Source organism: Stenotrophomonas maltophilia R551-3 (genome assembly GCF_000020665.1).
Lineage (GTDB): Bacteria > Pseudomonadota > Gammaproteobacteria > Xanthomonadales > Xanthomonadaceae > Stenotrophomonas > Stenotrophomonas maltophilia_L.
Genome location: NC_011071.1, coordinates 2,226,574 through 2,340,913 on the forward strand (window position 1 = coordinate 2,226,574; position 114,340 = coordinate 2,340,913).

Sequence of the window (114,340 nt, forward strand, 5' to 3'; positions counted from 1 at the left end):
GGGGTGACTGCCGGCACTGTAAGCGCGGATACGTTCACGCCCTAAATGGTTGGCCAGTGCTTCGGCAAGAATGCTGCGCGCCGAGTTGCCTGTGCAGAGGAACAGAACATTCAGGGTACGCATGTCATCTCAACCATTTATCTGGAATATTCGAAGTATTGCCTTGCCATATGTCAGTTCGATTACTGCCGGGATGGAAAGCGGGCACTCTACTGTACCCGCTGGCATTATTGAGCCCGAACGCCTTCACGGTTGCGCCGTGCTCCTGCTTCTTCATCACGATCCGAACATGCCACCCACGAGTGGGTCGATTGAATTGCGTCTACCGGTTGAATCCAAGGCCAGAAGCGAACCTCCGCCTACCCCCGATAAACATCCCTTATCGCGACTGGACTGACTTGGCAGGCAAAACGTTTTTTTGCGCAACCACCAGCCTTCTCACGTCACCCACAGGCGCAGAGAACTGCAGTCCTCTGCGCCGGCTCCCAAAGCACGTAGCTGTCCCCCAAGCGCCCCACCAAACCCAGGCTGCCTTGCACCCTCTCGTCAATAGTCACGTTGACCGTGACTCGCTGCTGCCAGAAGTAATCGCCTTGGCGCGCTCGAAGCCAAGCCAGTTTGACGAGATCGGGACATAGACAATCATCACGAGCGCATAGACCAGCCACGGTGAGTCCTTCACCGCGGCCGGCAACACTGGGGACAGGCGTACTGCCATTGCACATATGCCCGTTAGTGCCACACCTATCAGAACGGGCCAGGCATTGGACCACCAAAGCAAGGCACCCATTCCAACAAGACAAAGAGCCAGGGTCAGCCACATCAGCAGATTGGCTTGGGACGGCGCCGCTGTCACCTTCCTCTCGACCCAGCCTCCAAGCAGCAGCGCAATCAGTATGAAGAACAACACCATGCCGATCCCAGCAAGCCCTGCCAGCGCAAGCTCACTTACCGCAACAAACTGAAAGGGATCCAGGCCGAAGTGGCCCCAATACGCCTTCAGATAGAAGGCGCCTTGAATCAATCCGAACGTGACGAGCGCCGAACCCCATCCAGCAACATCGGCCATCGTCAGTGTCTTTTTCGTACGCTCCATGTATCCCCTTCCACCAGTGCAGCCCCGGCACATGCTGACATGCAGTGCTCTGCCTCGCAGAATCCACCCCGTTAACGTGACGCGTCACGCCCGATCACCCCACCGCATTGGCGCCCCTCCCCACGCCATCTATAGTGCCAGTCCCCCACAAGGACGAGGCAGCTCACATGCCCTATATCGGAATCGGACTCCACGTACTGGCGGCCATCTACTTCGCGGTGCACGCCATCCGCTCGGGCCAGAGCCTCTATTGGCTCATCCTGCTCTTCTCGTTCCCGCTGCTGGGCAGCGTCGTCTACTTCCTGGCGATCTACTTCCCGGAAGCCCGCAACTCGCGCGGCGCGCGGCAGGCAATCCGCTCCGCCAAGCAGCTCATTGACCCGGGCCAAGACCTGCGTAACGCACGCGCTGATCTGTCGCGAACGCCCACCGTGCAGAACCGGGTTCGTCTTGGCATGACGCTGCTGGATGCCGGCCAGGCGGAGGAAGCCAGAGCTCTGCTTGAGCAGGCGGCCAGCTCGCCGCTGGGCGACGATCCCTACATTCTTACCGGCCTCGCGCGTGCCCACCTTGAGTCCGGGCACGCCGCACTTGCAGTCGAGACGCTGGACGGCCTGTTCGCCCGCCACTCGGACGTGCGCCGCAAGCCGGAACAGACCCTGCTCCATGCACAGGCATTGGCCGCCACCCAGTCGCCCGACGCCCGCGCCGCGTTCGAGCGCGCTGTGGAATGCGGAAACGATGCGGCCGCCCGCTGCCTGTACGCCGAATGGCTGATGGCACAACCGCAGCCCGCCGACCGCGAGCAGGCCCGCAGCCTGTTCGCCAGCATCATCGACGATGCCCAGCACTGGTCGCGCCATGCGCGCAGCCACAATGCCGCGTGGCTGGAGCGGACCAAGGTCGCGTTGAAGGGCTACTGACGCCTGGCGGCCTTTGGCAATTCTGTCGCATCCGCCTCGCTCATGGCCTCGCCGGGCGGATGCCGACAGTCCGCAGGCCCATGCCGCCGACATCGCCGACAGCCTTGCAGCGCAACGCTCCAGCCTCATTGCGCCGTCTGCAACGATTCTGAAAATGTTGAAAGTGGTGTCGGCATCGGCCTTACTGCATTGGCATCACACATAGGTCCGCGTATTCCTTGCCGTGCCACCGTGCATCGGTGGTCGGGATTCGAAACCCCGGTTGTGTGGATGTTGCTCGCACTTGCCAGCCGGCACCGCTACGCGCGGTGTCGGCTGGCAATCCGTCGGCCAGCTATGGCGGGCGGTGCGTGGAGGCCTTGCGCCTGCCCGGTCATCCACACACGGGGTTTCGAACCATGCACCGTCCGCCACCTTTATCGGTGGCGGCTTCTGCCTGCACGCAAGGAGCCAGCCATGACCCAGCCCCACTCCCCTGCCCCGCACCCGATCCGCGACGCACCGGACAACGGCCCCGCACTGGATCCAAACACGCTCATCGCCCTGCTGCACAGCATCGGCTCCGGCGCTGCGTCCGATGGCCAGCCCTGGCCAGAGCGCCACCAGATGCCCGGCCGACGGCTCGCCCTCGCCGACACCGACTGTTCGCTGGCCGGCCTTCGCGTGGTATTGGAGATCCTGCTGGCCGCACAGCGGGCCCGAGAGAACGGCGAGCTGGAGCAATACGTCGGCCCGCGGGTGATGGAAGGCCTGATCATGGCCGGATTGGGGCTGGCGGCACACGCCAGCACACGGGTACGCCCGGACGGCTGAGTGGCGCGGTATTTCTGGGCGGCCACCGCGCTCTGTCTCGTCGCAGTGGTTGCGGCACAGGCGCAGTGGCCGGCGCCACCGGTGCCCTCGCCTGTCGGGTTTCAAAGCATCAACGACGATCGATTCTCACAACTGCGCCGCCAAGCGATCCAGTTCGTGGAGTCTCGGCCACGACAGGGCTTCCAGTTTGTCGAGCGGCATCGAGATGCCGAGTTCCAGATTCATTGCCGAGGCGTGCCGGTGCTCTTGCTGGAGAGGCGCTCGCGACATCTGCTGTTGCGTGTCTCACTGGACGCGAAGCAGCGGGCGCCCGCCGTTGTGCGGTTGCGGGCGCTCCTCCAATGGCAACTGGAGCCGTTGGATTACCTAGAGCAGGTGCTGGCTGGTGTGCCGGAACCTGTTCTGTTGGATCGGGTGCTGCAGATGTTCGCGGGCGAGGTGCCTGAGGGGGTGCGATGTGGCATGCCGTAGTCGAGCCTGGCTCGACGCTACAGAGCCGCGGGCTGCGAGGGTTGGGGCTCCGGCTCTGCCGCTGGTCACCAGCGCGACGGGCATTGGCGCCGTGATCATGCGGCTCACCCCCCGGCATCGATCCAGCCCGCAAGGCGCGCACGCGCGAGATCTTCTGGCGTGTCGATATCCAGGCCCAGCTCCGGCGCTTGAAGGGCATGCACGGCATCGATGGGAAGCTGCCTCAAGCGCGCTCCGAAGCCGTGGTCACCGCTTGCACCCACCTGATTGAACCATGCGCGCGGCACCACTGCAGGAACGCCAAGGACGTTCCCGTGACGGCTGCCAGCGCACCCTGACGCCGAGGCGCGGGCACCCAAAAGCAACGCCTGCAGATGGGAGTGCTCGATCGCAGGCTGGTCGCATGCCACGACCATCACGGCGGCCACTGCGGGCAGCAGGTGTGTGCCTGCAACCTGCAGGCTGCTGGCCAGGCCGCTTTCCCAGTGGTGGTTGGTTACCGGGGTGGCATCCAGCCCGGCAATGCTGGATGTCACGTCCTGTGCGTTCCCGCCCACCACCACCAGCACCTGCGAAGGCGCGAGCTCCAAGGCCAACCGCACTACGCGATGTACAAGGGTCTCGCCCTGCCGGGTCAGCAGCTGCTTGGGCTGGCCAAGCCGGGTGCTGCCGCCCGCAGCAAGCACCACGACCGCATGCGCGGACGTCACCTGCCGGCCGTGCTGCGCCATTGCTGCAGCTGTGCGGCGATGCTGAGCGCGATCGCCTCTGGCCCCCGCCCTCCGATGTTGAGGCCGACCGGTGATCGAAGTCTCGGGGACAGGCGGTGGCGCTGATCCGGTGTCAGCAGCTTGAACAGATCCTCACGCCTTCGCCGCGGACCCAGAAGTCCAATAAAGGCAACCTCGGTATCGGCCAGGGCCACCAGTGCCTCGCGGTCCAGCTCGAAGTCGTGGTGCATCACCAGCACCGCGTCGCACGGGTCGGCATGGAGGGCCTCGGCCGGGCTCGCCTGGAGCTGTGCATCCGCGCCCTGCCCCGCTGAGGACCAGCGCGCTCGTCGTTCGGCCACGCTGACCCGCCATCCCAGCCCCCGCAGCAACGGAACCAGGAAGGGCGTTTCTGGACCACCCCCCAACACCAGGGCCCGCGGAAGCCGGGGCAACGGCAAACGCCACGCTGCTTCTCCAAAGGGCTGCGTGCCGTCCATCGGATTCAGCTGCCATGCCTGCTCGCGATGGCCGGCGCGGAAGACGATCTGCCCCGACGTGCGAAGGTCGCGCTGGAGTGACACCCCCTCGCGGAGCCATGCCTCAATCACGGCGTCGATGCCGGTCATGGCACGCAATGGCAGCAGCGCAATCCGAAGCCGGCCGCGGCACCCGAGTGCGGACCCACTCAGCAGGTCGTCGTCACTGCGGGTGTCGATCTCGATCCAGTCGACCTGCCCTGCCGCGCTCACCTGCTCCGCGCGGCGCGCGAGCTCGGGCTCCAGGCATCCGCCGCTGAGCCAGCCGACCTGGCTGCCGTTGCAGAACAGCACCATGTCGCCGGCACCGGCGTAGGTGGAGCCATCGGTTTCCAGCACCAGCGCGAGCACGGCGTGCTCCCCCGCGCGCACGCGCGTCAAGGCAGCTTCGAGCACGCCGCGCGGGCTGCCTTCGGTGAGGAAGCCCGGCGCTGCCGACAGGAGCACGGCAGGATCCCCGGGCTCCACTCCCGCTGCCGCAGAGGCCTCCAGGACGGGTGAGGCCACGGGTCGGTCCATGCGCAACGGTCAGCCTACGTCTGGCAAGCCGGGCAACAGCTTGTCCACGGTGATGGGATAGTTGCGCACGCGCACACCGGTTGCGTTGTAGACAGCATTGGCGATCGCGGCCCCGACCCCACAGATGCCCAGCTCACCGACACCCTTGGCTTTCATCGGCGAGATCACCGGATCCAGTGTGTCGAGGAAGACCACTTCCTGGTGCGGAATGTCGGCGTGCACGGGAACCTCGTAGCCCGCAAGGTCGTGGTTGACGAACAAACCAAGCCGTTTGTCGACCACCAGCTCCTCCATCAGGGTGGCGCCCGCACCCATCACCATCCCGCCGATGACCTGGCTGCGTGCGGACAGCGGGTTGAGGATCCGGCCGCCATCGCATACGGCAAGCATCCTGCGGATGCGCGTCTCTCCCGTGTAGGCATGCACGGCGACCTCGCAGAAATGCGCTGCATAGGTGCCGACGTCGTAGCCCTGCTTGAAGTTGCCGAAGGCAATGCCGTCCTCTGCCGAAAGTGTGCCCGCTTCGGCCAGGTTGATGGTCCGCCCACCCGCCTGGATACGGCCATTGGCGAAGTCTGCGGTATCGCCGTCGAACCCGAGCTTCTCGCCCACCTTGCGGCGCAGGCTGACGCACGCCGCGTACACGCCTGCGGTGGAGCTTGCCGCGCCCCACTGGCCACCGGAGCCGGCGGAGGCGGGATGGCGGGAGTCGCCAAGCGTCACCTGGACCCGGTCCAGCGGCACGCCCATGGTCTCGGCCGCCGTCTGCGCGATGATCGTGTAGGAGCCGGTGCCGATGTCGGTCATGTCGGTTTCCACGATCACCCCACCCTGGCCGTCAAGACGAACCCGTGCCGCCGACTTCATCGTCGGTGCGCCGCGATAGCCCGCGGACACGCCCATGCCCACCAGCCAGTGCCCTTCCCTTACCTGCGCCGGCCCGGCGTTGTGCTTGTTCCAGTTGAAGCGTTCCGCGCCCTCGCGCAGGCAGCGCACCAAGTTGCGGTCGGAGAACTTCTTGCTCGGATCGCCGGGCACGACCTCGGGCTCGTTGAGGATGCGGAATGCGATCGGGTCGAGGCCCAGTTTCTCGGCCATTTCGTCCATCGCCACTTCCAGCGCCATGTGGCCCGGCGCTTCGCCCGGCGCGCGCATCGCATTGCCTTCGGGCATGTCGAGCGTGGCGATGTAGTTGGCCACCAGGCGGTTGGCGCCTGCATAGAGCTTGGGCGTCTGCAGGGTGCCGTTCTCGCCGTCCTCGCCGTTGATGTTGCCCGACCAGTTCTCATGGGCGATGGCGGAGATCCTGCCGTCCTTCGCGCAACCGATCCGGACGCGTTGGATGGTCGCGTGCCGGTGCGTGGTGTTGTTGGGCATCAACGGGCGTTGCAGCGCGATCTTCACCGGCCGCCCGACCTGCCTGGCGGCCAGTGCGGCCAGCACTGCATCGGCGCGGATGAACAGCTTGCCGCCGAAGCCGCCGCCGATATAGGGCGAGTCCACGCGCACCTTGCCAGCATCGATACCGAGGATCGCGGCCATGCCCTGCTTGGCCCAGTCGATCATCTGGTTCGAGGTCCACAGGGTGAGCTTGTCGCCTTCCCATGCGGCGATGGTGGCGTGCGGCTCCATCATCGAATGACTTTCGTCGGCTGTGTGGTAGGTTTCGTCGAGCTTGACCGCGGCGCCCGCGTAGGCGCTGTCGAAATCGCCGAGCGTCTGCCGGTCGGGCTTGCCACCGCGCCCCTTTGCCAGCGGCGCGGACGGCGCGAGCGCTGGGAAATCGAAGCGCCCCTTGCCGCGCTCGTAACGGGTGCGGATCAACGCCGCAGCGGCGCGGGCCTGCTCGAAGGTCTCTGCTACCACGCAGGCAATGGCCTGGTGGTAATGGGCGACCTCGGGCCCGCCGAACAATGGCGCATTGTTCCAGTTGGATGTGCCGACCGGTTTGGTCTCCGGTGCGGTGATCACCGCCAGTACGCCGGGGGCGGCACGTGCACGGGAGGCATCCATCGAGATGATGCGCCCCTTGCCGATGCCCGCGCCGACGATGTAGCCGTAGACCTGATTCGGCGCCACGTCATGGCGCTCGTAGGCATAGGGGGCGGTGCCGGTGGTCTTGCGTGGGCCGTCGATGCGCGGCGTCGACTTGCCGACGACCTTGGCCTTGTCGAACAGGTTGTCGCCGGCGGGGGCGTTGAATTCGAGGGGCATCAGCGCTCTCCTTCGGCCAGGACGGCTGCGAGCGTGCGCTCGGCGAGCGCGATCTTGAACGCGTTCTCCTGCGTTGGACGGGCACCGGCGAACACCTGTCGTGTCGCGGCCTTGACGCTGTCGCGCAGCAGGGGTTCGGCTGCTTCGATGCGCCACGGCTTCGGCGCGACCCCGCCGAACGCGAACCGCGCCGAGCCGTCACGCTGCACGACCGCGGCGACCGACACCAGCGCGAACGCATAGGACGCGCGGTCACGTACCTTGTGGTACACGTGCCGGCCGCCCAGCGGTTCCGGCAGCGTGACGTGGGTGATCAGCTCACCGCGCTGCAGCACGTTGTCCTGCTGTGGCGTGTCGCCCGGGGAACGATGGAAGTCGGCAATCGGAATGCTGCGCGTGCTGCCATCGCCCTTGACGGTCTGGATCGTGGCGTCCAGCACGCGCAGCGCCACCGCCATGTCACCCGGATAGGTCGCGATGCAGCTGTCCGAGGTGCCGATCACGCCCATCTGCCGGGAGAACCCTTCGAGCGCGCCGCAGCCTGATCCGGGCAGGCGCTTGTTGCAGGGCAGATGGGGGTCGTAGAAGTACGGGCAGCGGGTGCGCTGAAGCAGGTTGCCGCCGGTGGTGGCTTTGTTGCGCAGCTGCCCGGAGGCGCCTGCCACGATCGCGCGGGTCAGCACACCGTAGTCGCGGCGCACGCGCTCATGCGAGGCCAGCGCGGTATTGGTGACCAGCGTGCCGATGCGCAGGCCGCCGTCGTCTGTAGGTTCGATCCTGTCCAGTCCGATGTCCTGCACGTCGACCAGGTGCGCTGGCGTCTCGACCTCCAGCTTCATCAGGTCGAGCAGGTTGGTTCCTCCCGCCAGGAACTTCGCGCCCTCGGTGCCGGCGACGGCCTTGGCTGCCTCGGCAGGAGACTTCGCGCGCTCGTAACTGAAGACCTTCATGAGCGCCCCCGTCCAGAGGTCGCGCCAGCGACCTCTTGCATCGCCTCGGCAATGTTGGAGTACGCGCCGCAGCGGCAGAGGTTGCCGCTCATGCGTTCACGCATCTCCATGTTGGTGGCCTGGGGCCGTGCGCTGACATCGGCCTGCGCATGGCTGGGGACACCCCGCTTGATCTCGTCGAGTACCGCCACCGCCGAACAGATCTGCCCCGGCGTGCAGTACCCGCATTGGTAGCCGTCATGCTTTACGAAGGCGGCCTGCATCGGGTGCAGGTTATCGGGGGTTCCGAGGCCTTCGATGGTGGTGATGGCATCGCCCTGGTGCTGCACCGCCAAGCTGAGGCAGGCATTGATCCGCTCACCGTTGACCAGCACGGTACAGGCGCCGCATTGACCGTGGTCGCAGCCCTTCTTGGTGCCGGTCAGTTTCAGATGTTCGCGCAGGGCGTCGAGCAGCGTCGTGCGGGTGTCCAGTTCGAGCTCACGGTGCGTGCCGTTGACCGTCAACGCGACCTTGCTGGTGACCGGCGGCCTGGGTGGCGGTGACGCTGCCAGTTCAGCGGCGAGCGATGACGCCCCCGGTGCGGCGGACATCGCCACTGTCGTGGCCCCGCCGGCAATCACCTGCCGACGCGTCAACTTCATTCCTTCGTCCCAACTTGGCACAGTGACCTCCTGGCGTTCGGGGAAACCCCGTGGCTGGATGGACGCGCTCAGACTACCCAAGGGGCACTATGCCCGGCTGGGTAGTACAGATCTGTGAAGCCTGTCCAGGGTGTGCCTGCATTGTCGGCCGAGCCTGCTGGCCGGTCATCTTCAACGCCGCCTCTGGCGAACGTGGGCCTCGCGGACAGCGTATTGATGCCCAGGTAAAGCCGCCCAGACAGGCCCACGGCGCGCCATGGGCCGGTCTGCGGAACTGCGCCATGCGGCGCTCGGATACGGTGCTGCGTCGGTGGTCAGCAACCGCTGTGGTCCGGGCGAGCTGCCACGGCAGTGCATGATGCTGGACTCATTGCCGTGTGGATCGGCTGCGGGCAGACGCCAGACGGATGAGCAGCACATAGCAGGCCAACGCACCCAAGGCCAGGCCCATGGCAGGCAATAGCCGAGCATGGCCCGGCTCTACAAGGGCGCACCCTGCGGGCCGACCCGCACATGCACCACATGGCTGATGCCACGATGGAACATCTTGGCGTAGGGGCAGACGCGTTCGGTGTTGCGCACCAGTTCGCAGGCCACATTCGCATCCATGCCGGGAAGATGGACCACGATCTCGGCAGACAGCAGGTACAGCCCATCTGCCGGATCACGGGCGAAGGTGACCTCCACTTCGACGCTGGGGTTGTGCAGCAGCAGGCCGGCACGCGCGGCCACCAGCACCATGGCGCCGTGGAAGCAGCCGGCGTAGCTTGCGGCCAATAGCTGCTCGGGATTCGAGCCGCCGCCACGCCCACCGAGTTCCGGCGGCAGGCGCAGGTCCACCGCCAGTGCACCGTCGTCCGATCGCACCACGCCGGACGCGCGCCCGTGCTGGGCCTGGCCGCCGCTCACCCGCACGCGGCCGGTGTACAGCGGCTGCACGTCGTCGCCCTGGTAGCGGTCCAGCATGGCGGGCGAAGGTGGCTTCAGCTCGGTCATTGGCAGGCGATCGATGCGCGGCTCAGGCGGGCTGCCGCTGCAACGGGCCGGACTGCTGCAGCCAGGCTTCGAAGCCGACCTGCCCCAGCCACGCCTGCCCGACCGGCACCAGCGTATCGATCTGCAGCGGCGCACCGAAGTAAAGGGCCTCGGCGTCTGCCACGACCTGCCGCGGGTCGCCAGTCCGCTGCAGATACTGCTTGGCCAGATCCGCCATCGCGGCGCGGTGGGGACCTGCAATTTCCACGACGCCGTTGCGGGGTGGCTGCTGCGCGATGCGTGCCACCGCTTCGGCAACATCCTCGGCGGCAATCGGCTGTACGTCGGCGGCGGGCAGGCGCAGGGTCGCCCCATTGCCGGCGGACTGGATGATGCCCGGCAGGAACTCGAAGAACTGCGTGGAATGGATGATGGTGTATGGCAGGCCCGAATCGCGGATCAGGCGCTCCTGGGCGATCTTGCCGCGGAAGTAGCCACTGGCCGCAAGCTTGTCGGTGCCTACGACGGAAAGCGCAACATGGTGGCGTACGCCGGCACGGGCGGCGGCGGCAAGGATGGTGTGGCCAGCGGTCACGAAGAACGAAAGCACCGCCGCATCTTCGAACGAAGGCGAGTTGGCCAGGTCCACCGCCACGTCAACGCCGTCCATGGCGGCGTCCAGGCCTTCACCGGTCAGCACATCCACGCCGGTGGAGGGCGCGGCGACCACGATGTCATGCCCGGCGGTGCGCAGGCGCTCCACCACCTTGCTGCCGATGCGGCCGGTACCACCGATGACGAGGAATTTCATGACGTGTCTCCTGGAATGTAGAAGGGGCGACCGGGCGTGGCCGGGCATGCTGGAAGCGTAGGCAGCGTAGGCAGCGTGGGTGCGGGGCAGTAGGTCCGTGCTGGGGCGCGCACTGTTGCCCGGCACGCACCAATGTGTTCAGGCCCAAGCGGGCTGTGCGCCTGGCTTCAGGGTGGCGGCCTGCTGGCGTGCTTCCCAGTGCGAGATCACATCCAGTTCGAGCGCGCGGACCCGCTGCGTGCTGAAGTCGATGAAGGCCCGCACGCGCTTGGGAAGCTGGCGGCGGCTGAGGTAGCACAGGTAGTGGCCGCGATCGAGCGGCGCATACCGCTCCAGGCAGGTCACCACCCTGCCCGCCCACAACGCTTCACGTACCTGATAGCTGGGAAGCTGGGCGATGCCCAGCCCGTCGATGACGGCCTGCAGGGCCAGGTCGGCATCGTTGAACACCAGTGCGGCCGGCGGCTGCAGGTGCACATCGGTGCCGTCGACCCGGAATTCCCAGGGCTGCATGCGCCCACCCGGCAGGCGCCGCCCGATGCAGGCATGCGTGGACAGCGCATCCACCGACGACGGTAGACCCTGCGCCCGCACGTACGCTGGTGATGCACACACCACCAGCTGCATCGGCACCAGCTGCTTGGCGATCACCTGGCTGTCTTCCAGCAGGCCGTCGCGGAACGCCACGTCGATGCGGTCACCGGCCAGGTCGGGGGCCTGCTCGTCCAGCAGCAGTTCTACAGAGACCTGCGGGTACTCGGCGCGGAAGGCGGCCAGCAGGGGGGCGATCACCCGCCGGCCGAAGCCGTGGCTGGCACTGATGCGCAGGTGCCCGCGCGGCGGACCCTCGCGCAGGTCGCGCATTTCCTCCAGCGCCTGCAGGATGCAGTTCACGCCCGGGTTGCAGCCCTCCAGGAACAGCTCGCCTTCGCGGGTCAGCGTGGTCGAGCGCGTGGTGCGCAGGAACAACCGCACGCCCAGCTGGCTTTCCAGCTTCTGCACGCTGCGGCTGACGGCCGAACGGCCGATGCCGAGGCGGTCGGCCGCGCGGGCGAAACTGCCCTCGGCCGCCACTGCAATGAAGGCCAGCACGCCGGCGTAGCTGGTGGAGAAGGATGCATTGAGCGCATCGTGGCCGTCGCTGGCCGGGCTGGGCTGTGCGGTGTTCATGGGCGGCCTGGCTCCAGGCGGGCACGTTGCGCGTGCAGGTGGTTCCGCGCCAGCGCCAGGCGCTGCCTGCACGCGGAAAGGTCGAGCCCCAGCAGGGGCACGATGTCCTCGAACCCGGCGCCCAGCACGTCGTGCAGCAACAGCACCGCACGTGCATCGGGCGGCAATTCGCGCAGTGCGGCCAGGAAGGTCTGCCAGACCTGTTCGCTGGCAGGGCGGAATGCGGTGCGCAGGTGCGATGCGGTGTCCATGCCCGGCAGACGGCCGAGCATCGGCCGTTGTGACAGGCCATTGGTGTTTTTCATGCAACAGCATGCGGCCCGGCCCCGGCCTACCGGTAGTGCGGGCGCAGGCCTAGCCTCGCTGTGTCCTTCACTCGCTACAGGAACACGCCATGACCGCACGTCTGGATTACGCCGCGCAATCGCCGGAACTGTTCAAGAAGCTCGGCCTGTACTCGCATGCCGCCCATACCGCCTCGATCGAAGCGGCCATCATCGATCTGGTCAACATCCGTGCATCACAGCTCAACGGCTGCGGCTTCTGCCTGGACATGCACGTGAAGGAGGCCACCCTGCGCGGCGAGCGCCCACTGCGCCTGCATCACCTGGCGGCATGGCGTGAATCGACGCTGTTCAGCCCGCGCGAGCGCGCCTGCCTGGCCTGGACCGAGGTGCTGACCCAGCTGCCGGCGCAGGGTGTGCCCGACGAGCTGTACGCGCGTGTGCGCGGCCAGCTGTCCGAGCAGGAGATCGTCGACCTGACCCACGCGGTGATGGCGATCAACGCCTGGAACCGCGCCAACGTCGCCTTCCGTACTACGCCCGGCACCCTGGACGCGGCCTTTAGCCTGGACAAGGCCGGCCTGGCCTGATCGATCCGCCGCTGCCCCAGGCAGCGGCCCTCCCCTACCGCACTGGAGACCTGCCATGCGTCGTTCTGTTCTGGCCCTGCTTGCGCTGCTGCCACTGTGCAGCGCTGCCGCCACCCCGCCCCCTGCTGCGCCCGAGCCCCTGGTGCGCGAGGTGATGACCCGCGCCCTGCCGGAGCAGCCCGGCAAGGAAGCGCTGATCCTTACCGTGGAATACCCGCCGGGTGGCGCCGATCCGGTGCACCGCCACGATGCCCATGGTTTCGTCTACGTCCTGCAAGGACGAATCGTGATGGGCGTGGCCGGCGGCAAGGAAGTCACCCTCGGCCCAGGCGAGGCCTTCCATGAAGGTCCGGCCGATCTGCACACCGTGGGTCGTAACGCCAGCGCTACCGAGCCGGCGAAGTTCGTGGTGTTCCTGATCAAGGACATCGGCAAGCCGGCGGTTCTGCCGCCGCACTGATCGCACGTCCGGCGCTGGTGCCAACGACAGGTCCCCGGGTGTCACAATCCGGGGACCTGTCCCGTCTACGCTGGCATGGACGATTCCACTGCGCTGTTCTCCCGCCTCCGCCCACGCCTGTTCGGCGTGGCCTACCGCATGCTTGGGTCTTCGCACGAAGCCGAGGACGTGGTGCAGGACGTCTGGCTGCGCTGGCATGGCGCCGATCAGTCACAGATCGAGAATCCCGAAGCCTGGCTGGTCGCCACTACCACCCGTCGCGCCATTGATGGCCTGCGCCTGGCACGGCATACGCGCGAACATTATGTCGGCATGTGGTTGCCCGAGCCGCTGCTGACCGATGACACCAGCACCCCTGAATATGTACTGGAAACCGCCAGCGATCTGTCGGTCGCCTTCCTCAGCGTGCTCGAACGGTTGGCGCCGGATGCGCGTGCGGCCTTCCTGCTGCACGACGTGTTCGATCAGGACTACGCGGTGGTCGCGCGCACCCTGGACAAGACAGAAGCCGCCTGCCGGCAGATTGTGCATCGTGCACGCCTGCAGCTCAGGCAGGAGCGCCCGCGCTACAACGTCCCGCAGGACGTGCACCAGAAATTGCTGCGCCGTTTCGCCGAGGCCGCATCCAGTGGCGATTTCCGCACGATGAAGGCGCTGATGGCCGAGTCGGCCGAGCTGGTGGGTGACGGCGGCGGCATCGTCACCAGCTTCCCCAAACCGATGGTCGGGGGCGCACGCATTGCCCAGCTGCTGTACGCCCCGCACCTGCGGCGCAGCGCGCAATTGCGGATGGTGCCGGCCATGCTCAACGGACGGCTGGGACTGCTGCGCTATTTCGATGGCGAGCTGGAAGCGGCGATGGCCTTCGAGACCGATGGCGAACGGATCACGCAGATCCTGGTGCAGCGCAACCCGCACAAGCTGCAGCGGCTGGCACTGCCCACCTCGATTCAGTAGATCCGCGCCGCGCGTGGATGGCATCCATTGCGACCTCGTTCTTGCGGGATTCGACCGGGGCGCCGATGCGCCCCGGTCGTGAACGTCTGCCTGCGCAATGGCCGCAGGATTCGATCAGAAGTCCCAGAACACCGGCACCCAGCGGAAGGTCTCGCCCTCCAGCGACACCCGGCCCACTGACGGGAACGGAAGATGCGTGGCCACCAGCATTTCGCCGGTGCCTGCCAGTTCCTTCAGCAGGGCGATGCGTACGCGCGCGGATTCCTCCGGGTCGTGCTCGAAGCCGTTGTGCCAGTTCGGCTGGTCGAAGCCGACCGCGAACACCGCGTCACCGGCGAAGGTCAGGGCCTGCCCGGCAGACGCCACGCGCACCACGCAGTGTCCCGGGGTATGCCCTCCGGTGCGACGGGCCGTCACGCCCGGCGCGATCTGCTGTTCGTCCTGGAAGGTGTGCACATAGCTGCTGTACTCGGCCCAGAAGTGCTTGGCCGTGGCACGCAGCGCATCGGGGAACCCCTGCGGCATGTTGGTGCGGCTGAAGTCCGGCGACTTCCAGAACTCCACCTCCGCCGCGGCCACGTGGATCTTGAGGTCCGGGCGCAGCTGTTCCTTCACGCCTTCAACCAGCAGCCCGCCGACGTGGTCCATGTGCATGTGGGTGATCACCACATCGGTGATTTCGCCCAGGTTGATACCGGCGGCACCGAGGCGGCGGATCAACTGGCCGGCGCGCGGCAACTGCAGGTCCGGGTCCATGCCCAGGCCGGCATCGATGAGGATGGTGCGATCACCGCTGTGCACCACCATCACGTTCAATGCCCAGTCGAAGGCATCCTGCGGCAGGTACATCTCTTCGAACCATTCGGCACGGTCGGCGGCCGGTACGTTGTGGCCGAGCATCTGGGTGGGCAACGGCAGGACGCCATCGCTGATCACCAGCACTTCGACGTCGCCCACCTTGAGGGCGTAGCGCGAGGGCACCAGTTCATCGAGGGCGGGGGCAATGGGCGCGGCGGTGTTTTCCAGGCTGAACATGAGGGATCTCCACGAAGGGCATTGGGCGGGCAGCGATGCAAGGCTGGCGCGAACGATTCCGGGCGCTTTCCCACGGCGCAGGGCGTGGCGTTGCCAGGGCTCGGATGCCTGGCAGGCCAGCACTGCAGGGTTCATGGGAAGACGGGCCACTGCGCAAGCGGTGGGCCCGGAACACGGCATATGCCGTGTGCGATCAGCCTAGGTAGCACACCGTTGCTGCGGTAGGCCCGTGGAGGGGGACGTGATGTTGCATTCCGGGAAGCAATGCGAATCACATACCCAGATCAGACAGCCCCGGGTGATCATCCGGGCGGCGCCCGAGCGGCCAGTGGAACTTGCGGTCGCTTTCCTTGATCGGCATGTCGTTGATGCACGAAAAGCGGCGCTGCATCAGGCCGTCGGCGCCGAATTCCCAGTTCTCGTTTCCATAGGAGCGGAACCAGTTGCCGGAGTCGTCATGCCACTCATAGGCGTAGCGCACGGCAATGCGATTGTCGGTGAAGGCCCATAGCTCCTTGATCAGGCGGTACTCAAGCTCCTTGTTCCACTTGCGAGCCAGGAACTGCCGGGCTTCCTCGCGGCCATGGGTGAACTCGGCACGGTTGCGCCACTCGGTGTCCAGCGAATAGGCCAGCGAAACCTTGTCCGCATCGCGGGAGTTCCAGCCATCTTCGGCAAGGCGCACTTTCTCGATGGCCGATTCACGGGTGAACGGGGGAAGTGGCGGACGGGGTGCTTCAGTGGACACGGTGGGGCCTCCAATCAAGTGGATAAACGGGTGCTTCGACGGGTTTTTTGATGACTCAGGCGTCAGCGCCTGGCCTGCTCCAACAACACCGCTGCAACATCCCTTGCAGTGTCTGCGGCGTCGTAGTCGCCCATCACGCGCGAGACGGTGATGGCGCCTTCCATGAGAACCAGCAGCTGACGCGCCAGCGCTGCCGGCTGCTGGATATCCAGTTGCCCGGTCAGTTCCAGCGTGTAATCGAGCAGCTTCTGCTTGTGATCTTTTGCGATGTGGCGAATCGGATCGTCGGGATCGCCGACCTCGCCCGCGGTGTTGATGAAGGCACAGCCGCGATAGCCCTCGGACTGGAACCAGCCCTTGAGTACGGTGAACATGCCCAGGATGCGTGCTTCCGCAGTATTGGCCTTGTCGCACTCCTGCTGGAACCAGGCCAGCCAACGCACGTCGCGCGCTCTCAATGCCGCAGCGGCCACCTGATCCTTGTTTTCAAAGTGGCGGTAGATGCTCTTCCGGGCAACGCCGGAGGTCTTCACCAGCAGGTCCATGCCCGTGGCGTGGATCCCGTTCTGGTAGATCAGCGCCTCGGCCGTGGCCAGGATCTTCTGTTGGGTATCGGCGGTGGTTGTGTTCACGACGCCAAGGTAGAACGATCGTTCTACCCTGTCAACAGGCGGCATCGCGACCTTCCGGGTTGCCCGTTCGCTCAGGACGATCTATCAAGAAATTCGTACATGTCATCATCCAGAGGCTCGATTTCGGTCGCAAAGTACGTCTCACCACCCACCCATGAGACGCCTCGCATGAACACCTTTGCCCGTACCCTGGCCGTTGCCGCCCTCGCCCTCTCGGTCCAGGCCGGCCTGTCCGCGCAGGCCGCCGAACCGGCCAAGCCGGCTGCAGTCACCAGCATCGCGCGCACCGCCAGCTACATCACCACCGCCGATGGCGTGCAGCTCTACTACAAGGACTGGGGCCCGAAGGACGGCGCGGTCGTCACCTTCAGCCACGGCTGGCCGCTGAACTCGGACAGCTGGGAATCGCAGATGATCTTCCTGGCCAATCAGGGCTATCGCGTCATCGCTCACGACCGCCGTGGCCACGGCCGTTCCAGCCAGCCGTGGGATGGCAACGACATGGATCACTACGCTGATGACCTGGCCACGGTGATCAACACGCTCGACCTGCACGATGTCACCCTGGTGGGCTTCTCCACCGGTGGCGGCGAGGTGGCGCGCTACATCGGCCGCCATGGCACCGGCCGGGTGAAGAAGGCCGTGCTGATCAGCTCGGTGCCGCCGCTCATGCTGAAGACCGCCGACAACCCCAATGGCCTGCCGATCGAAGTGTTCGATGGCATCCGCAAGGCGCAGATGGACAACCGCGCACAGCTGTACAAGGACATCCCGTCGGGCCCGTTCTACGGCTTCAACCGCCCGGGCGCTAAGGTGTCTCAGGGCTTGATCGATGCGTGGTGGGCGCAGGGCATGCAGGGTGGCCACAAGAACACCTACGATTCGATCGCTGCGTTCTCGGCCACCGATTTCCGCGCCGACCTGAAGAAGTTCGATGTGCCGACGCTGGTCATCCACGGTGATGACGACCAGATCGTGCCGATCGACATCTCCGGCCGCCAGTCGGCGAAGCTGATCAAGGGCGCCAGGCTGATTGTTTACCCGGGCGCGCCGCACGGCCTGACCGATACCCACAAGGACAGGGTCAACCAGGATCTGCTGACGTTCCTGCAGGAAAAGTAAGCCACCGGGGCTCCGGCCTCAGGTCGGGGCCCTTCTCACGTGGAACGGTGTTGCAGGATTGAACCGTTCCCTCCTGCCTGCCAGCTTCCGGCCGTGGACATGCGTCAGCAGCCGCTCAGGCATCGGATTCATCGGTCAGCCTGGCAAGAATGTCTTCCCGGCAGGCGTCCAGAATCTCGTCCGCCAACGGCGAATCATCCGGGCATGATCGCGACAGCACCATGGCCCCCACTGCCTGGGCGATCCGCGCAATGCGCCGGGCGCGATGACGTGCGGCAGACGCTGCATCAGGTGGGTCAGCGTGACCTGTACCCGCTGTGAGCCGAGCATCAATGCCCGCCACGAACGCCTCCCTCACCGAATCCGGCTGACGCGCAGCATCGCCGCACAGTGCTGCCATCGTGCAGCCCTGCCCCGGCGCATCCCGGTGCACGCGGGACAGGTAATGAACCAGGAAGGTGCGGTGATCCATCCCAGCCAAGGCCTCGGCGGATGTCGAAAAGCCACACGCTGCGGCTTCGGCCATCAGGTCAGCCTTCGAAGCGAAGTGCTTGTAAAAGCCGCCATGAGTGAAGCCGGCTGCCGACATCAGATCCGCCACGCTCACGCCGTCATATCCCCGCTCGCGGAAGAGTGCGCATGCCGTTTCGACAATGTGAGCGCGGTTGGCCTGCGCCTGGGCCTTGGTGACCTTCATGACTCGATACCTGCTGATGACGTGCTGCGGCGAGGGCATCTTACCACGCATAGATTATGTTCATCATCAAACCATTGACATCAATGATGATGCTCATCATCATTGATGTGTCGCGCCGCTCGTCCCACGACTCCCCCCCCCCCATATTTCCAGCGCTGAGCCCGCATATCCCATGACAGACACCCCGCTCTTCCAGCCCTACGTTCTGGGGCCGCTGACCCTGGCCAACCGCATCGTGATGGCGCCGCTCACCCGCAACCGCGCGGGTGCAGGGCTGGTGCCCAATCCGCTGGCGGCTACCTACTACGCCCAGCGCGCCTCGGCCGGCCTGATCATCACCGAGGCCACCCAGATCTCCGCCCAGGCCCAGGGCTACCAGGACACGCCGGGGATCTACACGCCCGACCAGATCGCGGGTTGGCGTGAGGTCACCGACGCCGTCCACGCGCGCGGCGGGCGTATCTTCGTACAGCTGTGGCACGTGGGACGCATCTCGCATGTGGATCTGCAGCCAGGCAATGCGGCCCCCGTTTCGGCCTCGGCCGTCCGGGCCCAGACCAAGACCTTCGTCCACAACGGCTTCGTCGACGTCTCCGAGCCGCGCGCGCTCGGGATCGACGAGCTGCCCGCCATCATCGATGACTTCCGCCAGGCTGCGGCCAATGCCATGGTCGCCGGATTCGATGGCGTGGAGATTCACGGCGCGAACGGATACCTGCTTGAGCAGTTCATCAAGGACGGGGCCAACCAGCGCACCGATGCCTACGGCGGCTCGATCGAGAACCGCGCGCGCCTGCTGCTGGAGGTTACGGCTGCTGTGGCTCAGGAGATTGGCGCCGATCGCACCGGCGTGCGCATTTCGCCGGTCTCGCCAGCCAACGCCATCAGCATCAGTGATCCGCAGCCGCAGTACGACTACATCGTCGACCAGCTCAGCGCACTGGGGATTGTCTACCTGCATGTGGTGGAAGGTGCGACCGGCGGGCCTCGCGACGTTGCGCCGTTCGACTTCGATGGCCTGCGCCGGCGCTTTGCCGGCGCCTACATGGCCAACAACGGCTATGACCTCGACCTGGCCAATGCCCATCTCGCCGAAGGCAAGGCCGACCTGTTCGCATTCGGACGCGCCTTCATCAGCAACCCCGATCTGGTCGAGCGCCTTAAGACCGGTGCGCCGTTGAATGCGTTGAACCCGGCCACGTTGTATGGCGGCGGCGCCGAAGGCTACATCGATTACCCCGCCTTGACCGACACCGCGGCGCAGTAGGCACCGCAACACTCCGGCCGCCTCCCCGACCCCTGACCACATACACGCCAAGAGATGCCCACCATGAGCACGCTTCCCACCGTTCTGATCACTGGTGCTTCCAGCGGTATCGGCGCCGTCTATGCCGAACGCTTCGCACGCCGTGGCCACGACCTTGTACTGGTCGCGCGCGATCAGTCCCGACTGGATGCACTGGCCGCACGTCTGCGTCAGGACACCGGCGTCACCGTCGATGTACTGGCAGCTGACCTCACCCTCAACGCTGACCTGGCCGCCGTCGAAGCCCGCCTGCGTGACGATGACCGCATCGGCATCCTGATCAACAACGCGGGCGTTGCGCAGGCCGGCGGCTTCACCGAGCAGTCGGCCGAAAGCATTGACACGATGGTGACGCTGAACACGCTGGCGCTGACTCGGTTGGCCGCCGCCGCTGCCCGGCGCCTGACGCAGGCTGGCACCGGTGCGATCGTGAACATCGGCTCGGTGGTGGGCCTGGCGCCGGAGCTGGGCATGTCCGTCTACGGCGCGACCAAAGCCTTCGCGCTCTTTCTGTCGCAGGCCCTGAGCCTCGAACTGGCGCCCAGCGGTGTCTATGTGCAGGCGGTGCTGCCTGCCGCTACGCGCACCGAGATCTGGGAACGTGCGGGCATCGACATCAACACCTTGCCAGAGGTGATGGATGTCGACGAACTGGTCGATGCGGCCCTGGTCGGCTTTGATCGCCGCGAGGCGGTGACCATTCCGCCGCTGCATGTGGCCTCGCGCTGGGACACGCTGGACGCCTCGCGTCAGGGCCTGCTCTCGGATATCCGCCAGGCGCACGCGGCCGAGCGCTATCGCAGCGTCGCCTGATCCGCAGCCATCCTCGCCGCGCCTCAACCCGAGTGTCCATCCCATGAAAGCTTTTCTCATCGACCGCTATGGCAGGAAGGAGATGGGCCGCATCGGCGACGTCCCGCAGCCGGCGTTGCGCGACGACGATGTACTCATCCGCGTGCACGCGGCCAGCGTCAATGCACTGGATGCCAAAATCAGGACCGGGGAATTCAAGGCGATCCTGCCCTATCAGCTACCGCTGATTCTGGGCAACGACCTGGCTGGCACGGTGGAACGTGTCGGCGCTGCGGTTCGCCAGTTCAAGCCTGGTGATGAGGTCTATGCCCGCCCGGATGATGATCGCATTGGAACGTTCGCCGAATTCATCGCGGTCAAGGCTGCCTCCCTGGCGCTGAAGCCTGCCAACCTCAGCATGGTGGAAGCCGCCTCGCTGCCGCTGGTCGCGCTGACTGCCTGGCAGGCCCTGGTTGAAACCGGGCAACTGAAAGCCGGGCAGAAGGTCTTCATCCAGGCGGGCTCCGGTGGTGTAGGCACTGTCGCGATCCAGCTGGCGAAACACCTGGGCGCCTTTGTGGCGACCACCACCAGCACGGCCAACGTGGCATGGGTGAAGGCACTGGGCGCGGACGTGGTGATCGATTACACGCAACAGGACTTCGCCACGGAGCTGCGCGACTACGATCTGGTGCTCAACAGCCTGGGCAAGGAGGAGCTGACGCGCTCGCTGCCGATTCTGAAGCCGGGCGGGCATCTGCTCTCCATCTCCGGGCCGCCTACCCCGGCCTTCGCGGCGCAGCGCAGGCTGGCCTGGCCGCTCCAGCAGGTCATGCGCCTGCTCAGCCACGGCGTCCGCCGCAAGGCCAGGCAGAAACGCGTGACCTACACCTTTGTGTTCATGCGGGCTGACGGACAGCAGTTGACCACGATCACCTCGCTGGTGGAGTCAGGTGCGATCCGGCCGGTCATCGACAGGGTCTTTCCGTTCTCGCAGACCCAGAACGCGCTGGATCATGTCGAGAGCGGCCGTGCCAAGGGAAAGGTGGTTGTCGCATTGCGGTAAGGGCACGTTGCTGCCCGGGCAATAGCCACCGCAGGTGGGTGGCTTTCATTGTCCGGCAGGACGCCCCATTCAAGCGACGGCCACGCACCAACCGCCCTACCCCAGCTCCCGCGCAAGAAATGGCGCCGTCCTGCTGACTTTCGCGCGCGCCACCTGTTGCGGCGTTCCCTTCGCCACGATGGTGCCCCCTGCCCCGCCAGCTCCGGGGCCTACATCAATCACCCAGTCCGCCTGTGCAACGGCGCGCATGTCATGCTCGATCATCACCACTGTATTGCCCGCGTCCGCCAGCCGCTGCAGTTGCACCAGCAGCCTGTCCGCATCCGATGCATGCAGGCCGGTGGTGGGTTCGTCCAGCACGTACAGCGTGCGCCCGCGTTGGCTGCGCTGCAGCTCGGTGGCCAGCTTGATGCGTTGCGCCTCACCGCCTGAAAGCTCCGTGGCTGGCTGGCCCAGCCGCAGGTAGCCCAGGCCGATTTCCTGCAGCAACTGCAGCGGGCGGGCAATGGCCTCTTCCTCGCTGAAGAACGCATGCGCCTGGTCGACCGTCATCTGCAGGACCTCGGCGATGTTGCGGTCATTCCACTGCACCTTCAGCGTGGCGTCGTTGTAACGGGCGCCATGGCAGGTGGGGCAAGGCGCATAGACGCTGGGCATGAACAGCAGTTCGACGCTGACGAAACCCTCGCCCTCGCAGGTCTCGCACCGGCCCTTGGCCACGTTGAACGAGAAGCGGCCCGCATCGAAACGGCGGCGGCGCGCGGCGGGTGTCGCGGCGAACAGCTTGCGCACGTGATCGAACAGCCCGGTATAGGTGGCCAGGTTGGAGCGTGGCGTGCGGCCGATGGGCTTCTGGTCGACCTGCACCACCCGCTGGATGGCGTCCATGTCGCCTGCCAATGTGCCCCGCGTCGTTTCGATCACGGTCGGCCCGTCGGTGGGAGTGCTGTCGGCGCTGTCGTCCGCAGGCTCATGCCCAAGGTGCAGCAGCAACAGCTCGGGCAGCGCCTGCGCCATCAGGCTGGACTTGCCGGAGCCGGAAATACCGGTCACCGCCGTCAGCAGCCCCAGCGGCACCTGTGCGTCCACGCCCTGCAGGTTGTGGCGGTGGATACCCTTCAGTTCCAGCCAGCGGGTGGCGCTGCGCTGCTGGCTGGCGGGCGCAGGCACCTGATCGAACAGATACCGCGCCGTGCGCGACTCCTGAACCTTGCGCAGGCCGTCGGGCTCGCCACTGTAGAGGACCTGGCCACCATGCTCGCCCGCCTCTGGCCCAACGTCCACCAGCCACTGCGCGCGGCGCATCAGCTCCAGATCGTGTTCAACAACGAACACCGAGTTGCCGCCGTCGCGCAGCCGTTCCAGTGCGTCGTACAGCGCCTGGCTGTCGGCCGGATGCAGGCCGGCCGAGGGTTCATCAAGCACGTACAGCACACCAAACAGCAAGGAACTGAGCTGGGTGGCCAGCCGTAGGCGCTGCAGTTCGCCGGCTGACAGGGTTGGCGTCGCACGGTCCAGCGAGAGATAGCCCAGGCCCAGGTCACGCAGCTGGCGTACCCGCGCCATCACACCGCCTGCCAATCGTTGTGCCGCCAGGCGCTTCTCTTCGGACAGGGCGGAGGTCAGGCGCACGTCGGGAGCACCCTCGTGGGTCGCCTGGCCACTCGCGGCCCTCCGGGCGCGATCGCGGGGTGTCGCGCTCCTGCTGGCGCGAGCGCCCTTGCTGTGCGCGCCGAAATCACCTTGTGCGATGGGCTCCAGCAGCGCCGCCAGCTGGTCCAGCGGCAGCCGCATGAACTCGCCGATATCCACGCCGGCAAAGGTGACCGAGAGCGCCTCCGGCTTCAGGCGTTTTCCATGGCAGGCCGGGCACAACCGGCCTTCCATGTAGCGGGAAACGCGCTTGCGCATCAGCGCGCTCTGGGTGTTGGCAAAGGTGTGCAGCACGTAACGCCGCGCGCCGGTATAGGTGCCCATGTAGCTGGGCTCCTGCTTGCGCTTGAGTGCGGCACGGGTCTCTGCGGGCGTGAAACCGGCATAGACCGGCACGCTGGGCGCTTCCTCGGTGAACAGGATCCAGTCCCGATCCTTCTTCGGCAACTTCTTCCACGGCACGTCGATGTCGTAGCCCAGCGTGACCAGGATGTCGCGCAGGTTCTGGCCATGCCATGCCGGCGGCCAAGAGGCGATGGCGCGCTCGCGGATGCTCAGCGAGGGGTCCGGAACCATCAGCGCTTCGGTCACTTCGTAGACATGCCCCAGGCCATGGCAGGTGCTGCAGGCACCCTGTGGCGTGTTGGGCGAGAAGTCCTCGGCGTACAGCATGGGCTGGTTGGCCGGGTACGCACCGGCACGCGAGTACATCATGCGCACCAGGCTGGACAGCGTAGTCACGCTGCCCACCGATGAACGTGCGTTGCTGGCCCCGCGCTGTTGCTGCAGGGCCACCGCCGGCGGCAGCCCGTCGATGGCATCCACATCGGGCACGCCCGCCTGGTCGATCAGGCGGCGCGCATAGGGTGCCACGGACTCGAAGTAACGCCGCTGCGCTTCAGCGAAGACGGTACCGAAGGCCAACGATGACTTGCCGGAACCCGACACCCCGGAAAACACCACCAGTGCATTGCGCGGGATGGAGACGTCGACATTCTTGAGGTTGTGCTCGCGTGCGCCGCGCACCTCGACGCAACCGCTGGCGGCGGCAGCACATGACGACTCACCAAAGGGGGTATTGGACATCGTTACGATCCTGCGGGCAGTGAGCGGCGCGCTTCAGGGCGCCCAGTGGTGCATTTTCGCTGCTACCGGGTGAATGTGGCGAGGGTGAGCGCGGTCTTGGCGCTCATGATCCGCCGTGGGCGCCGCCACGCCATCAACCTAGACCCGCAATGCCTCCAGCACCAGGCTGAACGCCGGGGAAGGCTGTCGCCTGCTCGGGTAATACAGGTGGTAGCCAGGGAACAGCGGGCACCAGTCCTCCAGTACCCGCACCAGGCGGCCACTTTCCAGATGGGGTGCCAGCTCATCAACGGGCAGATGCACCAGGCCCAGGCCGTCGAGCGCGGCATCGACCATGTGCGGTGACGTGCTGAACACCAGCGGGCCATCCACGCGCACATTGATCTCGCGACCCTTCTTCTCGTACTCCCACACATACAGTCCACCGCTGGTGGGAAGACGGATGTTTATGCACCGGTGACCAGTCAGATCGCCCGGCACCTTCGGCATTCCGTGCGCATCGAAGTAGCCCGGCGTCCCTGCGGTGGCCATGCGCAGGCGTGGGCCGATGGGCAGGGCGACCATGTCCTTGTCGATGGATTCGCCAAGGCGAACACCGGCGTCGAAGCGGTCGGCAACGATGTCACGCAGTGCATAGCTGACGTCAAACTCGATGCGGATGTCCGGATAGCGGTGCAGCAGCGGCATCAGCTTGGGAAGCAGCACCGTGCGCAGCACGTGGTCGCCGCTGGTGATCCTGACCTGCCCAGCCGGTGTGTCCCTCAACGCAGTAAGGGCTTCGAGCTCCATTTCGATGTCGTCGAAGTGGTTGCCGATCGATTGCAGCAGGCGCTCGCCGGCGGTGGTCGGCGAAACGCTGCGCGTCGTGCGGGTCAGCAGCCGGATTCCCAGACTCTCTTCCAGGGTCTTGATGGCCTGGCTCAGTGCGGACTGGGTGACCCCCAGCACGCCCGCCGCGCGGGTGAAGCTGCCCTCCCGCGCTACGGTCACGAAAGCCAGCAGGTCATTGAAGTTGCGTCGTGCCATGCGTGCAGTGTGTCACAGGGATTGATTAGCGCAACTAATTGACCCATTCGAAATTGATTATCTAATCAAACGCCAGCGTGTGGTCCAGACTGGCCCCCTCCCCTACCACGGGAGGTCCGGCCGCCGGGTCTTCCGCCGTCATCGCCCTTCTGGGCCTGGAAACCTTCATGAGTTCACTCAATCTTCCCCCGGCCGGGGCGGGCACGGCCGCGCCTGCGCGGTCGGCAACCCCCAGGGAATGGGGCGCGGTGCTGGCCCTTACACTCGGCGCGTTCGCTCTGGTTGCTTCCGAGTTCATGCCAATCAGCCTGCTGACGCCCATCGCCACCGATCTGCGGGTCAGTGAAGGCCAGGCCGGACAGGCCATTGCGGTGTCCGGCGCGTTCGCCCTCGTTACCAGTCTGCTGGTTTCGCCGCTGGCCGGGCAGCTGGACCGCAAATGGCTGCTGCTGGGCCTCACCACCGCGATGATCCTCTCGGGCACGCTGGCGGCACTGGCGCCCAGCTTCCCGGTGTTCATGCTGGGCCGTGCGCTGATCGGCGTGGCCATCGGTGGCTTCTGGGCCATGTCGGCCGCCACCGCCATGCGCCTGGTTCCTTCGCACCAGGTGCCCCGCGCACTGGCCATCGTCAACGGCGGCAACGCGCTTGCCACGGTCATTGCGGCGCCGATGGGCAGTTACTTCGGCGCCATCATCGGTTGGCGCGGTGCGTTCTTCTCGCTGGTGCCGGTGGCTGTGGTGGCCCTGCTGTGGAAGATCGCCGCGCTGCCATCGATGAAGGCGACCGCCGGGCGCACTTCCTGGAATGTGTTCGCGCTGTTGAAGCGCCCGCCGGTGGCGTGGGGCATGGTGGGCGTGAGCCTGTTCTTCATGGGCCAGTTCTCGCTGTTCACCTACCTGCGCCCATTCGTGGAAGGCACGCTGCACGTATCGCCTTCGACGTTGTCGCTGTTGCTGCTGTTGATGGGTGCTGCAGGCTTGGCCGGCACGTTGTTGATCGAGCCCTTCGTGCACAAGGCACTGTTCCGCACGCTGGTGCTGCTGCCCGCACTGATGGCCGTGGTGGCTGTGTGCATGATCCTCATCGGCAACACGCTGCCGAGGGTGGCGGTGTTGTTCGCCCTGTGGGGCCTGCTTGGCACGTCGGCGCCCGTGGCCTGGTGGTCGTGGCTGGCCCGCACCCTGCCCGATGACGGCGAGGCAGGCGGCGGCCTGATGGTGGCCGTGGTGCAGATGGCCATCGCCATCTGCGCCACCGTGGGCGGCGTGCTGCTGGACCACCAGGGCTACCGCGCCACGTTCTGGTTCAGCGCTGTCCTGCTGCTGGGCTCGGTAGTCACGTCCTGCATCGCTGCGCGCTCGGCGCAGCACCATCGCCTTCCTGTCCATTCCTGACGGAGTTCCCCATGCACTACACCTCTCTGGGCCGCTCGGGCCTGAAGATCAGCCGGCTGGGCCTTGGCACCATGAACTTCGGCGAACTTGCCGACGAGTCGACCAGCTTCACCATCATGGATGCCGCCGTGGATGCCGGCATCAACTTCTTCGACAGCGCAGACGTCTACGGCGGACCGCAGTCGCCGGACATGGCGCAGGGCTTCGGCGTGTCTGAGGAGATCATCGGGCGCTGGCTCAAGCGCAGTGGCAAGCGTGACGGCTTGGTACTGGCGACCAAGGTCTATCAGCCGATGGGTCTGGGCCCGAATGATCGCCGGCTGTCGGCGTACCACATCCGCCGCGCCTGCGAGGCCAGCCTGCGCCGACTGCAGACCGACCACATCGATCTGTACCAGATGCACCACGTGGACCGGGCAACGCCATGGGAAGAAATCTGGCAGGCCATGGAACAGCTGATCCGCGAAGGCAAGATCACCTACGTGGGCAGCAGCAACTTTGCCGGCTGGGACCTCGCTACCGCACAGGGCGTGGCCGCCGCACGGCACACCTTTGGCCTGGTGGCCGAGCAGAGCCTGTACAACCTGACCCAGCGCACGGTGGAGCTGGAAGTGATCCCGGCACTGCGCTACCACGGGCTGGGCCTGATTCCCTGGAGCCCGATCGGCATGGGACTGCTGGGCGGCGTGCTGAAGAAGGTCGCCAATGGCCGCCGCGCTACCCCGCAGCTCCTGCAGCGTATCGAACAGCTGCGCCCGCAGCTGGAAGCGTATGAAGCGTTCTGCGATGAACTGGGTGAGGCGCCCGCCGACGTGGCGCTGGCCTGGCTGCTGCACAACCCGGTGGTGACCACCGCGCTGAGCGGGCCGCGCACGGTGGACCAGCTTTTGCAGAACCTGAAGGCCCCTGCGCTGAAGCTCTCAGATGTTTCACTGGCTCGACTGGATGCGATCTGGCCTGGCCCCGGTGGCGAGGCGCCCAATGCCTACGCCTGGTAATCCCCCAACTCCTGGAGTGCTCCCCATGTCCATGCTTCTCGGTACGTTGATATCCATGGCTGCGCCTGCGACCGGCGGCGGCCCGGCCAGCGGTAATCTGAGCATAACGCCTGCTGGCAGCGCATCGTCCGTGGCGGGCCCCGCTGACTACTTCACCGGCAACGTGCGCATCGACGGCGGCTTCCAACGCCCTGCGCCGGCACGCGTAGGCGGTGCAACGGTCACCTTTGAGCCCGGCGCACGCACGGCCTGGCACACCCACCCGCTGGGCCAGACCCTCATCGTGACGGCAGGCGTGGGCTGGGTGCAGCAGTGGGGTCAGCCACGCCAGCAGATCCGTCCGGGTGACACCGTGTGGATCGCCCCGGGCGTGAAGCACTGGCATGGCGCAAGTGCCGCAGTGGCGATGACCCACATCGCAATTGCCGAGGCGGTGGATGGCAGCCCGGTGACGTGGCTGGAGAAAGTGAGCGACGAAGAATATTCGGAGATGCGCGAATGAAAACGCTGCTGCTTTCTCTGGTCCTCGCGACCATCCCCCTCACTGCAGTTGGACAGGACATGGCCCACGGCGCGGACAACTTCTATCACAGCACTCAGCTCACCAGCGAGAAGGTGCGCTTCAACAACCAGTACCACATGCAGATCGTCGGCAATCTGTACGTACCGAAGAACCGTAGGCCTGGGCAAGCATTGCCCGCCATCATCGTGGGCCATCCCATGGGTGCGGTGAAGGAGCAGAGTGCGGATCTCTACGCACAGAAGCTGGCTGAACAAGGTTTCGTGACCCTGGCTATCGACCAGTCATTCTGGGGTGAAAGTGCGGGCGAGCCGCGCAATGCGGTTGCGCCGGACATCTATGCCGAAGCCTTCAGCGCAGCCGTCGACTACCTGGGCACGCAGCCACAGGTGGATCGCGAACGGATCGGCGTGCTTGGCATCTGTGGCAGTGGCAGTTTCGTGATCAGTGCGGCCAAGATCGACCCGCGCATGAAAGCCATTGCTACAGTCAGCATGTACGACATGGGCGCTGCGAACCGCAGTGCCCTCAACCGCTCGCAGAGCGTTGAGCAGCGCAAGGCCGTGATTGCTGCCGCCGCGCGCCAGCGTTGGATTGAAGCTGAGGGCGGCGCCGCACAGTACACCTCTGGCACCGTGCATGTGCTTGAGGCAGACACCCATCCGATCCAGCGCGAGTTCTACGACTTCTACCGAACGCCGCGTGGCGAATTCACGCCGGCCGGCTCATCACCGCAGCTCACCACCCACCCGACGCTGACCAGCAACGTGAAGTTCATGAACTTCTATCCGTTCAACGACATCGAGACCATTTCGCCGCGTCCGATGTTGTTCATTTCGGGTGATCAGGCGCATTCAAAGGAATTCAGTGAGGAGGCCTACCGACTGGCGGGACAGCCGAAGGAACTGCTGTGGGTGAAGGGTGCGGGCCATGTGGATCTGTACGACCGCACCGATCTGATTCCCTTTACGGAGCTGGGGGCGTTCTTCCGGAAGCGCTTGGACGGAAGCATGTGACAGGCCGACGCCCCCTTGCCCTCACCCTGTCCGAAGCATCGCCACCAGCAACCCCATCAGGGCACTCCCCGCCGCCAGACTCAGCCACACCTTCCCAACACTGCGGGCGCTGAAAACGCCCACAGCAACGGCAATGAACAGCACGAACCCCAGCAGTGAACTGGCCAGGACCGAAACGGCTGTCCTTACCCCTGCCAGCACGGGCAACAACAACGCCAGTGCCGTGGCCGTAACGGCAGTGATCAGGTATCCGCCCAGCGAGGCGGCCAGCACACGGCTCGCCACCTGCCAGCGATAGGCCGCTTCCCGCCCGGCCGGAGGCTTGGCCGGGCGCGCCGCCTCCGGCGCCCGTGGCCAGCGGCGCTGCAGCTTCAGGGCCATTCTTGCCAGCATCAACCCGAATGCCAGTGCGACCAGCTCCACGCCGGCCTGCTGCCACGCGCCCCGCTGCAGATACATCAGCAGCCCCTGACCGGTGGTTGCCATGTTCACCAGCGGCAGTGCCAGGCATAGCGCTGCGGCCAGCCACAGCTGCTCGATCCAGGCCAGGCGAGGTGGGCGCCAAAGCGCGTGCAGCACCGAGGCAGCGCAGGCCGCAAGAAAAATGCGTATTTCCCACGCACTGCGACTGCTCATTTCCAGTGGCAGCAACCGATTGCCATACAGGTAGACGATGCTTGCCAGCGCCACCCCAGCCAGCGATGCGACGTTGAACGCTTCCACGCAGCGATAGATGCCCGCCGTGGCCGCGCCGAACTCGTGCTCGCTGCGCTTGCGCCGCTTGATCGAGAACAGCAGCGTGCCAATGGCGATCATCGCCGTGCCGAGCAGACCGCTGATGAAGTACAGCCACTTCATCGGCCAGCCGCCAAAATCGGCCTTGTGCAGTGCTTCGATGGTTTCGTGCACCTGTACGGCGCCAATGGCATGCGGATGTGCGCCATGCTGTTGCAGCAGCGTGCCGCTGGCAGCATCGAACGCCGCCCGGCTGGTCTCGGTCAGGAGATGCCTGCCCGCGCCCCCCTCCGGCTTGCGGCCGATCACCTCCACCACGCTGTGCACGGTGCCGGGCGCCTGGATCACGACCAGTGCCGGTGGCTGCCCGCTGATGGCGTGCGCGCGTGCCAGCAGTTGCTGCAGGTCCGGTAGTTGCGCGGTGGATACCAGGATGCCGGGCGGAGCTGGTTGCATAGGCGCCAGCTCGGCTTCGTAGCGCGCATAGGCGTCATCAGCATCGCCATAGGCCGCATGCACCGGCCACGGCAGATAGCTGCTGTAGAAGAAGGTCAGCCCGGTGTAGCCGATCATGAACAGGAACGGCAGGGTCAGCACGGCACTCAGGTTGTGCGCATCCAGCCAACTGCGCTGTCCCTTGCCCGGGCGGAAGGTGAAGAAGTCCTTGAAGATGCGTTTATGCACCACCACGCCGGACACCAGCGCCAGCAGCATGCAGGCGGTGATCCAGCCGACCAGCCAGTAGCCGGCCATGCCGCCGTGCAGGGTGTAATGGAACGACATGAAGTGGCGCCCGCCTTCGGTCTCCCGAAGACGAGGTGGAGGCTGTGGCATGCCGGTGCCGGCATCCACCCAGCCTTCGTGCCCCGTGCCGTCGCCATCCTCCCATGACAGCTCCAGCGGCCAGCCCTGCTGGACAGGCCAACGGATCTGCCATTCCCGGGCATCGGCAGCGTTTGCAGCCAGCCAGTGCTGCGCACGTACCGCCTGCATTCCCGTGTCCACCGCCGGCGAGGAGACCGGCACGGGGCCGGCCTCCATCCATCGCGTGATCGGCTCGCGGAACACGCTGAGCGTGCCGGTCAGGAAGATCGCGCACAGCAGCCAGCCACAGGTAAGGCCGCACCAGGTGTGCAGCCACGACATGCTCTGCCGGAAGCCCGCTTTCATGCCTGCCCCGTGGCGGGCAGGCCGTTGCCCCGCCGGTTGCGGAAGATCACAGCGAGCCGCGCAGCGTCAGCATCACATTGCGGGGTTCGCCAAAGAAGTTGCCGCGGCGGATCTGGCTGATCATCGCGTAGTAGCGGGTGTCGAACAGGTTGGCCACGTTGACGCCTACGCTCCAGCGCGGATTGATCCGGTAGCCGGCCCGCAGGTCCCACACGGCACGTCCCGCTGCGCCCATGCGCCAGTCCGGGTCGTCGTAGGCCGGATAGGAATAGCTGCTCTGTGCCGATACACCGCCGCCCACGGAGAACGCGTTCCACTTGCCCGGCAGCTGGTAGGACGTCGATAGGCGCAGCAGGTGGCGGGGCGTCTCGGCGCTGATGGTCGCGCCCTCATCATCGCGGCTGGTGACGTGGGTATAGCCGGCCATCATCTGCCAGCCAGGCGCCAGTTCGCCGCTGGCTTCCAGCTCAAAGCCCTTGCTACGCAGCTTGCCGCCATTGCGGTAGCAATCGGACGACGCCAGCGAGCCACGGCAGCTGCCCGGGTCGGATTCGTCCACCACGGCGTTGCCGGTCTTGCGGATGGAGAACACCGCGGCGGAGACATTCAGGCGGCCATCGTTCAACTCACCCTTCACGCCCAGCTCGTAGTTGGCGCCGATGGCCGGATCCAGCACCGAGCCGGACGCGGTGACATACGAGCTCTGCGGCTGGAAGGTATCGGCGTAGCTGGCATAGACCGACCATTGCGGACCCAGGTCGTAGACAAGGCCGGCGTACGGGGTGAATTCGTGCTTCTGTTCGTAGTCGCGGCTCTTGGCGCCGGTGAAGCCATCGCTGGACTGGTACTTCACCCAGCTCAGCCGGCCACCCAGCGTGAGGTGCAGCGGTTCTGCCAGCTGCAGGCGCAGGTTGCTGTACACGCCGCTCTGCTGGGCGCGGGCGTTTTCTGACCAGTCCCACGCGGGCTGCAGCGGCTGCGCAATGGCGCTGTGGTCGGGTGCGTAGACATCAATCGGCACGTCGATGGCCAGGTCCGCCGAGCTCTGGCGGGTACGCTGGCGCGACCACATGGCGCCCAGCAGCAGCTGATGGCTGCGGCCGAAGGCTTCGAAGTTGCCGGTGGTGTGCAGGTCGATGCCATCACTGCGCACGCGCGAGCGGTTGAAATAGATGTCATAGAAGCGCGAACCGATGCCGGTGGCGCGGTCCACCCCGCCCAGCGGAACTGCAACACGCTGGTCCAGGTCCGACTCGGTGCGGTTCACCGACAGGCGTGCCTTCCAGCGTTCGTTGAAGCGGTGCTCCGCCTCTGCAAAGGCTTCGTCAACGGAGCCCTCCTGCCGGTTCCAGTCCTGGATGAGCGAGGTGGAACGCTTGATGTCCAGCGCACCACCATCGGTGTAGCGCGGCAGGCCGAACAGCCAGTAGCCGTCGGTGTCACTGGCCTGATGGCGCAGGCCGAAGGTCAGCGTGGTATCCGTGCCCAGATCGGCATCGATCACCCCATAGGCCACCGGCGTCTTCGATGAGGTGCCCCGCTGGAAGTAGTCGCGGTCCTGATAGGCGGCGACCAGTCGGCCGCGCACGCTGCCGGTAGCATTGAGCGGGCCACCGCCATCCACCTCGACGCGGTAGTTGTCCCACGAGCCCACGGTTGCGGCCAGATCCAGATGAGCCTGGTCGCGCGGGCGCTTGCGCACCATGTTGATTGCTCCGCTGGGGTCGGCCGCACCCAGCATCATGCCACCGGCACCGCGCAGCACTTCAACGCGCTCCAGTACCGCGGTGTCGATCGGCAGCCAACCCACGGGGGCATACACGATGCCGGCCACGCCATCGACCAGATAGTTGCTGTCGTCCACGGTGAAGCTGCGGATCGAGAACTTGTGGTTGCCGAAGTTGCGGGCGGTCTTGGTCACACCCGTGGTCTGCGCCAGCGCCTCGTCCAGCGTGGTGAGGTTGCGGTCGTCGAGCTGCTGGCGGGTGATCACGCTGACCGACTGCGGGGTCTGGCGGATGCTCTGCCCCAGCTTGCCCAGGCTCAGTTCACGTGCCGTGTAAGCGCCATCGCTTGGGGCATTGGCGGTCACGTTCACCGTCTGCAGGGTGGTCTGGGCATCCTTGCTGCGCGCAGGTGTTGCTGCTTCCTGGGCCAGGGTGAACACGCCCGGACGGGTGGCATTGACACGCACGCCACTGCCCTCCAGCAGGCGCACCAGTGCTTCCTGCGGCGTGTAACTGCCGCTCAAGGCCGGAGCGCGACGGCCGGCCACCGCCGATTCGCTGAACAGCACCTGCTGCCGGGACTGCTCGGAAAAGCGGCGCAGTGCGGCATCCAGCGGTTGCGCCGGAATATTGAACTGCACGCGCGCAGCCGGCTGCGCCTGTGCAATGGCCGGCGCTGCCAGCGCGCTGGAAATGCACAGTGCCAGCAACGGCAGCCGCTTGGCGTGTACCCCCGTAGAGAACGCGCCAGCAACAAGTGCGCGCTTGATCTTCATGTACCCCATTACCGCTCCATCATGCTTGGCCGCTACTGGCCTCACTGGGGTAAACGGAAAATGGCGGTGGGGTGGGAACCCTCGCCGGAAGAAATTTTCGTTCCGGCGTCAGCGGGCGACGGGCCGCTCGTCGATGCGATAGCCGCCCTGGGCAGTGCGCGTTACCTGCACCGGCAACAGATCCGGCAGTGCTTCCAGGAAGGTGGCCGGGGCATCGGTGGCTGCGTAGCCGGAGACCGGCAGGAACTTCAGCCCTGGCTGGCCCAACGTGACGGGATGGCCCAGATACTGCCCCACCTCCTGCGCCACTTCGTCCAGCGGGGTGCGCCGGAACACCAGGCGTCCATTGCGCCAACCGCCAATGCTGTCTGCGCTTGCGGCGATGGGGCGATAAGCAGCGGTGAGCGTGGTAACGGCCAGGCCCTGTTCGGCGTGCAGGCTGACCGGCGAGGCACCTTCGGCGCGATCCGGCTGCACCCGCACGTGCCCATGCAGCACCTTGACCACGACTTCGCCCGGCCCATTGCGCACATTGAAGGTCGTGCCGACCACCGTCACCCGGCTGCGCTGGGCATCGACGGTGAAGGGACGGTCGGCCGCCGGGGCGACCTCGAAGAACGCCTCGCCCTGGCTGAGCACTACTTCACGGCGGGATCGATAGAAATGCACGGCCAGCGTGCTGCGTGCATTGAGCGAAATCCGTGAGCCGTCCGGCAATTGAAGATCACGTATCTCGCCCGCGCCGGTGGCCACGTCCTGTACGTAGCTGGGCGCGGCGTACCAACCGTAGCCGAGGTACCCCAAGGCCAGCATCGCCACGGCCGCAGCCGCCGCAACGCGTGGCAGGCGCCACGAGCGTGCGTGCCGCACCGCCCTGCCCCGTCGTTGAATGGCAGGTACTGCTGGGGTGATCACCGCACGCGCGTCCGAGGCCAGCACGGGGCGCGGCAGCTGGCCGAGGTCGTCCCAGGTTCTGGCCACGTCGGCGAACGCCTGTCGGTGCGCTTCGCTCTCGGCCAGCCAGTGCTGCAGGGCCGCCTCATCCTTCGGTTGCCAGGCCGCATCCTGCCGCCGCACCAGCCACGCGGCGGCCGCCTCATGCAGGGCAAACGGGTCGGAACCTGCGGCAGAAGGGAGATCGGTCATCGGCAGGGAAAATCAGCATCGATGGCAGGCGCCAACGCCTTGCCTGTCCCACTGGGTTGATGCAGTTCCTGCATCTGTGCCAGAGACGCATAGCGTACCCGCACTTCGCAGTAGGCAACCGCTCGCGACAGGTGCTTGACCACCATGCGGCGGGAGATCTGCATGCGATCGGCAACGTCCTCCTGGGTCAGTCCATCGAAGCGGCAGAGCACGAAGGCCTCGCGTTGACGCTCCGGCAGCTCGGCCAGCGCTTCTCGCAGGCGTTCCAGGCGCTGCCGCTGGGCGCTGAGCTGCAACGGGCACTGTGATTCATCGCTGGCGATGGCCTGGACCGCATCCTCGGCGTCTGCCAGCGGCAGCGTCTGGAGACGGCGGCCTGCGGTGTGCTCACGATATTCATCGGCCACGGTGTTCATCACCGTTCGCCGGAAATAGGCGCCTTGCTGGTCGCACGAGGCCAGTGCAGGGTTTGCCGCCAGCCATTTGACTGCACCGTCGTGCAGGGCGTCCTCACCGTCCGCACCTCTGACACGCGCAAGGCTGCGCAGAATGGGCCCGCGCCAGCGGGCATAGGCTTTCGCAAGGAGGTTCCCACCCATTGGCGAGGCGTCTTCCGGAATGCCTGCCTCCGTGGACGAGGCCCGATCCGCGTTGCTGCCCGTGCCCCGGCCTAGCGTGGACACATCACCCTCAGGGCAAATGCCTGCGGTCTGCACAGGTGGGGCGGGGAATTCACGTTGGGAGCCGGAGTTCTGGCCGCTACAAGCGGCGGAAGGGTTGGGATGCCGCAAGTGTAGTGAGAGTCATTTGCAATTGGAACTCCCTACCCCCTCCCGTTCCTGCAGCCGCGGTTCGGATGAAGCCTGGGAGCTGGGGTGAAGTGCGCGGCAGTTGCGCCCTCCGGGAAGCTGCCGTGATCGCACCATTGGCGCGACGAACTCCACCGCCTCAATCGCGAACCGGCCTGCAAGCGCCTTCGCGTGACCGTCCGGGGTGTAGCTTTTCCGGATGTCCCTCATATCGGCTTCGTCGGCGAGCAGCAGCAGTGCTACCTGCCTGCCAGTGCCTGCGTCGATCGCCTCGATCTCGAGGGAGAGCTGCCCCTTGCTCACCGGTCCCATCAGGACCGATGTGGCAATGTTCAGGCCGACAGACACCTCCTTCACCGAGGTGATCCTTGCAAGCAGCAACAGCCCCGTTCCCGGCCGCCCTGCCCCGCTCCAGCCCAGGCGCCTGTCGATCTGCCGCTGCAGCTGACTGCTTACGGCAGCCTTGAGGCGATCACCGACGCCCGGGCTCAGCGTTGCAGCTACCTCTGGCATCAGCAGGACGGGGGCGAGAGTCACCGTCTGGAAGTGCCCGTGCGTGCTACCCGCCGGCACGATCTCCATCCGACGCTCCCCGTGGATGCTGAGATCTGCATAGGTCCTGGCCTGGTTTGACCTGACCACATGCACCGGACTGCATGCGGCCAGCAACAGCATTCCCACTCCTGCGAGGAGCCGCGGAACCCGCCGCCACAAGCTGCCTTCCGCGACGCGTCCGGAACCGGGTGTTCTCGCCAGAGTGGCAGTTCGATCGCCGCCTGATGAATGACGACGGCAGCAGGGAATTGCAGAGTGCATGACTTTCACAGGTTGAGTGGAACGGAATCAATCGAGGTCGAACATCCCCGATGTGCGAGGCTTGCCTTGGCCGGTCCGGAATGCCGGGCCCGACGATTTCAGGGTGTCGGCAGGATGTCGGCAATCACCAATGCAACATGTGCTTCGGATCGAACAGCACGCACGACACTGCCATGATGATCACGACAAGCACCGCGAATCCTGTGGCAATGGCGCCTCTGAGAAATCCAATTCGGATGAGGATGTGCTTCAACAGGGCCACCTCGCCAAGCAGCAGGACAAAGAGAAGTCCTGCTTGTGCTGCGGCAAGCAGCGCATAGACCAATGCCCAGCACCCCCATGCGATGGCCGCCACACGAATGACGGACGCCGGAACGTCCATCAGCAGCCCCACCACGATCAGCATCGTCACCGCAATGGTGATCGTGCGCATGTTCTCAGCCACGTTCTTCAACGTGGCGCCTTCCCGCGCCAATCGATCGACCTCAAGGAATCTCGCCGCGAGTTTCGATTCAAACAGCCGTATGCGCTTCATGGTTCTACCCAGGTGAAGGAGGGGTGGCTGGAGAGGACTGCACACGCACTGGTGCAATGGACTACAGACGCGCAACCACCACCGGCAGCACGGCCCGGCGGCAGCCCCGACGTCAATGGGTGGCCCGGCCTCTACCGATGGCTGCCCGCCATGCTGGAACCACGGTGGATGATGTCTACCTGGATTCCCGGAACTCGGTTGGCAGGCAACCCGCCCAACGCTTGAATGCGCGGCGGAATGCACGGGCGTCGGAATATCCAACCGCGTCTGCAATTTCGGCGATGCTCAACTCTGAGTTCAGCAGGAGATCGCGGGCGCGCTCATACCTCGCTTCGTCCCGAATCTCCCTATAACTGGAATCCTGGCGGCTCAGGCGGCGGCGGAGCGTTCTTTCACTGACATTGATCAGGCTCGCAAGTTCGCTCTGCTTGGTCGTTGATTCGATATCACATCGAAGGTGGCTCGACAGGGATTCAACAATCTCATTGCGGCCCCCTCGCGTTGGAAGAAGTGAATCCAACTGCTCTCGGACAATTCTTGAATTGACCCGATCGAAACCGGGCAAGCGCGCGCTCAGCCAATGTGAGTCTATGGTCAGGCGATTGACGCCAGCATCGAAGCGGACAGGGCACTGGAAGAATCGTCGATAGACTTCAGGATCAGAGGGCTTGGGGAGTGAGAAATCAACCCTGAGTGGCGCGAATGATGGTCCAATCACGTATCTGCTGACCGCAACGAATCCGGCGAACGCGTCCTCGACCAGCACCGACTCCAGTTGAATGTCGAATCGTTTGAACCGGACTTCCATCCTCACTTCCCTTCCCACCTCCTCCACCGTGTGGATCAGCATCGAGCCGATGGCTTGCTGATGGGTGAGGCCGTACGTCAGTGCATCGCCGTAGGTCTCGCAGGTGAGCATTGCCAATCCGGGTACGCCCCAAGAAATGGGCGTCTGTCTGGCTCCCAGTGCCAGGCCCAGCGCAGGTTCGCCCAGCAAGCGCTCAGCCCGCATGAACAACTGGCGCATCTGGCGGTAGGACAGCCTCACGTCCCTCATTGATAGATCGCGATAAGTGAAGCCGAGCCCGCGGCATAGCTCTTCCGGAGAGAACCCCCGGTCCTCGACCAAGCCGAGGATTGCCCTCGCCCCGGTAGGCACTATCTCGGCAATCTGCGATTCGCTTGCGGCGTTTGGATCTTCAGAAGCCTGGAGACCGGCAGCATCCAGCGCGGGATCCTCGCCGGCGACAGGCCAGTCCTTGAATGCCGGCAAATTCTTGGGGATAGGGGCCATCACGTATTCGAAAGGTAGTGCGACGCCCACATAGTCGGGCCGCCAGGGGACCTGTTTCAACGTGGCGGACACATTCTGGCCTTTTGGGTCCCCTGCCCGACCTCCAATGTCCCTTTGAGGGCACCGACAGTAACCATGCCCTCACGTCGCTGACCAGATTCAGGCGGGAACGTCTCATGCGACGAGGGATCACCAGGCGAGCCATCTGTCCCAGTTGACCTGTTTGAGCCCCTGCGTGTCCATAACTGTCCTGTTCGTGGTCCAGGTGTCCCCCTAAATTTACGCCGCCTGCAGACCTGACTACACCGCGCTGGTCTGTGGAACTGACCACCCATACAAGGAATCGAACGTGAAAACCCATATGACCTGGTCATTGGTGCCTCGTCTCAGCGCGCTGGCCATTGCCCTGTCCGCGATGACGGGATGTTCCGATACACCAGAGAGCGGGACGGCAGAAGCCCGCACCGCGTATGTCGCCTCCGTTCGACAGGCTGCTGGCGATCAGCGCGCTTACATCGGCACCGTGCGTGCCACGCAGCGAGGACAGCTGTCCTTCCCGGTCTCCGGAAAGGTCTCCGCGGTACTTGTTGAACCGGGTGACGTTGTACGCAAGGGACAGGTGCTTGCTCGACTGGATCCGGTCCCCTTTGCCGCGCAGGAGGCGTCCGCTGCCGGCGACGTCGCACGCGCGCAGGCCGCACTGGACGAGGTCCAGCGACGCGTCGAGCGACTGGATGTTGCGCAGAAGGCTGATGCGCTAAGCCCGGCGGAGATGACCGCCGCGAAGGCCGAACTGGCGGCTGCCAATGCGGCTGTCCGCAATGCCCGCGCGCAGCACGAGCTCGCCGGCTGGTCACAAGGCGAAGCCACGCTGAAGGCAACGTTTGACGGAGTCGTGGCTGCCCGAAACGTTGAAGTTGGACAGTCCGTGGGCCCCGGCGCTGTTGCCATCCAGGTCGATGGTGCGGGTCGCGAGCTGTCTGTCGCGATTCCGGGCACTGCTCCCCTGGCTGTTGGGCAGGTGGTCAATCTGATCAGCGGCTCGGACACCGTGGCGAGCAAGGTGCTCCGTGTCGACGGCCGCGTTGATGCAGGCGGCGTGCGTACCGCATACATCGCAGTGCCCGAGGCGGCGACCGTGGGTTCGACCTGGTCGGTCCGGATCACAGGAACGGAAACAGGCCCAGCCAGGCTTCAAGTGCCATTTCGGGCTGTTCTGCCGTCTGCCGTTGGCGGCAAGGGCCAGGTGCTTCGACTGGCAAAGGATGGCAAGACGACCGAGCTGGCGGAGGTAGATCTGGGTCAGTATCACGGTGACTGGATCGAGGTGAGCGGGCAGATTTCCGCCGGTCAGCGCGTCGTGGTTGCGGGTGCCAAGGCCATCCGCCCGGGCACGCAGATCAAGCCTGTCGACATGAAGATGGGATCAGAACAATGAGCCTCTCGTCATTCTCATTGGCGCGTCCCCGCCTGACCCTGCTGGCGATCGTTGCGATCGTCCTCACCGGCCTCATTCTGGCGCTGGACTTCCCGTCCACTGAAGAGCCCCCCATCACCATTCGCACGGCGACGGTACTCAGCTTCATGCCGGGCGCCGGCGTGGACCGGGTCGAGCAGCTGGTCGCTCGCCCGATCGAGGAGAGCATTCGTGGCATGCCGGAGGTCAAGCGCATCCGGACGACTGTTCGTCCAGGCTTTGCGTTCACCTACGTTGATCTCTATCCCACCGTGGAATCGGAAAAGATCCCCATCGTGTGGCAGCGTTTGCGCTCGCGCATGGGGGACATCCAGAGCCAGCTTCCCGAGGGAACGATTGGCCCGGTCGTGGACGACGAATTCGGTCGGGTTGCGGTGATGACCATGGGCCTGACCGGCGATGGCTATAACGCAGGCGAGCTTCGGGCAGCGGCACGCCGCCTGCGCGATGAGCTGTTCCGGCTGCCCGGGGTGGAGCGTGTCTCGCTGCACGGCGTGAGGGACGAGCAGGTCCAGATCATCCTGGACGTGCCTTCCCTGGCTGCGCGTGGGCTCAACCCCAATGTGATTGCCGACGCGGTTTCCAGGCGCAATGTCATTGCGCCGGCAGGTTACGTCGAGATCGGAGGTTCGGAGATCGCGCTCAACGTGAGCGGTGACGCCGACAACCCCTCCCAGCTGAAGAGCACGCCAATTCCGCTGCCGAGGGGTGGCTCGGTGCCCCTGGGCGCCCTTGCGCGAGTGGAACGGGTGACCCAGGACCCGCCGATGACCGGTGCATTCGTCAATGGCACGCCGGCCGTGGTGATAGCGGTCTCCATGGCACCGGGACTCAACGTGGTGAGCTTCGCCGATCTGCTGCGAGGCGATGTTGAACGGCTTTCGGAAACGCTGCCGGCCGGCATGCAGCTTGTCCAGATCACGGATCAGGCCGAGGTTGTTTCCACCCAGCTGCTGCGCGTTGCCAAGGTTTTCCTGGAAACCCTGGCCATCGTCATGGCGGTCGTCGTCCTGTTCCTTGGAATGAGGACCGGCCTGATCGTCAGCGCCATCGTACCGACCACGGTGCTGGGAACAATGGCAATCATGAAGATCCTGAACATCGATCTGCACATGATCTCGGTGGGTGCAATCATCATTGCCCTGGGCTTGTTCGTTGACAACGCGATCGTGGTTGCCGAAGACATGGAGCGGCGGCTTTCGCTGGGTGAGACGCCGGACCAGGCTGCCGCTCACGCAGGCAGCACGATGTTCGTGCCGCTTCTGGTTTCTTCGCTGGCGATCATCCTCGCGTTCATGCCGCTGGCCATCTCCAGCACGGAAACCGGTGAGTATCTGCGCAGTCTCGGCATCGTGATGGCCATCGCCCTGCTGTTGTCACTGGTCATCGGCGTTACCCTGATTCCGCTGCTGTGCAAGCACTTTGCCCATCACCATGCCGAACTCAGCCGCACCGCACGCGCGGTCGAGCGGCTGACGGGCTGGTACCGTGGCAAGGTCCGCTGGATCCTCGGGCACAAGGCCATCTACATCGGTGTAATGGTTGCGCTGCTGGCAACCTCCGGCTGGCTGTTCACCACCGTCCCCAACGAGCTGATGCCGCCGTCCGAGCGCCATCAGCTGCAGATGGCCATCGAGCTGTCGCCGGATTCCAGCCCGGCCAATACGATGGCTGTTGCTCAACAGATCAGCAAGGTACTGGCCGACGAGAAGCTCGTTCCGGAGATCTCCAGCCATGCCCTGTACATGGGCGATGGTGGCCCACGCTTCATTCTGGCACTGAATCCCCCTACTCCCGCAGGACACCGCGCGTATGCCGTACTGTCCCTTGCGAAGGGCGTCAAGCATGAAGCGGCCATTGAGCGGCTGCGTTCTGTGATGGCAACACACTTCCCGGATGTGCGGGTGGAGCCCAAGCGGTTCTCGATGGGATCTTCGGATGCCGGCGTTGCGACGTTCCGCATCTCCAGCAGCGACGGCGCACATCGGATTGCCGCCGAGAAGCTGCTGCGCACGCTGCAGGACACGCCGGGGATGGTGGATGTATCCAGCGATGCCGAACGCCAGGTTGTCCAGCTTGATGTGGACGTCGATCAGCCCAAGGCCCAGGCCGCAGGCATCAGCAGCGCGGACATCGCGAAGAGCATGGACATGCTGCTGACCGGCGCAACGATCTCCCGTTATCGTGAGGGCGACACCGTTCTCCCGGTCATCCTCCGCGGAGAGGCGGCACTGCGCACGGATATCGTGCAGCTTGAGGCACTCCCGATCCAGAAGGCGGACGGCAGCGGAAGCGTGCCCCTGGGTCAGGTGGCCAAGCTTCGGTTGGCGCCGCAGCTGTCTTCAATCCAGCGAGTGAATCAGGCGCGGGCAGTCAGCGTGCTTGCAAAGAGTTCCGAGCTGACGGCCCAGGGGATCGCGGACAAGGTCGAGCCACTTCTTTCCGAATTCCGCAAGCAGGGCGTGCGGGTTGAGCTCGGTGGCGAGATCGAAGAAAGCAAGAGTGCCAACGAGGGCATCGAGAAGCTGCTCCCGCTCTGCCTTGCTGCCATGTTCCTGTTGTTCGTATGGCAGTTCGAGAGCATCCGCAAGAGCTTGATCGTCCTGGCGAGCATTCCGTTCGTGGTCATCGGCGCGACCTTGGCACTCAAACTGAGTGGTACCAGCCTGACCTTCATCGGAACACTTGGGCTGCTCGCACTTGCCGGCATCATCGTCAACAACGCGATTCTGCTCATCGATGCGATCGACGAAGGCCAGCGCGATGGCTTGCCTCCTCTCCAGGCCATTGAAGAGGCTGCGGCAAAGCGCTTGCGGCCCATCGTCATGACCAAGATGGTCTGCATTCTAGGCCTTGTCCCGCTGCTGCTGTTTGGCGGCTCCATGTGGACCAGCATGTCGATCGTGATGATCGGCGGCCTCGCCCTTGGAACGCTGATCACGCTGGGTCTCATTCCAGCGCTGTATGCCGCGCTCTACCGCATTCACCCGACCGAGGAGGCATGATGATGTCTATTGGAAATCGAGTTGCCTGCCTGTCGATTGCTATGCTTGTGGCTCTGTCTTCTGGCTGCGCCTCTGTGGCCCCCAGGACCGGGATCCCTGACGCCGCAGCCCGGCATCATGTGGGCCAGGCACCCACGCCGGCGGCGCTGGATGCGGATGTCCTGCCCGGGACGCCCAACAGGCAATGGTGGAAGGACTTCTCCGACCCCAACCTGGATGCGCTGGTCACCCTGGCCATGCGCGGGAATCATGACCTGAAGTCTGCCCTTGCCGCCGTGGTGGAAGCGCGCGCACTGGCAGGCGCGGCGCGCAAGGACTATCTGCCGAGCGGTGCGCTGCAGGTCAAGGCCGAAGCCATGCAGTCCGCCCAGATCGAAGCGGATCCCTATCGCCAGGATCTTCCCCGGCCCCCTTCCCAGAGGCTGCTGTCCGCTGGACAGATGTTCTCCTGGGAACTGGACCTGTTTGGGCGCATAGGCACCGCCGCAGCCATGGCCGATCGCAAGGCCGATGCCGCGGCGGCTGACGCGAGGTCAGCGGCCGCAGTGCTCCAGGCCGAGGTTGCGAAGAACTACTTCCTGCTCAGGATGGACCAGATCAGCCTGTCCTCTCTTGATCGGGAGGTTGGCCTCAGCGAGGCCCGCGTTGCGCGAGTGAAGGCCCGGTATGCGGCCGGGCTGGTCGATCGCAGGGAGGCACTTGCGGTCGAATCCGAACATGCCGAGCTGGTAGCGCAGGAGGCGGCAACCGTTACCCGGCTGCAGGCGGACAGGGCCGCATTGGCGGTTCTTGCGGGCCGCTCGCCGACCGCGCGGGACGACACCTGGGAGGCGTTGCTGGCCCCGACTCCACTGCCGGCCCCGCCGGGTCTTGCATCGCTTGCGCAGCCGACCGACCTCCTGGCGCGGCGGCCTGACGTCGCCAAGGCCGATGCACGACTGCGGGCAAGCCTTGGCAACGTCGTACTCGCCGAGCGCGCGCACCTTCCGCGCCTCACACTGAATGTCTTCGGCGGCATCCTTGCACCGTTCGGTTCGCTGGGCGATTCCAGCGCAAAGCGCTTCTCGGCCGGCCCGGAGCTTCAGTGGGAGTGGCTGAGCTTTGGCCGGAAGAAGGCCAGGGAGGAAGCGGCGCGCGCCGGCAGCGATCAGAACTGGCATGCGTTCGAGCAGACCGTGCTGACTGCGCTGAAGGAGAGTGAGGACTCCCTGCATGCGTGGACGAGCTCCCAGGTCAGGATGCAGCAGGCGGTAAATGCCGAGGCACTCAGCAGCAGATCTTCGGCCTATGCCTCTTCCCGCGTGGACGCTGGAATCGAACCGAAGGATGCCGGCCTGCAGCAGCAGGCGCTGCACGAGAAGGCGCGCAGAGAGCTTGCGGCGGCACAGGCCGGGCTGCTGATGGCCCACGTGCAGGTGCAGCTGGCACTGGGGGCATGGCAGCCCGAGAAGGGGGACCCGGAGATTGAAATCGGCAGGCCCAACGCTTCCCGGAAGAGCGCCGAAAGCGAAGCATCCGCGGCGCATCACTGACTGCCTCGAACGGCAACCCGCCAGGCCGTACCGACCTGGCGGATCGTTCGTCGCCCGCTACATGAGGAAAACTCTCTTGAACGCTACCCACAGTTCGTCCGTACGTGTGCCCGGCATACTCATCCGCGAAACGGCAGCGCTTATCGTCCGCAATGGTCGGTCGTCGGTGACCGTCAGTGAGATTCTTGAATGCTCGGGCGTCAGCCGTGGCGCGATGTTCCATCATTTCTACTGCAAGCAGGATCTCATCGACGCCACTTTCTCGTGCTGGCTGCAGAACTTCAATCATGACGTGGAACGGAGAATGCGTGCCAACGGGCTCCGCCCCGGCGCATTCACCCACGCCTACGTGGAATCGGTGGTCGAGGGCTGCAGGCGGCACGACGTTGCAATGCTCTCGGCCCTGATCATTCGCCTGGACCTGACCCAGGTATCCGCGTCGCAGTGGATCGAGTGGATGAAGAAGAAGCTCGCCACCGATCTGTCCGAGGCGGACGATCCCGCGCTGAAGTCTGCGCGTCTCGCCGCCGATGGTCTGTGGCTTGGCTCACTGTCCTGCCCTGCCCCCACCAATGAACCGAAGATCGACATTCAAGCGCCGCAAATCCCGGTGCAGCGCTGTGGCCATGGCCCGTCCCATCGCTTTGTCTAAGGACGATCAGGACGCGCGGCCGCGCGCTCATCGAACAGCAAGGATGCAACCGTGCCATGGCTAGAAGAACCAGGGAGGATGCACACGCCACGCGTGAGAGGATCCTCGATGCCGCACTGGTGTGCCTGCTGCGCCATGGGCCCGCGGGCGCCACGCTGGAGCTGATCGCCACCGAGTGCGGCCATTCGCGCGGCGCGATCTACTGGCACTTCGGGTCCCGTCAGAACCTGCTGGGTGAACTTTCCGCGCGAGGGCGGCCAGATGCACCCGAAGGACTGCGGGAGGCCGCCATCCGGCAGTGTAATGACCCGTTCAAGCTTCTGTTTGCGGACCTGGTCAGAGTCTTTGATCACACGCGTCGTACCCCACGCGTTCGCCGGACAGTTGAGCTTCTGCTGCGCTCTGGCGCATCACGTGAGCTCGGCGGCCTAGGCGACGTGCTTGCAGCGTGCGCGATGCCGGAGGTCCGCATGCTGGAGCTTATATACCAGCGTGCAGGAGCACTGGGCCAGCTCCGTGAGGGCGTTGATACAGCCACTGCGGCGCGCAGCCTTCATGCGATCGCGGTCGGTGTTCTGCTGGGATCAATCCTGGAGCCCGGCATCCTCGACCTGGAGATGGGCGCGGCACGCACCGTGGAAGACCTGCTCAGGCTGCACATGGCTGTTCCCTTCGCGACTGCCGGAACGTGGTTCACCCCATGTGCGGGCTGAGCCGGTTCCTCATCGATCCACTTCGCCGAACACAATGTCATAGGTGCCAATCATGGCGACGACATCCGCCAGCATGTGGCCCCTGACGATTTCATCCAGTGAGGAGAGATGGGCGAAGCCGGGGGCACGCAGGTGCACCCGGAATGGCTTGTTGGCGCCATCGGAGATCAGGTAGCAACCGAACTCGCCCTTGGGCGCCTCGACCGCTGCGTAGGTTTCACCTGCCGGCACCTGGTAGCCCTCACTGAAGAGCTTGAAGTGATGGATCAGCGCTTCCATGTCGGACTTCATCTCCTGCCGGGACGGCGGCGCCACCTTGAAGTTGTGGAGCATCACCGGGCCGGGGTTGGCGCGAAGCCAGTCGACACATTGCCTGATGATGCGGTTGGACTGTCGCATCTCCGCGACCCGGCACAGGTAGCGGTCATAGCAGTCACCGGCGGTGCCGACCGGAATGTCGAAGTCGACAGCATCGTACTTCGCGTAGGGGCGCTTCTTCCTCAGATCCCATGCCACGCCCGAGCCTCTCAGCATCACCCCGGTCATGCCCCACTCCATGGCCTGCTGCGGGCTCACAACGCCAATGCCCACCGTGCGTTGCTTCCAGATTCTGTTGTCGGTGAGCAGGGTTTCGTACTCGTCAATCCGGTTCGGGAACTCGCGGGTAAAATTCTCGATGAAATCGAGCAGCGACCCCTCCCTCGCGGCATTCAACCGCCGCAGCTGCTTCCCCGTCTTCCAGCGCGACTCCTTGTACTTCGGCATCTGCTCAGGCAGCTCACGGTACACGCCGCCTGGGCGATAGTAGGTGGCATGCATTCGAGCACCGGATACCGCCTCGTAGCAGTCCATCAGCTCTTCGCGTTCCCGGAACGCATAGAGCATCACGGCCATGGCGCCCAGGTCCAGCGCGCCTGTTCCGATGTTCATGAGGTGATTGAGGATCCGGGTGATCTCATCGAACATCGTGCGGATGTACTGTGCCCGGATCGGCGCTTCGATTCCCAGAAGGGTTTCGATCGCGCGTACGTAGGCATGTTCATTGCACATCATGGATACGTAGTCCAGCCGATCCATGTAGCCGATGGACTGGTTGAAGGGCTTGGACTCCGCCAGCTTCTCAGTGCCCCGGTGCAGCAGGCCCACATGCGGATCCGCGCGCACGACTGTCTCGCCATCCATCTCAAGCACAAGGCGCAGGACCCCGTGGGCCGCGGGATGCTGGGGGCCGAGGTTCATCACGTAGTTCCGGATCTCGGTATCCCGGCGACCATCGCGCATGGGGGCGGGACCGCCCGCCATCGTCCTTTCAGTGTTCATCCAATAGCTTCCGTAGACCGAACGCATTCAGCGGAAGTGCTTAATGCTCCAAGCGTCGATGCTACTTCGACGTGGAAGGCAGGCTATGGACTACCTGGTCTGGAACGTGGGGCGCTGGGATTGTTCCCGAGCCGAAGCAGTCTGCGGTCAACGCGCGGATTTTCTCGACGGCGGCACGTGCTGCCAACCCCGGTTGCGGCGGGGACCAAGCGTGGCAGATCACTTCAATGAGGTTGGGTCAGTTTCTCCTGGACTGTCCAATGCCACCGCGCGATGCCCGGCGCTCGCAAGGAAATGCTGTTCGCAGGCCTTCCACAACCAGCGAAGAAGCATTCTGTTGCAAGCGGTCCTGGGGCAGTTGCTGGAGATGGGAGGCGACACGATCGACCAGTTCATGTGGAAGGATCTGGCCTTGGCCACACCACTGGCCACGACTGGCATCGGCAGCACCCTGGATGTAGGCACTGGCACGGGCGCTGGACAGATTCCGGCACTGTTCGCCGGCACAGAATCCGTCAGCCCCTTTTCCCTGCAGTAGCGTGATCAGCTCTGCGCCGCTTACAAGCCAGGTGCGCTTCGGTGGTGATGTCTCCGCAAGCAAGGATCCGGCCAGGAAGCAGGCTCCAAGCGTAAGCAGCCGGCTCATGCGACGACCCGCCTGTCGGCCTTGATGTCCTCTCATGCCTTGGACCTTGGTTGTCGTCCTTCTGGATTCCATGCAGTTGATCCCCTCACCACGCATCGACCCGTCATCACCAACCGGCGCACCGGCAACTCCGGCGTGCGCAGTCGTTCCAGCAACAGCGACATCGCTGCGCGCCCCATCTCTTCGACCGGCTGTTCGATCACGGTGATGCCCGGTTCGACCAGCTCGGTCCAGCGTTCGTTGTCGAAACCCGCCAGCGCCAGCGCATCCGGAATCTCCAGCCCCGCGCTGCGGGCGGCCTTCAATGCCCCCATGAGCAGCAGGCTGTTGCTGGCGACCAGCGCCTCCGGCCGCGATGGGCCAGCCAGCCACTGTTCGACTGTTGCAATGGCCGCTTCAGCCGTGGGTTCAACCTCGCGATAATCCGGCTCCAGCCCGTGCGTGCGCATTGCAGCCAGGTAGCCGTCACGACGTTCGGCCGCCGTGGTGCTGGTGCTGCCAAACAGGCCGCCGATGCGGCGACAGCCACGCGCGATCAGATGCTCGACCAGCCCCGCCATCGCGGCCGGATTGTCGAGCACCACGCTGTCGATCGACCCGCCGGGTGCGGCGCGGTCCACCAGTACCGTCGGATAGCCCAGTGCGAGCCGCTCCAGGCGCCCCACCGTGGTGCGGGTGGGCGCAAAGATCAGTCCACTGATGCGTTCCTCGTGCATCAACTGCAGATACAGCGCCTCACGCTCGGGGTCCTCGTCGGTGTTGCAGAGGGTGACGCGCAGGCCTTCACGATAGGCAACCTCCTCCACCGCGCGAATCAGTGCAGTGAAGAACGGGTTGCGGATGTCCGCCACGATCAGCCCGATGATGCCGGTGTGCCGGGCCCGCAGGCGTCGTGCCTGCAGGTTGGGGTGATAGCCGGTCTGGCGGATCGCCGCCTCCACCCGGCCACGCACGGCCTCGCTGACCGGGCCGCCGCCGAGCACGCGCGAGACCGTGGACTTGGAGACCCCCGCCACGCGCGCGACGTCGTTGATGCTGATGCTCATTGGAACCGTTCCCGGAAACTGCCGCTGTTCGAGGCCGGATGGCCGTTCAGGGCAATGCTAACGCCAAAGGACTATTGGTTTTTTGTGCAGTGCACATTGAAATAGGAACTGGGAACGTTCCCAATACGCCACAGCACCCCCCCCTCCCGGAGCCCGCCTTGCAGCCCTTGACCTCCCCAGCCCCCGTCAGCCGGGAACTGATCCGCCTGGATGCGCGGGCGCTCGACAAGGCCGACGCCATCGCCCAGGTGGCGCAGATGCTGGTCGCTGCCGGCTGCGTTGCGCCGGGTTACGAGGCCAGCATGGGGCGTCGCGAGGCGTTGGCGAACACCTTCCTCGGCCATGGCGTGGCCATTCCGCACGGGCTGGGCGAGGACCGCCACCTGGTGCGCCGCGATGGCATTGCCGTGCTGCAGTTTCCGGAAGGCGTGGAGTGGAATCCGGGCCAGGTCACCCGGCTGGTGGTCGGCATTGCCGCGCAGTCCGATACCCACATCACCCTGCTGCGCCGGCTGACTCGACTGATCCAGGATGAGGCAACGCTGCAGCGCCTGTTCACCACGGCCGATGCGAGCGAGATCATCAACGCGCTGGCCGGCGATGTTGCGACCACGGCCCCCAATGCGCCGGTGACTGACCTGGCCGAGCGTTTCGACTGGACCATCGCCTACCCCAACGGGCTGCACGCGCGCCCAGCCACGCGCTGGGCCGAAACAGCGCGCGGCTTCGCGGCCCGCGCACAGATCCGTGCGGGCGATCAGGCTGCGGATGGCAAGAGCCTGGTGGCGCTGCTGCAACTCGGGTTGCGCCATGGCGACGCGGTCAGCGTTTCTGCCGAGGGCGCCGATGCTCCAGCCCTGCTGGCCACGCTGCGCAAGGTCATGGACGGGCTGGTGGCACAGGAAAGGGCCGATGCCGAGCGCGCGGCGCAGCGCAAGGCTGCGCCGGTTGCGGGCTGGAATCCGCCCGACGCACAGGCGGCGATCGTCGGCATCGGCGCGAGCCCTGGGCTGGCAATCGGCCCGGTGCATGTACTGGCCAGCACGCACACCGACGTTGCTGACCGCCCCACCCCGCTCGGCGAAGGCGGCGCACGCCTGCAGGACGCGCTCAGCCGCACCCGCCAGCAGCTGGCTGCACTGCAGGATGACACCCAGCGCCGGCTCGGCGCCTCGGATGCGGCAATCTTCAAGGCGCAGGCTGCGCTGCTCGACGACACCGATCTGATTACCCGCACCTGCCAGCTGATGGTCGAAGGCCATGGCGTTGCGTGGTCCTGGCACCAGGCCATCGAGCAGATCGCCTCCGGGCTGGCTGCCCTGGGCAACCCGGTGCTGGCCGGGCGCGCCGCCGACCTGCGTGACGTGGGCCGGCGCGTACTGGCACAGCTTGATCCGTCCGCGGCGGGAGGCGGCCTTGCCGACCTGCCTGCACAACCCTGCATCCTGCTCGCCGCCGACCTGTCGCCGTCCGACACGGCCAACCTCGATACCGGTAGCGTGCTCGGCCTTGCCACCGCACTGGGCGGGCCGACCTCGCACACCGCGATTCTCTCGCGCACGTTGGGCCTGCCGGCGCTGGTCGCCGCGGGCGCGGAGCTGCTGGCGATCAGCCCGGGCCGCGAGGCGATCATCGATGGCAACAGCGGGCGCCTCTATCTGTCTCCGTCCGAGGCGGATCTCGCCTCGGCCCGTGCGTGGATCGCCGAACAGCAGCAGATCCGCGAGCGTGAAGCGGCGCAACGCGCGCAGCCGGCACAGACCCCTGACGGCCACCGCATCGACATCGGCGCCAACGTCAACCTTCCCGAACAAGTGCCGCTGGCACTGGAGCAAGGCGCGGAGGGCGTCGGCCTGATGCGCACCGAATTCCTGTTCCTTGAGCGCGGAAGCACGCCCAGCGAAGATGAGCAGTACGCCACGTACGTGGCGATGGCCAAGGCACTCGACGACCGCCCGCTGATCGTGCGTGCGCTCGATATCGGTGGCGACAAGCAGGTCGCGCACCTGGAGTTGCCGCGCGAGGAAAATCCGTTCCTCGGCGTGCGTGGCGCGCGCCTGCTGTTGCGCCGCCCCGACCTGCTGGAACCGCAGCTGCGTGCGCTGTATCGCGCGGCGAAGGACGGCGCACGCCTGTCCATCATGTTTCCGATGATCACCTCGGTGCCGGAGTTGATCGCACTGCGCGCCATCTGCGAACGGTTGCGCGCCGAGCTTGAGGCACCCGAAGTGCCGATCGGGATCATGATTGAAGTCCCTGCCGCCGCGGCCCAGAGCGATGTACTGGCGCGCCATGCCGACTTCTTCTCGATCGGCACCAACGACCTGACCCAGTACGTGCTGGCGATCGACCGCCAGAACCCGGAACTCGCGGCCGAGGCCGACAGCCTGCACCCGGCCGTGCTGCGCGCGATCCGCGCCACTGTGGAAGGCGCACGCCTGCATGGACGCTGGGTTGGTGTCTGCGGTGGCCTGGCGGGCGATCCCTTCGGCGCAATGCTGCTGGCCGGCCTGGGCGTGGACGAACTGTCGATGACCCCGAACGACATTCCGGCAGTGAAGGCGCGCCTGCGTGGCAACGCGCTGACCGATCTGCAAGCACTGGCCAACACCGCGCTGGACTGCGAAACCGCCGAGCAGGTGCGCGCTCTCGATGGAGCGCGCGCATGAGCGCCCGCGCCGTCACCATTACCCTGAATCCAGCGATCGACCAAACCGTGCGGCTGGCGCACCTGCGACCGGGCCATGTGCATCGTGCCCGCAGCTCCCGCGACGACGCTGGCGGCAAGGGCATCAACGTGGCCGCCTGCCTGGCCGATTGGGGCGTGCCGACCACCGCGATGGGCGTGCTCGGCAATGGCAACGACGGCGTGTTCAGCGCGTTGTTCGCCGAGCGCGGCATCGCAGACGCTTGCCTGCGCATTGCGGGCCGCACCCGCACCAACATCAAGCTGGTCGAAGAGGCCAACGGCGAGACCACCGACATCAACCTGCCCGGCCTGTCACTGCGTGATGCCGATCTGGACGCGGTATCGCGCCGACTCGACGCCCTGCTCCAGCCAGACCTGCCGGTGGTGCTGTCCGGCAGCCTGCCGGACGGGCTGCCAGACGATGCATGGGCGCGACTGCAGGCGCAGGCTGGCGCCGCCGGCGCGCGCGTACTGCTGGACACCAGTGGCGACGCGCTCGCCGCCGCGTTGAGCGGCGCACACGGCGCACTGCCCTACGCGGTAAAGCCCAACCGCCACGAACTGGAAGCCTGGACCGGAACGCCGCTGCCGGATCGCAGCGCCCTGCGGGCCGCGGGCCAGGCCTTGGTCGAACGCGGAGTTGCGCTTGTGGCGATCTCGATGGGCACTGACGGCGCGTTGTTCATTGATCGCAGCGGCGCCCTGATCGCGCGACCGCCGCGACTGGCACGCGGCAGCACGGTCGGTGCAGGCGATGCCATGGTCGCCGGCATCGCCGCCGCATTGCTGGAGCCCTCCCTCGATCTGGCTGCCTGCGCACGACTGGCGACGGCGTTCTCGATGAGCCGGCTGGAAAGCGGCGACGCGCGACGGCTGGATCCGGCACAGGTGCGCGCGTGGACCGGCGATGTACTGATCGAGCGGTTGGACTGAAACCCCTGCGGAGGGAGCTGCGGCTGGCCTCAGGCCACCCCTGACCCCTCCTGCAAGGACGAACCCGAAGAATTCCAGGAGTTCCCATGCAAGCTTCCACCGTAGTCATCGCCGCTGGCGAACGCAGCATCGAGGCGGTTCTTGCCGCCGAAGCGCTGCGCCGCGCCGCCCGCCAGCAAGGGCTCGAACTGGCGATCGAAATCCGCAGCGACCAGGGCGTGACCGGTGCACTGCCCGCCACGCACGCCGCCGCCGCAACGCAGCTGCTGCTGGTGGGGGACGGTGAGGCGGATGCCGCGCGCTTCGGCAATGCCCAGGTCGTGCGCGCCAGCCTCGGTGAAGTGCTGGACGACCCGCTTGCCGCGCTGGCGCTGCTCGCAGCGACATCAGCAACCGCTTCCACCGCGGACGCCGGCAAGCGCATCGTCGCCGTCACCTCCTGCCCGACCGGCATCGCCCACACCTTCATGGCAGCCGAAGGGTTGCAGCAGGCCGCCAAGGCATTGGGCCACGCGATCCGGGTGGAAACCCAGGGCTCGGTTGGCGCGCAGGACGCGTTGAGTGACGAAGAAATCGCTGTCGCCGACCTGGTATTGATCGCCGCCGACCGCGAAGTCGATCTTTCGCGCTTCGCTGGCAAACGCCTGTTCAAGAGCGGCACCAAGCCGGCGATCAACGATGGCCAGAATCTGATCCGCAAGGCACTGGCCGAGGCCGGCGTGCAAACCGGCACGGCATCTTCAGGCCGTGCGACCGAAAAGACCAAGGTCACCGGCCCCTACAAGCACCTGATGACCGGCGTGTCGTTCATGCTGCCGTTCGTCACTGCCGGTGGCCTGCTGATCGCACTGGCGTTCGCGCTCGGCGGCATCTATGCCTTCGACGATGCACACAAGGGCACGCTGGCCTGGTCGCTGTTCCAGATCGGCGCCAAGTCCGGCTTCATGCTGATGGTGCCGGCACTGGCCGGTTACATCGCCTACTCCATCGCCGATCGCCCGGGTATCGCGCCGGGCATGATCGGCGGACTGGTGGCAGTCAACATGGATGCGGGCTTCATCGGCGGTATCCTGGCTGGCTTCATCGCCGGCTACGGCGTGCACTGGATCAACCGTGCGCTGCGCCTGCCGCGTAGCCTGGAAGGCCTCAAGCCGGTATTGATCCTGCCGGTGCTGGGCACGCTGCTGGTTGGCCTGTTGATGATGTACGTGATCGGTACGCCGGTTGCCGGACTGCTGGCCTGGCTGACCGACTGGTTGCGCGGCATGCAGGGCAGCAGCGCGATCCTGCTCGGCCTGCTGCTGGGCGGAATGATGGCGGTGGATATGGGCGGGCCGGTCAACAAGGCCTCCTATGCATTCTCCACCGCACTGATTTCCAGCCAGGTCTACACGCCGATGGCTGCGACGATGATCGGCGGCATGACGCCGCCGCTGGGCATTGCGCTGGCAACGTGGTTGTTCAGCAACCGCTTCACTGCCGAGGAGCGCGGCACGGCCGGTGCCGCGGGCGTGCTCGGCCTCAGCTTCGTGACCGAGGGTGCGATCCCTTACGCCGCGCGCGATCCGCTGCGCACCATTCCAGCGCTGATCCTCGGCTCTGCCGTGGCTGGTGCGATCTCGATGGCCGCAGGCGTCGAGCTGAAGGTGCCGCACGGCGGGGTGTTCGTGCTGCCAATCCCGAATGCGGTCACCCACCTTGGCATCTACCTGCTGGCGCTGGTGGCCGGCGTGGCCGTCACCGCGGTCGCGCTACGCGTCCTCAAGAAGCCGGTCACGGCTCCCACCCTGTAAAAGGAACCTCGCCCATGACCTGTTCTTCCCGCCGCCTGTTGCCGGTAGCGATCCTGCTGGCCCTGCCTACCGTGGCCGCAGCCGCCGACGCGAGCGACGTCTTCACCCCCAAGCTGGCGTACACCGGCGAAGCGGCCGCCACGCTCGACGGCGGCAAGCGCAGCGGCACGGCGTATGCCGGCCAGCTGATGTTCGGCGCCCACGTGGATCTGGACGCCGCGTTTGGCTGGCGGGGCGCAACGATCAAGGCCTACGGCATCAACCGCCATGGCACCAATCTTGCCAACAGCAGTACAGGCAATAGCACGTCGGTGCAGGAAATCTACGGCGGCCAGGGCACGCGCCTGGCCAACCTGACGCTCGAACAGAAACTACTGAACGACCGATTGGTGCTGGAAGCCGGGCGCAGCGTCGCCAACATCCATCACCTCGGTTCGGAGTTGTGCCAGTACTTCCAGGGCAACTCGGCCTGCGGCAACCCGACCTACGTATTCCGCACCAGCAATTTCACCTGGTGGCCGGTATCGAGCTGGATGGCCGATGCCACGGCCTGGGTGACGCCCGATGTCTATGTGCGCGTCGGCGCCTACCAGGTCGATCCCAGCCAGGCGGAGGACGGCCAGCATGGCCTGAAATGGAGTACCCACCAGGCCACCGGCTGGATCGTGCCCTACACGCTCGGCTGGCGCAGCCCTGCTTCGGCACGACTGAAAGCCCGCTACGAACTCGGTGGCTGGCAGGACAACTCGACCTATCTGGATCCGCTGCGCGATGCCAACGGCACCCCGGCGCTGCTTAGTGGCCAGGACTACGCGAACCGCCGTGGTCGCTCCGGGGTGTTCGCCCGCTTCGAGCAGCAACTCACCGGGGATGGTGCCGGGCGCGGCCTGACCCTGTTCGGTGCGGCGCTCAAGGGCACCTCCGGCCAGCTGATCGAGGATCATTTTCTGCAGGCGGGCGTGGTGCAGAAAGGCACGTTCGCCGGCCGGCCGCAGGACAGCATCGCGTTCGTTGTGACCCAGCAGAAGTACAGCAGCATCGCCTTGGAGGACCTGCGCCTTGCCCGTGCCGCGGCAGGCGGTAGCGGCACGCCGCACGGGAGCCAGGTGATGATGGAACTGAGCTATGGCATCCAGCTCACCCCGCAGCTCCGGATCGCACCGAACCTGCACTACATCGTGCATCCGGACCAGTTCAACGAACCCGCCCGCCAGCGCGACCTGCCGAATGCGTTGATCGCCGGCATGCGGGTTGATTGGAGCCTGTAAGCAAAGCCAATGGCGGCCTTCCTGCCGAACTGCGTGGCGCGAAACGATTGGAGCAGAATCCGCTGCATCCAATCCGCGCCCCGGGCCGTAATGAGGATGCCCGCGCATTGCGGGCGCCAATCCGAGGGTCGCACCGTGAACGCTCTCCAGCGAATTTCCGCCGCAGTCAGCCTCGCCGTCCTTGTTTCAGCAGCTTCTTCCAGCTTCGCCGCCAACACCGTCATGGTTGGTGGCGCAGCGATGTATCCGACCAAGACCATCGTCGAGAACGCCATCAACTCCAAGGACCACACGACCTTGGTCGCCGCAGTCAAGGCGGCGGGCCTGGTCGACACCCTCAACGGGGCGGGTCCCTTCACCGTCTTCGCCCCTACCAATGCAGCCTTTGACAAGCTGCCTGCCGGGACTGTCGACACCTTGGTTAAACCGGAAAACAAGGCACAACTGACCAAGATTCTTACCTACCACGTGGTGCCAGGCACCTACACTTCCGCGCAGCTCGTTGCAGACGCCAGGAAGCATGGCGGGAAGGCGACGCTGAAGACCGTGCAGGGCGAACCACTTACGATCTCTCTCCACGAAGGCAAGCTGTGGGTTATCGATGCCAAGGGAGGCAAAGCGGGCATCAGCATTGCTGATGTAGGCCAGTCCAATGGCGTGATCCACGTGATCGACACTGTACTGATGCCGAAATGATGCGGCTTTGGGCAGCGGGCATCCGGAACGATGCCCGCTACCAGCACGCTGAGCTGGGGGCCCCGCCAGTGGCAGCGCACCTTCCTGCCCGTGCCACTGAAGCCAGCATTAGCGTGACGCGTCACGCGTAAATGAGGTTCAGGTTGCCGCTTTCCACCCTTTCGCCGCCGCGTCCAGTCGCAACGAGGCCAGATAGCGGCAGTACTTGCCAATGAAGAGGCCGGTGAAGTCCCCTGACAGCAGCAGGTAGGCCGCACTGGCGCCGGCATTGGCGATCAATGGCGGCGACACCGCGAATGCGACTTCGAAACCGTACTTCACCAGGAACGTGACCAGCAGCAGGGGCAACACGCTGTAGTCCGCGTTGCGCCAGAGCTTTCCGGTGGCGCCATCCAGGGTCAGCTTCACGTGGCCCAGCAGCAGCCACCCCAGTGCCGTGCCGGTGCCGATGCCGGCCAGCCACTCGCCCCAGGCGCTCCAGGACACTCCGTAGCGATGGCTGATCGACCAGGCGCCCCAGACGGTGAACAGCACAGGCACGACGGCCAGTTTCTGCAGTGACGTTTCGCCCGGCTTCATCGCGGCAATGCCGCGCGTGACCAGGAACGCCAGGAGAAGCCAGACCCAGGCGGGTGTCTGCGAGACGATCTGCTGGAGCATGTTCACGAGCGGTCCCCTTGTGATGAGTGGTAGCGAGGTGTCCTCGCCATGGCGCTCACTATTGGCAATCACGCGGCCCGCGGCCAGTGACAGCTGTCAGTCTTCGAGTGTTACGGAGCGGCGGTAATCGGGCGCATTCAGGACGCTCTCGATCCAACCCACATAGCGCGATACCCGAACGTTGTGCACCACCTGCCCGTAGAAGCCGGCCTCAAGGGCATGCTCGGGAACGGCGGTGATCCAGGAGCCCAGCCCCACCAGCTGCCAAACGCCGTGATCCTTGATCAGTAGCGGGCCGCCGCTGTCGCCGTTACCGAGCACGCCTTCAAGCGGCAGGCCCTGTGGCGGGGCATCGAACCGATACCAGAGATAGCGATCATTGCCTCCGGTAATGGCGTTGTATGCTCGCCGCAGCGTGGTGCGATGCGGTCCGCCCGGCACCAGTCCCATCGCACCATTGCCAGTGGCGCCCTTCCCGATCAAGGCGGCGATCTGCGTGATCTCGGCGCTGCCGCGATACAGCGCCACGGGCTGCACGTCGTTCACGGGCGCTGCGAGCCGGATCAGTGCAATGTCATCCGACCCGGCCAGGAAAGCATGGATCTTCGCAGGGCTCCCCGTCGCCAGCGCCTCCTTACCCAGTGCGTCGGGCATTCTCCTGTAGCCGGGATGCACGACCACACGCTCCACGCCGTAATCCTTGCCGTTGATGGCGATGGCCTGCCCCATCCCTTCCATCGGTGCGGCATGCGCTGCTGTCAGCACCCACTGCGGCGCGATCAGAACGCCCTGCCCTTCGCCCGGCATGTCAGCCAGGGCCGGAAACTCGGATCCATTGATCCGGTAGCGGGCATCGTCCACATCGTGGCGGATGACCACGGCTCCAGCAGCGAGCGGCAGCGCGGCAAGCGCCAGAAACAGCCAGCGGATCATGGGGGCCTTCATCCTTGCGGTCAGTCGCTGCAGCCTAGCCGAACGCATCCAGCCAAGGGAAAACGTCCGATCAACCTCCCCTGTCCGACGACGAATGCCGCAGATCCGGCACCGAAACCGGGGCGGCCACGGGCCGTTAACAGCCTGCCTCTATGCTGGGGCCTCATTGGAAACCCATGAGGTATGACCATGACCAAGCTGCACACCCTGATGTTGACCGGCTGCCTGCTTGCACTGAGCCCACTGGCCTCGGCCGAAACCGTGAACCTGACCAACAGCGCCGACGGTGCCAATCGCGATGCGGGCATCGCTGCGGTCAAGAAGAAGCTGCAGGACGCGTGCACCGACCGCAAGGGCTCGCCCGATGCGGCTTCGTTCGAGGTGGTCTTCGAGAAGACCAGCGAGAACCCGAACGTACCCAAGCCGTACTACGTAGATGGCAAGATGAAGTGCGAACTGCCGGGCTGAAGGGCCCGGCCACGCGATCATCGATAGAGCATCAAACGCTGGCGGCCGACGTTCGCCGCCGGTACCGCTCGATCCAGTCCAGTGACGGGGCAATGCCGCCGAACGGGAAGAAGTGCGGGCTGATCTGGCCGTGCCCGGCCGTCAGCCCACTCACCAACCGATCCACAAACACCTCCGGCCCCGCCGTTCCCAGCAGCCGACCGATCGAGATGCCATACCGCGCCAGCATCGATGCACTGGCACCCACGCCGCACATCGCGGCGTAGCGGGCCAACCGCGCAATGCTGGCCGGCCCCGGCACGCCCACCAGCACTGGCACCGTGATGCCACGGGCCCGCAGTGCATCCAGCCAGGCCAGCACGATATCGGCATCGAAGCCGAACTGGGTGATGATCAGCGGTGCCATGCCGCGCGCCTCGATGACCTGGCACTTACGCTCCAGCACGCGCCAACGGTCCTCGGTGTTCATCACCGGATGCCCTTCCGGATGCCCGCCCATGGCAACAACCTTGATGCCGCAACGTTCAAGAAGGCCGGTCTCGATGATCGAAGTACTGTCGGCATATGGGCCTGCGGGCGTGGAAAGATCACCCGCGATAAGCAGGCACTTCGCTACCCCGGCTTCGCTGGCGGCACGTTCCAGGAACCGCTCAAGCGCTGCACGCGACCCGATACGGCGGGCAGAGAGATGCGGCATCGGCTCGAAGCCGAGCTCGCGCACCGTGCGAGCGGCCGCCAGCCGGGCATCGTCGTCCTCATTCGCCAGGTAGGGAATCGAGATCGTCGTCCCGGGAGCGATGCGGCCCGCTTCCGCGCGCAGTGCCGGCATGGCCTTGGCGCTCACTTCCAGCGAAAACGTGTTGATGAAGGCTTCCGCCCGCTGCGATCCGGGTGCGGGCATCAACGGGCTCCGCCTGCATTGCCGGCAACCGGCGTGCTGTTACGCGCCAGTTCGACGAAGGCCTGCAGGTAGTCGATACCGATATCGGCCTCGCGCGCGCCCAGGTAGATCTGCTTGGGAATGCCTTTCGCACCCAGGCGCACCGGCACCACGTCCATGCGTGCGGCATATTCCTCCACCAGCCAACGCGGCATGGCGGCCACGCCGCGACCGCTGGCCACCATCTGCATCATGATGTCGGTGGTTTCGATGGTCTTGTGGCGCCGCGGCGTAATGCCCGCCGGCAGCAGGAACTGGTTGTAGATATCCAGGCGCTCGAACGGTACCGGGTAGCTGATCAGCACTTCCTGGCCGAGCTGGCGCGGCTTTACGTGATCCACCTTGGCCAGGGCGTGATTCCTGGCCACCACCAGCACCTGCTCGTAGTCGAACACGGGCACGAACTTCAGGCCCGGCTTCAGCAGCGGGTCCGGCGTGACCAGCAGGTCGATCTCGTAGCCGAACAGTGCACCGATGCCGCCGAACTGGAACTTCTGCTTGACGTCCACATCCACGTCCGGCCACGCGGCCAGGTACGGCGAGACGATCTTCAGCAACCACTGGTAACAGGGATGGCATTCCATGCCGATGCGCAGCGCGCCTCGCTCGCCCTGGGCGAACTGGCCCAGGCGCTCCTCGGCCAGGTCCAGCTGCGGCAGCACGCGGTTGGCCACCGCCAGCAGGTACTGCCCGGCCTGGGTCAAGCGCAGGCTGCGGCCTTCGCGCAGCCAGACATCGGTGCCGAGCTGCTGCTCCAGCTTCTTCATGCTGTGGCTGAGGGCTGACTGGGTCAGGTTGAGCACGCCGGCGGCAGCAGTCAGCGAGCCCTGTTGCTCGACCTGCTGCACGATGCTGAGGTGGATCCGTTCCAACATGACGATGAATACCGCTCATGGATTGGTGAAGTAATACCATTTTACGTCATGGAAGGGCATGACTAGGATCGGGTCATGCCTTCGGTTGCCTGCCAGCCCGGTCACCTCGCCGGCCTGCAGGACTGCGCCCCCGCAGATCGCCCGAAGGAGCTCCCTCCCCTGCTGAAAGCGAACAGATGACCCGCCCCCTCCGTATCGTCGCCGTTTCCGGCGGACTGCAGCGCCCCTCCAGGGCTGCAACCCTGGCCGAGCACCTGCTGGACCTGATCGGCGAGGACGTTGCCTGCGAGCCACACCTGATCGAGCTGGGCGAACTGGCGCCGCAGCTGGCCGGCGCACTGTGGCGCTCGCAGCTGCCCGATAGCGCGGAGCGGCAGCTGGTGGCCGTTGAACAGGCAGACGTGCTGGTGGTGGCCACGCCGGTCTACCGCGGCTCGTACACTGGCCTGTTCAAGCACTTCTTCGACTTCATCCACCAGGACGCACTGGTCGACACCCCCATCCTGCTGGCCGCCACCGGCGGCAGCGAGCGCCACGCACTGGTGATCGACCATCAGCTGCGGCCGCTCTTCAGCTTCTTCCAGGCGCGCACCCTGCCCTTGGGCGTGTACGCCACCGACCGTGATTTCGCCGAGGGCCGCGTGCACAACGACGCCCTGATCCAGCGCGCACGGCTGGCGGTGCAGCGGGCGATGCCCCTGCTTGCCCTGTCCCATCGCGCAGCGCCTGCCACTGCCGAGGCCGCTGCAGTCCTTTGAATGCCGAATGCCAGCGACCCGCATACGGATGTTACCCCCGCAACCCGGAACGCCGCCCATGACGACCGAGAACTTCACCTTCAGCATCACGCGCATCCCTTTCAACGAGGACTACCAGCCCGCTGACGGCACGCGCATCACCACCAACTTCGCCAACCTGGCTCGCGGCGAGTCCCGCCAGGAGAACCTGCGCAACACGATCAGCATGATCAACAACCGCTTCAACGACCTGGCGCACTGGGACAACCCGAGCGCGGACCGCTACGCCGTCGAGCTGGACATCATCTCGGTGGAGATGCACATCGATGGCGGTGGTGGCAGCGATCCGTTCCCGCTGATCGAAGTGCTGCGCCCGACCATTGTCGACACCCGGACCGGCACGCGCACCGAAGGCATCGTCGGCAACAATTTCTCGTCCTACGTACGTGACTACGATTTCAGCGTGGTACTTCCGGCCAGCAACGAGGGCAAGGCCAGCTTCGGCATTCCGGAAGGCTTCGGCGACCTGCACGGCAAGCTGTTCCAGCACTTCCTGGAATCGGAGGCCTACCGTGCCAATTTCAGCAAGGGGCCGGTGATCTGCATCAGCGTCTCCAGCAGCAAGACCTACCATCGTACCGAGAACCACCATCCGATCCTGGGCGTGGAGTACCGCCAGGGCGAGTCCTCCCCCACCGACCAGTACTTCGACAAGATGGGCCTGCAGGTGCGCTACTTCATGCCGCTGGGCAGCGTTGCGCCGCTGGCGTTCTACTTCCAGGGCGACCTGCTGGGCGACTACTCGAACCTGGAACTGATCGGCACCATCAGCACGATGGAAGCGTTCCAGAAGATCTACCGGCCGGAGATCTACAACGCCAATTCCGTGGCCGGCAAGGTCTACCAGCCCAGCCTGAAGCACCAGGACTATTCGTCCACCCGCATCGTCTACGACCGCGAAGAGCGCAGCCAGCTGGCGGTCAAGCAGGGCAAGTTCACCGAAGAGCACTTCATCAAGCCGTACCGCGCCGTGCTTGAGCAGTGGGCTGCCCGCTGATCCACCGATTCCCCATTCGCCCCAGGACACATAACGCAATGTCGACGAAGAAACTGCTCCCCACCTCCACCGCCGGCAGCCTGCCCAAGCCCTCCTGGCTGGCGGAGCCCGAAAAGCTCTGGTCGCCCTGGAAACTGCAGGATGAAAGCTTGACCGAAGGCAAGCAGGATGCCCTGCGCCTGTCCCTGCAGGAACAGCAGCACGCCGGCATCGATATCGTCAGCGACGGTGAGCAGACCCGGCAGCACTTCGTTACCACGTTCATCGAGCACCTCAACGGCGTCGATTTCGAGAAGCGCGAAACCGTGCGCATCCGCAACCGCTACGACGCCAGCGTGCCGACCGTGGTCGGTGCCGTGAGCCGCCCGAAGCCGGTGTTCATGGAGGATGCGAAGTTCCTGCGCCGGCAGACCACGCAGCCGATCAAATGGGCACTGCCCGGGCCGATGACCATGATCGACACCCTGTACGACGCACACTACAAGAGCCGTGAGAAGCTGGCCTGGGAATTCGCGAAGATCCTCAACGAGGAAGCGAAGGAGCTGGAAGCCGTCGGCGTGGACATCATCCAGTTCGATGAGCCCGCCTTCAACGTGTTCTTCGACGAAGTGAACGACTGGGGCGTGGCCGCGCTGGAACGTGCGATCGAAGGGCTGAAGTGCGAGACCGCCGTGCACATCTGTTATGGCTACGGCATCAAGGCCAACACCGACTGGAAGCAGACGCTGGGATCGGAATGGCGCCAGTACGAAGAGTCGTTCCCGAAGCTGCAGACCTCCAACCTCGACATCATCTCGTTGGAATGCCACAACTCGCACGTGCCGATCGATCTGATCGAGCTGGTGCGCGGCAAGAAGGTGATGGTCGGCGCCATCGACGTGGCCTCCAGCACGGTGGAGACGGCTGAGGAAGTGGCCAACACCCTGCGCAAGGCCCTGCAGTTCGTGGACGCCGACAAGCTCTACCCGAGCACCAACTGCGGCATGGCACCACTGGCCCGTGAAGTGGCACGGGGCAAGCTGCGTGCACTCAGCGAAGGGGCAAGGATCGTGCGCGAAGAACTTTCGGCGTAGCCCTGGCCGGGAGCGCACTAGCATCCGGCCGTCCGGTTGACGGAGCCTGATCTGGTATCGGCCAGGCTCCACCCCGCCCCGGCACCTCGGGCCTGGCCAGCATCGCCGGGGGCCGCGGCCCAAGCGCCGCCTTGATCCGCCCCATCTCTCCCGCCCCGGCCTCGGCCAGGCGGCGGGCCTGCTGCCGCTGCTCCCGCGTAGGCGCCGGAGGTGATAGAGCACCGGTATCTACCAGCCGCGCCACCGCATCGCACAACCGCAACTGCGGGCAAAGCCGGGCGGCACACCAGCGCTCGGCGTAGCGCTTGGCCTGGCGAGCATTCACGGCGGCCACGACCTTGGGCTGGGGTGATTTCCGCGCGGCGAGGAACAGGCGGACGCCGAGCACGGCATGCGGCACGACGTTGGCCACACAGCGGCCGTCCCACCACAGGTCCCAGCGGTCACCGCTCTGCACCCAGCCGGAGGGCCGGGTAGCGGTCATGAAATCGGGAAGGCTGGAGGGCGAATGCATGGCCGGAAGAATACGGTCGGCCGTCGCACGGGCTGAGATTGCGGAGTTGCGCTGGCGACCTCTCAACGCTTCTGCCGTAGCGAAGCCCTCTTCACCACTCTGGGCCGAGCAGCTTCTCCACCTCGGTTTCGAGTTTCTTTGCGGCTTCGGCCTGCGAGGCCACCTTGATGCACAGCCCGGATTGCGCGGGACCCGGAGTCAACTGGTAGCGGTTGATGGTGCCGCCGCCGTCGCCATCCAGCTCCACCCGGGCCACCAGGGTTCGGCCGTTGGCATTGAAGATCCAGTCCCGGTATTCGGACATCGTTGATTCCATGCGTGACACTTTGAGTGGCCTTCACTCTAAGCGGAGCGACGGTGAAGAGCGCCCGAAGAAAACGTTCGCGGAGCGTGGGTGCCGGGGGGCAGGCGGCAAGCAGACGAGCATGGACTGGGCTCCACAGCTCGGGCGCGGCTCACGGAGTATGATGCCGCCTTCCCCGAACTGCCGTGATTGCAGCGGGCGCGTTCCCGTGAGGTACGCGTCGGCGCCGCTGAGACACCCCGCCCGATGCTCGTTTCCTACTCCCCTTTCCTCATCTGGGCGGCCGTGGCCGTTGCCACCGTAGGCCTGCTGTTCCGGCCATTCCGCATTCCGGAGTACGTGTGGGCACTGGGGGCTGCCCTTCTGCTTCCACTGCTGGGAGCGCTGTCGTTCGGCACGACCTGGAACGCGGTGGCCGAGGGCCGCGATGTCTATCTGTTCCTGGTCGGCATGATGGTGCTGGCCGAGCTGGCCCGGCGCGAGGGCCTGTTCGACTGGCTGGCGCTGTACGCGGTCCGCCACGCAGGCGGCTCGGGACGACGCCTGTTCGACCTCGTGTTCCTGGTCGGCACGTTGGTGACCGTGTTCCTTTCCAACGATGCCACGGCGGTGGTGCTGACCCCGGCGGTCTACGCAGCCTGCAAGGCGGCCCGTGCCAACCCCCTGCCCTATCTGTTCGTCTGTGCGTTCATCGCCAATGCGGCCAGCTTCGTGCTGCCCATTTCCAACCCGGCCAACCTGGTGGTGTACGGCCAGCACATGCCGCCGCTGACGCAGTGGCTGGCTCAGTTCGCGCTGCCGTCGCTGGCCGCGATCGGCGCCACCTATCTGGTGCTGCGCTGGGTGCATCGGCGCGAGATCGCGCAGCCGCTGGTGGCGGCACCGGCGCATCGCCCGCTGACCGAAGGCGGCCGGCTCAGCGCACTGGGCGTGTTGTTCACCGGCACCGTGCTGCTGGTGACCTCCGCACTGAACGGCCCGCTCGGCCTGGCCACGTTCTGCGCAGGCACGCTGAGCGTGGCAGTGGTGGCGATGCGCCAGCGGCGCAGTCCGTTGCCGCTGCTGCGCCATGTGTCATGGGGCGTACTGCCGCTGGTGGCCGGCCTGTTCGTGCTGGTGGAAGCGGTAGCACAGACCGGTGTCATCCAGACGGCGGCCAGCGCGCTGCAGGCCGTGGCGCAGGCATCACCGCACCAGGCCAGCTGGCTGGCCGGTGGCGCGGCGGCGTTGCTGAGCAACGTGGCCAACAATCTGCCGGTCGGCTTGGCCGCTGGCTCGCTGGGCCAGATGGCCGATCTGCCGGCACAGACCCGCGCCGCATTGCTGGTCGGCGTGGACCTGGGCCCCAACCTGTCGGTGACCGGCTCGTTGGCCACGATGCTGTGGCTGGTGGCACTGCGCCGCGAGGGCGAGCATGTCAGCGCGCTCGACTTCCTGCGCGTGGGCGCGCTGGTGATGCCGCCTGCGCTGATCGGGGCATTGTTGCTGCTCTAGGTCAGGCGCGGGTCGGTCGCCATGACCAAGCCGCTCAGCGATCACCCTCGAGATCAATCACCCGGTCAGTCGGGCTCACGATGCCTCGCCGATGGGTGATGGCCACCACGGTTACATCATTCGCAAGTGCGCGGATGTGGTCCATGATCTCGCGCTCGGTGGCTTCATCCAGCGCAGAGCTTGCCTCGTCCAGGAACAGGATCGCTGGCTCGCCATACAGTGCACGGGCTATCGCGATGCGCTGGCGCTCACCGCCGGACAACTTCAGGCCACGCTCGCCCACCGTCGTTTCAAGGCCCTCGGGCAGCGCCTCGATCAACGGCAGGATCGAGGCCTTGCGTGCGGCATGCCGCAGCCGATCATCATCGCGCGCGCGCCCCAGCAGGATGTTGTCGGCCAGGCTTTCGTTGAGCAGGATGACATCCTGCGGAACCACTGCGACGGCGGCATGCCACGCCGCACGGTCGATCCGGGACAGGTCAACACCATCGACCAGGATCCGGCCACACTGGGGATCGATCGACTTCAGGGCAAGCTTGAACAGGGTCGACTTCCCTGCCCCGGTTGGCCCGATCAGGAAATTGATGCCGCCACGTTCGGCCTCGAAGGACATATCACTTACCCCGCGACCGTTGCCATAGCGGTGGCTGACCCGCTCGAACGCCAGCCGGCCGCTTTCACCCGCAAAGCGCTGGGCATCGGCTGCCTGTCGCTCCTCGGGCGCCGCCCACAAGGTGGAAAGCGGGGCCAGCATGCTCCACGAGCGCGCGACGTCATCGATCGAACGGGCAATCATCTCGAACGGCATGTTGAGCTGGAGCAGCAGCAGGTTGAACAGGACGATGTCGCCGACGCTCAGGCCGCCGCTCTGGTAGCGCGGCAGCAACAGGTGGAAGGTAACGATGAACTCGACCGCCAGGCCGATGCCCAGCAGTGCAATGAAGCCGATCCGCTGCAGTACGTAGGCGCGCCAGCTGTCGCGCACCTCCTGGGCCTTCTGCTCGAAGCGCTGCACCATCCAGGCGCTGCCGCCGAACTGGCGCAGCGTCTCCATGGCATTCATGGCATTGCCGACGAAGCGCGCGTTCTGCTGCCCGGCCTCGACCGCCGCTTCGCGATGGATGCGTGCACGCCGGGTAGCGATGGCGGAAAGCGTGACGGCTACCGTGCCGTAGGCCAGCACGATGGCCACCACCTGCAGGTTGATCAACGCACCCAACGTTATCAGCGTCAACAGGATCTGCAGCGCACTGGGAATGAAGGCCACCAGCCCCAGCTGCACCACGATCTTCAGCGCGCCACGGCCTTTCTCCCCTGCCACCTGCAGCTCGGCGGCGTTGTAGTCCAGGAAGAAGCTGTTGGTCTTCTTCAGCAGACGGGCGAAGTAGCGGGTACTGGTGATGAAGCCGAGGTTCTCGCCGCTGAGGAACGACAGGTACTGCACCGTGTTCTGCAGGGCACTGCCCGCGCCCAGGATGAAGGCGTAGAGCAGGAATCCCCCCGCCAGGGCACTGGCCCCGTCGATGGGCAACCGGTCGATCAGGCGCGAGAAAAGGTACGGCGCAGCAACGCTGGCCAGGCTGGACAACAGGACACTGCCGGCGATGAGCAGCAGCAGCCTGCGGTCAGCCTTCCAGTACGCGCCCAGGATTTCAGCGACGGGCGGCGGAACAGCAGTCTTCTTCATCGGCCTTGTTCCGGCGTGGACTACACCCTTGAATGATATGCTATAACATATCCATTCAGGAGCGACGTCGCCACGTCGCAGGCCACTTTCGGATGGGATTGATGGACCGGGGAATGACGAACGTATCCGCTGCCATGCCACGCGCGCTCATGGCCCTCAGCATTGCCGCTGCACTGCTGCCCAGCCTGCCCGCACTGGCCCAGAACTCCGGCAATGACCGCGGTTCGAAAGCGGCTGGCGCAGCGCCCCAGGCACCGACTGCGACCCTGGATCAGGTACTGGTGGTCGGCAGCAACATCCGCGATGCCATTGGCGGCGGCGCATCCCCGATCATCGTGATCGACAAGGAGGCCATCGACCGCACCGGCGTGGCTACCGTGCAGCAGCTGTTCGAGAAACTGCCACAGAACTTCGGCGGAGGCGCCAATGGTGCGAACGTCGCCAACCTTGGCGTCGACCGCGATACCGGCAACAACTTCGGCCAGGGCACCGCCATCAACCTGCGTGGCCTGGGAACCGGCACCACGTTGACCCTGATCAACGGCCATCGCGTGACCTCGTCGAACCGCTACCAGTACGTAGACGTCTCGCTGATACCGCTGAGTGCGGTGGAACGCGTTGAGATCCTCACCGATGGTGCCTCGGCCATCTACGGCACCGACGCCGTCGGTGGTGTGGTCAACATCATCCTGCGCCGCGACTTCACCGGGTATGAGACCGCTGTGCGCTACGGCACCGTCACCGCCGGTGGCATGGAGGAGTACCAGGCATCGCAGTCGGCAGGCTGGTCGTGGGATGGCGGCCATGTGCTGGCCAGCTACGAGTTCCTGAAGCAGAGCAACCTGCCGGCGGTGGACAAGGACTTCTCGAAGAATGTGCGGGTCAAACCGTACGACCTTTACCCCGGTTCGAAGCGCCACAGCCTGTATGTGGACGGCGTCCAGCAGCTCAGCGATGTGCTGACCCTGAACGTGACCGGCTCGTTCGCCAAGCGCGAGATGGATACCACCATTTCCGGCACCGCCGACGAAACCCGGCTGTTCCCGCACACGCGGCAGTTCGACCTGTTCGCCGGACTCACGCTGGATCTTCCGCGCCAGTGGCAGGCGCGCCTGAATTCCGGGTTCGGCAGGAGTGACGTTTCCTATCAGCGCACCACCATCACCGGCAGTTCGGCCAGTACGGCGCCACCGACCGATACGAACTCCGAATCCCGCTACCTTGATGTGGTCGCCGACGGCGAGTTGTTCAGCCTGCCCGCCGGGCCGATACGCGCGGCGTTCGGCGCGGGCTACCGCCGCGATGGCTATGAGCTGATCGATCATCGCGGCCTGGAAAAGCCACTCGACCTGCATCGAACGATCAGGTCCGCCTTCGGCGAGCTCAACATCCCGCTGCTGAAGGACATGCCGGGCGTGCGCAGCCTGTCCTTCACTGCGGCAGCGCGCTATGACGATTACAGCGATTTCGGTTCCACGCTGAATCCCAAGCTCGGCCTGCTGTGGGAGGCGACCCAGGGGCTTTCGTTCCGTACCAGCTATGGTCGTTCCTACCGGGCGCCGGTGTACCAGGACATGCAGTTGAACAACACCGTGGTGGTGGCGAATGTGCCCAACCCGAGCGCAGCCAATGGCAACACCATCCTGATGATGCTCTCCAATGGCAACCCCGACCTGGGCCCCGAACGGGCCAAGACCTGGACCGGCGGTTTCTCATTCGCGCCGCCGTCGCTGCCGGGGCTCAAGATCGATGCGAACTACTACCACATCGAATACGCCGACCGGATCGGCAGTGGCTTCGGCGGCAGCTTCCCGTCGCTGTTCCTGCAGTCCACGGCACCCTACGCGGACATCCTGACCAGCAATCCGACCCAGCAGCAGATCCAGCAGGCGCGCCAGCTGGGCATCTCGGGGCTGGGCCTGTTCGTCTCGCGCGTGGGGCCGTATGCGCTGCCACCGGGAACGGACGAAACCAACAGCCGGGTGATCCTGGACAACCGCTTCCGCAACAACGCCTTCACCCAGCAGCGCGGTGTCGATTTCAGCGCCGGCTATGACGTTGATGCCGGCCAGACCCGCATCGCGATGAGCCTGGCCGGGCAGTACATCATCGAATCAAAGCGTCGTGTGACCAGTACGTCGCCCGAGGTGGATGCGGTGAATTCGGTGTACTACCCGGTGGATCTCAAGATGCGCGGTGGCATCGCGCTGAGCCGGCAACAGGCCGCGGCGGGGATCTTCGTGAACTACGTGGACAGTTACCGCGACCCCGCCAATGTCGCCCGGCCCCACGTCAGCTCCTGGACGACGGTCGATCTGAACCTCGCCTACCACTTCGGTGCGTCAGCGGACCCGCAGCGTGGCACCTCGCTTGCGTTCAACGTGCAGAACCTGTTCGACCGGGATCCGCCGTTCATCGTCAACAGCATCAACACCGGCTACGACCCCACCAATGCGACAGCGCTGGGCCGCTTCCTGTCCATGTCGCTGACCCACCGCTGGTAGGCCTTCGCATGCGCGCCGGCTTCCCTGCCCTGTCCAGGCCCGCGATGGCGATCCAGCAGACGCTGGGTGTCGCCGCGACCCAGCTCACGCTGATGTGGCGCGAGCGACGCGTGCTGTGGCTCGCTCTTGCCCTGCTGCTGCTCGCGGGTGCATCGGTAGCCAGCGGCGCCGCGCGCCTGTCGTTGCAGGCGCAGGAGCGCCAAGCGATGAGTGAAGAAGAAGCGCGGCTCTGGGACAGCCAGGGCACCATCGATCCGCATGCTGCCGCCCATGTGGGCCGAGCCATCCCCGCACCAGTGCGGCCACTGGCGGCGCTGGATCCGGGGCTCACGGATTTCCTGGGGACCTCGGTGTTCATCGAGGGCCACGCGCAGAACCCGGCCCGGCACCGCGCGACGGAGGCTGGCACTGCGCTCAGCCGCTTCGATGGCTTCTCCGCGGCGTGGGCGCTGCAGGTCGTGGCGCCACTGCTGATCATCCTGGCCGGGTTCGCGATGCTGTCCGGCGACGTCGCCCGCGAGACGCTGCGCCAGGAGCTCGGCACCGGTGCCTCGGCCGGCGTGCTGATCGGCGGGCGCTTGATCGCCCTGGCAACCACATCGCTGCTGCTGGTGCTGGCCATGCTGGTGTTCAGTCTTCCCGGCATGGCAGGCCTGCACGGCGGCATGGCGGACCTTGCAGCACTGTTTGCCATGGCCGCTGCCTACGCTGTGTATCTGCTGGTGTTCTGCGCGCTCACGGTCGGGGTATCGGCACTTGCCAGTTCGGCACGGACGTCGCTGGTAATTCTGCTGGGGTTCTGGGTGGTGTCCACCCTGCTGGTGCCACGGGTGGCGCCGGCGGTGGCCGAGTCGTTGCACCCCACTCCGTCCGCACCCTCGTTCCGGGCCACCGTCACCGAAGAAGCGGAGAACGGCGTGGATGGCCATGATCCGGCAGACCAGCGCCTGGATGCCCTGCGCGCGGCGTTGATGGCCCGCTACCAGGTCGAGAAGGTGGACGACCTGCCGGTGAACTTCCGCGGCGTCGCCCTGGAGTTTGCCGAGGCGAATTCCACGCAGACCTACAACCGCCACTTTGATCGCCTGCATGCCAGCTACCAGCAGCAGGACGCGACGCAGCGCCTGTTCGCCGTCCTTTCCCCAACCCTGGCCCTGCAGTCATGGTCGCGCGCATTCGCGCGCACGGATTTCTCCGCGCATCTGGCGTTCCTGCGCGGCGTGGAGGACTACCGCTACCGATTGATCCAGGCACTCAACCAGGACGTGAAGCGGCACAAGGCACCGCCGGGCGGGAAACATGTTGCCGATATCGCGACCATCACCCGTTCGGTGCCCTACCGCCCCCAGCAGCAGCGCCTGGCTGACATCTTCGCGGCGCAGGCGGTGAGCTTCGCCATTCTGCTTGCCTGGGTGCTGCTGGCATGCGGCGTGGTCGTGGTGTCGGCGCGGCGCCTGGGAACACGCCCATGAGCGCCTTGTCGATTGCCGGCCATGAGATCCGCCGCCTGCTGCGAGATCGAGCGCTGCCGATCCTGCTGGTGCTGTTGCTGGCGCTGGGTGCCTATGCGGCATGGAATGGCCGGGTGTGGGTCGACCAGCGCGAAACCGCCATCGGCCTGATCAAGGTGGAGGAGCAGCAGACCAGGGACCGCAGCCGGGTCTTCGTCGGCAAGGCGCCCTCGGTGCTGCCTCGTGCGCAGCCGGTGCTGCCGCCCACGGCCATGGCGCCGCTGTCGATCGGCCAGGCGGATGCCTATCCCTATACCGCCGATGTGGTCGCACTGGGCGATCCGACCCAGCTGCTCAAGCATGTGTGGGCCGACATCGGCAATCCCGCGGCACGCGCTGCGGGCCGGTTCGATCTGGCCTTCGTCATCGTCTTCCTGTTGCCGCTGGTCGTCCTGGTGGCCACCTATGACCTGTGGTCCCGCGAGCGCGAGCGCGGCATCGCGGCGCTGGTGCTGTCGCAGCCGGTTGCGGTGGCGCAGCTGCTTGTGGTCAAGGTGCTGGCCCGTGGTGTCGTCGTACTGCTGCCGGCGCTGGCCATCATCCTCGTGGTGGCGGCCTGGTCCGGTGCCCGGAGCGCTGCAGGCCTGGCCATGCTGGCCCTGACCGTGCTCGCCTATGGTGGCTTCTGGCTGGCGCTGGCGCTGCTGATCGGGTGCTTCGCCCGCCGCACCACCGAGGCCGCCATCTCTGCCGGTGCGCTGTGGCTGCTGATCGTGGTCATGGCGCCGTCGATGACCCTGGCCGCGGTGAACCTGATCGCACCGCCACCGTCACAGATGCGGTTCGCCACCGAAGTGAAGGCGACGCTTGCCGATATCAGCAAGCGTCAGCAGCGCGAGCACCTCGCTCATCCCGCGCCGCTGCGTTCGCCACCTCCGGTCATCCCCGACGCAGCGCGGCAGGCCTACGCCGACCGGGTCGCCGCCGACCGTGAGCTGGCGCCCCTGATCGCATCGCATGCACAGGCCGAAGCGGCACGCCGTCGCCTGCTCGACAGGGTGCGGCTGCTGCTGCCGTCTGTGGCGGCACAGGACGCGCTTGATCGCATCGCCGGATCCGACGCCGACCGCGCACTCGCCTTCCAGCAGCAGGTCGACGCGTTCTGGCAGGCACGCCGGCTGTTGCATCAAGGCTATCTGGACCGCGACGCGCCACAGACCCTCGATGAGTACGAGGCACTGCCCCACTTCCAGTTCCACGAAGCAGCCGGCGTCGCCCAGCGCGGTGTCCTCGCCGATCTCGCCGCACTGATCATCGGCACCCTGATTGTCCTGGTTGCGGCCGGTGCGCTGCGTGGCCGGCTGGCAACGCCCTGAGGAGCCTCCCCCATGTTGTCTGCAAAAAACCTGGTCAAGCAACACGGTGCGCATCGAGCGCTGGATGACGTCAGCTTCGAGGTGCGGCCCGGCGAGATCTTCTGCCTGCTGGGCGCCAACGGTGCCGGCAAGTCGACCACCATCAAGCTGTTCCTTGGCTTCCTGAAACCCACCTCCGGCGCAGCCGAGGTGGACGGACTCAGCGTGCACCAGCAACCACAGGAGGTACGCCGCCGGCTGTTGTACATCCCCGAGACCGTGGCGCTGTACGACGAGCTGACTGGCTACGAGAATCTGGACTACTTCGCGCGCCTGGCCGGTGTCGAGGAACGCTCGCCTGCGCGGTTGAAGGACGCACTCAGGTCCGCCGGGCTGGCAACCGACGCATTCGGGCGACGCGTGGGTCTCTATTCCAAGGGCATGCGGCAGAAGGTCGGTATCGCACTGGCCATCGTCAAGGAAGCCAGGGCACTGCTGCTCGATGAACCCACCTCGGGCCTGGATCCTACGGCGTCAGCCGAGTTCCACGAGCTGATCGTGCGGCAGCGTGATCGCGGCACGGCGATCCTGATGGCCACCCACGATCTGTTCCGCGCCCGGGAAGTGGCTACCACGATCGGTCTGATGCGGGCCGGCCGCCTGCGCAGGACGCTGGATGCCAGCACGATCACCGCGAACGATCTTGAGAGCCTGTACCTGGAAGAGATGAGCCGCAGTACCTAGGCCACCGCGGCCGCCTGCGGGCCATGCCCGCCTGACCAGCGCCGCAGCCACGCCTCGATGTTGATCTGCGGGCCGAAGATGCCCAGCACCTGCGACGAGTGGTCCGGGCTGACCTGCTGGATGCCCGCATCGGCCAGCGCGCTGTCGAGATAGCCGCGCTTGGCCAGCATGCCGTCAACCAGCAGATTCCTTATGAACTGCTGGTGCCCCTGGGTGACCGCCACGGAGTGATCATCCAGATAGGATTTCACCTTCCGCGACAGCAGCGCATCCGGTAACAGTCCCTTCATGGCACGCCGCGCGATGGTGCGGTCTTCTGCGTCTGCGATGAGCAGGTTCAGCGGAATGCGCGCGAACAGTTCAACAAGCGGCTGCGCACTGATCGGCGATACACCATGCCAGTTGCCGGCGCCTTCGAACGGATCAAGGACGCTGGTCGGGAACACCATCCGGCCGATATGGGCCAGCTTGTAGGGTGATACGCGATGGCCCTGCGCCTGCGCATGCCGCAACCAGGCCGGCTGCAGACCGTCCTGTTCGGACAGGTCCACCCGCACCCATGGGCAGGGCTTGCCCCAACGGCCATTGATGCTGCCCGGTCGCTTCAGCAGGCCATGCACGGCCGCGTCCTTCAGTACACCGTACAGAGAATCGCCAGACTGCGCGGTTTCGAACGCCACGCGAAAGAACGTCCGGTCGATGCCACGTCGCCAGGCGTAGTCGATCGCAGCGGCATTGCCCTTGAAACGCAGGAACACCGCATCACCACCGACGCCGGTGAACTGCACGGTGTTGCCGTCGAAGTCCACGTCATGGCGATGGAGCAGATAGCCGGAGCAATGCGCCGGCCGAGCCGTGCGCGGGAAGGCCATGATCTCTTCCAGCGCGCAGTGTGGCTGCCGCCGGTACTCGATGAATTCGCAGCGCCTGCCCGAGGATTCAGCAGCCCCCTGCACCGCCATCCGCGCGAACATCCGTTCGTCGGCGCCAATGCCGTCATCGTAGTGATGGATGCATGTCACCTCCGGTGCTGACGGTGCATGCAGCAAGCCGGCCAGGATGATCGACGAATCCAGTCCACCCGACAGTTGCAGCTGGATGCGCCGGTGCTGGCTGGCCAGTGCGCCGATGCACCCCAGCAGCGTGGTACGGGCCAGCGACACGGCCTCTTCCAGATCCTCGATCGGTTGGTCGCGGGCAAGCCGCACCACGTCCCACGGGCAGTACCGGCCCACCGGCTCACCATCACGGATTGAAACCGCCTCGCCCGCTTCGACCGCCGTGACCTCCTGGAAGCAGGTCTGCAGGCCATCACGAAACGGGTACAGCAGCGAGTACGACAGGAAGGACCAGTCGACGCTGAAATCGCGCAGGCCCAGCATCAGGCAGTCTTCCATGTTGGAGAAGACCAACGTCAGCTGACCCACTGTGGTCATGTAGCACGGGATCTCCGCAGTGGGATCGCGCAGGACGAACCAGCTCGAAGTTTCCTGCTGGAAGCCCAGCGCCACGTAGCGGCCCCAGCACCGTTCGACGATGCTGCGCCCCTGGCTGCTGCAGGCTTCGTCCGCTGTTTCGGCGTCCAGGTTCACGCAGCCAGGCACGGTGCCTGCGCCGAAATCCTTGTGGAACAGCTTGCCGAGTACTACCAGGGAGTTCGCACGGCGGCATTCGAAATAGCCGTGGTTGTCACTCTGCGCATGGATCGCTGCGCCATTGCCGTTCATCACGCAGGCGATGCCGGGCAGCCTGGCGCCGATCCTTTCCACGATCCGTTCCGCCTGCGCCGTCGCGGATTCCGAGTGGGTGTTCCAAAGCACGGCGATGTATCGGTACATGGCAGGTTTCGTTACAGCACCAGAATGGGAACCATCCGGCGCAGGTTGAAGGGAATGTCGGTCAGCACCTGATCGCCATGCTGCAGCCAGCAATGCGCGGCGAACGGCTGGGTTCTGACCGCGAACACCCAGCGCGGAACGATGCCGTACTTCGACAGGAACTCGCGCATCGCCAGGCAGTAGAGAAAGCACTCATCAGTTTTCCTGAAGGCCAGGGGTCGTAGCCAGTCGAACACCCGAACCCGCGACGCCAGTTCTTCGATGCTCACGTGCGTGCAGTGGTCGTGATCCGTTCGACGGCGCGCGGCAGACACCGTGGCACTGAAAGGAAGGAATGTTCTGCTGCAGGCGGCATAGGCACACGAGACAATGAAACGACGCAGGTCCCGCGCCATGATCGGTGGACGGCCACGAGGCGCGCCCTCGCGCACCCAATGCCGTGGCAGCGTAATGGCAGGGCTGGCGGCGGATTTGCCCTGCAGCGGGTCTGCTGTGATCAAACGGCGGTCGATCAGGGCCTGCAGAAGCGTGGGAATGCTTGCGCCATCGGACCGCAGCGGCCAATCGAGAATGAGGTTGCCAAGGCCTGCGGCGCCGCGTCTTTCAAGGGAAAGATACCTGCCCGTGGCCTGATCCAGGATCACCATGGCATCGCCGGTGACGCAGACGTGGGCGTGCTTTGACAGGAAATACGGGGCGGCAGCCTGCTCCATCATGCGCTCCTGCGCCGGAACCGGAGAAGCGGTGCATGCAGGGCATGCACCGCAGATGCGACATTGCGCGGTAGATCAGGGCGACGTGGTCGGGAACACGCCATCCCACAACGTGCCGTGGTTGTGCGCCTTCGTTTCCGAAACCACCGAGCCCAGCTCGATCAGTTCGCCACCCACACCCTGATCCTCAGGGTTCTGCTGTCCTGCCACTACACCCAGCTCAATCAGCTCGTTCATGAACATCTCCTCTAGTCAGTGGATGTATCCATGCGTTGCGTTGGATCGCGTTGCATTGGATACGGAGCAGCCAAGCCACCATCGCCGCCACATTGCGGGGCGATTGCCGCCAAGGCATCGAAATGTTACGATATAACATATTATTTTGGCGTGACGAATGACGCCAGTGGCCCGTTGTCGATATGACCTACGAGAGGCGAGAGGGATGAGCAGCGAGATCAGAGACGACGGCCTGGATCCCACGCTTCTGCTGAAAGGGATGTTTCCCTTGCCGAAGTTCATCCGTTTCGTACGGGAGCGTTGCCCACCGGGACGCTTCGACGAGGCTGCGCTGGTGGAGGAATGGCGGACGGCACGTGCCGAGGTGCTGAGGCTGCAGCAGGAGGAAGCCGGTGAGGCCGACGCCATCAATGTCCATGCGTTACCGGATGAGATGCTGCCGCTGGCTGAGCAGGCGCTGCGACAACCCTCGATGCACCGGATGACGAGTGTTCTGCCACGCAGTTGGCAGATGGTCGAGATCGATCGACTGGTGATCTTCCAGGAGTGCATCAACCTGCGTCACATCGATCAGTTGGCGGCATCCCTGACCGCCTCGCCCAGCGCGCAGGAGGTCATGCAGCTTGTCGCGCGCAGCGGCAGCCATGCACATCCGGAAGTGCGCTTCACCCAGTCCGATGGCAGCTACACCTTCGCGTCCACCTCGAACGACCTGCGCTTCCTCGATGTGGCGACCCTCGATCCGGCTGCCATCGCCGACTACGAGCCGTTCGGCGCAGCCAGCCACGCCGTCGTCATCTATCTGGGTTTCAGTGACAACCTGATCAGTGCCACCCGGTTCGGCAACCGCACGGTCCTGACCAACGGCTCCCACCGCCTGTACCTGCTGCGCAAGCTCGGCTTCCGCCATGCACCCTGCATCGTGACCGATGCCACCGACAGCGATCTCAGCGAGGTTCTGCTGCCGGCAGCGGTCAAGCAGGATCGCGCGTTCTATCTGTCTTCGCCGCGGCCACCGCTGTTCAAGGACTATGTCGACCCGCGCCTGACCTGCGTGGTACCGGTCACCCGCAAGCACTACGCCCTGCGGGCCAAGCTCGATCTGCAAAGGATCACGGTTCCGGCGTTGTAGCTCACGCCCACGTGGTGATTGCCTGGCCCGGCTGCGGATATGGCCGGATTGGTGAATCACCTGGCGGAACTGTCGAATGACGCCCTTCGGCTTGCCGCCTACGCTACCGGTCCTCGAACAGAGAGGATGCCAACGTGAGCGAGAAAGCACTTGCTGCCGAAGCAGGAAGGACGGATCCACCCATCATCCATGTCCTGATGGGGCTGATCTGTGTCTGGCACAGGCGCGAAGCGGTGTCGGCACGCGATGACGAGTAAGCGCCGCCGTACTGCCCGGCGTAGCTCTGAGTCGTAGGTCCGGCGTGGAGATTTCGATTGCGGGGCTGAGCGAGGTTGGGCCCGACTATCCGGACCGTGTCGATCTTCCGGTGATGGTGCTTGGGCTGGACCCCATTCCAGATGCCTGGCAGATGCCCTTCCATGCGCACCGGAAGGCACAGCTGCTGGTTGCCACGCGCGGCTTGATCATGCTGGAGACCGCAGCCGGCCTGTGGGTGGTTCCCCCGCAGGGCGCGATCTGGATTCCCGGTGGCCTTTCCCATCGGGCCAGCAGCAGTGGGCGGCCGCATGGGTTCGTGGTGTTCGTGGAACCCGGTGTCGTGCCGGGGCTGCCGACGCACTGCGCTGCAATGGCGATCACCCCGTTCATGCAGGCCCTGCTGGAGCGGGCATCCGCCCTTCCCGGGCACTACGAGCCTGGCAGCGCGCAGGACCGCCTGATGGCCGTGTTCCTGGATGAGCTGATCGCCGCGCCACCGGAGTGGCTCCATCTGCCCATGCCATCCGATGCAAGGTTGCGCCGGCTGGCCAACGCAATGCTGGACACGCCAGCCGAACGGGCAACGCTTGAAGTCTGGGCGAGCCGGATTGGAATGAGCGAGCGCAACATGTCGCGCCTGTTCTCTGGAGAAACCGGTTTAAGCGTAAGGCGCTGGCGCAGGCAGCTGCATGTGGTGGTCGCGCTGCCGCTGCTGGCCAAAGGCAGGACAGTACAGGCCGTTGCGGACCACCTGGGATACGACAGTGCCGGAGCGTTCGTGACCATGTTCCGCAAGACCGTGGGTGCACCACCCAAGCGCTTCCTCGCGGAACGAGGCACTCGACAGCCAGTATCGGACGCCGACGATCAGCGGCCGCAGGAGCCACGTTGACCGATGTGGGAGCGCGTGGCTCCCGCACCGGCAAGGATTGCCCTTCCCCTCAGCGCTGGTAGTCCTTCAGGAACAGCCAGGTGATCAGCGTGGCATCCGGCCCCTTCGGGTCGGTGAACGGCAAGCCGGACTGGCTGCCGCTCCACGCGTGGCCCATGCCCTGCACCACATAGTGCTGCACCAGCGTCCTGCCACCGTAGGCGTAGGTATCCACCGTATACGCACGTCCACCCGGCACCTGGCCGTGATAGGTGCTGGTCGGCACGTACTTCACCGAGTCGTTGTCCAGGCCGTCGTCGGCCAGATCATTGGTCTGCAGGAACTGGCGCACGGCCTGCTGGCCGTTCACCGGATTGACGGTGAGATCGGCGCTGCCATGGAACACCAGCACCGGCAGCGGTCGCGGCGACGGCGATCCCGAGCACTGCCAGGCCAGACGGCCATTGCTGTCCGGCGAATAGATGCTGCCGGCCAGCAACGCATAGGCGCTACCGGAAATCGTGGTCGCACCCTTGAACATGCCACCGGAATGGATGGCGCCGGCAGCGAACACATCCGAATAGCAGGCCAGCATGATCGAGGTCATCGCGCCGCCCGCGGAAATGCCGGTGACATAGACACGGTGCGGATCCACGCTGTAGCCCGCTTTCACCTTGTCCACGATGCCGGCCAGGATCGAGGCTTCGCCGCTGTCGCGGGCCTGGTTGATCGGCAGCTGCCAGTTCCAGCAGCGGGCCGGATTGGAGGTGACGTTCTGCCGGGGGTAGACCACGATGAACCCCTCCGTGTCGGCCACATCATTGAAGCCTGACGCCTCGCCCATCAGGTTCGGCCCGGTCACACAGCCATGCAGCACCAGCAGCAGCGGCAGCGGCTGGCTGTCGTCATAGCCGGCCGGCACCCATACCTGGTACTCGCGGGCGCCGAACAGATTGCCGTAAAGGCCGATATCCCAATGACCGGCCGGGCCAGCGGCAACCGCGCTGCCCGCCATCGCCAGCCAGCTGCACAACACCAGCAGTACCGCCTTGATCGAATCGATTCCGGATTTCATGGCCAGATCCTCGTGCGTGAGTCGTGGATGAAGGAGTACCGGGGACCGCTTCCGGTTGGGGGCGCGCCCAGTATCCGCATCCACGGGCCGCTGCCGACTGGACCTAGGTCCACTCGCTGCTTGCCCATGACACCGCTAGCCTTGGCTGCAGGGGTGGCAATGGGCCATCCGCACGCTCATGCCTGGGGGAGGACCGAATGAAACGGAATTGTTTGAGTCTCATGATCGGCGCGCTGCTGGCCACGGGGCCGGTACTGGCACAGGAATCACCGACGGCAGGCAGATCCGCTTCGCCGACCAACCTGGACAGCATCAAGGTCACCGCGCGCAAGCGTGAGGAAACCCTGCAGGAAGTGCCGGTGGCAGTCACCGCCTTTACCTCGGAGGCGCTGGACAGGATGAATGTCCAGGACATCAGCGACCTGGACGCGCAGGTGCCCAACCTGACCATCTACGCGGCGCGCGGCGCCAGCAGCACGGTCACCGCCTACATCCGAGGCATCGGCCAGTCCGATCCCACCTGGGGCGCCGATCCGGGCGTAGGCATCTACCTGGATGACGTCTACATCGCGCGCCCGCAGGGTGCGCTGCTGGATGTGTTCGATGTCTCGCGTATCGAGGTGCTCCGCGGCCCGCAGGGCACGCTCTACGGCAAGAACACCATCGGCGGCGCGATCAAGTACATCTCGCGCGGCCTGCCCACCCAGACCGAGGGCTTCGCCCAGATCACCGTGGGCAACTACAGCCAGCTGGATGCGAAGGCGGCCATCGGCGGCCCGATTGGCGGCGCCGACAGTGGCCTGCGCGCCCGTGTGGCGGTGGCCAGCATGAACCACGACGGGTTTGGCGAGAACACCTTCAACGGCCAGCCGGTCAGCGACAAGCAGATCAATGCCGCACGACTGAACGTCGGCGCGTACGCGGGCGATGACTTCGACGTGCAGTTCGCACTGGACTGGATCGATGACCAGTCCGGCATGCGCGGTTCGAAGATGCTGGCGCCCAATCCGTTCCTGCGCGCATACCCGCCGATGGACAGCCGCTATGACATCCGCTCGGGCATGCGCAACCTCAACAACGTGGAGAGCAAGGGTGCCTCGGCCACGGTGAACTGGCGGCCGAACGACGACATTGCACTGAAGTACGTGGTCGCCAAGCGTGAATCGGACAGCGAGGCCAACATCGACTTCGATACCGCGCCGGTCAAGCTGGCCGACGTGGGTGGCACCTATCACGACGACCAGGTCAGCAACGAAGTGCAATTGAACTACGATGCCGGCGGCCGGGTGCGCGGTGTGGTCGGCCTGTACCAGTTCAGTGGCGAGGCGGGCGGCCAGATCCAGAACAGCTACTTCAGTGCGCAGTTCGCCGACAACCAGGGCAAGGTGTTGACCGACAGCATCGCGCTGTACGCGGACTGGACCTTCGACCTGACCAGCAAACTCAAGCTGGATGTGGGCGCCCGTTACACCGACGAGGACAAGCGCGCGATCGTGCTGAACCGCCTGTACGCCGACCCGGGTTTCAGCCGGCCGGTGGCGGTGACCGCGGACTTCGACAAGAAGACCAACTTCAAGAACGTCTCGCCCAAGGTCTCGCTGGACTACCAGATCACTCCGGACATCATGGTCTACGGCCTGGCCACGCGTGGCTTCAAGTCCGGTGGCTACAACATCCGCGCCAACGCTGTGGCCGTGCCACGCTCGGCCGAGCCGTTCGACGACGAGACCGTGGACAGCTACGAGGTCGGCAGCAAGATGGCCTTCCTCGACCAGCGCCTGTTCCTCAATCTGTCGGCCTTCTACAACAAGTACAAGGACATCCAGTTGTCGGTGTTCACCGGCCTGGATACCAATGGCGATGGCGTCGATGACTCCTTCTTCGGTGATTTCACCAATGCCGGCGCAGGTACGGTCAAAGGCCTGGAAGTCGAGTACCAGTACCTGCCCAGCCAGCACTGGCTGATTTCCGGCAACCTGGCGTGGCTGGATACCAAGTACGACGAGTACATGGATCGTGGCGTCAACGTGGCCAGGCAGATGAAGTTCACCAACGCGCCGGAGTTCTCGGGCGCGTTCAACGTGGAGTACCGCACCGAGCTGGCCAATGGCAGCAACCTGTCGGCACGGGTGAGCTACAGCTACCAGAGCGAGGTGTGGCCGACCACCGACCTGAGCCCGGTGATCCGCCAGCAGGGCTACGGGCTGGTCAATGCCGGCGTCATCTGGCGCCTGGATGATGCGTGGACCTTCTCGCTGCAGGGCACCAACCTGGCCGACAAGGAATACCGCACCACCGGCTACAACATCCCGGCGGTCGGCACGCTGATTGGCTTCTATGGTCCGCCACGCCAATATAGCCTCAGCGTCCGTTACGATTTCTAGCGCATCCGTTACGATCTCCAGGAAGCTTCTGCATGACGCAGTCTTACGACGACCTTTACTGGAACAGCAATGATGGGTTGCGCCTGCACGCGCGCGACCATGCACCCGGTGCGGGGCAGGCAGCGCGTGGCACGGTGGTCTGCATTCCCGGGCTGACCCGCAATGGCGCCGATTTCGATGCGCTTGCCGATGTGCTCACCGCCGAGGGCTGGCGCGTGATCGCGGTCGACCTGCGCGGTCGCGCAGGCTCGGAACGCGCATATGACCCGTCCAGCTACAACCCGCGTGCCTATGCGGATGACATGGTTGCGCTGCTGCGCTCGCAGAACATCGCCAAGGCGGTATTCGTCGGCACCTCGCTGGGCGTGCTGGTGACCATCACCCTCGCCTCGCGTGAGCCTGAGCGGATTGCCGGGGCAGTGCTCAATGATGCTGGCCCCAAGGTGCCTCGTGAAGCGCTGGCGCGGATTGGAAAGTACGCCGGCAAGCCGGTGCCGCCGATGGATCTGGAACAAGCCACGGCCTACGTGGCGTCGATCGGCAAGGCCGCCTTCCCGCGTTTCAGCAGCGATGACTGGCGGGCAATGGCGGTGCGCACCTTCCGCCCACGCAGCGATGGCCTGCTGGAGCTGGACTATGACCCGGCGGTGATCCGTACCACGCGGCCGTGGCTGCTATGGTTGCTGCGGCCGGTGCTGTGGCGTGCCGTTCGCGGGCTGACCGCACGGGTGCCGGTACTGGTAGTCCGGGGTGCGCTGTCGGACATCCTGCCGGCCGATGTCGCGCGGCAGATGGCCGCGACCTCGGAAAGCGCCCGCCTGGTCGAAGTGCCGGATGTCGGTCATGCGCCGATGCTGTCCGAACCCGAGGCGCGAGACGCGATCCTGGCGCTGCTGGAGCGTCTGCGGTGAGTGCCGGGGCTCCGATCGACGCGCTACCCACTGCCTTGCAGGCGCTGCGGCAATGGGCAGCAAGCGAGCGCTTGAGCGCCGGCACACCCATCACGCAATCGCGCATCGACACTTTCGCCGACGCCACCGGTGACCACAACTGGATCCACGTCGATCCGCTGCGGGCACGGGCCGAGCTGCCCGGCGGGCAGACCATCGCGCACGGCTTCCTGCTGCTGTCGCTCACCGTGGAAGACGATGTTGCAGCCCTCACCGGCTTCCCCGGCATCGCCCATGTGCTCAACTACGGCCTCAACAAGGTCCGCTTCCTGGCGCCGGTACCCAGCGGGTCCGGGGTGCGGGTGCGCTCGCAGCTGCTGTCACTGGAGGCGCGCCAGCCCGGCCAGTGGCTGCTGACCCAGCGCAAGGCCGTCGAGCGGGTTGCCGATGGCGAGCTGGCACTGGTCGCTGAGCAGCTGTCACTGATCGTGGTCGTCCCCTAGCACCACCCTGCCCGGTTCTCTGCCTACACTGGAGCGATGTTGACGCCCTCCGTCGTTCTGTTCGCCTGTATTGCGTGGACCGTACTGCTGTTTGGCGTGGCCCTCTGGGGCGAGCGCCGGGGGCATCGGCTTTCGAAGGTGTGGCCGCTCATCTATGCGCTGTCGCTGGCAGTGCACTGCACCGCGTGGACCTATTACGGCGCGGCGTCGCAGGGCCTGCAATGGGGCTTCCCGATTCCACCGACCCTGGCGGGCATGGCGCTGATATTTGCGTTCGGCCTGCCGTTCCTGCTCCGCCTGGGGCGGCTGGCCAAGCAGCACAACAGTGCCACCATCGCCGATCTGGTTGTCGCGCGGCTGCGTGCGGATCGGGGACTCGGGTTCACCATCACCCTGGTCGCGCTGTTCGGCATCATTCCCTACATCGCCCTGCAGCTGAAGGCTGTCAGCCAGGGCCTGGGCGCTCTGCTCGGTGATCGCTTCGCGCCTGCCGGCGCGCAGCTGGACATGTCGTTCTGGTTCGCGTTGACGATGGCCGCGTTCACGCTGCTGTTCGGCGCACGCAAGGCGTCGGCCACCGAACCCAATCGTGGCATCGTGGTCGCGCTGGGGCTGGAGTCGCTATTGAAGCTGGTGGCGCTGCTGGCCATCGGCCTCTACGCGGCGCTGTCGGTGCGCCAGGCGGGCACGCCTTTGCTGGAGAAGATGGCACAGCTTCCACCACCGGCCATCATGCCGGACTACCTCACCATGGTCGCGCTGGGAGCAATCTCCGCGTTCACCCTGCCCCACCAGTTCCATGTCGGCGTGGTCGAGCTGCGCCAGACCTCGGACCTGAAGACGGCGCGCTGGCTGTTCCCGGTCTACCTGCTGCTGATCGGGCTGCCGTCGGTGCCGATGGCGCTGGCCGGTGCCGCGCAGCTGCCCGCATCGGTGTCGCCCGACCTGTACGTGCTGGCGCTGCCGCAGGCCGGTGGCCACCACCTGCTGGCCCTGCTGGCTTACCTGGGCAGCCTGAGCGCCGCCACCGGCATGATGATCCTTTCCGGGCTGACCCTGTCGATCATGCTCGGCAACCATGGCTTCGGTTCGAGGCTGCTGGACGGCATTGCCGGCGGCGCGGCGGCAGCTGACCTGCGTCCGCGCGTGCTGGCCTTCCGCCGCGCCGGCATCCTGGCCGTGTTCCTGATGTCGTGGCTGTACAGCCGGGCGATGAGTGACACCGAGGCACTCAGCGATTTCGGTCTGATGTCCTTCACTGCCCTCTCGCAGCTGGCACCGGCGGTGCTGCTGGCGGTGTATCGCCCGCGCACGCCCTCCCCGGCCATCATCGCCGGCATCGTGCTGGGGTCGCTGGCCTGGTTGTGGCTGGTACTGCTGCCGATGGTGGTCCCCGCCGCGCCGGCGTCGACCGCCCCTGACGGACTGCATTGGTTGGCCGTGGTCTCGCTGCGCCCGCAGCCGGGCCATATCGCCATCAGCATGGGCGCCAGCCTGGCGGTGAACCTCCTGACGATTGCGCTGGTGTCGCGCGCGGTGCGCCCTTCGTTGCCGCGACGACGGGATGCGGTGGCGGCCGCCTCGCTGCGCAAGACGGCCGGACGCTTCCTCGGCCAGGAGCGGGCCCGGCAACTGATGGACGGGCATGCCGGGCAGCTGCTGGATGACGACCGGGTCATCACCATCGAACGCGAACTGACCGCCGTGGTCGGTGCGGGCATGGCGAGGCTGCTGGTGGAGGCCGCTCGCGACGGCGGCACTGCGCCACTGGACGCGGTGACCCGTGCAGTCGGCGAAGCAACCCAGGTGCTGCGCTTCAACCAGCGCCTGCTGGAGGCGGCGCTGGAGAACATGAGCCAGGGCATCAGCGTGGTCGACGCGCAGCTGCAGCTGGTGGCCTGGAACAGCCGCTACGCCGCGTTGTTCAAGTTTCCGCCCGAGTTGCTGCAGGTCGGGCAGCCGGTGGTCAATCTGACAGCGTGGGCGCTGGCCGAACTGAAGATCGGCGACGGCCCTGGTGACTCTCGCGACAAGGCCCTGCAGCGTCGCGCCGCACACATGCGGCGTGGCACGCCGCATCTGTCCGAACGGATCTTCCCCGACAACACCATCGTCGAGATCCGTGGCAATCCGATGCCCGGCGGTGGCTACGTGGCCACCTTCACCGACGTCACCGCCTTCCGCCGCGCCGAGGAAGCGCTCAAGCGCAGCAATGAAACCCTGGAGCGCCGCGTACAGGACCGCACCGCACGGCTGGAACAGGCAGTGCACGAAGCCGAGCGCGCGAACGTTGCCAAGACACGCTTCCTGACGGCGGTCGGCCACGACCTGATCCAGCCACTGCATGCGGCGCAGCTGCTGACCGATGCGATGTCGCAGCACATCGAATCGGAGTTCCTCGACAGTTTCCTGCGCCAGATCCGTGGTGCGCTGGACTCCACCGACGACCTGCTGTCCGGGCTGCTGGATATCTCCCGGCTTGAGGCGGGCGGGCTGGTCGCCGATCCGCGCCCCTTCGCGCTGTCGACCGTCCTGGATCCGCTCGCGCAGGAGTTCGCGGTACTTGCGGCGGCGCGCGGCCTGCAGTTCCGCCATGTGCGGAGCCAGGCCTGGGTCCATAGCGACCCCCTGCTGCTGCGCCGGGTGCTGCAGAACTTCCTGGCCAATGCCATTCGTTACACCCGCCATGGCGGTGTGTTGCTCGGTGTGCGCCGCCAGGGACAGGCACTGCTGATCGGTGTGCATGACACCGGCCCCGGCATTGCTCCGGAGCAGCAGGCGGTGGTGTTCGAGGAGTTCCACCGGGTCGATCGCAGCAACGGCCAGGGACTGGGCCTGGGCTTGACCATCGCGCACCGCATCGCCGACCTGCTGCATGCGCCGCTGCAGTTGCGCAGCGTGCTCGATCACGGCTCGGCGTTCTCGATCAGCGTGGTGCGGGCAGCACCGCCGGCAGCCCCGCGCGCGGAGTCCACCGCAGCGGGCACCAGCACCATCAAGGGCATCCGCGTGCTGGTGGTCGACAACGACGCGGACGCGCTGGAGGCGATGCGGCAGATGCTGCTGGCCTGGGGCTGCGAAGTGGTCGCGGTGCGCGCCGCCAGCGAGGTCGGCGCGTCGGCACATGTGGCCGCACTGTGGTTGTTCGACTACCACCTGGATGATGGCGATACCGGCGTGGCGCTCTGGCAGCGGCTGCAAGCCGAGCATGGGCAGCGGCCGACAGTGATCCTCAGCGCCGATACCGGCAGCGATACGCGCGAGGCGGTGCGTGCGGCAGGGCTTTCACTGTTGAACAAGCCCTTCAAGCCACTGGCGCTGCGCTGGGCGATCAACCATCTGCTGGCAGCACCTGGCACAGCAACATCCTGAGAGATCAGGTGTCCTGGGTACCTTCAATCTGCCGGGACGGATCGGCCAATCCCATTTCGTGCAGCACGCGGATCGCCTGTGCACGGTTGCGGACTCCCAGCCGCTCCATGATGCGGGTCATGTGCGCCTTGACGGTGCGCAGCTGTACACCCAGCCGGTCGGCAATCTGCTTGTTGAGCAGCCCTTCGGCCACCAGGCTCAGCACCTTGTACTGATGTGCGGACAGGCTGGCCAGGCGCGCAGCGAGGTCGGCATCCTTGCTGAAGGGCGCCACCCGCGCCACTGGCTCACGCAGCAGTGCAGGAATCCAGCGTTCGCCCTCCAGTACCGACTGCAGCGCAGACTGCAGCTCGTTCAGCCCGGAACTTTTGGGCAGGTAGCCGGCCGCGCCCAGGTCGACTGCGCGGCGGATCACCTGCGGCTCTTCGTTGGCCGAGACGATGATGATCGCCAGTCCGGGCTGCAATGCACGGATGGTTGCAAGGCCGGCAAGCCCATGGTTGCCGGGCATGTGCAGGTCCAGCAGCATCAGGTCGATCTGCTGGTGTTCCAGGACCTCGAGCACGCTGTCCAGCGAGTCGGCCTCGCTGATCTGCAGATCGGCCACTGCCTCTTCGGCCGCACGATGCAGTGCCGCGCGGAACAAGGGATGGTCATCGGCGATGAGCAGGGTCGGCATGTCCAGGCGAGAGTAGCAAATCGTCCGCGGTTGGACAGGGGTACCTAGGTACGCTGGCGCGCTCAGGCGGGATTGCTAGTGTGGACGAATGAAGACCGGCCACTGACAGGCCACCCACGAGGTCACCCCATGTCATTCGCTCCCGATGCCTCTGCCTATCCGCTGCTGATCAAGCAACTGCTGCACACGCCGCTTGCGGTGAATCCTGACCAGGAGATCGTCTACGGCGATTCGGTCCGCTTCGACTACCGCACCCTGCAGGCGCGCATCTGCCAGTTGGCCGGACTGCTGACTTCGTTGGGGGTGAAGCACGGCGATACGGTTGCGGTGATGGACTGGGACAGCAACCGCTATCTGGAAGCGTACTTCGCCGTGCCGATGATCGGCGCGGTGCTGATGATGGTGAACGTGCGCCTGGCGCCCGAGCAGATCGCCTATACGCTGAACCACAGCGGTGCACGGGTGATCCTCGCCAACCGTGAGTTCCTGCCGATACTGGAAGGCATCGACGGACAGTTGCCAGACCTGCGCACGCGCATCCTGCTGGACGATGCCGGCGGCCCGTTGCCAGACGGTTTCGTGACCGAGTACGAAGCCGGTCTGCGGACTGCCACTGCGACCACCGATTTCCCGGACTTCGACGAGAACACCCGCGCAACGGTGTTCTACACCACCGGCACCACCGGCCTGCCCAAAGGCGTCTACTTCAGCCATCGGCAACTGGTCCTGCATTCGCTGGCAGGGATGGCGGCGCTGGGCAGCGCGGCCAGCCAGGGGCGCCTGCACCGCGGTGATGTCTACATGCCGATCACCCCCATGTTCCATGTGCACGCCTGGGGCCTGCCGTATGTGGCGACACTGCTGGGCATCAAGCAGGTCTACCCCGGCCGCTATCTGCCAGCCAGCCTGCTGGCATTGATCGCCCGCGAGAAAGTGACCTTCTCGCACTGCGTGCCGACCATCCTGCATATGCTGCTGGAGCACCCGCTCGCGGCGGAGACGGACCTGGGCAACTGGAAGGTGATCATCGGCGGCGCGGCCCTACCGCGGGCATTGGCGCAGCGGGCACTGGCACGCGGCATCGACATCTTCGGTGGCTACGGCATGTCCGAGACCTGCCCGCTGCTGACCCTGGCGCAAATCGATGCGGATGCCGTGACCGATACGGATGAGGTTCTTTCGCTGCGCACCAAAGCCGGCATTCCGGTACCGCTGGTTGACCTGCGCATTGTCGATCCAGACATGAAGGATGTGGCACACGATGGCATGGCCACCGGCGAGGTCGTGGTGCGGGCGCCCTGGCTCACCCAGGGTTACCTGCACAATCCGGATGCATCGGCGGCATTGTGGGCAGGCGGCTACCTGCACACCGGGGACATCGGCAACATCGACAGCGGCGGCTACCTGCGCGTGACCGACCGCATCAAGGATGTGATCAAGACCGGTGGCGAGTGGATCTCATCGCTTGCGCTGGAGGACATCATCGCGCTGCATCCGGCGGTCAGCGAGGTCGCGGTGATCGGTATCGCCGACACGAAATGGGGCGAGCGGCCGTTGCCGCTGGTGGTCAGGCAGCCTGGCAGTGAGGTGACCGAAGCGGAGATCATCGAACTGGTCGCTGCGCGAAGCCGCTCAGGGGACATCTCACGGTATGCGATTCCGGAACGGGTCAGTTTCGTGGAATCGATCGAGCGGACCAGCGTGGGCAAGATCAACAAGAAGAAGCTGCGTGGGTTGCATGACCCAGCGACTGGCTCGGGCCGTGGGTGATCTCCGCCCGATTGCCGAGGTCAATGCTCGCACGCCAAGGTATGAAGCGGCGCCCCGGGACGATGATCTCCCGGGGCACCACTGCTGTGCAGCAGACCTGGTTCAGTTCCGCCAGGACCGGTCACCCTCAGTCGATGCAAGGTCCCTTCGCAGCGATCTCCGTGCCGGATCCCTTCGCACCGATGCTGGCCGGGCCCTGGCATGCATCAAAGCTGTACTTGATCAGCTTCCACGACCCACTCGACCATCGGTATGTCCACGACTCGGAAGCACCGCTCGGCAAGGTATTGGAGATCGAGATGACCTCGCCCTCCACACCGCGTGCAGGCAATGGAACAGGCGGGCCCGCCGCACCGGCCGGCTTCAGGCTGCCAGCAGACTGATAGCTGTGCGAGATGGCCAGTTCGCCCGTCTGCAACGCCGGCGCGTAGGCGGGCGAATTCCGTTTGATCCAATCGACGATGTAGCCGGCTTCCAGCGAATCCGACGCGTACGTGGCCTTCGTAACTACAGTGGCGGTCGCGGTGCCCGCGATCGGTCCTGCATTGACGCCCCCACCGGGGACTCCACTCAGTGCCAGCACCAATGGCAGCGCCGCGCCCAACAGCGAGAACTTCATACCCTGCTCCTTGTGTGTATGCAGCTTTCTCAACGGGCCGTCTATGACCCGCGGGCAGTGTAGGCATTGCGGACAGGTTGGGCATCGGCGCAGTCATGCCCATTTCTCATATCCATCAGGCTTCGAGCGCGAGCTGCCCTGCTGAAGGTCGCAGCGCCGATTGTGTTGAACGCGGCGCTCAGATCCGCGTCGTTGCCATGAACCGTTCGCGGTCCTGCTGCGTACGGCGGCGGATCTCCTCCAGCGCCTGGCTTTCGGTGGCCTGCAGCATCGCTTCGAACAGGCGCTGGAAGTGATGGCGCATCGCATTGCGTGCCGCCACCGGATCACGGGCGCGCAGCGCTTCGAAGATGGCCATGTGCTCATCGGCACGGCTGGCGCCATCGTCATGGCAGACCCGCGAATAGACCTCGGTGACGCGCGGCAGCTCGCTGCGCATGCGCCAGATCTGCTGCACGAAGTACTCCACTACCGGATTGCCTGACAGGCGGGCAATGGTCAGATGGAAACGGCGATCGTACTCACCGGCTTCCTCGTCGCTCAGGTCGCGACGGCACAGCGCTTCGGCCAGCCCCTGCAGTTCGGCGATGCCGGCATCATCCAGGTTGCTGGCGGCCAGCGCGGCAGCCTCGGCCTCGAATACCGCGCGGGCAGCGGTGAGGTCGAAGGCACTGACATCCGGCAACCCACCCGGGACCTGCGTCGGCCGCGGCTTCACATGCACGCCGGAGCCGATGCGGATGGCGATCCAACCCTGTGCTTCCAGTGCGATCTCGGCCTCGCGGATGGTCACCCGGCTGACGCCGAACCGTTCAGCCAGCTCACGCTCGCCCGGCAGGCGCGAGCCCGGCGGAAACTCGCCGTCCTCGATCAGCTTGCGGAGCTTGGCGGCGATGGTCTGGTAAAGGCGGTTGGCGGACATGCGGCTGACCCTTGGCGATTCCCTCCGGGCCCCTGCCCTGCCACCGCGGCCGGCAAGGGTCCGGTTGGAGCGACGGCGCGACCACTGGCCGCGCCGCCCTGTTCAGAACTTGTATCGTACACCGAAATACGCACGCCGCCCGTAGGTCACCACTTCGCGGAAGTTCCCATAAAGCGGCTGGTAGGCCACGCGCGGCTCGTTGGTCAGGTTCATCAGTTCCAGCGACAGCGACAACTGCTTGTTCACCCGGTAACGCAGGCGCAGGTCGACGCTGGTGTTGTCGTCGTAGTAGCGGTTCTGCTGAGCGGTATTGCCAGTGAAGTCCTGGTAATAGTGCGAGCGGAACTTGCCGATGGCCTGGATGTTGAAGCGCCCAACGTCCCAGTAGATCGAACCGGACAGCACGTGCCGCGAGAAACCGCTCAGACCCGCCGGTGGCACGATGGCCGGAATGATCGTGCCATCACTGGCCAGCTGCTCGCCCAGCCGCGAATCCTGGGTGTGGTAGTCGGCATCGGCGTAGTTGTAGCTGACCTTGAAGCCCAGCCCGTCGAACGGCTTGGGCAGGTACGACAGTCGATGGGTAGCGCTCAGCTCGAAGCCGGTCAGCGTGCTGTCTTCGTCGGTGGTCACCTGCTGCCGCACCGGCACGGTCACGCTCTGTCCATCGATGGTGTAGGTCTCCGGCACCAGCGCCGTGGCGGTGCCGCCGTTGAACTGTTTCCAGTACACCGCACCGGCCAGCAGGGTGTCCGGGTTCGGGTACCACTCCAGCGACAGGTCTCCGTTCCAGGACATCAGGGGTTGTGCAGCTGGGTTGCCACTGGCGCTGATGTCGTCCAGCGCATCGGCCAGATTGCCGTAGGTGGCATCGCTGCTGACGTTGATGGTGCGCCCTGCGCCCAGCGCGGCGATATCCGGCCGTGACATCGCGCGGTAGGCGCCGACCCGCAGCAACAGGTCCGGCCGCAGTTCGAAAGCCGCGTTCAGGCTGGGCAGCAGCTTGTCGTTGCCCGCCTTGAACACCTGGGTGCTGTAGTCGCCGGTGGGCTGCAGACGGATCGTACCGTCTCCGTTGTCTTCAATGCGCAGGCCGGTACGCACCCCTTCGGAACGCACATCGGTCTTCACCCAGCGCAGGCCAAGGTTGCCGGTCACCGGCAGCCCAAACAGCGTGCTGCTGAACTCGCCCATCAGGTAGAGCGCGCGGGTCTTCTCGGTGATATCGACATTGTTCGGATCCTGGAAGCCCGGATCGAGGCCGCTGTCCAGGCTGCCACGGAACGACTGGTACAGGCAGTTCGGATCGAAGTACGCCCAGGACGAAATCGTGTTGCCGCTGGCCGCATCCATGAAGTCATCCTGCGGGAACGGCGCGCGGCAGGCCTGGTTGGCGGCGATGATCTTCGCTTTGTCGGCCGCCACGCGCTGGTCGTAGTCGGTTACCAGGGTGTTGTCGCGCAGGCGGTAGTCGGCCTGGCTGGCGCGCACGCCGCCTTTGATGCGGGTGAAGAAACCGGACTCCGGCATGAAGCTGGCATCGAAGCGGCCGGCCTTGATCCTGTGGTCGTTCTCCGTTGCGCTGGAGGTGACGCGCGCCGCGCCGGTGTAGGCGTCCCAGTTGTTGGGGTCGAAGTTCGGCGCCAGGGCAACACTGGGCACTTCGCCATGCCAGTCCCAGTCGTAGTCCACGTACCCGGTGGCGCCACTGCTGATGCCGGGAACGATGGCATTGTTGACGTCGCGCTGGTTGGCGCGCAGCCGGGTCATGCGCTCGCTGTCGAGACGATTGGTGTGCGAGTAGGAAAGATCGGTGGACAGTTCCCACGCCGCGCTTGGCCGCAGGATCAGATTCAGGCCACCACCGGTGTATTCCTCACCGCGCCAATAGCGGTTGGAGGTGGAATCGATCGAAGTGCTGCCATGCAGGTGGCGCACGATACCCTCGTCGTCCACCTCGCGCTGGGTAATGCCGCGGCGCGCATTGGACAGGCTCAGGTCACTGCGGTTCTCGTACCAGTTGCGCTGGGTGTGCTCAAAGTCGACATTCAATTCGACCACGTCATTGGGCCGCCACTGCAGTGCGGCGAACTCGCTCTGCCGATCGTTGCGCTCCTGCTTGAGGCGGTAGATGCGGCTGCTCGGCACCAGGTAATACGGCGCACCGTTGGCGATGGCCTGTGCACTGACTTCGCCACAGTTGGCATTGGCCACGTTCTGCGTGCCATCGCAGGCATACCAGGTGGAACCGCTGGTGATGCTTTCTTCCGGATCGGTACCTTCCAGGCGCTGGAAGCCCAGCGATATGCCCAGCTTCTGCCCGTTGCCGAACTCGAACTGGTCGATGTAGCTGGCGGTGCCACGGTAGCCGATGCCGTCGTCGTCGCGGTACTTCTTGTCATACTCGGCCCAGCTGCCACGCATATCGATCTGCGCCGAGCGCTTGCCGTACTCCAATGGACGTACCGTTTCCAGGCCGATGGTGCCAGCCACGCCACCTTCGATGATGTCGGCGCGCTGGCTCTTGTAGATGGCCACGGTGTTGATCAGCTCAGCCGGGAACATATTGAAGTTCACCGAGCGGTCGCCACTGCCGTTGGTGATCTCGCGGCCGTTGAAATTGGTGCTGCTGAGGAAGGCGCCCAGGCCACGGATCGAGATTTCCGAGGCACCGGTCTTGTCGCGGGTCGAGGCGGCACCGGTCAGGGTCTCGATGGCATCGGCCAGCGACGGCGCCGGCAGGTCGCCGATGTCGTCGGCGGAGAGCACATCGGCAATGACCGTATCGTCGCGCTTCTTGTTGATCGAACTCTGCATGGACTCGCGGATGCCGGTGACCTGCACCTGGTCCAGCGTGGTGGGATCCTGCCCTGCCGCGTCCTTGCTGGATTGCGCCTGGGCCGTGGGCAGGCCCGCCAGCACGGCGAGCAGCGCCACGATCAGGGGTGTGGGGGACAACGAGATGCTGTGCACTGCTCCGGCGGGTCGCCGCATGGTTTCCTCCTCCCAAAGGATCGCCTGCATGCCAGGCGTGGGATGCAGCTTCGGCACGACGACATGAAAATGTCAACCAATTGGTATGCGATTTCGTAAATGCCTTTTATCTATACCACTTGGCCGCCATTTAATGTGCTTTTGCAGCATGACTTTGCGCCAACTCTGGCTTACAAAGGACCCCGAAGTGGTATGCAAGCCCACCCTGAAACGACGGCACGGCCGCCTCTGGAAGGATCTCATGCGCATTCGCTCGACTCACCAACCAGGATCCAGTTGTTTCATCGCGACGTGCCTGACCACTGGTCTGGCACTCTGCCTGACCACTCAGCCAGCGTCTGCGGCAAGCTGGCTGGTTCACGACATGGCCGAATTTGCGACGGCTTCGGCATCCCTGCAGCCAGGGGATGAAATCGTGCTGGCGGATGGCACCTGGACCGACGCCCGCCTCCTGCTGAAAGGCCAAGGCACGGACGCAGCACCGATCGTGCTGCGTGCGCAGACCCCGGGCAACGTGATCCTCAGCGGGCGCTCCGACCTGCGCCTGGCCGGCCGCTACCTGCAGGTGTCCAATCTGGTGTTCCGCAACGGCTACGCACCCGGCGACGCGGTGGTGGCGTTCCGCGAATCCAGCAAGGCGGTCGCCAGCAGCAGCCGCGTCACCGGCCTGGTGATCGACGACTACACCAACCCCGATGCCAGCGACCAGGACTACTGGGTTTCCTTCTATGGCAGCCACAACCGCCTCGACCACAGCCAGCTGCGCGGCAAGACCAATGCCGGCCCCACCGTGGTGGTGGTGCGCGATGCCACCCAGGGCCTGGACAACCAGCACCGTATCGATCACAACTGGTTCGGGCCGCGCCCGGCACTGGGCGTCAACGGTGGCGAAACGATACGCGTCGGCACCAGTGATAGCTCACTGAGCGACTCCAACAGTACGGTGGAGAACAACTGGTTCGAAGGCTGCGACGGCGAGACCGAGATCATCAGCAACAAGTCCGGCGGCAATACCTACCGCGGCAACGTGTTCTACCGTTCGGCCGGCGCGCTCACGCTACGCCATGGCAACGGCAACCGGGTGATCGACAACGTGTTCCTGGGCGACGACAAGGCCGGCACCGGCGGCGTGCGCATCATCAATGCCGACCAGACCGTCAGCAACAATTACTTCGAACGATTGGCCGGCTCCAGCAACCGTTCCGCGCTGGCGGTGATGGACGCGCAGGCCGATCCGCCGCTGTCCGGCTATGCGCCGGTGGTGAATGCCACGATCAGCCGCAATACCTTCGTGGATGTGGCGAAGATCAGTTTCGGCGTGGGCCATGACGAGGCCAAGGGCATCGTGGTGGCCGCGAGCAACAGTCGCTTCACCGGCAACCTGATCGTCAACCGCACCAGCAGGAACCCGCCCGATGCCGCCAGTTCGCTGGCCGGCATCAGCTTCAGCGGCAACCTGCAGTCGCCGCAGGCCAGCCCGGTGTTCCCCGGCGGTATCGAAGGCCGTGCGGTCACCCTGCAGCAGTCCGCCAATGAGTTGTGGGTACCTGCGCCCGCCCTGCCCACTGTCGGCGCCGATCCCGGCCTGGCGATGACGGCGCGCACAGCAACCGGCGTGGACTGGTATCCCAAGGTGGGCGAGGTTGCCCTGTCACGCACCAGCACCGGAGTCGATCGATGAGGTTGCAACCGCTGTCCGTTTCCCTGGTCCTGGCCCTGGCCGTTCCGTTCGCCCTGCTTCCCGCAGCGCCGCTGCTGGCGGCACCCGCCGCAGCCACTCGCCAGGCCGATACCGAACCAGTGCTGGTGACTGCCACGCAATGGCAGCAGATGGCCAGCGAAGGTAGCCGTTACCCGTGGTTTGCCAAGGAACAGGCACGCACGCAGAAGACCCTGCAGAAGATGATGAAGGCAGGTATCGACGTGCCGGTGCCCAAGGACAAAGGCGGCGGCCGCACCCATGAACAGCACAAGCGCAACTACCAGGCACTGCTGGCGGCCGGCACGCTGTACCGGCTGACCGGCGACAAGGCTTATGCTGATTACGCGCGTGACATGCTGCTGCAGTACGCCAAGCTCTACCCCACGCTTGGGCCGCATCCGGAAGGCCGCGGGCAGATTCCCGGCCGCGTGTTCTGGCAGGTACTGAACGATTCGGTGTGGCTGGTCAACGCCATCCAAGGCTATGACGCGATCCGTGATGCGCTGTCTGCCGAGGACCGCAACACCATCGAATCGAAGGTGTTGCGGCCGATGGCGGAGTTCCTGGTGAGCGAACCGAAGAACTACGACCAGATCCACAACCATGCGACCTGGGCGGTAGCTGCGACCGGCATGACCGGCTACGTGCTGCGCGACCCGGAGCTGGTGGAGAAATCCCTGCGTGGCAGCCAGAAGAACGACCAGTTCGGCTTCCTGCGCCAGATCGACCTGCTGTTCTCGCCCGATGGCTATTACGAGGAAGGCCCCTACTACCAGCGCTATGCGTTGGCGCCGTTCCTGCTGTTCGCCAACGCCATCGAGCGCAACGAGCCGCAGCGGAAGATCTTCCAGCGTCGCGATGGCGTACTGCTGAAGGCCGTGGACGTGTTGGTGCAGACCAGCTACGGCGGTCTGCTCTTCCCGATCAACGACGCCATCCTCGACAAAGGCATCGATACCGAGGAACTGGTGGCTGGCATCGGCATTGCTTACGCACGCACCGGTGACGACCGCCTGTTGTCGGTGGCCCAGCAGCAGAAACGCCTGCTGTTGTCCCCCGAGGGACTGCAGGTGGCGCAGGCACTGGCCGCCAACAAGGCCAAGCCCTTCGATTACCGTCCGATGCTGCTGCGCGATGGCCCGGACGGCGACCGCGGTGGCCTGGCGATCCTGCGCATGAACGGCGAACGCGGCCAGGCGCTGGTGCAGAAGGACACGATGCAGGGCATGGGCCATGGCCACTTCGACAAACTCAACTGGCTGTTCTACGACAACGGCAATCCGGTGGTGACCGACTACGGCGCTGCCCGCTTCCTCAACGTGGAAGCCAAGCGGGGTGGCATCTACCTGGCCGAGAACCGCAGCTGGGCCAAACAGACCGTGGCCCACAACACCCTGGTGGTGGACGAACAGAGCCACTTCAAGGGCGACTGGAAGCGCGGCGAGGAGCATGCCCCGCAGGTGCGCTTCTTCCAGGCCGATGCCGATACCCAGGTTGCCTCGGCGACCATGCGCGATGCCTACCCCGGCGTGGTGTTCACCCGCACCCAGGCGCTGCTGCGCCACCCCGACCTGGGCCTGCCGGTGGTGCTGGACCTGCTGCAGGTGCACGGCGACAAGGCCGCGCGCTACGACCTGCCGCTGCACTTCAACGGCCACATCGTCACCACCGGCTTCGAGGCAGAACACTTCCCCACCCAGCGCCCGGTGCTGGGCAAGGACAACGGCTACCAGCACCTGTGGCTGGATGCACGCAGCACGCCCGGCAGCGAATCGCGTTCCCTGGCGTGGCTGCTGGATGGGCGCTTCTACACCTACCGCTTCGGCAGCAGTGCGCCGGCACAGGCGCTGCTGGTGGAAAGTGGTGCCAACGATCCCGAGTTCAACCTGCGCCGTGAACCGGCCCTGCTGCAGCGCGTGGAAGGCCAGAAGGACGTGACCTTCTTCAGTGTGCTGGAGCCGCATGGCGAGTACAACGGCACCGCCGAGTACGTGCACGGCGCGGACAGCCGCATCAAGGACATCGTGCGCAGCCGGGGCAGCGATGCAGAGGTGATCGAACTGCGCCTGGCCAGCGGTGCACGCATCGCCCTCGGCGTGGCCGACGACAGCAGCGCCAAGGGCGAGCACAGCGTGACCGTGGACGGCCATGCCTACCGCTGGAGCGGCAGCCATGCACGCATGGACCGCAGCAAGGGTGACGGAAAATGAACGGCCCTGCCGTGGTGGCCAACCTGCGCAAGGTGCCGGTGCGTTCAGCAGTGCGCTGGTTGATCGTGGGCCTGATCGCCGTCGCTACGGTCATCAACTACATCGACCGCAATGCACTGGCGGTGATGTGGCCGGAAATCGCCAGGGAAGTAGGCGCGACCAAGGACGACTATGCCCTGCTGGTAACGGTGTTCATGCTGTTCTACGCCGCCGGCCAGTTCCTGTTCGGGCGCCTGTTCGACATGATCGGCACGCGGCTGGGTTTCGCGCTGTCGATCAGCGTGTGGTCGATCTCCATCGCGCTGCATGCGGTCACCCACTCCATCCTGTCCTTCAGCCTGGTGCGCGCGATGCTGGGCATCAGCGAGGCAGGCGCATGGCCAGGCGCGGTCAAGGCCAATGCCGAATGGTTCCCGGCGCGCGAGCGCGCACTGGCACAAGGCGTGTTCAATGCAGGCGCATCGGTCGGCGCGATCATTTCCGCACCGGCCATCGCCGGCCTGTATCTGTGGCTGGGCTGGCGCGGCACCTTCGTGTTGGTTGGTGCCATCGGCTTTCTGTGGTTGCTGCCGTGGCTGTTTGTCTACCGCGCCGGGCCGGACAAGCATCCGTGGGTGAGCGATGCGGAGCGGCGCCTGATCCAGGAAGACCAGGCCGGTCAACAGACGGAGGCGGCTCCGAAAGCCAGCGTGCGCGAGCTGCTGGCCCATCGCCAGAGCTGGGGCATGCTCGCCTGCCGCTTCCTGCTGGATCCCATCTGGTGGCTGTTCGTGTCCTGGCTGCCGATCTACCTGGCTGAAACGTTCGGCTTCGACATCAAGCAGATCGGACTGTTCGCCTGGGTACCCTTCGTCGGCGCGATGCTGGGCAGCCTCAGTGGTGGCTGGCTGTCGGGTCGCATGATCCGCGCCGGGCACAGCGTGGACCGCGCCCGCAAGCTGGCCATCACGCTGGGCTGCGTGATCATGGCCCCTGCCCTGCTGGGTGCTGTGCTGGCCAACCAGCCGCTGCTGGCGGTGCTGGCGATCGCTGCGGTGCTGTTCGGATTCCAGGTGGCCATCGGCAACATCCAGACCCTGCCCGGCGACCTGTTCGACGGCCGTTCGGTGGGCACGCTGGCGGGCCTGGGTGGCCTGGCGGCGGTCGCCGGCACCTTGATCACCACCTGGCTGGTGCCGGTGCTGACCCGCCACTCCTATGCCCCGATCTTCATCCTCGTCGCCGCGCTGGTGCCGCTGTCGCTGGCTGCACTGTGGTGGTGGACCGGGCCGATCCACAAGCTCGACCGTCGCGGCGGCTGAGCCTGGCCCTCCTTCTCTTCCAAGTACATCCATTCCCCCGCAAACCAAGGAGTTTTCCGCATGTCGTTCCAGGACAAGGTGGCCATTGTCACCGGCGGTGGCCGCGATATCGGCCGCGCCGTCTCGATCAAGCTGGCCGCTGCAGGCGCCCGTGTCTGCCTCAATTACGCCAATGACGAAGCCAGTGCACTGGAGACGCTGGCGATGATCGAGGCTGCCGGCGGCCAGGCTATCGCCCATCGCGCCGATGTCACCGATGCCGCTGCAGTGGCCGGCCTGGTAGCTGCAGCACAGGCGGCGTTCGGCCAGCGCATCGACCTGCTGGTGAACGTGGCCGGTGGCATGGTGCAGCGTCGCCCGCTGGCCGACATCGACCCGGCGTTCTTCCACGCCGTGATGGACCTGAATCTGACCTCGACCTACCTGACCACGCACGCGGTGGTGCCGCACATGCGCGACGGCGCGGCCATCGTCAACTTCGCCTCGCAGGCAGGTCGTGATGGCGGTGGCCCGGGCGCATCGATCTACGCCACCGCCAAGGCGGCAGTGATGACCTTCACCCGTGCCATGGCCAAGGAGCTGGGGCCGAAGGGCATCCGCGTGAATGCACTGTGCTGCGGCATGATCGCCACCCGCTTCCATGATGAGTTCACCAAGCCGGAAGTGCGCACCGCGGTGGCGGGCGCCACCCCGCTGCGCCGCCAGGGTCTGCCAGAAGAAGCGGCGGATGCGGCGGTCTACCTGGCGTCGGATGCGGCGGCGTTCATCACCGGTGCGAATCTGGATGTCAACGGCGGCACCTACTTCTCCTGATACCTGACCGGACTCCTGCCCATGCAGCGCTGGACACTTCTGCTTTCATTGACACTCTGTTCCGTCATGACCGCCCCCGCCGCATGGGCGGCGCCGGTCTGGGTCACCGCATGGACCGCGTCACCGGCGCCCGACCGCAGGGACGGAACGCCCGAGGCCCCCGTACAGTTCGCCGCGCAGACCGTGCGCCAGGACATGCGCATCGGCAGCCGTGGCGACGCGTTGCGGCTGCGCATCAGCAACGAACTCGGCACGGCGCCGTTACGGGTCGAGGACCTGCGCGCAGGAGTGAAAAACGGCGATTCCGCCCCTCTGCCGGTAACGGTGGATGGCCGCGCGGTCATCGAGGTGCCGGTGGGTGCCGCGCTGCTGAGCGACCCGGTACCGATGCCGGTGGCGGCGCTGCAGGAGATCAGCGTAACGGCCTACTTCCCGCAGCCTACCCATCCCGCCGTGCGCCGCACCGAAGTGCGGGTAGCGGACGGCAGGCAGACATCGGTTGCCGACAGCGTGCGGCTGAGCTACCAGCAGAACGTGTTCTCGGCGGTGATGGTGCAGCGCGCTGATCGTCCCCAGGTGATCGTGGCACTCGGCGATTCCATCACGGAAGGTGCCACCGCCCGTCGCGGAACCTTCAACCAGTGGCCGGAGCGATTGGCGCAGCGCCTGCAGCAAGCCTGCCCGAACCGGTTCGTGGTACTCAATCAGGGCATCAGCGGCAACAAGCTGCTTGACCATGGCCGCAGCCACAGCGCCCTGTCACGATTGGATCGCGATGTGATCGCGGTGGCCGATGCCGATCAGGTCATCCTGTTCGAGGGCATCAATGACATCCGCCACGGTGGTGACACGCAGCCGCTGCCTGGACGCAGTGCGGCGGACATGCTGCTGGGCTATCAGCAGGTTGCAGCGCGACTGCATGCGCACGGCATCCGCGCCTGGCTGGGTACGTTGACCCCATTCGGTGGTTCCGAGCGCTACGAGCCCGTGTCCGCAGCGACCCGCACCTCGATCAACCAGTGGGCACGCGGTGGGAAGACCGGGTTCGATGGCATCATCGATTTCGATGCCGCGCTGCGTGACCCGAAGGCCGTGGAATCGTTGCCCAACGACATCACCCGCGACCACCTGCACCCCAATGACGAAGGCTACCGGCGCATGGCCGATGCCATCGATCTGCGCATGCTGGGCTGCACCCCCACCGAATGAGAGAGAACCGATGAGCCGCGTCGTTTGTTTCGGTGAACTGCTGCTGCGCCTTGGCGCACCCGGTCGTGAACTGCTGCTGCAGACACCGCAGCTGCAGGTCCACGTGGGGGGCGCCGAGGCCAATGTGGCGGTCTCACTGGCCTGTTTCGGCCACGATGTGCAGATGGTCAGTACGGTGCCCGGCAACGCGCTGGGCCGGCATGCCGTGGCCGAGCTGCGGCGGCATGGTGTGGGCGTGGCAGGTCTGCGTGAAGTCGACCGAGACCGCATGGGCCTGTATTTCCTGGCCACCGGCGCGCTGCAGCGCGCCAGTGAAGTGGTGTATGACCGGGCAGGTTCGGCATTCGCCAACACTGCACTTGCCGACCATGACTGGCCAACGCTGTTGCGTGATGCGCAGTGGCTGCACCTTTCCGGCGTCAGTCCGGCGCTGGGCGCCAATGTGGCCGAATCCGTCTTGAGCGCTGCACGGGCCGCACGCAGGTCAGGCGTGCGTGTGTCCTTCGACGGCAACTACCGACCTTCGCTCTGGCAGCGTTGGGGCGGCAACGCCGCCGCCATCCTGCGGGAGCTGTTCGCCGAAGCGGATATCGTCTTTGCCGATCATCGCGATATTGAACTGGTGCTGGGACTGCGCTTCGCTCAGGACACCCCCATCGCGCGCACGTCGGCCGCTGCAGCGGCCGCGTTTGCCGCGTTCCCGCAGCTGCAGTGGCTGGCCTGCACCCAGCGCGAGCTGGTCAGTGCCGACCATCACGTACTGGGCGCACTGCTGCTGGGGCGCGACGGCACCCGCGCACAGGCACCCTCGCGACCACTGCCCGGCATCGTTGACAGGATTGGTGGCGGCGATGCATTTGCGGCCGGCATCCTGCATGGCCTGGTGTCTGGGTTCGATGCAGAGAGCACCGTCCGTTTCGGTCTGGCCGCAGGCGCATTGAAGCACTCCATTCCCGGGGACTTCAGTCCCGTGCGCGAGGCCGAGGTCCGGGCGCTGCTGGAGAGCGAGCAGTTCGACGTCCGGCGCTGATCGGACCGGTAGCCCGATTACTCTGCAGTCCGCGCCGCAGTGCCCTGATTGAGCCGAAGGTAGACGCTGCCGGTGCGGGTATCGAGCAGGAGATTGAACTGCTGCAGCGCCTCGCTGCCAAGAATTCCTTCACCGCCGGAGCCATCGTCATCAAGGGTGATCGAGGCCTTGGCATCTTTCAGCTGCAGGCTTGAAATGGTCGCCACAGGCACGCGCACGTCCACCGCCCTGATCCTGCGGCCCGCGCTGCCGCTGAACTGTGATGTTCCCAACCGCTCCGGGAACGCCGCCTGCAGATCATGGGTAGCACCGAATGCATAGGCCAGATCGATGCTGCCATTGCTGCCCGTGTCCAGTGCAAGCCAAGGCATGAAGGTACGACTGCCGTTGCTGAGCGCTACCTGGATGGCCGGGGTATTGTCGATCCAGCGCACGTTGGCCCTGACATACCCGACGAGTTCGGGAAGATCGTCATGCACGCGCAGCACGCTGCGGTCGTAGTCGATCTCCAGAACACTTCCCAGGAAGAAGGTCCAGCCCAGCACCGCATCGAAGGGTCTCCCCTGGTAGTTGATCACTACGGCTCCCATCGGTCGTCGCATGGCGCCGATCTGGACGGAGTTATGCGTGCTGTAGTCTAGAAAAGTCACTCCGTCGGAGCCGGTATTCTCGCTCTGGTCGTCAATGACCAGCTTTGCATCCCGTTGAACGTGCTTGGCAACCGCCAGCGCCGATGCGCCGGTATCGATGAGGAAGCGAAGCGGGCGCGAACCGTTGATTGAGCCTTCAACGTAGATCCGATGGTCTTTGCCCAGTTCGAAGGGAATCTCGGTGACCGCAGCGCTGGCCGTGAGCGGCCCCAGCAGGATCAGCACCATGCATCGGAATGCTGCGCGAGGAATTGCATGCATTGAGAGGCTCCTTCCCAAAGCGTGGCGCAGCGGGCGCTGTGCCCATCGCAGCTTGGATGCAGATACCGATGAAAAGGTTTAACGCTCCTGTGCAGTTGATTACCGAGCCGTCAGGCCCGGATCATTTGCCCGATATCCATGCTTCCAGTGCCGCAGTGTCTCTCATGTCGCCCTCATACCGGCGATGGGGAACGTGCGGTTGATTCGAACCACGCACCCGTCCCCGAAAAACCTTCATCGGCACCGAGATCCTGGCCAGCCCGCTGGGCAGCCGTTCCGGCCGTACATCCATGTAAAGGCTGTCGGCCGAGGTCTCCACGCCTACCTGCTCCGCACCCAGCTGCTTCCACAGGTCCAGTGCATCCAGGCAGGCCGAGCCACACGAGGCATCGGCCAGTACCACTACCCTGCCGCTGCGCATTGATCCGGCACGGACCGGCTTCGATGCCTCACCTGCCGGGATGCTGGAAGGGTCGTGCCACAGCGCCTCCCCTCTCCCAGCTGCCTGCACCATTCCCGCCGTCACGGTTTCCAGCATACGCAGCAGCTCGGGCGAGGCGTCGGGCGCCTGCTTCAACTTCTGCAGGAAACCGCGCAGCTGCGCGATGTTGGCATCGGACGTCCGCCATTCGACCCAGCTGTGGTCAGGCAGCGCATCCACGGCATCGCGGCCCCAGATCAACCGCGCCAGCTCGATGCTCCAATGCGAAGCACCGCCACTGTTGCCACGTACGTCGAGCACCACCAGCGGCGCCTGCTGCAGCGCCTCGGCTTTCAGCGAAAGCTGTTCAAGCAGGCCGGTCAGTTGCCTGAAATTCTGCTCGGTCGGGTCGGCGTTGAAGCTGCTGGTAATGATCCAGTAGCCGCCATCGGGCATCGTGTGCCAGCCGTTGGCCGGGCGGAAACTGCGGCGGGTGTCGGCCAGGCGCTCCTTGCGCTGTGCTGCCTGCAGCGGCTGCCACCGCAGCGCATAGGCCTTCTCATGCCCACCCACTCCGAACATGCAGGTGTGCAGCGTAGTCACGAACGGATTGCCCTGGTCCAGCATCACTTCGCCACCGGTCAGGATGCGGCTGGCCTGCAGGTTCCAGCGCCCGCTGAAGTCACCCACCCGGCGTGCAGCCAGTGTTTGTGCATCACTGCCATCACACGACAGCAACCGTGCCCCCAGCGGCGGATGGCCCGGGCCACCGTCCACGGTCATGACCAACTGCCTGTCGCCGTCGAAGCCGGTCAGGAAACCGGGCCAACGCGTTGGCAGCTCCGGCGCGCCGGCAAGTGCATTGAGGCTGACATGACCATCATTGAACGCCGCCGCATAGCCCTTCATCGCCCACCAGTACCCGGCGAAACTGCCGACCTTGCCGGTGCGTGAGCGTGCAAGCGCCAACGCATCGTCCAGCTGCGCAACGAAACCGGGATTCTGCCGGTCAACCATGCCTGGATGACTGCCGCGCATGGCCGCGTCGGCGGCATCCAGATCCTTCATCAGCGTGGCCGACCAGTCGGTCGGCGCATCCTGCGCGCCCGGTGCAGCAAGCAGCGCACCGATCAGCAGCCCTGCGATGGTCATCGATTCAACCCTACCCTGGATCAATCTGCAGTCTGGCAGCTTTCCCGCATGCTGTGCCGCGCCCGCCGCAACGGGCGCGGCACCCCATCAATGCAGCGGCACCTTCAGTACCGAAGGTGCGTTGGCGGGCGAACTGAAGGTCACCGCACCACCCAGCTGGCTGATGCCGGCATAGCGCAGATCCACCGTATCGACCACCAGGGTCAGGCGGCTGCCGGCCGGAATGTTCCAGCTGCTTGCTTCGAGGCGCAGGTCGAGCGTCTTCGGCTCGCCCGGCGTGGCACCACGCAGCGTGTAGGGCTTGTGGCTGATCAGCTGGCCATTGCCCAGCACATCTTCCGCATACAGGTAGGCATACAGCGTGGTGTTGGCGCGGCTGGGGGTGACGGTCACGCGCACTTCGGGGGCACCATCCAGGCGCCGGGCGCTCCAGTAGATCGGCCCCTGCCAGACACCGGCGGCATTGCGTCCCACGAACGGCACATAGGCCCCCGGTGGCAGATTGATCATCTGCAGCGCGCCAGACGCCATCGCGATGCCGGAGTTGGCCGCCGTCAGCAGGCCACTGCCGATGCGATAGTTCCAGCCCGTGGTACGCCCGTTCTCTGCCAGGCCACCAGTGGGCAGCAGCAACCCGCCCGGTGCGGTCAGCCCGTAGCTGACGGCGCCACTGTTGGTGGCCTGCCAGTCCGGATAGCGGCCCCAGCTGCCCTTCTGCGACTTCAACTGCACTGCCGCCTGGCGCTCGATCCCATTGGGCGTGCCTTTCAGGTAGTGATCGAACCACGCCCCCACCTGGTCATAGACCTCATTGGGAATTCCCAGCGCACCGAAGGCCTCGTTGAGTGCGTGGTCGCCGTGGCGCAGCTGCAGCTGCTTGGGGCCCTTCAGGCGATTGAAGAAATCCACCAGCTGGCCCGGCGGGAACAGGCTGTCGTTGAACGCGTTGGCCAGGAAAACGGCTGGCTGGTTGGCGTTGATCTCGTCGATGCTGGCGCCGGGGCTGCGCTGGGCCGCAACCGGCAACAGCGAATCCACCGCACCCTGGTAGTTGCCCAGCAGCACGCTGCGGTTGATGGTGGCCAGCTCCGCACCTGGGCGCCCCGTGGCCAGCCCGGCTGCCACCAGCAGGGCGATGCCCTGTGCGCTGGGGGTGTCGTTGCTGTACAGCGACGCCTGCAGGTCGGCCCAACCGCTCAGGGCCGCCACGGCCTTGATGCGCGGATCGCGCGCCGCCGCCAGCAGGCTGGTGCCGGCGCCGTAGGAGATGCCGGAGACGCCGATCCGCGCCGGATCAGCCCGGGTGTTGTCCAGCGCCCAGTCGATCAGGGCGCTGACATCTTCGACAGTGGCCGGCCCGGCAATGTCGATGGCGCCGCCCGATTCCCAGAATCCGCGCGAACTGTAGCTTATGACCACGTAGCCACGTCGCGCCAATGACTGTGCCACGCCCACATATTCGACGCTCGGAACTGCCCAGCTGCTGGGCATCACCAGCAGCGGATAGCGACCGCTGCCTGCGTCCTGCGGTTCGATGACGAAGGCCCCGAGAGGGGTTCCATCCCAGCTGGGAATGGTGCGGTGGGTGGTCTTGACCGTGGCCGCCCAGGCGGTGGGCGCCAGCCCGGTCAGCAGGATCAACAGCAGCAATACCTTGCGCATCGTCGTCTGTCCCCGTCGGTTGTGATGCAACGGGTTGGACCGTACCAGTGCGAATGGTGGGTGGCACCTTGCGACGCAACATGACGCATCGCGGCTTCACGCGGATCGAGACTGTGACGCTCCTTCTCACTTAAGGATGGATGGACGTCAACATGCCTCATTCCCCATCAGTGGGGGTGAGACACGGCGGCGCAACGGCGACTTTCAACAGGCCCTTCCAGCTGAGTGAACGCAGCGCATGCCAACATCAGAAGACAGAGCAATTGACCTTGTGTTCCACCGCTGAAGTTTCCAGACCGGACGCATCCTTGAGCGAGCTCTGCAGAATGGCGGTAATGGGTGGGCTATCCCACCAGAGTCCTTCGATGAGCGCACAGGACCAGGCGTACACAAATGGCGTCTGGGTCTTCTCAGGGAAGTCGAAGGACCACGTTCCGCATGGCTGCGACGGAAGGCAGTTGACAGAGGTGATGGAGAGCGTCAGCGGAAACTTGGGTTTACCCCGAAAGTCGATCTCCACGGGAATGTTCGATGCATAGCGCCCTGACACTTCGTCGATTTTCTCGATATCGAACGATTCGGTGAGTACCGTCAGACCCAGGGACGAGATGCGCTCGATGGGCATGTAGAACAGATCATTCCTGTAAGCCGTTCCCGGGTCGCCGCGCCCGTGGATGATGCCGACCGCTGCGTTCCCTACGAACACCGGGCCACCGCTGTCGCCTCCTACTGACATCGCATCGCCTGTCGTGCTAGTGGCGCGGATGTAATTGCCGATCGCATTATTATGGTTCGAGTGCGAATTCTTGTCGATTATCGTGCCGCACATGTAGCTGCCGGCATATCCGCTCTTGCAGACTGACGCGCCCACTGGAAGAGAAGTGGATGGCAGGGTGCTGGTAATGTCCAGTGTCGGAGTCGGCCCGGCAACCAGTTCGATCTGATTCTTCTGGGCATGGCGTGCGCCCGAACTCGGCTCTTTGTGCCACTGTACATCGTAGTCCCCTTGATTGTTCTCGGACTGGAATACAAGTGGTGAAGAAAGGCCAACGTAGGTTGCCACGTTGTCGCAGTGACCGGCAGTTGTAATGCCAAGATCGTTATCGGCATCGAAGACGTTGAAGCCAGTGGTGCAGCGTTGGGGAGACCCATTGATCCGGTGCCCTCCGGAAATGGTGGTGGTCTCCACAAAGCCGGTGGTGGGCAATAGCTCGACGAAGTCAACTGCGCGCAGTAGACGCCACATTGCACGGGTTGCTCTGTCAACATCCTTGACGTGGAATGTGACCATGGATCGCTTGATGTCGATGCCCGACATAAACTCGATGCCTGCGGAGCGCAACTGTGCGTCTCCTTCGTCTTGCACCGCGTGCATCATCTCCATTGATTGAGGGGCGATCACAGCTGTATAGCGTGAATCCGTCGTGAAACTTCGCAGGGTCTGTATCGGCGTGGAAGTGAGTTTCACCACTACGCGGAAGTCAGGCACATGCTCGATGTAAAGACCCGCAAACGTCTCAGGATGCAGGGCCTGTAACTGTCTTTCGAGCTGCCCCGCCCTCATCGTAGCCGTTTGTCGCTGGGCCGCTTCCCTTTCTGTCACGCCATAGGCGCGCGAATAGGAGTAGATCGTTGGATCGATATCGCCGGGTTTGGCAGACACCGAAAAGCCCAGTGTCGTCAGAAGCAATCCCACCAGCCCACGCATCTTCCTCCAGCGTTGCTTGTGCATCGTCCGCTCCTCTTTTCTCGAAACGTGGAACATCATCATCGCGCCCGTGCTGTTGGGCCGAAGTTCACGCAATGAAGGTGATTGGATATGTCAACGCGGCTCGTCGACCAACACGACGCGGATGAGTGCATTTGCACTCATGGACAATTGCGAAGATAGGGTTGTGCAGGTTGTCCAATGAGCGGATTCGCATCGTCGACAGAGGCTCAATGGAGCTCGACCCGACGATGTTATCGGCCGGATGGGACCGAGCACTCGGCCTGATGCCGCCCTTGGGTGAGAGACGCTGAAGGGGATCAGGCCAAAGCCACCCAAGATGGCGGCCACCGGCGCTGCGTACGACGCGGCCTTCGAACTGCGCATATGTCCAAGCTCCTTCCCTGTATGCACCTGGCCCGCTTTGCGCGGCCCATCGGTGCTGGCAGCCCGACTTCCCCAGCCGCAGCTTAGCCTGGCCACCTGAATAGAAATGCGACCTTAATCCCAGATTGGTGATGGCTCAAATCTGGCGGGGGAAGGGCACAGCCTGCACGTTGCGAGGCGCGTCTGCAGTAGCATGCGCTCGTTTCAGTCTCCGCCTCCTGATCTGACACATCTCCAGTGCTTGCGGGCGGTCACAGCTTCGCCTTTTCGTCGTTGACCGAAAGGCGACAGCTTGTGACGCTTACGACACCGCAGGGCCTGCACGGCCCGACCCGTGCGGCCAGGTCCTACCGCAATCCGCAGCACCCGACTCCGCAACGTCTCCACATGACCTCGCCCCGGCATGGTCGTGGCGGACGGCTGCGCCCTGAACTTCTGCTGGAGAACCGCAATGCGCCTTGCAAGCTTCTTCTTCGCGTTCGTCCTCAGCGCCTTCGCTGGCGCTGCCCAGGCCCAGGTCGTTACCCTCAACAAGGGCGGCTTCGTGCTCACCTACGACTGCAGCATCCACAGCGCCACCCGCTACGAGTACACGCTCACCGCCGACACCGGCTCCGCCGCGCGCCCGTCCAGCTTCTACAAGGACCCCGACCTGCCGGCCGGTTGCCTCGGCCAGAACAGCACCGCGTCGTATGCCAGCATCCGTAGCGGCTATGACCGCGGCCATCTGGTGACCTCCAACCACATGGACTACAACGCGACCTACATCCGTCGCGCCAACTACATGAGCAACATCGTCCCGCAGGTGTCCAGCTTCAACCAGGGCATCTGGGTGAAGGCCGAGAACGTGGCCGAGTGCTACCGCGACATCGCGCCGGTGGATGTCTACGGCGGCGTGGTCTACGGCGACGCGTCCAACGATTACTTCCTGGCCAGCCACGGCATTCCGACCCCGGAATTCTTCTGGAAGACCGTCATCACCCGTGACCCGAACACCGGTACCGCCAAGGCGATCAGCTGGATCATCCCCAATGAGGCCAACCTCGGCAGCCTGGACAACTATCTGGTGACCATCGCCGACCTGGAAGAGCTGCTCGGTGCCAGCTACGTGGCCATCAACGCACCGGCTTCGCTGAAGAACATGCTGCCGGCCACCACCTGGCCGCAGCCGGCGGGCTGTGATCTGGGCTGAACATCCTGTTGGATGGACGCGGGGCGCTCGGCATGGCCACGGGTGCCCCGCTTGCGCGGCTGTGGGAAAATGGCCGGTGATTGCCCCGCTGCATTGCCCAGGAGCTGTAGATGTCCCGTTTTCCCTTCGATGCCGTGCTGTTCGACTGCGATGGCGTACTCGTTGATTCCGAACCGCTGGTAGCCCGCGTGCTCTCGGAAATGCTGACCGAGCGCGGCTGGGCACTCACCCCTGCGCAGGCGGGTGAAGTCTTCCTCGGCCAGTCCGTGGCCCATCTGGCCGGGCTGATCGAAGAGCGCACCGGCAAGCTGTTCACCGAGGAATGGCTGGAAGAGTTCCGCCAGCAGCGCAACCGGGCATTGGAACGCGACCTGGTTGCGATCCAGGGTGCGCCCGAGGCCGTGCGTGCGATCGCCGCCGCCACCGGCGGGAGGATCGCCTGCGCGTCCGGTGCGGACCTGCACAAGGTGAAGCTGCAACTGGGCAAGGTCGGCATCCTTGATGCCTTCGGTGCCCACGTGTTCAGCGGCCAGGACATGCCGCACACCAAACCGCATCCGGATGTCTATCTGGCTGCCGCTGCAGCGCTGGGCGTGGACCCGAAACGCTGCGCGGTGATCGAAGACACCGTGACCGGCGCAACGGCCGGTGTGGCCGCTGGCGCAACCGTATTCGGTTTCAGCGAAGGCGGTCCGCACCACAGTACGCCGGAGGCCCTGCGTGCCGCGGGTGCGCAGGTGATCTTCCAGCGCATGGAAGACCTGCCCGCCCTGCTTGCCGCCCATGCGGTCGACGCAGTCGCCTGATCCGTTCTCAGCCCGCAGCGCCCAGCGAGGCGCTGCGGCGCTTGCCTGCGTAATGCAGGGCAAACAGATACAGGCCGGTCAACAGCTGCAGGAACAAGGGTGGCAGCGGCGCATAGGTAATCCACGCCGATGGCTCGCCCTGCCCCATCGCACGCGCCACGAAATTGGCGACCACCGCAAGCGTGAACACGATCGATGTCCAGCGGTGCACAGGCCGTGCCCAGTGGCCGCGATTCATTGCTGGCGCCTCGCCTCGGAGCGCGCTTCGATCATTTTCCAGCCATTGCCGGATGGATCACGGAATCCTGCATCCACCGCACCATAGCGTTCGATCGGCTCCTGGGTGAACTCAACGCCTTTGGCCTGCCATTCCACATGGCGCGCCCGGCAGTTCTCCACCGCCAGCACCAGCGGTGGCATCGCGCCCTTGGCCACCAGCTGCTGCAGCGCCAGAGCCGTAGCCGCGTCATGGGTGGGCGGGCCTGGCACGAACAGACCCAGCTGGAAACCGTCCTGGCCGGGGCTGCGTACGGTAAGCCAGCGATAGCTGCCATTGCGTACGTCGGTATGCACCTCAAAGCCAAGCGTGTCGACGTAGAACGCAAGCGCTTCATCTTGGTCGCGCACATATAGGCCGACCGTGTTCACAGTGTTTGTCATGGGACCTCCCTCAGGTGCGGTCCACGTTAGCAATCCGTTGCCGGCAGCGCTTCTCCAAAACTGCGGTATCGGCCGGCGACCGTCCCCATGAATGCGGGAATGCGTGATAGTGCGCATTTTCCAGAAATATTAAGTGCGCATTATGTGATATCAATCACTCAAAGCGTTTCAGCAGGCGTGCGATAAGGGCCGCGACTCCCCACCCCGCTGCACTTCTGCACCTCCCTGGAGCGCGCCATGCAGGATGTCTCGCCGCACCAATGCAAGGTGGTATCCGAACGAAACTGGTCGCTCAGCACCTTCATGGAATTCTATGAGCGCGTGCTGAGCCCACGAATATTCCGTCCTTACGGAAAACTGCTGGCGCAGGAGATCGCTGCGGACATCCGTGCCGCACCGGGTGCTACCGACATCCTGGAGGTCGCCTGCGGAACAGGGGTAATAACGGCCAACCTGTACCAGGACCTGGCCAAGCCGCTGGGCCTCAATCTGGTCGCCACGGACCTGTCGGCGATCGCGGTGGACGTGGCCCGGAGCGTATTGAGCGCCGAGCTTCAACATGACGTCCCACTGCTTTCCGACGTCGACATGGCCGAGCTGCCCTTCGCGGACAACAGCTTCGACATCATCGTGTGTGGTTTCGGCTTGATGTTCCCTCCCGACAAGGCCAGGGTTGCCCGCGAATTCAGGCGCGTACTTCGCCCAGGAGGCAGGGTCTATGCTACGGCGTTCCACTACAACCAGTTGTTTGAACTGGCACGCCAGCAGTCGCAGAGGCACTTTGGCATGCCATCGCGACTGATGGATGCGGCCCTGAGCCTGACCGATCCGTCCCCCATCACGCGCGCCTTCGCGATCGAGGGGCTGGATCGCAGCGACGGCGAATGCGCCGCGCTGCGCCCGCTCGCGTTCTCGCTTGGCGAAGCTGATGTCCGCGAGTTCCTCTTCAACGCGTGCATCCTGCTGGAGGAGTTCAATCAGTGCGATACCCCCAGCCGGGAACGCTACCTCGATGCGATGATGGAGGCGATCCATGTACAGGTCCCAGACCAGTGCTATCGGGTGGAGGCCTGGCTGATAAGCGGCAGGATGGATCCGACGGGTGTGGCCCTGCCAACGGTCATTCCGCCCGCTGATTTCCGGCCCTTGCTCGAGTTCCGCAACCTCTCGCGCCTGACGACGTCGCCGTGCCCTGTGGGCTCGCAAGCTCCATCCTGCGCGCAGGCCGTGGCAGCCTTCCACGATGCCAGGGTGCAGTTCCTCGCCGACCATCCCGCTTATCCCGAGCACCAGGTCGAGACAATGCGCCAGCATGAGTACGCGCGGCTGGATGAGCAACAAGTGACCTACCTGGATCATGTTGGCGGAACGCTGCCACCTGACAGCCTGCTTGAGCAGGACTGCCAGGCGCTCAAGAAGACCATTCTCGGTAATCCGCACAGCGGATCGAAGGCGTCCCATGCTGCCTACCAGAAGGCCTGCGATGAGATCTACGCCTTCTTCGGATGCACGTCGGAGGAGTACGAGATCATCTTTACCGCCAATGCCAGCAGTGCGATTCGGCTGGTGGCCGAATCATTCCCCTTCCAGCAGGGTTCGCAGCTACTGCTGACCAAGGACAACCACACATCGGTGCATGGCTTGCGGGAGTACGCCACCTCAAAGGGGGCGATGGTGAAGTACATCCCCCTGGACGATGACCTGCTGCTGCATGACGGGCTGATGGAGCGTGCGTTGCAACGGCTCCAGCGCGGTGCGCCGCACCTGCTGGCATTCCCGGCGCAGTCCAATGCGACCGGCGTCCGCCACGATCTGGCGTGGATCGGGAAGGCCCAGCAGCAGGGCGCGTGGGTGCTGTGTGATGCGGCGGCCTGGGTTCCGCAATCACGGCTGGACTGCACGATCCATCGTCCCGACTTTGTCGTAGCGTCCTTCTACAAGATCTTCGGCTACCCCACCGGCGCAGGTTGCCTGCTCGCCCGGCGGGCCGCCCTCGGCATGCTAAAGCCACCCTCCTTCGCGGGCGGAGGCGTCTGCTACTACTCGGGACCGTGGTCGCCCACCGATCGCCTGCTCTACCGCGACGCCGGCCAGCGTTTCGAAGTGGGCACGCCCAACTATGCGGCCTTCCCGGCGATCGCCAGAGGCTTCGAGTTCATCGCCGCGATGGGCGGCGTAGAAGCGCTGGCCAAGCGCTCAAGCGCCCTGGCGGCGTGGACAGACACGCGATTGTCATCCCTTCGCCACCGCATCAAGGGTGACCTGCCGCTGTGCCGGATCTATGGGCCGCCTCCCGCGCTAAAGGGTGCAACACTGATGCTGAACTTCTTCGACTGCTATGGCTCGATCATGCCGCACGCACGCATCAAGCGCGCCGCAGAGCGTTTCGGCATAACCCTGCGCAACGGCTGTTTCTGCAACCTCGGTGCCGTGCAGCAGGCGACCTACGCGACGGCAGGCGCCGAACACTGCGAACTGGACAAGACCGGGAAGATCCTCGACTGCAAGACCTTCGACGAGAAGATCCTCGAGAAGGGAGATTGTGGTGCGGTCAGGATTTCATTCGGGCTTGGATCCAATTTCGCCGACGCCTACCGCTTCTGCCTGTTCGCCAGCTGCCTGCTGGATACTGATGTTTCCGGGCTGGAGGACCCGGCAGAGGAGACGCCAGCGGAGACGGCGGACACGCTGATCGCCGGCACCGTGCCAGCCTGATGCTCTTCGAGGGCACTCCCTCAGGCGCATCGCGGGAGGTTGCTTACGCGGAGCGTTCGCTGGCAACTGCGGCGCGACGGCGCTTTTCCAGCACCGCAATGTTCAAGTCCGGGCGCTGCGCGGCACGTACGTGGCATTCCGGCACGGTGGCGGGTAGCGATTGGCCGGCGCGCTCGCGCTCCCGCACATTGCCCGGACTATCGCCGGTGATGTCACGGAAGATGCGGCCGAACGTACCCAGGCTGGACCAGCCGGTCTGGGCGGCGATCTCGGTCACCGGCAGATCGGTGTCGCGCAGCATGGCCACCGCCCGCTCGATGCGGCGGCTGAGCAGGTAGCGGTGTGGCGGCAGCCCGAAGGCCTGCTTGAACGAGCGCGCGAAGTGCGCTGGCGATACCGCACTGACCTCGGCCAGGCGCGCGACTGACCACTCTTCGTGGCTGGCGCGGTCCATCCGGTCCTTGGCGCGCAGCAGGCGCCGCAGTAGTTCGGGGCTCTGGTTCATGGCGTCACCGCTTTGGCCAGATGATGACGTGCTGCACGTCGTGCCTCAGCCGCCTGCTCGCCAAGCCAATCGCGGAACGCGCTGACCTTGATGCTGCCGCTGCGCGCAGTTGGTGCCACGAACCAGAAACTGCGGCCGTCACTGGCCACACCTGGATGAGCCTGTACCAGTCGCCCGCTGTCCAGCTCTGCCTGGAACAGGATCGGCGAACCAATGGCGATCCCCTGCCCCGCAATCGCCGCACCGATGTCCAGGTGCTCGACAGCAAATGGTGCAACAAAATTCTCCCGCGCCGGCGGTGGAATCTGTCCATGAGCGGAGAACCACACTGCCCACCAGTCTGGTCGCCCGAGCAGCGCGACATCCAGCCCGCCACGACCCAGGTCACGTGCGGCTGGCAGCAGCGACGGTGCGCACAGCGGTGTGAATACGCTGGGAAACAGGGGCGTGGCCTGCAAGCCGGGCCAGTCCCCATGCCCGTTGCGGATGGCCGCGTCGAAGCGACCCGCTGCCAGGTCCTGCGGTTCCGCCGATAGATCCAGCTCCAGTACAAGCTCCCGGTGACGCGCGCGGAAGCCGCCCAGTCGCGGCGTCAACCAACTGGTGCCCAGCGTTGGCAATACGGACAGGCGCAGTCGCGCTGCATCCATGTCCCCAGCGCGCATGAAACTGGCACGAAGTGCATCGAACGCCCTTGTAGCCTCCTGCGCGATGCTGGCACCGGCAACCGTCAGTTCCACATGCTGTGCGTGGCGCAGGAACAGGCAGGTACCAGTCTGGGCCTCCAGACGCCGCACGTGGTAGCTCACTGATGCCGCAGTGGTGTCGAGCTCTTCGGCGGCACGCGCGAAGCTGCCCAGCCGCGCCGCCGCCTCGAAGGCGCGGATGGCGGCAAGCGATGGCAG

The 114,340-nt window shown here is 65.3% G+C and carries 99 protein-coding genes (2 of these 99 running past the window's edge); 49 read left to right on the top strand and 50 right to left on the bottom strand.

Going from position 1 to position 114,340, the window contains the following annotated elements:
- Together SMAL_RS20770 and SMAL_RS10145 are read right to left on the bottom strand one after the other, a co-directional pair.
- Positions 1-123, bottom strand: partial view of an arsenate reductase ArsC gene (locus SMAL_RS20770; protein ID WP_012511046.1) — the start only. The gene continues 411 nt to the left of window position 1, outside the view; 123 of the gene's 534 nt are visible here — the first part of the coding sequence; it begins with the start codon at positions 121-123; its stop codon lies off the left edge, out of view.
- A 430-nt stretch (positions 124-553) separates the two neighbouring features.
- Entirely contained in the window at positions 554-1,096 is a 543-nt protein-coding gene (locus tag SMAL_RS10145) for a hypothetical protein (RefSeq protein ID WP_012511047.1), read from the bottom strand.
- A gap of 167 nt (positions 1,097-1,263) precedes the next feature.
- Here SMAL_RS10145 and SMAL_RS10150 point away from each other — a divergent pair, with 167 nt between their 5' ends.
- The 3 genes from SMAL_RS10150 (at position 1,264) to SMAL_RS10160 (ending at position 3,303) form a co-directional block, all read left to right on the top strand.
- Positions 1,264-2,019, top strand: a complete 756-nt coding sequence (locus tag SMAL_RS10150; protein WP_012511048.1) for a tetratricopeptide repeat protein — start codon at positions 1,264-1,266, stop codon at positions 2,017-2,019.
- A 456-nt stretch (positions 2,020-2,475) separates the two neighbouring features.
- Complete coding sequence (locus tag SMAL_RS10155) at positions 2,476-2,832, top strand: hypothetical protein (RefSeq protein ID WP_012511049.1); 357 nt, start codon at positions 2,476-2,478, stop codon at positions 2,830-2,832.
- Positions 2,833-3,303 carry a hypothetical protein gene (locus SMAL_RS10160; RefSeq protein ID WP_041864521.1) on the top strand — a complete coding sequence of 157 codons (471 nt, stop codon included), beginning with the start codon at positions 2,833-2,835 and terminating at the stop codon, positions 3,301-3,303.
- A 104-nt stretch (positions 3,304-3,407) separates the two neighbouring features.
- Here SMAL_RS10160 and SMAL_RS10165 read toward each other — a convergent pair whose 3' ends face one another.
- The 9 genes from SMAL_RS10165 to SMAL_RS10205 form a co-directional block, all read right to left on the bottom strand.
- Complete coding sequence (locus SMAL_RS10165) at positions 3,408-4,034, bottom strand: nucleotidyltransferase family protein (RefSeq protein ID WP_012511051.1); 627 nt, start codon at positions 4,032-4,034, stop codon at positions 3,408-3,410.
- Positions 4,010-5,071, bottom strand: a complete 1,062-nt coding sequence (locus tag SMAL_RS10170; protein ID WP_012511052.1) for an XdhC family protein — start codon at positions 5,069-5,071, stop codon at positions 4,010-4,012. Before SMAL_RS10170 ends, SMAL_RS10165 begins: the two co-directional genes overlap by 25 nt.
- Positions 5,072-5,080: 9 nt before the next feature.
- Entirely contained in the window at positions 5,081-7,285 is a 2,205-nt protein-coding gene (gene paoC / locus SMAL_RS10175; protein WP_012511053.1) for an aldehyde oxidoreductase molybdenum-binding subunit PaoC, read from the bottom strand.
- Complete coding sequence (locus SMAL_RS10180) at positions 7,285-8,235, bottom strand: FAD binding domain-containing protein (protein WP_012511054.1); 951 nt, start codon at positions 8,233-8,235, stop codon at positions 7,285-7,287. Before SMAL_RS10180 ends, paoC begins: the two co-directional genes overlap by 1 nt.
- Complete coding sequence (gene paoA, locus SMAL_RS10185) at positions 8,232-8,879, bottom strand: aldehyde dehydrogenase iron-sulfur subunit PaoA (protein WP_012511055.1); 648 nt, start codon at positions 8,877-8,879, stop codon at positions 8,232-8,234. The genes SMAL_RS10180 and paoA overlap by 4 nt, the downstream gene beginning before the upstream one ends.
- Before the next feature lie 480 nt (positions 8,880-9,359).
- Entirely contained in the window at positions 9,360-9,875 is a 516-nt protein-coding gene (locus tag SMAL_RS10190; protein ID WP_012511056.1) for an Ohr family peroxiredoxin, read from the bottom strand.
- Positions 9,876-9,897: 22 nt separating this feature from the next.
- Complete coding sequence (locus SMAL_RS10195) at positions 9,898-10,665, bottom strand: SDR family oxidoreductase (RefSeq protein WP_012511057.1); 768 nt, start codon at positions 10,663-10,665, stop codon at positions 9,898-9,900.
- Positions 10,666-10,803: 138 nt separating this feature from the next.
- Positions 10,804-11,835, bottom strand: coding sequence for a LysR family transcriptional regulator (locus SMAL_RS10200; RefSeq protein WP_012511058.1), 1,032 nt, complete (start codon positions 11,833-11,835; stop codon positions 10,804-10,806).
- Positions 11,832-12,140 carry a sigma factor-like helix-turn-helix DNA-binding protein gene (locus SMAL_RS10205; RefSeq protein WP_012511059.1) on the bottom strand — a complete coding sequence of 103 codons (309 nt, stop codon included), beginning with the start codon at positions 12,138-12,140 and terminating at the stop codon, positions 11,832-11,834. The genes SMAL_RS10200 and SMAL_RS10205 overlap by 4 nt, the downstream gene beginning before the upstream one ends.
- 89 nt (positions 12,141-12,229) lie before the next feature.
- Between SMAL_RS10205 and SMAL_RS10210 the strand changes: the two genes are divergently transcribed.
- The 3 genes from SMAL_RS10210 to SMAL_RS10220 all read left to right on the top strand — a co-directional run bounded on the left by SMAL_RS10210 (position 12,230) and on the right by SMAL_RS10220 (position 14,126).
- Positions 12,230-12,709, top strand: coding sequence for a carboxymuconolactone decarboxylase family protein (locus SMAL_RS10210; RefSeq protein ID WP_012511060.1), 480 nt, complete (start codon positions 12,230-12,232; stop codon positions 12,707-12,709).
- Between the two features lie 55 nt (positions 12,710-12,764).
- Entirely contained in the window at positions 12,765-13,169 is a 405-nt protein-coding gene (locus SMAL_RS10215) for a cupin domain-containing protein (protein ID WP_012511061.1), read from the top strand.
- 75 nt (positions 13,170-13,244) lie between these two features.
- Positions 13,245-14,126 (top strand): RNA polymerase sigma-70 factor, encoded by an 882-nt coding sequence (locus SMAL_RS10220; RefSeq protein ID WP_012511062.1) that lies wholly within the window; start codon positions 13,245-13,247, stop codon positions 14,124-14,126.
- 114 nt (positions 14,127-14,240) lie between these two features.
- On the opposite strand, the gene SMAL_RS10225 is transcribed toward SMAL_RS10220, so the two are convergent.
- The 3 genes from SMAL_RS10225 to SMAL_RS10235 all read right to left on the bottom strand — a co-directional run bounded on the left by SMAL_RS10225 (position 14,241) and on the right by SMAL_RS10235 (position 16,586).
- The gene (locus SMAL_RS10225) at positions 14,241-15,161 is read right to left on the bottom strand and encodes an MBL fold metallo-hydrolase (protein ID WP_012511063.1); all 921 of its coding nucleotides are present in this window, start codon (positions 15,159-15,161) and stop codon (positions 14,241-14,243) included.
- A 271-nt stretch (positions 15,162-15,432) separates the two neighbouring features.
- Positions 15,433-15,909 (bottom strand): nuclear transport factor 2 family protein, encoded by a 477-nt coding sequence (locus tag SMAL_RS10230; protein WP_012511064.1) that lies wholly within the window; start codon positions 15,907-15,909, stop codon positions 15,433-15,435.
- Between the two features lie 62 nt (positions 15,910-15,971).
- Positions 15,972-16,586: a TetR/AcrR family transcriptional regulator gene (locus SMAL_RS10235; RefSeq protein ID WP_428993284.1), complete on the bottom strand. Its 615-nt coding sequence runs from the start codon at positions 16,584-16,586 to the stop codon at positions 15,972-15,974.
- Positions 16,587-16,709: 123 nt separating this feature from the next.
- Between SMAL_RS10235 and SMAL_RS10240 the strand changes: the two genes are divergently transcribed.
- Positions 16,710-17,663, top strand: a complete 954-nt coding sequence (locus SMAL_RS10240) for an alpha/beta fold hydrolase (protein WP_012511066.1) — start codon at positions 16,710-16,712, stop codon at positions 17,661-17,663.
- 115 nt (positions 17,664-17,778) lie between these two features.
- On the opposite strand, the gene SMAL_RS10245 is transcribed toward SMAL_RS10240, so the two are convergent.
- The gene (locus tag SMAL_RS10245) at positions 17,779-18,360 is read right to left on the bottom strand and encodes a TetR/AcrR family transcriptional regulator (RefSeq protein WP_012511067.1); all 582 of its coding nucleotides are present in this window, start codon (positions 18,358-18,360) and stop codon (positions 17,779-17,781) included.
- 172 nt (positions 18,361-18,532) lie between these two features.
- On the opposite strand from SMAL_RS10245, the gene SMAL_RS10250 reads away from it, so the two are divergent.
- The 3 genes from SMAL_RS10250 to SMAL_RS10260 all read left to right on the top strand — a co-directional run bounded on the left by SMAL_RS10250 (position 18,533) and on the right by SMAL_RS10260 (position 21,524).
- On the top strand, positions 18,533-19,627 hold the full coding sequence (locus SMAL_RS10250) for an alkene reductase (RefSeq protein ID WP_012511068.1): 1,095 nt from the start codon (positions 18,533-18,535) through the stop codon (positions 19,625-19,627).
- Between the two features lie 63 nt (positions 19,628-19,690).
- Positions 19,691-20,479: an SDR family NAD(P)-dependent oxidoreductase gene (locus SMAL_RS10255; RefSeq protein WP_012511069.1), complete on the top strand. Its 789-nt coding sequence runs from the start codon at positions 19,691-19,693 to the stop codon at positions 20,477-20,479.
- 43 nt (positions 20,480-20,522) lie between these two features.
- Positions 20,523-21,524 carry an NADP-dependent oxidoreductase gene (locus tag SMAL_RS10260; RefSeq protein ID WP_012511070.1) on the top strand — a complete coding sequence of 334 codons (1,002 nt, stop codon included), beginning with the start codon at positions 20,523-20,525 and terminating at the stop codon, positions 21,522-21,524.
- Positions 21,525-21,620: 96 nt separating this feature from the next.
- Here the strand turns inward: SMAL_RS10260 and SMAL_RS10265 are convergent, their stop codons facing one another.
- Positions 21,621-24,263 carry an excinuclease ABC subunit UvrA gene (locus tag SMAL_RS10265; protein ID WP_012511071.1) on the bottom strand — a complete coding sequence of 881 codons (2,643 nt, stop codon included), beginning with the start codon at positions 24,261-24,263 and terminating at the stop codon, positions 21,621-21,623.
- A 138-nt stretch (positions 24,264-24,401) separates the two neighbouring features.
- On the bottom strand, positions 24,402-25,289 hold the full coding sequence (locus SMAL_RS10270; RefSeq protein ID WP_012511072.1) for a LysR family transcriptional regulator: 888 nt from the start codon (positions 25,287-25,289) through the stop codon (positions 24,402-24,404).
- 167 nt (positions 25,290-25,456) lie between these two features.
- Here SMAL_RS10270 and SMAL_RS10275 point away from each other — a divergent pair, with 167 nt between their 5' ends.
- The 4 genes from SMAL_RS10275 to SMAL_RS10290 are packed head-to-tail and all read left to right on the top strand — an operon-like array spanning position 25,457 to position 29,220.
- Positions 25,457-26,686, top strand: coding sequence for an MFS transporter (locus SMAL_RS10275; RefSeq protein WP_012511073.1), 1,230 nt, complete (start codon positions 25,457-25,459; stop codon positions 26,684-26,686).
- 11 nt (positions 26,687-26,697) lie between these two features.
- A complete protein-coding gene (locus SMAL_RS10280; protein ID WP_012511074.1) occupies positions 26,698-27,684 on the top strand; it encodes an aldo/keto reductase in 987 nt (328 codons plus the stop codon).
- Between the two features lie 25 nt (positions 27,685-27,709).
- The gene (locus tag SMAL_RS10285) at positions 27,710-28,186 is read left to right on the top strand and encodes a (R)-mandelonitrile lyase (protein WP_012511075.1); all 477 of its coding nucleotides are present in this window, start codon (positions 27,710-27,712) and stop codon (positions 28,184-28,186) included.
- Positions 28,183-29,220, top strand: a complete 1,038-nt coding sequence (locus SMAL_RS10290) for an alpha/beta hydrolase (protein WP_012511076.1) — start codon at positions 28,183-28,185, stop codon at positions 29,218-29,220. Before SMAL_RS10285 ends, SMAL_RS10290 begins: the two co-directional genes overlap by 4 nt.
- A 21-nt stretch (positions 29,221-29,241) precedes the next feature.
- Here the strand turns inward: SMAL_RS10290 and SMAL_RS10295 are convergent, their stop codons facing one another.
- The 7 genes from SMAL_RS10295 to SMAL_RS10325 all read right to left on the bottom strand — a co-directional run bounded on the left by SMAL_RS10295 (position 29,242) and on the right by SMAL_RS10325 (position 38,228).
- Positions 29,242-31,125, bottom strand: a complete 1,884-nt coding sequence (locus SMAL_RS10295; RefSeq protein WP_012511077.1) for a PepSY-associated TM helix domain-containing protein — start codon at positions 31,123-31,125, stop codon at positions 29,242-29,244.
- 46 nt (positions 31,126-31,171) lie between these two features.
- Positions 31,172-33,628 carry a TonB-dependent siderophore receptor gene (locus SMAL_RS10300; RefSeq protein WP_232053915.1) on the bottom strand — a complete coding sequence of 819 codons (2,457 nt, stop codon included), beginning with the start codon at positions 33,626-33,628 and terminating at the stop codon, positions 31,172-31,174.
- A 108-nt stretch (positions 33,629-33,736) separates the two neighbouring features.
- Positions 33,737-34,774, bottom strand: a complete 1,038-nt coding sequence (locus SMAL_RS10305; protein WP_012511079.1) for a FecR family protein — start codon at positions 34,772-34,774, stop codon at positions 33,737-33,739.
- On the bottom strand, positions 34,771-35,457 hold the full coding sequence (locus tag SMAL_RS10310) for an RNA polymerase sigma factor (RefSeq protein ID WP_012511080.1): 687 nt from the start codon (positions 35,455-35,457) through the stop codon (positions 34,771-34,773). The genes SMAL_RS10305 and SMAL_RS10310 overlap by 4 nt, the downstream gene beginning before the upstream one ends.
- 120 nt (positions 35,458-35,577) lie before the next feature.
- On the bottom strand, positions 35,578-36,258 hold the full coding sequence (locus SMAL_RS10315; protein ID WP_012511081.1) for a DUF3313 family protein: 681 nt from the start codon (positions 36,256-36,258) through the stop codon (positions 35,578-35,580).
- Between the two features lie 265 nt (positions 36,259-36,523).
- Positions 36,524-36,934 (bottom strand): hypothetical protein, encoded by a 411-nt coding sequence (locus SMAL_RS21185; protein WP_012511082.1) that lies wholly within the window; start codon positions 36,932-36,934, stop codon positions 36,524-36,526.
- A gap of 175 nt (positions 36,935-37,109) precedes the next feature.
- Positions 37,110-38,228 (bottom strand): AraC family transcriptional regulator, encoded by a 1,119-nt coding sequence (locus SMAL_RS10325; protein WP_263010003.1) that lies wholly within the window; start codon positions 38,226-38,228, stop codon positions 37,110-37,112.
- A gap of 349 nt (positions 38,229-38,577) precedes the next feature.
- Here SMAL_RS10325 and SMAL_RS10330 point away from each other — a divergent pair, with 349 nt between their 5' ends.
- The 5 genes from SMAL_RS10330 to SMAL_RS10350 all read left to right on the top strand — a co-directional run bounded on the left by SMAL_RS10330 (position 38,578) and on the right by SMAL_RS10350 (position 45,607).
- On the top strand, positions 38,578-39,666 hold the full coding sequence (locus SMAL_RS10330; RefSeq protein WP_229298123.1) for an efflux RND transporter periplasmic adaptor subunit: 1,089 nt from the start codon (positions 38,578-38,580) through the stop codon (positions 39,664-39,666).
- Positions 39,663-42,710, top strand: a complete 3,048-nt coding sequence (locus SMAL_RS10335; RefSeq protein ID WP_012511085.1) for an efflux RND transporter permease subunit — start codon at positions 39,663-39,665, stop codon at positions 42,708-42,710. Before SMAL_RS10330 ends, SMAL_RS10335 begins: the two co-directional genes overlap by 4 nt.
- A gap of 119 nt (positions 42,711-42,829) precedes the next feature.
- On the top strand, positions 42,830-44,242 hold the full coding sequence (locus SMAL_RS10340; protein ID WP_232274020.1) for a TolC family protein: 1,413 nt from the start codon (positions 42,830-42,832) through the stop codon (positions 44,240-44,242).
- Between the two features lie 76 nt (positions 44,243-44,318).
- On the top strand, positions 44,319-44,894 hold the full coding sequence (locus SMAL_RS10345) for a TetR/AcrR family transcriptional regulator (protein ID WP_232274021.1): 576 nt from the start codon (positions 44,319-44,321) through the stop codon (positions 44,892-44,894).
- A gap of 56 nt (positions 44,895-44,950) precedes the next feature.
- Entirely contained in the window at positions 44,951-45,607 is a 657-nt protein-coding gene (locus SMAL_RS10350; RefSeq protein WP_012511088.1) for a TetR family transcriptional regulator, read from the top strand.
- Positions 45,608-45,616: 9 nt separating this feature from the next.
- Here the strand turns inward: SMAL_RS10350 and SMAL_RS10355 are convergent, their stop codons facing one another.
- The 3 genes from SMAL_RS10355 to SMAL_RS10360 all read right to left on the bottom strand — a co-directional run bounded on the left by SMAL_RS10355 (position 45,617) and on the right by SMAL_RS10360 (position 48,619).
- Entirely contained in the window at positions 45,617-46,909 is a 1,293-nt protein-coding gene (locus SMAL_RS10355) for an NADH-quinone oxidoreductase subunit D (RefSeq protein ID WP_087943711.1), read from the bottom strand.
- A gap of 256 nt (positions 46,910-47,165) precedes the next feature.
- Positions 47,166-47,669 carry a Rap1a/Tai family immunity protein gene (locus tag SMAL_RS21105; RefSeq protein ID WP_332250437.1) on the bottom strand — a complete coding sequence of 168 codons (504 nt, stop codon included), beginning with the start codon at positions 47,667-47,669 and terminating at the stop codon, positions 47,166-47,168.
- Positions 47,606-48,619, bottom strand: a complete 1,014-nt coding sequence (locus SMAL_RS10360; RefSeq protein ID WP_012511091.1) for a LacI family DNA-binding transcriptional regulator — start codon at positions 48,617-48,619, stop codon at positions 47,606-47,608. The genes SMAL_RS21105 and SMAL_RS10360 overlap by 64 nt, the downstream gene beginning before the upstream one ends.
- A gap of 158 nt (positions 48,620-48,777) precedes the next feature.
- Here SMAL_RS10360 and ptsP point away from each other — a divergent pair, with 158 nt between their 5' ends.
- The 5 genes from ptsP to SMAL_RS10385 all read left to right on the top strand — a co-directional run bounded on the left by ptsP (position 48,778) and on the right by SMAL_RS10385 (position 55,998).
- The gene (ptsP, locus tag SMAL_RS10365) at positions 48,778-51,288 is read left to right on the top strand and encodes a phosphoenolpyruvate--protein phosphotransferase (RefSeq protein WP_012511092.1); all 2,511 of its coding nucleotides are present in this window, start codon (positions 48,778-48,780) and stop codon (positions 51,286-51,288) included.
- A complete protein-coding gene (gene pfkB, locus SMAL_RS10370; RefSeq protein WP_012511093.1) occupies positions 51,285-52,241 on the top strand; it encodes a 1-phosphofructokinase in 957 nt (318 codons plus the stop codon). The genes ptsP and pfkB overlap by 4 nt, the downstream gene beginning before the upstream one ends.
- An 86-nt stretch (positions 52,242-52,327) precedes the next feature.
- A complete protein-coding gene (locus tag SMAL_RS10375; protein ID WP_012511094.1) occupies positions 52,328-54,034 on the top strand; it encodes a PTS fructose transporter subunit IIC in 1,707 nt (568 codons plus the stop codon).
- Between the two features lie 14 nt (positions 54,035-54,048).
- Positions 54,049-55,302: a carbohydrate porin gene (locus tag SMAL_RS10380; RefSeq protein WP_012511095.1), complete on the top strand. Its 1,254-nt coding sequence runs from the start codon at positions 54,049-54,051 to the stop codon at positions 55,300-55,302.
- A gap of 96 nt (positions 55,303-55,398) precedes the next feature.
- The gene (locus SMAL_RS10385; protein WP_198283157.1) at positions 55,399-55,998 is read left to right on the top strand and encodes a fasciclin domain-containing protein; all 600 of its coding nucleotides are present in this window, start codon (positions 55,399-55,401) and stop codon (positions 55,996-55,998) included.
- A gap of 138 nt (positions 55,999-56,136) precedes the next feature.
- On the opposite strand, the gene SMAL_RS10390 is transcribed toward SMAL_RS10385, so the two are convergent.
- Together SMAL_RS10390 and SMAL_RS10395 are read right to left on the bottom strand one after the other, a co-directional pair.
- On the bottom strand, positions 56,137-56,658 hold the full coding sequence (locus SMAL_RS10390) for a DUF6622 family protein (RefSeq protein WP_012511096.1): 522 nt from the start codon (positions 56,656-56,658) through the stop codon (positions 56,137-56,139).
- 96 nt (positions 56,659-56,754) lie between these two features.
- The gene (locus SMAL_RS10395; protein WP_012511097.1) at positions 56,755-57,591 is read right to left on the bottom strand and encodes a S1 family peptidase; all 837 of its coding nucleotides are present in this window, start codon (positions 57,589-57,591) and stop codon (positions 56,755-56,757) included.
- Positions 57,592-57,780: 189 nt separating this feature from the next.
- Here SMAL_RS10395 and SMAL_RS10400 point away from each other — a divergent pair, with 189 nt between their 5' ends.
- A complete protein-coding gene (locus SMAL_RS10400; protein WP_012511098.1) occupies positions 57,781-58,059 on the top strand; it encodes a hypothetical protein in 279 nt (92 codons plus the stop codon).
- A gap of 31 nt (positions 58,060-58,090) precedes the next feature.
- Here SMAL_RS10400 and SMAL_RS10405 read toward each other — a convergent pair whose 3' ends face one another.
- Together SMAL_RS10405 and SMAL_RS10410 are read right to left on the bottom strand one after the other, a co-directional pair.
- A complete protein-coding gene (locus SMAL_RS10405; protein WP_012511099.1) occupies positions 58,091-58,960 on the bottom strand; it encodes a methylenetetrahydrofolate reductase in 870 nt (289 codons plus the stop codon).
- Complete coding sequence (locus SMAL_RS10410) at positions 58,960-59,874, bottom strand: LysR family transcriptional regulator (RefSeq protein ID WP_012511100.1); 915 nt, start codon at positions 59,872-59,874, stop codon at positions 58,960-58,962. Before SMAL_RS10410 ends, SMAL_RS10405 begins: the two co-directional genes overlap by 1 nt.
- Before the next feature lie 176 nt (positions 59,875-60,050).
- Here SMAL_RS10410 and msuE point away from each other — a divergent pair, with 176 nt between their 5' ends.
- From msuE to SMAL_RS10425, 3 genes are read left to right on the top strand one after another with little or no spacing between them, the layout of a single operon-like run.
- Positions 60,051-60,632, top strand: a complete 582-nt coding sequence (msuE, locus tag SMAL_RS10415) for an FMN reductase (RefSeq protein WP_012511101.1) — start codon at positions 60,051-60,053, stop codon at positions 60,630-60,632.
- A gap of 58 nt (positions 60,633-60,690) precedes the next feature.
- Positions 60,691-61,668 (top strand): DUF1852 domain-containing protein, encoded by a 978-nt coding sequence (locus SMAL_RS10420; protein ID WP_012511102.1) that lies wholly within the window; start codon positions 60,691-60,693, stop codon positions 61,666-61,668.
- Between the two features lie 38 nt (positions 61,669-61,706).
- Positions 61,707-62,741: a methionine synthase gene (locus SMAL_RS10425; protein ID WP_012511103.1), complete on the top strand. Its 1,035-nt coding sequence runs from the start codon at positions 61,707-61,709 to the stop codon at positions 62,739-62,741.
- Here SMAL_RS10425 and SMAL_RS21190 read toward each other — a convergent pair.
- Complete coding sequence (locus SMAL_RS21190; RefSeq protein ID WP_012511104.1) at positions 62,698-63,321, bottom strand: hypothetical protein; 624 nt, start codon at positions 63,319-63,321, stop codon at positions 62,698-62,700. The two genes, SMAL_RS10425 and SMAL_RS21190, sit on opposite strands and share 44 nt — an antisense overlap.
- 25 nt (positions 63,322-63,346) lie before the next feature.
- Positions 63,347-63,559 (bottom strand): hypothetical protein, encoded by a 213-nt coding sequence (locus SMAL_RS10430; RefSeq protein WP_012511105.1) that lies wholly within the window; start codon positions 63,557-63,559, stop codon positions 63,347-63,349.
- A 246-nt stretch (positions 63,560-63,805) separates the two neighbouring features.
- On the opposite strand from SMAL_RS10430, the gene SMAL_RS10435 reads away from it, so the two are divergent.
- Positions 63,806-65,053, top strand: a complete 1,248-nt coding sequence (locus SMAL_RS10435) for an arsenic transporter (protein WP_012511106.1) — start codon at positions 63,806-63,808, stop codon at positions 65,051-65,053.
- A 34-nt stretch (positions 65,054-65,087) separates the two neighbouring features.
- Here the strand turns inward: SMAL_RS10435 and SMAL_RS10440 are convergent, their stop codons facing one another.
- Positions 65,088-66,740 carry an ABC transporter ATP-binding protein gene (locus SMAL_RS10440; RefSeq protein WP_012511107.1) on the bottom strand — a complete coding sequence of 551 codons (1,653 nt, stop codon included), beginning with the start codon at positions 66,738-66,740 and terminating at the stop codon, positions 65,088-65,090.
- A 113-nt stretch (positions 66,741-66,853) separates the two neighbouring features.
- Here SMAL_RS10440 and SMAL_RS10445 point away from each other — a divergent pair, with 113 nt between their 5' ends.
- Genes SMAL_RS10445 through SMAL_RS10460 form a run of 4 tightly spaced genes read left to right on the top strand, consistent with a single transcriptional unit; the run spans position 66,854 to position 72,794 of the window.
- Positions 66,854-69,244 carry a TonB-dependent receptor plug domain-containing protein gene (locus tag SMAL_RS10445; RefSeq protein WP_232273966.1) on the top strand — a complete coding sequence of 797 codons (2,391 nt, stop codon included), beginning with the start codon at positions 66,854-66,856 and terminating at the stop codon, positions 69,242-69,244.
- An 8-nt stretch (positions 69,245-69,252) separates the two neighbouring features.
- Complete coding sequence (locus tag SMAL_RS10450) at positions 69,253-70,716, top strand: DUF3526 domain-containing protein (RefSeq protein ID WP_012511109.1); 1,464 nt, start codon at positions 69,253-69,255, stop codon at positions 70,714-70,716.
- Positions 70,713-72,071, top strand: coding sequence for an ABC transporter permease subunit (locus tag SMAL_RS10455; RefSeq protein WP_012511110.1), 1,359 nt, complete (start codon positions 70,713-70,715; stop codon positions 72,069-72,071). The genes SMAL_RS10450 and SMAL_RS10455 overlap by 4 nt, the downstream gene beginning before the upstream one ends.
- Positions 72,072-72,083: 12 nt before the next feature.
- Positions 72,084-72,794, top strand: a complete 711-nt coding sequence (locus SMAL_RS10460) for an ABC transporter ATP-binding protein (RefSeq protein ID WP_012511111.1) — start codon at positions 72,084-72,086, stop codon at positions 72,792-72,794.
- Here the strand turns inward: SMAL_RS10460 and SMAL_RS10465 are convergent.
- The 3 genes from SMAL_RS10465 to SMAL_RS21110 form a co-directional block, all read right to left on the bottom strand.
- Positions 72,791-74,632, bottom strand: coding sequence for an asparagine synthase-related protein (locus SMAL_RS10465; protein WP_012511112.1), 1,842 nt, complete (start codon positions 74,630-74,632; stop codon positions 72,791-72,793). The genes SMAL_RS10460 and SMAL_RS10465 overlap by 4 nt on opposite strands.
- Positions 74,633-74,643: 11 nt before the next feature.
- Entirely contained in the window at positions 74,644-75,345 is a 702-nt protein-coding gene (locus tag SMAL_RS10470; protein ID WP_012511113.1) for a lasso peptide biosynthesis B2 protein, read from the bottom strand.
- Positions 75,346-75,420: 75 nt separating this feature from the next.
- Positions 75,421-75,582 carry a hypothetical protein gene (locus SMAL_RS21110; protein ID WP_012511114.1) on the bottom strand — a complete coding sequence of 54 codons (162 nt, stop codon included), beginning with the start codon at positions 75,580-75,582 and terminating at the stop codon, positions 75,421-75,423.
- 259 nt (positions 75,583-75,841) lie between these two features.
- Between SMAL_RS21110 and SMAL_RS10475 the strand changes: the two genes are divergently transcribed.
- Both SMAL_RS10475 and SMAL_RS10480 read left to right on the top strand, forming a co-directional pair.
- Positions 75,842-76,714 (top strand): hypothetical protein, encoded by an 873-nt coding sequence (locus tag SMAL_RS10475; protein WP_232274027.1) that lies wholly within the window; start codon positions 75,842-75,844, stop codon positions 76,712-76,714.
- Between the two features lie 301 nt (positions 76,715-77,015).
- Positions 77,016-77,864, top strand: coding sequence for an AraC family transcriptional regulator (locus SMAL_RS10480; RefSeq protein ID WP_012511116.1), 849 nt, complete (start codon positions 77,016-77,018; stop codon positions 77,862-77,864).
- Positions 77,865-77,913: 49 nt separating this feature from the next.
- Here SMAL_RS10480 and SMAL_RS10485 read toward each other — a convergent pair whose 3' ends face one another.
- Positions 77,914-78,918: an extracellular catalytic domain type 1 short-chain-length polyhydroxyalkanoate depolymerase gene (locus SMAL_RS10485; RefSeq protein WP_012511117.1), complete on the bottom strand. Its 1,005-nt coding sequence runs from the start codon at positions 78,916-78,918 to the stop codon at positions 77,914-77,916.
- 221 nt (positions 78,919-79,139) lie between these two features.
- Between SMAL_RS10485 and SMAL_RS10490 the strand changes: the two genes are divergently transcribed.
- From SMAL_RS10490 to SMAL_RS10505, 4 genes are read left to right on the top strand one after another with little or no spacing between them, the layout of a single operon-like run.
- Positions 79,140-81,302, top strand: coding sequence for a TonB-dependent receptor (locus SMAL_RS10490; protein WP_041864522.1), 2,163 nt, complete (start codon positions 79,140-79,142; stop codon positions 81,300-81,302).
- A 32-nt stretch (positions 81,303-81,334) separates the two neighbouring features.
- The gene (locus SMAL_RS10495) at positions 81,335-82,213 is read left to right on the top strand and encodes an alpha/beta fold hydrolase (protein WP_012511119.1); all 879 of its coding nucleotides are present in this window, start codon (positions 81,335-81,337) and stop codon (positions 82,211-82,213) included.
- On the top strand, positions 82,210-82,695 hold the full coding sequence (locus SMAL_RS10500) for a MaoC family dehydratase (protein WP_012511120.1): 486 nt from the start codon (positions 82,210-82,212) through the stop codon (positions 82,693-82,695). Before SMAL_RS10495 ends, SMAL_RS10500 begins: the two co-directional genes overlap by 4 nt.
- A 36-nt stretch (positions 82,696-82,731) precedes the next feature.
- The gene (locus tag SMAL_RS10505) at positions 82,732-86,067 is read left to right on the top strand and encodes a hybrid sensor histidine kinase/response regulator (protein WP_012511121.1); all 3,336 of its coding nucleotides are present in this window, start codon (positions 82,732-82,734) and stop codon (positions 86,065-86,067) included.
- A gap of 4 nt (positions 86,068-86,071) precedes the next feature.
- On the opposite strand, the gene SMAL_RS10510 is transcribed toward SMAL_RS10505, so the two are convergent.
- Entirely contained in the window at positions 86,072-86,746 is a 675-nt protein-coding gene (locus SMAL_RS10510; RefSeq protein ID WP_012511122.1) for a response regulator transcription factor, read from the bottom strand.
- A gap of 129 nt (positions 86,747-86,875) precedes the next feature.
- On the opposite strand from SMAL_RS10510, the gene SMAL_RS10515 reads away from it, so the two are divergent.
- Positions 86,876-88,516 (top strand): fatty acid--CoA ligase, encoded by a 1,641-nt coding sequence (locus SMAL_RS10515; protein WP_012511123.1) that lies wholly within the window; start codon positions 86,876-86,878, stop codon positions 88,514-88,516.
- Between the two features lie 127 nt (positions 88,517-88,643).
- Here the strand turns inward: SMAL_RS10515 and SMAL_RS10520 are convergent, their stop codons facing one another.
- The 3 genes from SMAL_RS10520 to SMAL_RS10530 all read right to left on the bottom strand — a co-directional run bounded on the left by SMAL_RS10520 (position 88,644) and on the right by SMAL_RS10530 (position 93,051).
- A complete protein-coding gene (locus SMAL_RS10520; RefSeq protein WP_012511124.1) occupies positions 88,644-89,135 on the bottom strand; it encodes a hypothetical protein in 492 nt (163 codons plus the stop codon).
- A gap of 178 nt (positions 89,136-89,313) precedes the next feature.
- Complete coding sequence (locus SMAL_RS10525) at positions 89,314-90,057, bottom strand: FadR/GntR family transcriptional regulator (protein WP_012511125.1); 744 nt, start codon at positions 90,055-90,057, stop codon at positions 89,314-89,316.
- Positions 90,058-90,159: 102 nt separating this feature from the next.
- Entirely contained in the window at positions 90,160-93,051 is a 2,892-nt protein-coding gene (locus tag SMAL_RS10530; protein ID WP_012511126.1) for a TonB-dependent receptor, read from the bottom strand.
- 364 nt (positions 93,052-93,415) lie between these two features.
- Between SMAL_RS10530 and SMAL_RS10535 the strand changes: the two genes are divergently transcribed.
- From SMAL_RS10535 to SMAL_RS10560, 6 genes are read left to right on the top strand one after another with little or no spacing between them, the layout of a single operon-like run.
- The gene (locus SMAL_RS10535) at positions 93,416-94,732 is read left to right on the top strand and encodes a polysaccharide lyase 6 family protein (protein WP_232273967.1); all 1,317 of its coding nucleotides are present in this window, start codon (positions 93,416-93,418) and stop codon (positions 94,730-94,732) included.
- Positions 94,729-96,963, top strand: a complete 2,235-nt coding sequence (locus SMAL_RS10540; RefSeq protein WP_012511128.1) for an oligoalginate lyase — start codon at positions 94,729-94,731, stop codon at positions 96,961-96,963. Before SMAL_RS10535 ends, SMAL_RS10540 begins: the two co-directional genes overlap by 4 nt.
- Positions 96,960-98,264 (top strand): MFS transporter, encoded by a 1,305-nt coding sequence (locus SMAL_RS10545; protein ID WP_012511129.1) that lies wholly within the window; start codon positions 96,960-96,962, stop codon positions 98,262-98,264. The genes SMAL_RS10540 and SMAL_RS10545 overlap by 4 nt, the downstream gene beginning before the upstream one ends.
- A 60-nt stretch (positions 98,265-98,324) precedes the next feature.
- Complete coding sequence (locus SMAL_RS10550) at positions 98,325-99,077, top strand: SDR family NAD(P)-dependent oxidoreductase (protein WP_012511130.1); 753 nt, start codon at positions 98,325-98,327, stop codon at positions 99,075-99,077.
- Positions 99,078-99,098: 21 nt separating this feature from the next.
- Positions 99,099-100,286, top strand: a complete 1,188-nt coding sequence (locus SMAL_RS10555; protein WP_012511131.1) for a GDSL-type esterase/lipase family protein — start codon at positions 99,099-99,101, stop codon at positions 100,284-100,286.
- 10 nt (positions 100,287-100,296) lie between these two features.
- Positions 100,297-101,316 (top strand): sugar kinase, encoded by a 1,020-nt coding sequence (locus SMAL_RS10560; protein WP_012511132.1) that lies wholly within the window; start codon positions 100,297-100,299, stop codon positions 101,314-101,316.
- A 17-nt stretch (positions 101,317-101,333) separates the two neighbouring features.
- Here the strand turns inward: SMAL_RS10560 and SMAL_RS10565 are convergent, their stop codons facing one another.
- From SMAL_RS10565 to SMAL_RS10580, 4 genes are all read right to left on the bottom strand, one after another.
- Positions 101,334-102,194: an aspartyl protease family protein gene (locus SMAL_RS10565; RefSeq protein ID WP_232273968.1), complete on the bottom strand. Its 861-nt coding sequence runs from the start codon at positions 102,192-102,194 to the stop codon at positions 101,334-101,336.
- 154 nt (positions 102,195-102,348) lie between these two features.
- Positions 102,349-103,800: a S41 family peptidase gene (locus SMAL_RS10570; protein ID WP_012511134.1), complete on the bottom strand. Its 1,452-nt coding sequence runs from the start codon at positions 103,798-103,800 to the stop codon at positions 102,349-102,351.
- 87 nt (positions 103,801-103,887) lie between these two features.
- Positions 103,888-105,462 (bottom strand): S15 peptidase family protein, encoded by a 1,575-nt coding sequence (locus tag SMAL_RS10575; protein ID WP_012511135.1) that lies wholly within the window; start codon positions 105,460-105,462, stop codon positions 103,888-103,890.
- A gap of 247 nt (positions 105,463-105,709) precedes the next feature.
- On the bottom strand, positions 105,710-107,194 hold the full coding sequence (locus SMAL_RS10580) for a S1 family peptidase (protein WP_012511136.1): 1,485 nt from the start codon (positions 107,192-107,194) through the stop codon (positions 105,710-105,712).
- Between the two features lie 814 nt (positions 107,195-108,008).
- On the opposite strand from SMAL_RS10580, the gene SMAL_RS10585 reads away from it, so the two are divergent.
- The gene (locus tag SMAL_RS10585) at positions 108,009-108,749 is read left to right on the top strand and encodes a DNA/RNA non-specific endonuclease (RefSeq protein WP_012511137.1); all 741 of its coding nucleotides are present in this window, start codon (positions 108,009-108,011) and stop codon (positions 108,747-108,749) included.
- A 110-nt stretch (positions 108,750-108,859) separates the two neighbouring features.
- The gene (locus tag SMAL_RS10590; RefSeq protein WP_012511138.1) at positions 108,860-109,555 is read left to right on the top strand and encodes an HAD family hydrolase; all 696 of its coding nucleotides are present in this window, start codon (positions 108,860-108,862) and stop codon (positions 109,553-109,555) included.
- A gap of 7 nt (positions 109,556-109,562) precedes the next feature.
- On the opposite strand, the gene SMAL_RS10595 is transcribed toward SMAL_RS10590, so the two are convergent.
- Both SMAL_RS10595 and SMAL_RS10600 read right to left on the bottom strand, forming a co-directional pair.
- Positions 109,563-109,793, bottom strand: a complete 231-nt coding sequence (locus tag SMAL_RS10595) for a hypothetical protein (protein WP_012511139.1) — start codon at positions 109,791-109,793, stop codon at positions 109,563-109,565.
- Positions 109,790-110,215 carry a VOC family protein gene (locus SMAL_RS10600; protein ID WP_012511140.1) on the bottom strand — a complete coding sequence of 142 codons (426 nt, stop codon included), beginning with the start codon at positions 110,213-110,215 and terminating at the stop codon, positions 109,790-109,792. Before SMAL_RS10600 ends, SMAL_RS10595 begins: the two co-directional genes overlap by 4 nt.
- A gap of 237 nt (positions 110,216-110,452) precedes the next feature.
- Here SMAL_RS10600 and SMAL_RS10605 point away from each other — a divergent pair, with 237 nt between their 5' ends.
- Complete coding sequence (locus tag SMAL_RS10605; RefSeq protein ID WP_012511141.1) at positions 110,453-112,930, top strand: aminotransferase class V-fold PLP-dependent enzyme; 2,478 nt, start codon at positions 110,453-110,455, stop codon at positions 112,928-112,930.
- A 43-nt stretch (positions 112,931-112,973) separates the two neighbouring features.
- Here SMAL_RS10605 and SMAL_RS10610 read toward each other — a convergent pair whose 3' ends face one another.
- Positions 112,974-113,435 (bottom strand): helix-turn-helix domain-containing protein, encoded by a 462-nt coding sequence (locus SMAL_RS10610; RefSeq protein ID WP_012511142.1) that lies wholly within the window; start codon positions 113,433-113,435, stop codon positions 112,974-112,976.
- A protein-coding gene (locus tag SMAL_RS10615; RefSeq protein ID WP_012511143.1) for a LysR substrate-binding domain-containing protein crosses the window boundary here: on the bottom strand, positions 113,432-114,340 show its 3' portion. It continues 18 nt past the right edge of the window; the window shows 909 of its 927 coding nt (coding positions 19-927); its start codon lies off the right edge, out of view — the gene reads right to left on this strand; its stop codon occupies positions 113,432-113,434. The genes SMAL_RS10610 and SMAL_RS10615 overlap by 4 nt, the downstream gene beginning before the upstream one ends.

Bases quoted from the DNA above. Each gene is read 5' to 3' on its own strand.
- SMAL_RS10145 (WP_012511047.1), bottom strand. From the start codon at position 1,096: ATGGAGCGTACGAAAAAGACACTGACGATGGCCGATGTTGCTGGATGG.
- SMAL_RS10150 (WP_012511048.1), top strand. From the start codon at position 1,264: ATGCCCTATATCGGAATCGGACTCCACGTACTGGCGGCCATCTACTTC.
- SMAL_RS10155 (WP_012511049.1), top strand. From the start codon at position 2,476: ATGACCCAGCCCCACTCCCCTGCCCCGCACCCGATCCGCGACGCACCG.
- SMAL_RS10165 (WP_012511051.1), bottom strand. From the start codon at position 4,034: ATGGCGCAGCACGGCCGGCAGGTGACGTCCGCGCATGCGGTCGTGGTG.
- SMAL_RS10170 (WP_012511052.1), bottom strand. From the start codon at position 5,071: ATGGACCGACCCGTGGCCTCACCCGTCCTGGAGGCCTCTGCGGCAGCG.
- paoC (WP_012511053.1), bottom strand. From the start codon at position 7,285: ATGCCCCTCGAATTCAACGCCCCCGCCGGCGACAACCTGTTCGACAAG.
- SMAL_RS10180 (WP_012511054.1), bottom strand. From the start codon at position 8,235: ATGAAGGTCTTCAGTTACGAGCGCGCGAAGTCTCCTGCCGAGGCAGCC.
- paoA (WP_012511055.1), bottom strand. From the start codon at position 8,879: ATGAAGTTGACGCGTCGGCAGGTGATTGCCGGCGGGGCCACGACAGTG.
- SMAL_RS10190 (WP_012511056.1), bottom strand. From the start codon at position 9,875: ATGACCGAGCTGAAGCCACCTTCGCCCGCCATGCTGGACCGCTACCAG.
- SMAL_RS10195 (WP_012511057.1), bottom strand. From the start codon at position 10,665: ATGAAATTCCTCGTCATCGGTGGTACCGGCCGCATCGGCAGCAAGGTG.
- SMAL_RS10200 (WP_012511058.1), bottom strand. From the start codon at position 11,835: ATGAACACCGCACAGCCCAGCCCGGCCAGCGACGGCCACGATGCGCTC.
- SMAL_RS10205 (WP_012511059.1), bottom strand. From the start codon at position 12,140: ATGAAAAACACCAATGGCCTGTCACAACGGCCGATGCTCGGCCGTCTG.
- SMAL_RS10210 (WP_012511060.1), top strand. From the start codon at position 12,230: ATGACCGCACGTCTGGATTACGCCGCGCAATCGCCGGAACTGTTCAAG.
- SMAL_RS10215 (WP_012511061.1), top strand. From the start codon at position 12,765: ATGCGTCGTTCTGTTCTGGCCCTGCTTGCGCTGCTGCCACTGTGCAGC.
- SMAL_RS10220 (WP_012511062.1), top strand. From the start codon at position 13,245: ATGGACGATTCCACTGCGCTGTTCTCCCGCCTCCGCCCACGCCTGTTC.
- SMAL_RS10225 (WP_012511063.1), bottom strand. From the start codon at position 15,161: ATGTTCAGCCTGGAAAACACCGCCGCGCCCATTGCCCCCGCCCTCGAT.
- SMAL_RS10235 (WP_428993284.1), bottom strand. From the start codon at position 16,586: ATGCCGCCTGTTGACAGGGTAGAACGATCGTTCTACCTTGGCGTCGTG.
- SMAL_RS10240 (WP_012511066.1), top strand. From the start codon at position 16,710: ATGAACACCTTTGCCCGTACCCTGGCCGTTGCCGCCCTCGCCCTCTCG.
- SMAL_RS10245 (WP_012511067.1), bottom strand. From the start codon at position 18,360: ATGAAGGTCACCAAGGCCCAGGCGCAGGCCAACCGCGCTCACATTGTC.
- SMAL_RS10250 (WP_012511068.1), top strand. From the start codon at position 18,533: ATGACAGACACCCCGCTCTTCCAGCCCTACGTTCTGGGGCCGCTGACC.
- SMAL_RS10255 (WP_012511069.1), top strand. From the start codon at position 19,691: ATGAGCACGCTTCCCACCGTTCTGATCACTGGTGCTTCCAGCGGTATC.
- SMAL_RS10260 (WP_012511070.1), top strand. From the start codon at position 20,523: ATGAAAGCTTTTCTCATCGACCGCTATGGCAGGAAGGAGATGGGCCGC.
- SMAL_RS10265 (WP_012511071.1), bottom strand. From the start codon at position 24,263: ATGTCCAATACCCCCTTTGGTGAGTCGTCATGTGCTGCCGCCGCCAGC.
- SMAL_RS10270 (WP_012511072.1), bottom strand. From the start codon at position 25,289: ATGGCACGACGCAACTTCAATGACCTGCTGGCTTTCGTGACCGTAGCG.
- SMAL_RS10275 (WP_012511073.1), top strand. From the start codon at position 25,457: ATGAGTTCACTCAATCTTCCCCCGGCCGGGGCGGGCACGGCCGCGCCT.
- SMAL_RS10280 (WP_012511074.1), top strand. From the start codon at position 26,698: ATGCACTACACCTCTCTGGGCCGCTCGGGCCTGAAGATCAGCCGGCTG.
- SMAL_RS10285 (WP_012511075.1), top strand. From the start codon at position 27,710: ATGTCCATGCTTCTCGGTACGTTGATATCCATGGCTGCGCCTGCGACC.
- SMAL_RS10290 (WP_012511076.1), top strand. From the start codon at position 28,183: ATGAAAACGCTGCTGCTTTCTCTGGTCCTCGCGACCATCCCCCTCACT.
- SMAL_RS10295 (WP_012511077.1), bottom strand. From the start codon at position 31,125: ATGAAAGCGGGCTTCCGGCAGAGCATGTCGTGGCTGCACACCTGGTGC.
- SMAL_RS10300 (WP_232053915.1), bottom strand. From the start codon at position 33,628: ATGAAGATCAAGCGCGCACTTGTTGCTGGCGCGTTCTCTACGGGGGTA.
- SMAL_RS10305 (WP_012511079.1), bottom strand. From the start codon at position 34,774: ATGACCGATCTCCCTTCTGCCGCAGGTTCCGACCCGTTTGCCCTGCAT.
- SMAL_RS10315 (WP_012511081.1), bottom strand. From the start codon at position 36,258: ATGCTGTTGCTGGCCGCATGCAGTCCGGTGCATGTGGTCAGGTCAAAC.
- SMAL_RS21185 (WP_012511082.1), bottom strand. From the start codon at position 36,934: ATGAAGCGCATACGGCTGTTTGAATCGAAACTCGCGGCGAGATTCCTT.
- SMAL_RS10325 (WP_263010003.1), bottom strand. From the start codon at position 38,228: ATGGCCCCTATCCCCAAGAATTTGCCGGCATTCAAGGACTGGCCTGTC.
- SMAL_RS10335 (WP_012511085.1), top strand. From the start codon at position 39,663: ATGAGCCTCTCGTCATTCTCATTGGCGCGTCCCCGCCTGACCCTGCTG.
- SMAL_RS10350 (WP_012511088.1), top strand. From the start codon at position 44,951: ATGGCTAGAAGAACCAGGGAGGATGCACACGCCACGCGTGAGAGGATC.
- SMAL_RS10355 (WP_087943711.1), bottom strand. From the start codon at position 46,909: ATGGCGGGCGGTCCCGCCCCCATGCGCGATGGTCGCCGGGATACCGAG.
- SMAL_RS21105 (WP_332250437.1), bottom strand. From the start codon at position 47,669: ATGCGTGGTGAGGGGATCAACTGCATGGAATCCAGAAGGACGACAACC.
- SMAL_RS10360 (WP_012511091.1), bottom strand. From the start codon at position 48,619: ATGAGCATCAGCATCAACGACGTCGCGCGCGTGGCGGGGGTCTCCAAG.
- pfkB (WP_012511093.1), top strand. From the start codon at position 51,285: ATGAGCGCCCGCGCCGTCACCATTACCCTGAATCCAGCGATCGACCAA.
- SMAL_RS10375 (WP_012511094.1), top strand. From the start codon at position 52,328: ATGCAAGCTTCCACCGTAGTCATCGCCGCTGGCGAACGCAGCATCGAG.
- SMAL_RS10380 (WP_012511095.1), top strand. From the start codon at position 54,049: ATGACCTGTTCTTCCCGCCGCCTGTTGCCGGTAGCGATCCTGCTGGCC.
- SMAL_RS10385 (WP_198283157.1), top strand. From the start codon at position 55,399: ATGCCCGCGCATTGCGGGCGCCAATCCGAGGGTCGCACCGTGAACGCT.
- SMAL_RS10390 (WP_012511096.1), bottom strand. From the start codon at position 56,658: ATGCTCCAGCAGATCGTCTCGCAGACACCCGCCTGGGTCTGGCTTCTC.
- SMAL_RS10395 (WP_012511097.1), bottom strand. From the start codon at position 57,591: ATGATCCGCTGGCTGTTTCTGGCGCTTGCCGCGCTGCCGCTCGCTGCT.
- SMAL_RS10400 (WP_012511098.1), top strand. From the start codon at position 57,781: ATGACCAAGCTGCACACCCTGATGTTGACCGGCTGCCTGCTTGCACTG.
- SMAL_RS10405 (WP_012511099.1), bottom strand. From the start codon at position 58,960: ATGCCCGCACCCGGATCGCAGCGGGCGGAAGCCTTCATCAACACGTTT.
- SMAL_RS10410 (WP_012511100.1), bottom strand. From the start codon at position 59,874: ATGTTGGAACGGATCCACCTCAGCATCGTGCAGCAGGTCGAGCAACAG.
- msuE (WP_012511101.1), top strand. From the start codon at position 60,051: ATGACCCGCCCCCTCCGTATCGTCGCCGTTTCCGGCGGACTGCAGCGC.
- SMAL_RS10420 (WP_012511102.1), top strand. From the start codon at position 60,691: ATGACGACCGAGAACTTCACCTTCAGCATCACGCGCATCCCTTTCAAC.
- SMAL_RS10425 (WP_012511103.1), top strand. From the start codon at position 61,707: ATGTCGACGAAGAAACTGCTCCCCACCTCCACCGCCGGCAGCCTGCCC.
- SMAL_RS10430 (WP_012511105.1), bottom strand. From the start codon at position 63,559: ATGTCCGAATACCGGGACTGGATCTTCAATGCCAACGGCCGAACCCTG.
- SMAL_RS10435 (WP_012511106.1), top strand. From the start codon at position 63,806: ATGCTCGTTTCCTACTCCCCTTTCCTCATCTGGGCGGCCGTGGCCGTT.
- SMAL_RS10440 (WP_012511107.1), bottom strand. From the start codon at position 66,740: ATGAAGAAGACTGCTGTTCCGCCGCCCGTCGCTGAAATCCTGGGCGCG.
- SMAL_RS10445 (WP_232273966.1), top strand. From the start codon at position 66,854: ATGACGAACGTATCCGCTGCCATGCCACGCGCGCTCATGGCCCTCAGC.
- SMAL_RS10450 (WP_012511109.1), top strand. From the start codon at position 69,253: ATGCGCGCCGGCTTCCCTGCCCTGTCCAGGCCCGCGATGGCGATCCAG.
- SMAL_RS10455 (WP_012511110.1), top strand. From the start codon at position 70,713: ATGAGCGCCTTGTCGATTGCCGGCCATGAGATCCGCCGCCTGCTGCGA.
- SMAL_RS10460 (WP_012511111.1), top strand. From the start codon at position 72,084: ATGTTGTCTGCAAAAAACCTGGTCAAGCAACACGGTGCGCATCGAGCG.
- SMAL_RS10465 (WP_012511112.1), bottom strand. From the start codon at position 74,632: ATGTACCGATACATCGCCGTGCTTTGGAACACCCACTCGGAATCCGCG.
- SMAL_RS10470 (WP_012511113.1), bottom strand. From the start codon at position 75,345: ATGGAGCAGGCTGCCGCCCCGTATTTCCTGTCAAAGCACGCCCACGTC.
- SMAL_RS21110 (WP_012511114.1), bottom strand. From the start codon at position 75,582: ATGAACGAGCTGATTGAGCTGGGTGTAGTGGCAGGACAGCAGAACCCT.
- SMAL_RS10475 (WP_232274027.1), top strand. From the start codon at position 75,842: ATGTTTCCCTTGCCGAAGTTCATCCGTTTCGTACGGGAGCGTTGCCCA.
- SMAL_RS10485 (WP_012511117.1), bottom strand. From the start codon at position 78,918: ATGAAATCCGGAATCGATTCGATCAAGGCGGTACTGCTGGTGTTGTGC.
- SMAL_RS10490 (WP_041864522.1), top strand. From the start codon at position 79,140: ATGATCGGCGCGCTGCTGGCCACGGGGCCGGTACTGGCACAGGAATCA.
- SMAL_RS10495 (WP_012511119.1), top strand. From the start codon at position 81,335: ATGACGCAGTCTTACGACGACCTTTACTGGAACAGCAATGATGGGTTG.
- SMAL_RS10505 (WP_012511121.1), top strand. From the start codon at position 82,732: ATGTTGACGCCCTCCGTCGTTCTGTTCGCCTGTATTGCGTGGACCGTA.
- SMAL_RS10510 (WP_012511122.1), bottom strand. From the start codon at position 86,746: ATGCCGACCCTGCTCATCGCCGATGACCATCCCTTGTTCCGCGCGGCA.
- SMAL_RS10515 (WP_012511123.1), top strand. From the start codon at position 86,876: ATGTCATTCGCTCCCGATGCCTCTGCCTATCCGCTGCTGATCAAGCAA.
- SMAL_RS10520 (WP_012511124.1), bottom strand. From the start codon at position 89,135: ATGAAGTTCTCGCTGTTGGGCGCGGCGCTGCCATTGGTGCTGGCACTG.
- SMAL_RS10525 (WP_012511125.1), bottom strand. From the start codon at position 90,057: ATGTCCGCCAACCGCCTTTACCAGACCATCGCCGCCAAGCTCCGCAAG.
- SMAL_RS10530 (WP_012511126.1), bottom strand. From the start codon at position 93,051: ATGCGGCGACCCGCCGGAGCAGTGCACAGCATCTCGTTGTCCCCCACA.
- SMAL_RS10535 (WP_232273967.1), top strand. From the start codon at position 93,416: ATGGCCGAATTTGCGACGGCTTCGGCATCCCTGCAGCCAGGGGATGAA.
- SMAL_RS10540 (WP_012511128.1), top strand. From the start codon at position 94,729: ATGAGGTTGCAACCGCTGTCCGTTTCCCTGGTCCTGGCCCTGGCCGTT.
- SMAL_RS10545 (WP_012511129.1), top strand. From the start codon at position 96,960: ATGAACGGCCCTGCCGTGGTGGCCAACCTGCGCAAGGTGCCGGTGCGT.
- SMAL_RS10550 (WP_012511130.1), top strand. From the start codon at position 98,325: ATGTCGTTCCAGGACAAGGTGGCCATTGTCACCGGCGGTGGCCGCGAT.
- SMAL_RS10555 (WP_012511131.1), top strand. From the start codon at position 99,099: ATGCAGCGCTGGACACTTCTGCTTTCATTGACACTCTGTTCCGTCATG.
- SMAL_RS10560 (WP_012511132.1), top strand. From the start codon at position 100,297: ATGAGCCGCGTCGTTTGTTTCGGTGAACTGCTGCTGCGCCTTGGCGCA.
- SMAL_RS10565 (WP_232273968.1), bottom strand. From the start codon at position 102,194: ATGGTGCTGATCCTGCTGGGGCCGCTCACGGCCAGCGCTGCGGTCACC.
- SMAL_RS10570 (WP_012511134.1), bottom strand. From the start codon at position 103,800: ATGACCATCGCAGGGCTGCTGATCGGTGCGCTGCTTGCTGCACCGGGC.
- SMAL_RS10575 (WP_012511135.1), bottom strand. From the start codon at position 105,462: ATGCGCAAGGTATTGCTGCTGTTGATCCTGCTGACCGGGCTGGCGCCC.
- SMAL_RS10580 (WP_012511136.1), bottom strand. From the start codon at position 107,194: ATGCACAAGCAACGCTGGAGGAAGATGCGTGGGCTGGTGGGATTGCTT.
- SMAL_RS10585 (WP_012511137.1), top strand. From the start codon at position 108,009: ATGCGCCTTGCAAGCTTCTTCTTCGCGTTCGTCCTCAGCGCCTTCGCT.
- SMAL_RS10590 (WP_012511138.1), top strand. From the start codon at position 108,860: ATGTCCCGTTTTCCCTTCGATGCCGTGCTGTTCGACTGCGATGGCGTA.
- SMAL_RS10595 (WP_012511139.1), bottom strand. From the start codon at position 109,793: ATGAATCGCGGCCACTGGGCACGGCCTGTGCACCGCTGGACATCGATC.
- SMAL_RS10600 (WP_012511140.1), bottom strand. From the start codon at position 110,215: ATGACAAACACTGTGAACACGGTCGGCCTATATGTGCGCGACCAAGAT.
- SMAL_RS10605 (WP_012511141.1), top strand. From the start codon at position 110,453: ATGCAGGATGTCTCGCCGCACCAATGCAAGGTGGTATCCGAACGAAAC.
- SMAL_RS10610 (WP_012511142.1), bottom strand. From the start codon at position 113,435: ATGAACCAGAGCCCCGAACTACTGCGGCGCCTGCTGCGCGCCAAGGAC.